This window comes from Shinella sp., from assembly GCF_049651085.1.
Lineage (GTDB): Bacteria > Pseudomonadota > Alphaproteobacteria > Rhizobiales > Rhizobiaceae > Shinella.
Genome location: NZ_JBASBL010000004.1, coordinates 112,738 through 226,085, shown reverse-complemented (window position 1 = coordinate 226,085; position 113,348 = coordinate 112,738). Strand labels below are relative to the sequence as shown.

The following is a 113,348-nucleotide window of genomic DNA, read 5'->3' as shown; positions in this document are numbered from 1 at the left end:
AAACGACGCGCGACCGCGCTATTGCGCCGCCGCCTCGTGCCCCAGGAAGCCACCCGACTGGCGTGACCAGAGATCCGCATAGAGCCCGCCGCTCGCGACGAGGTCCGCATGCCTGCCCTCCTCCACGATACGGCCGCGATCCATGACGATCAGGCGGTCGAGCGCGGCGATGGTGGACAGTCGATGGGCGATGGCGAGCACGGTTTTGCCGCGCATGAGCCGATCCAGATTGGACTGGATCGCCGCCTCGACTTCCGAATCGAGTGCCGACGTCGCCTCGTCCAGAACGAGAATGGGTGCATCCTTCAGCATGACGCGGGCGATGGCGATACGCTGGCGCTGGCCGCCGGAAAGCTTGACGCCGCGCTCGCCGACATGGGCGTCATAGCCCCGCCGGCCGCGCTGGTCCTCCAGTGCAAGAATGAAGTCATGCGCCTCGGCCTTCTTCGCCGCCTCGATCATCTCGGCCTCGCTGGCAGCCGGATTGCCGAAGAGAACATTGTCGCGGATCGAGCGATGCAGCAGCGCCGTATCCTGGCTGACCATGCCGATATTGCCGCGCAGGCTCTCCTGCGTGACCGCGGCGATATCCTGTCCGCCGACAAGGATACGCCCGCCCTCAAGATCGTAGAAACGCAGAAGCAGGTTGACGAGCGTCGACTTGCCGGCCCCCGAACGCCCGACAATGCCGACCTTTTCGCCCGGCCGGATCGCCAGCGTCAGACCATCGATGACACCGGATTTGCGGCCATAGTGAAAACTCACGTTCTCGAAGCGGACATCCGGGCGCTCGACGGTCAACGCTACAGCATCCGGCCGGTCGACGAGGCCGATCGGCTGGGAGATGAGGTCGGCGGAATTCTGGATCGTGCCAATATTGCGCATGATGCCGTTGAGCTGCGTCATCAGGCGATTGAGCAGGAAATTCAGCCGCAGCACCAGCGCCATGGTGAAGGCGACCGCACCGGAACTGATGATGCCGCCGAGCCAGAGGTGAATGCACAGCACGGCCATGCCGGCGATCATCAGGCCGGAAAGGAACGCCATCGAGGCGCGCACGGCCGTCAGCAATCGCGTGAAATTGAGGATCGTGCTCTGGAAGATGTCGAAGCCGTTGCGCATGTAACGGTCGTTCGCGTCGTCCCGCCCGAAAAGCTTCAGCGTCTGGATGTTGGAATAGGCATCGACCATGCGTCCGCTGATCATCGAACCGGCTTCGGCGGACTGGCGCGCCTGCTCGCGGATGCGCGGCACGAAATTGCGCGCCAGCACGGCGAAGATCAACAGCCAGACGACGAGGACCGCCGCCAGCCGCCAGTCGAGCTGACCGAGCAGCACGAGCGTCGAGACCGTATAGATCGTCACGAACCACACGCTTTCCATGAAGGACGTGATGACATCGCCCGTCGCCTGCCCCGCCGACCAGACCTTGGTGACGATGCGGCCGGAAAAATCGTTCTGGAAGAAGGACAGCGACTGGCGCGCGACGTGCACATAGGCCTGCCAGCGCACCAGATTGTAGAAACCGGGCGTAATGACCTGCTGGTCGATGAGTGCCGTCAGGAAGGCGACGACGAAGCGCACGATACCGATCAGGGTAAGCATCAACAGCAATTCGGTGCCATGGGCCGAAAGCAGTCCGCCCCACCCTGCCCCCGGCTGAACGGTCGCCAGCATATCGACGAGCCGCCCGACGAACCAGAAGGTCGCCGCCTCGATGCCCGCCGTAATGCCGCCGAGCACCAGAAGCGCCGCGAACGGGGCCTTCGCCTGCCTGACATAGAACCAGATGAAAGCAAGAAGGCCCTTCGGCGGCCGCAGATCATCGCGCCGTGCAAAGGGCTGGATCCAGTTCTCGAAGAAGGAGAAGATCGGACGGAAAATCATGTCCCCGGTATAGGCCGTTTTGCGCAGCGGGCAAATTAAAGATCGGCAAGGCGAAAGCCGGCCCCGATATCCGGGGCCGGCCTTCGTTATTTACTGCGCCGCCGCTTCCGCCTCGGCGTCGTCGGCGATGAAACCACCGGACTGGCGGGTCCAGAGGTCGGCGTAGATGCCGCCCTTGGCGACCAGCTCGGCATGGGTGCCCGTCTCATGGATGTGGCCCTTGTCGAGCACGACGAGGCGGTCCATCTCCGTCAACGTCGAGAGACGGTGGGCGATGGCGATCACCGTCTTGCCCTCCATGAGGGCAAAGAGGTTCTCCTGGATCGCCGCCTCGACTTCCGAATCGAGCGCCGAGGTCGCCTCGTCCAGCACCAGGATCGGCGCGTCCTTCAGGAAGACGCGGGCGATCGCGATACGCTGGCGCTGGCCGCCGGAGAGCTTCACGCCGCGTTCGCCGACCTGGGCGTCGAGGCCGGAGCGGCCCTGCTGGTCGGCGAGGCTTTCGATGAAGTCCCAGGCATTCGCCCGCTTGGCCGCCACGATGATCTCCGCATCGCTCGCCTCCGGCTTGCCGTAGGCGATGTTGTCGCGGATCGAGCGGTGCAGCAGCGAGGTATCCTGCGTCACCACGCCGATCTGCGAGCGAAGGCTGTCCTGCGTGATCGTCGCGATGTCCTTGCCGTCGATCGTGATCTTGCCGGACTCCAGGTCATAGAAGCGCAGCAGCACGTTCATCAGCGTCGTCTTGCCTGCGCCCGAGCGGCCGACGAGACCGACCTTCTCGCCGCCGCCGATATTGAGCGTCAGGTCCTCGATCGCGCCCTTGTTCTTGCCGTAGTGGAAGCGGACATGATCGAAGCTGATCGCACCCTTGGCAGCCGCCAGCGCGGACGCGTCGGGGGCGTCCTTGATGTCGTGCGGCTTGGTCATCATGCCCATGCCGTCATAGACCGTGCCGATATTTTCAAACAGCGCGGTCACTTCCCACATCACCCACTGCGACATGCCGTTGATGCGCATGGCAAGACCGATGGCGACAGCCACTGCGCCGACGGAAACATCGCCCGCCATCCAGAAGTAGATGCCGATACCCGCCGTGAAGAACATCGCGATGACGTTGTTGATGTCGATCGCGATGTTGAACCCGGTGATGAAGCGCATCTGCTTGTGCACGGTCACGAGGAACTCGTTCATGCCTTCGCGGGCATAGGTTTCCTCACGGCCGGCATGCGAGAACAGCTTGACGGTGGCGATGTTGGTGTAGCTGTCGACGATCCGGCCCGTCATCATCGAGCGCGCATCCGCCTGCTCGCGCGAAACCACCATCAGCTTCGGCACGAAGTAGCGCAGGATGCAGCAGTAGACGACGAACCACACCAGCAGCGGCACGACGAGACGCAGGTCCGCCGAGGCGATGATCGCGATCATCGAGATGAAGTAGCTCACGACATAGATGAAGACGTCGATCACCTTCATCACCGTCTCGCGCACGGCAAGCGATGTCTGCATGACCTTGGTCGATACACGGCCCGCGAACTCGTTGGAGAAGAAGGTCATGCTCTGGCGGATCAGGTAGCGGTGCATCTGCCAGCGCGCGATCATCGGGAAATTGCCCGCAAGCGCCTGATGCATCGTCATGGTGTGCAGCGCGCCGAAGCCCGGAATGAGCACCAGCAACAGGAGCGCCATCCAGACCAGCGTGTCGCCCTCCCGGGCGAGGAACGTGCTCGGATCACCGGCCGACAGCCAGTCGACGATATTGCCGAGGAACTGGAACAGCACGACTTCCGCGATGCCGAGCACCATGGAGCAGAAGCCGAGCAGGACCAGCCACGGCGCGGCAGGGCGCGTATAGTGCCACAGGAAGGCAAGAAGCCCCTTCGGCGGTAGCGAAGGTGCCTCGGAAGGATAGGGATTCAAACGTCTTTCGAACCAGCCGAACATGGCTTTCTCCGTAATATAAAGCCGGAACCGGGGCGGACGGCGCAAAACGGCGCGGTCGGTAAAGGGGTTCCGGAAGGACTGCCATGCGGCAACGAAAGCGTCACACGGCAAATTGAAATGAAGGCAGATCGGGAATCTGGATGGCAAGGAGCCTAGGCGAGAAGAGGCGTCAATCCAGCCGGGAGGCGTAGCCGATGCATGATATTCATCTTGATCCTCCCATTCTCGCGTTGCAGATGCGCCTTGGTTAACCCGAAACGCCGTAATTTGCCAGCCACTTCGTCGCGAATTCGCATCTGCGGCCAATTCTGTTGCCATGCCGCCACATCTGGACTAGCGGATAGCCATGTCTGCTCTTCGCATCGCCCTTTACCAGCCCGACATTGCCGGCAATACCGGCACGATCCTGCGTTTTGCCGCCTGCCTCGGCCTGTCGGTCGACATTATCGAGCCGGCCGGTTTCGACCTGTCCGACCGCAACCTGAAGCGGGCCGGCATGGACTACCTCGCCGCCGTGACGCTCACGCGCCATGTGAGCTGGGATCGGTTCGAGGAATGGCGCCGGACGACCGGTCGCCGCCTCGTACTCGCCTCCACCAAGGCGGCCGCGCACTACACGGATTTCACCTACCGGCCCGACGACATCCTGCTTTTCGGCCGCGAAAGCGCCGGCGTTCCGGACCGCGTGCACGAGACGGCGGACGGCCGGGTGATCATTCCCATGGTCGAAGGCCAGCGCTCCATCAACATCGCGCTCTCGGCCGCGATGATCTGCGGCGAGGCGCTGCGCCAGACCCGCTTTTCCTGACCTAGCCATCGCCCGACGGCAGCAATCGGACGATGAAAGCCACGACGCCGAAGACCAGCACGACCGCACCGACCATGGCATAGGCGCCGCCATAACCCCATGACGCGATCAGGGGCTGCGAGACGATCGGCGACAGGAACTGGCCGGCAAAGATACTCGACACAAGCAGTCCCGAAACACGGCCGCGCAGGGCGGGCGGCGCCAGCAGCATCGCGGCCGCCGCGAAATTCGGCATGATTGTCCCCATGCAGACGCCCGAGACGGCCATCGCAACGAGAATGCTGACATAGCTTTGCGCGCCCGACAGCAGCAGGTACGACAGGCCCGCCGAGACGAAGCCGAGGCCGAAGACACCCATGATGCCGAGCTTGCGGCGCAACGGCGCAAAGACGAGCGCGCTCATCACGCCGACGAGCTGGCCCGCGCCGATGGCCGTGCCCGCAAGGCTCGGCGCGGCAAAACCCAGATGTTCCAGATAGAAGGGAAGCTGCGTCGGGATCATGTAGAAGGCGATCATGTTGACCGCACCGGCAAGAAACAGCACGCCGAGCAGCATCTTGCTGCGCCCGTCGAGCCGCCCCTCTTCCACCACCGGGCCGGTGGCGCGAACCCGCTGCGGCTCCGGCAGGAAGGCGATTGCCGCCGGCAGCAGCAGGATCGCCACCATGTAGATCAGGAACGGCCCACGCCAGTGGACCTCCGCCAGAAACCCGCCACCCGTCAGGAAGATGGTTCCGCCAATGCCGACGAAGGCCTGCTGCAGGCCCATGTAGCGATCGCGCGCCGCCCCCTGGAAGAAATCGCCGACAAGCGCCGTCGTCACCGTCATGATGCCGCCGACCGCTATGCCGAGCACGGCGCGCCCGACCAGCAGGCCGGGCAAGGTGTCGAGGACGAGGCCGGAAGCGCCCGCAACGGCGAAAAGTGCGAGCGAGGCCAGAAGAAGCGGCTTGCGGCCGAAGCGGTCGACAAGAAAGCCCGCAGCCGGTGAGAACATCGCAATGAACACGGCAGGCAGCGTCAGCACCAGCCGGCTGAGCAACGCCACGTTCTCCACATCGGAAAAGCGCGCGGCAATGCCCGGCAGCGAGGCGGAAATCGTCGCGCCGGACATGATTGTGAGCGTGCTGATGAAGAGCAACGTCGCATTGCGCCGGTACTCCTCGGGGGAGCGGGCAACCTCTGCGCTTGCATAGTGTTCAGGCTTCATGCGGCGGCCTCGTCGTAGCGGGTTGCGATGCGTGCCGCTTTCAGCGCACCGGCCCACCAGGCAAGGCGCTTCATGAGCACGGCAAGCTGGCCGTTGAGCTGGCCAGGACGGAAGGGATTGCCTGCGGGGTCGAACTGACTCCAGGCATGGGCGAGACTCACTGTCTCGCGGATCGCCACGGCATGCAACTCGGCAAAGACCAGACGCAACTGCTCGACGGCCCTGAGCCCACCGGAAATGCCGCCATAGGAGACAAACGCAACGGGCTTGGCATGCCAGGGCCGGAAGCAGCAATCGATGATCGCCTTCAGCGCCGCCGGATAGGCGTGGTTGTATTCGGGCGTGACGATGAGGAAGGCATCCGCCTGCGATATCCGGCTTTCGACATACTCAGTCGAGGCCTCATCAAGGCCGCCGGGGGTGAAGGTCAGCCCGACAGGATCGATGCGGATGATGTCATATTGCCCGAAGCCGGCAAGTTCCGGCTCCAGCCATCCCGCGATCGTATCGGCAAAGCGTCCTTTGCGGCCACTGCCATAGATGAGGGCGATCGTCAGTCTGTCTGTCATGTGTGTTTGCTCCGTGTTGGACAAGCAGGAGCCGCTTGTATAAAACCTCAACCAAAGTTGAGGTCAACAGCCATGACAGAAAAATGTCCGAAGGATGCAATCCCCCGCGAACTCAGCGTCGGCGAGGTCGCCGAGCGCAGCGGGGTTGCGGTTTCCACATTGCATTTCTATGAGACGAAGGGGCTGATCCACAGCCAGCGCAACCGCGGCAACCAGCGGCGCTACCCCCGCAGCATCCTGCGCCGCGTCGCTGTGATCAAGGTGGCGCAACGCACAGGAATTCCCCTCGCCGAGATCGCGGACGCGCTCGCCATCCTGCCGCACGACCGGCCCTTGACGGCGCAGGACTGGCGAAAACTTTCCGAAAGCTGGCGGGGGCTGCTCGACGAGCGCATTGCGCGGCTCACCAAGCTGCGCAACCAGCTCGACGGCTGCATCGGCTGCGGATGCCTGTCCATGCGGGAATGCCCGCTGCGCAATCCGCTCGATACGCTGGGGGCAGAAGGGCCGGGTCCGAGATTGCTCGAACCCGACCGTATTTAGTTGAGGCGCGTGGCGAGCAGCTTGTCGACGCGGCGGCCGTCCATGTCGACGACCTCGAAACGCCAGCCCTGCAACTCCGTGATCTCGCCGGTCTTCGGCAGCTTCTGGAGCGATTCGATGACGAGGCCTGCGGCCGTCTGGTAGCTGCGCCGCCCCGGCAACGCCATGCCGAGCCGGTCCGCCATCTCGTCGATCGGCATGGAACCGGCAATGAGCCAGGAACCGTCCTCGCGCTGCACCGCGTAGTCGTCGTCGCCTTCCTCGATATCGGCGCGGAACACGCCAGCAATCGCCTCCAGCACGTCGGCGGGGGTGATCACGCCCTCGAAGTGTCCGTATTCGTCATGGATGAGCAGGATGGGCACTTCCGAATTGCGCAGCGTATCGAGCACGCGCATCGCATCCATCGTATCCGGCACGATCGGCGCCTGACGGATGAAGCTGCGGATATCGAGCGGCTGCCCGGTCAGAAGCGCGGAAAGCAATTCGCGTTTCTGCACGATGCCGACAATGGTTTCAGGCCCGCCATCGGCAACCGGCAGGCGGGAATGCTGGCTTTCGACGAGCTGCTGGTGGATTTCCTCGACCGTGTCGCCAAGGTCGATCCAGTCGACATCGTTGCGCGGCGTCATGAGGCCGCGGGCCTCGCGGTCGGAAAAGCGCATGACGCCGGCGATCATCAGTTTTTCGCCGCCCTCGATCACGCCAGCCGCTTCCGCCTCCGCGACGATCGTCTTGATCTCCTCGTCGGTGACGACGCTTTCGGAGACCGAGTGCTGGCCAAGCAGACGGAAGATCAACCGCGTCGAGGCGTCGAGGATCCAGACGGCCGGCGCGCCCACCTTGGACAGCAGCGACATGGCCGGCGCAACGAGCGTGGCATAACGCTCCGGGTTGCGCAGCGCGATCTGCTTGGGCACCAGTTCGCCGACGACCACGGAGAGGAAGGTGATGATGAAGATGACGATACCGTAGCCGAGCGGGTCGGCCAGCCAGTCCGGCACACCCTCGGCATAGAGAATGTCACGCAGGCGTCCGCCGAGCGCGGCACCGGAGAAGGCACCGGCAAGAATACCGATCAGGGTAATGCCGATCTGGACTGTGGAAAGGAATTTTCCGGGATTTTCCGCAAGCTTCAGCGCCGACGCAGCGCCACGCGAACCCTGGGACGCCAAGGTCTTGAGGCGGGGCTTGCGCGAGGAAACGATGGAAAGTTCGGAAAGGGCAAAAACCCCATTCAGGAGAATGAGGAAGACAGCAATCGCGAGTTCGAACAAGGACGATAAGCCGCGCTTTAGAACCGCAACGGCGCCTTTCTGTTGATGACGATGGCGGCAAGATAGGGACGCGAAGGTCCGCCGTCAATCGAACTTGCAGATAACACTATCGTTAGAAGAGCATTCGAGGCGTTTCCCGACCCTGCGGCCGGCCTCAATCCGCGCTCGGCAGCCGGCGCATGGTGAATTCGATGCGGTCGCCTTCCAGTATTCGCCAGCTCTCCACCTCCGTCCAATAGGCGGCTTTCGGCCAGAGATCGAACCATTCCCGCGCCTTTTCCCGCGCCGCCTGCCGCTCGAGGCGGAAGGTCTCGCGCACGAAATGGCCGTTGCCGGCAGATTTCTCGCGGCGACTGCGCTCGATCTGGCGCCGGAGCCCTTCGAGAGGGGGTGGTCCGGGAACACGCGCCATGCAGATTTCCTCCTGGCAGCACATTCGATAGAATAAAGATATGTCGGGTCCGCGCCTTTTGCGAGTCCCGCCATCCCCAGCCGATGGAGCCCTTTTGGTTGCCAAATGGTGCAAAGTTGGAAAGTGTGGCCAAAATGCGATTCGGCCTCTAGCCGCCAGTGGAAAGAACCATGGAACGACCAGAACTGCCGAAAGGCCTGCCCGAGGATATCGAAGACAAGAAGAACGCGGCACGCGCCTGGTTCGAGCAGCTGCGCGATGTGATCTGCACGAGCTTCGAAGCGATCGAGAACGATCTGGAAGGCCCGCTTTCCGATCAGCCGCCGGGCCGGTTCGTCGGCAAGGACTGGCAGCGCGAGGGTGGCGCGGGCGGCGGTGGCCGCATGTCGATGATGGAAGGCCGCGTCTTCGAAAAGGTCGGCGTGCACACGTCCACGGTCTACGGCGAGTTCTCGCCGGAATTCCGCGGCCAGATTCCCGGCGCCTCCGAAGACCCGCGTTTCTGGGCCTCCGGCATCTCGCTGATCGCCCATCCGGTGAACCCCAACGTTCCGGCCGTGCACATGAACACGCGCATGGTCGTCACCACCAGCCGCTGGTTCGGCGGCGGCGCAGACCTGACGCCGGTGCTCGACCGCCGCCGTGAGATGAGCGATCCGGACACCGCGCTGTTCCACAAGGCGATGGAAATCACCTGCAACCGGCATCCGGTCGCCGACCATGCGCGATACAAGGAATGGTGCGACGAGTACTTTTTCCTGAAGCATCGCAACGAGGCGCGCGGCACCGGCGGCATCTTCTACGACTGGCTGCATTCGCCGGAAGAGCTTGGCGGCTGGGATGCGGACTTCGCCTTCACGCAGGATGTCGGCCGCGCCTTCGCGATGGTCTATCCGCGGATCGTACGCTCGAATTTCAACAAGGGCTGGACGGAAGAGGATCGCGACGAACAGCTCGTGCGCCGCGGCCGCTATGTGGAGTTCAACCTGCTCTACGACCGCGGCACGATCTTCGGCCTGAAGACCGGCGGCAATGTCGATTCCATCCTGTCCTCCCTGCCGCCGGTGGTGCGCTGGCCCTGAAGCAACGGGGGCCAGCTAGCAGGGTTGTGATTACGGATTGAACGGCTTCCATGGTAATGTGTGCCCGCACGTTTCCATGGAGGAGCCAGTCATGACCGATAAGGTGCAAGGCGCAGTGCATACGGGCCTCGGCCCGCAATCCCCCGCATTTCCCGACAGTTCTGCCGAAACCACGCGCGCCGGGAGCCGCATGGATCTTCCGCACGCCTTCTACGTCGTGGAAGCCCATCTGAGGCCTGCCGGGAGCATGGTCCATCGCCTCGCCGATCGTCATACCAAGCCCGAGGAATTTCAATCGTCCGCCTGCTTCGATGCGTGGGCGAAGGACGACGACGCGAACTGACCGGGCATCCGGTGCGGCGTCAACACGTTGCCGGGGCGGAACCCTTGGGCTGTTTTTGCCGTTTCCACATGGGCCGCAGGCCCGCTCCCGGTTTGGCCGGTCGGGCCTCGTCTGCTACACTGGTCCCGCTGAAACGACAGGAGATAGTCATGAGACTTTTTGAATGCGGTTCACTCGTTCCCGGATGCGCCTGGCATACCCGGGCTGATGACGATGCCGAGGTCGTGCGCCGCGCGGTCGAGCACATGCGCACCACCCACGGCGAAACCCTGATCCGGGAAAGCATGGTCGACCATATCAAGGAACGCATCGTCGACGAGAAGGCGGCCGACGCCGCCTGAAGGCTCCGGCCGTCAGCCTTCCTTGGCGAGTGCTTCGAGCCGGGCAAGCAGCTTTGCCCGGCCGGCATGGAAATTGCCCGCCACCCATTCGTCCTCGATCACGCCGAGAACCGCACCGACCTTCGGCCCTGCTGCGATTCCGGCGGCAAGCACATCCGCGCCGTTCAGCGGGAATGTCGGCTTCTGCCATTTTTCCGACCGCGCAAGCAGCCGCTGGCAAAGCCCGGCAAAGGCAAGGGCCTCGGGATCGCCGAGACCGCGCGTGCGCGCCGATGCCAGCGCGAGCTTCAACCGCATGGTCAGGCCCTGCGACCCGTTGCGATAGAGCAGCCGGTCGAACGCCGTCTCGGCCAGTTTCGGCGCAATCTCGGGCGACGCTGCCCAATAGTCGAGAACCGCCGCCTCGGCCTTGGACAGGCGAAGGCGCTCGGCGAGCGCCTTCAGCCGCTCGCGATCCGGCGGCACCATGGATGCAAGGCGCAGCAGCGCATCCGGCTTCCAGTCGAAAGCCTTTTCGGCGTCCACCAGGCCGGGAATCGCGTCGATGCCCCACTTTTCCGTCTCGGGCAGGATCTCGGTGAGCACACCCGCCTGCCGCATCCAGAGCAGCGCGCGGCCGGGATCGGGCGCGCCGAGCAACTTCTTGGTCTCGGACCAGACCCGTTCCGCCGAAAGCTTGCCCAGCTTGTCCTTGGCCCGCGCGCAGGCCTTCAGCCCCTCGGCATCCGGCCGGCCGCTGCCGTAGAGCGCGAAAAAGCGGAAGAAGCGCAGGATGCGCAGATGATCCTCCGCGATGCGCATAGCGGCGTCACCGATGAAGCGCACCGTGCGGCTCTCGATATCCGGCAGGCCGTTCACCAGATCGATGACGCTGCCATCCGCCGTCGCATAGAGCGCGTTGATGGTAAGGTCGCGCCGCTCGGCATCCGTCTGCCAGTCGGTACCGAAGGCGACCTCGGCATGGCGGCCGTTCGTCACGACGTCGCGACGCAGCGTCGTCACCTCGAAGGGTTTTCCGTCGATGACGAGCGTTACCGTGCCATGCTCGATACCCGTCGGCACGGCCTTGATGCCGGCCGCCTTCGCCCGCTCGACAACCGTTTCCGGCCGCAGCGTGGTCGCGATATCGACATCGGCGACGGCAAGGCCCATCAGGCTGTTGCGCACGGCTCCGCCCGCCACACGCCCCTCGCCGCCGTCGCTGTTGAGCAGCGCCAGCACACGCACGAGCGCCGGATCGGTAAACCACGCCTCGCCCGAAACAGACGTCATGCATAAAGCCTTTCATAGATCACCCGCACGATGCCGGCGGTGATGCCCCAGATATTATGCCCCTCGTAGGGCATGCGATAATAATGCCGTTCGCTGCCGAGCCAGACGCCGCTGCCCTGTTCATGATTGCGCGGGTCCATGAGGAAGGAGAGCGGCACGTCGAAAACCGCCTCCACCTCCGCCGGATTCGGGATCAGCTCGAAACCGGGCTGCACGACCGCCAGCACCGGCGTGATGCAGAAGCCCGAGAGCGCCTTGTAGTGCGGCAGGCGGCCGACCGGCTCGACGAAGCGCCGGTCGAGGCTGATCTCCTCCTCCGCCTCGCGCATCGCGGCCTCCTCCACATCCGCGTCGTCGTCATCGACCGCTCCGCCCGGAAAGGCGATCTGGCCGGAATGCTTGCGCATGGTGGTGGTGCGCTGGGTGAAGATGACGCGCGCCTCCTCCCCGTCGTCGACCACGGGGATCAGCACCGCCGCATCGCGCAGCTTCATGCCCTCGATGTGGGGTATGACGGAAGGATTGAGCAGGCTGTCGCCATGCTCGCGCCAGCTCTCCTCGCCGAGCGTGTGCATCTGCGATCGCGCCCGGCGGCGAAATTCCGCCGCGCTGTAGGAGGGAAAGCTCATCGCGACAGCGCATCCAGCTCGGCGGCCGGCATGACGGAAAAGACCGTACCGCCGGAGCGCACCGCAAACATCTCCACGCCGTCGATGTCGATGGTTTCGCCAAGCGCGACGAGGTCATACATCACCGCGCGCGAGACAAGCGCCTCCAGCCGGCCCCGCACCAGGAGATAGGGCTTCAGCTCGCTGTTTTCTCCGGCGATGACGAAGCGCAGCGGATGTTCCGGCCCAGCCTCCACCACATCGCCAACATTGGTGCGGAAGGTCAGCGTTCGTCCGTCGCCCTCTCCGCTGACATTCATCTCGACCGCCAGGAAAGGCGCATCAACCACCCGGATGCCGACTTTCTCGACCGGCGTCACCAGATAGGTCCTGCCGTCCTCGTCCTTGCGCAGCACCGTGGAAAAAAGTCGCACCAGCGGCGCACGGCCGATCGGCGTGCCGAGGTAGAACCACGTGCCGTCGGCGCGGATTTCCATGTCGATGTCACCGCAGAACGGTGGATTCCAGCGCTCTACCGGCGGCAGGCCGCGCCCGCCCGTCTCTGCGCTGGCGCGCGAGATCAAGGCTGCCAGTCCTGCCGCATCGCTGCTTTCGCGAATTTCACCCGTTGCCATTGTTCCGTCCCGGTTCACCCCTATCTCCGCGAGAGGAAAAAGTGGATACACTCACGAGATAGTCATTTCGTGGCCGCTTGTCAGCCACGGGTGAGCTAATAAGCTTTCTATGTATGGAGCGAACGCGGCAAAGCCACGATTCGCCAATCGTTCTAAACCGGCACAGGAGACGACCATGGGCGTTCAGAAATCCCCCGAGGCAGGCCTGGACGAAAAGATGGTAGTCGCCGCGGCTGAACGGGCGCTCTCCGACATCGCCCTTGTTCGCAAGGAAGTTGCCAAGGTCATTTTCGGCCAGGAAAGCGTGGTCGAGCAGACCATGCTCGCCGTGCTTTCCGGCGGCCATGCGCTGCTCGTCGGCGTGCCGGGCCTTGCCAAGACCAAGCTGGTCGCCACGCTCGGCACCGTCCTCGGCCTTTCCGCAAGCCGCGTCCAGTTCACGCCGGACCTCATGCCCTCCGATATTCTCGGCTCGGAAGTGATGGACCAGGACGAGAACGGCAAGCGCTCCTTCCGCTTCGTGCCCGGCCCGATCTTCACGCAGCTCCTGATGGCCGACGAGATCAACCGCGCCTCGCCGCGCACGCAATCCGCGCTGCTGCAGGCGATGCAGGAATATCACGTGACGGTCGCCGGCAAGCCGAACGACCTGCCGAAGCCGTTCCACGTCCTCGCGACGCAGAACCCGCTGGAACAGGAAGGCACCTATCCACTGCCGGAAGCCCAGCTCGACCGCTTCCTGCTGCAGGTCGACGTCCACTATCCCGAGCTGGCCGCCGAACGGCAGATCCTGCTGGAGACGACGGGCGTCAGCGAGGCCCATGCCGGGGCCGTGCTGTCTGCCGCGCGTCTCATCGAGATCCAGACCCTGATCCGCCAGATGCCGGTCAGCGAGAAGGTGCTCGACGCGATCCTGTCGCTCGTGCGCTCCGCCCGCCCCGGCAATGGCGTCGCCTCCACCGACAAGCATGTCGCCTGGGGGCCCGGCCCGCGCGCCGGCCAGGCGATGATGCTCTGCGCCAGAGCCCGTGCGCTCTATGACGGCCGCCTCGCGCCCTCCGTCGACGACGTACTGGCGCTTGCCGAACCCGTGCTGCAACACCGCATGGCGCTGACTTTCGGCGCGCGGGCGGAGGGCATGTCGGTTCGCGATGTCATCGCAGATCTCGTCCGGCAGGCGGGCGGCTGAGCGGGGAAAGCACATGGCGTCCGTCGGCCAGATCGTCCAACCGACCCCGACCCGCGAGGCGCTCTCGCGGGCGCAGGCCCGGGCTGCCCTCATTCCCGATTGCATGGTGGAAGCCCAGCGCATCGCCAATACGGTGATTTCCGGCTGGCACGGCCGCCGCAAGCGCGGCATCGGCGAGAATTTCTGGCAGTTCCGTCCCTATGTCGACGGCGAAAGCCTGTCGCGCATCGACTGGCGGCGCTCCGCCCGCGACGACCACACCTATGTGCGCGACCGTGAATGGGAAGCCGCCCACACCGTCTGGATCTGGGCCGACCTTTCCCCGTCCATGATGTATAAATCGACCTTCGCCAGCGTCTCGAAGGAAAGCCGCGCGCTGGTCATCATGCTGTCGCTTGCCGAAATCCTCGCCCGTTCCGGCGAGCGCATCGGCTGCCCCGGCGTCATGGAACCGATCGCCGCGCGCAATGCCGCCGAGCGCCTCGCGACCGCCCTCATGCACAACGCCGCAACCGGCGGCCTGCCGGATACGAGCATGATCCGCGGCAACAGCGATGTCGTTCTGATCGGCGATTTCCTCGATCCGGTCGAGGATGTGATCGAACGCCTCGGTCCCCTCGCCCGCCGTGGCCTTGCCGGCCATGTCGTCGAGATCGCCGATCCGGCGGAAGAGATTTTCCCCTTTGTCGGACGCACCGAATTCACCGATCCGGAAAGCGGACAGAAGCTCACCGCCGGCCGCGCCGAGACGCTGAAGGACGACTATGCCCGCGCCTATGTCGCGCGCCGCGAAACCCTGGCCGACAACCTGCGCCATCTCGGCTGGAGCTTCGTGACTCACCATACCGACAGGCTCGCCTCCGAGGCGCTGGTCGCCGTGCATGCCTATCTCTCCGGCATGCCGACGCTGAAGACGGAGGGCCGGGGCCGATGAGCGCATTCGCATTCGCCTTCCCCGCCGTGCTGACGGCGCTGGTGCTGCTGCCGGTGATCTGGTGGCTGCTGCGGCTGACGCCACCCAGGCCGCTCGTCGAAATCTTTCCGCCCTTCGCCATCCTCGCCTCGATCATGAAGCGCGAGGAAACGCCTGCGCAAAGCCCCTGGTGGCTGACGCTGCTGCGCATGGCGATGGCCGCCGCGGTCATCTTCGCCATCGCAGACCCGGTCTTCAACCCGCGCACCAACACGCTGGCGAGCAGCGGCCCGCTCGCCCTCGTCATCGACAACAGCTGGGCTTCCGCCACCGACTGGCAGCGGCGCGTCGAAACTGCAGCCACCCTGATCGACGACGCCGAAAGCCGCGACGTGCCGATCGCGCTGGTGCTGACTGCGGACCGCCAGCACGATGCCGTACCGGTCGATGCCGCAACGGCGCGCAACCGCCTTGCCGCCGCCGAGCCCCGGCCGCTGCCGGCCGATCGCGCCGCTGCCATTGCCTCGCTGCGCACCGCGCTCGACGGAACCGCGCCGGGCACCCTTGCCTTGCTCAGCGACGGCATGGCGGGAGGCGAGACAGACGACACCGTTTCCGCCCTGCAAGCGCTTGCTCCCGCCGAATTCCGCCTGATCGAGGGCGACGGGGCATCCGCCATCGCCATCACCGCGGCCAACAACGGCGCTGATGCCCTCTCCGTGCCCCTCAGCCGCCTCGATGGCGGCCCGGCGCGCAGCCTGCCGCTGACGGCGCACGATTCCCGTGGCCGGCCGATCGCCACCGGCACGGCCGATTTTGCCGCTGGCACGACCACCGCGACCGGCACCATCGCCGCGCCCTTCGAGCTGCGCAACGATTTCGCCCGCATCACCGTGGACGGGCTCGCCAATGCCGGCGGCACCTATCTGCTCGATGATGGCTTCCGCCGCCGCCGTGTCGCCTTCCTCTCCGGCGAAGTGGTCGATGCAAGCCAGCCCCTGCTCTCGCCGCTGCACTACATCAACCGGGCGCTTGCGCCCTATGCCGACCTGATCGAGCCGAGCGTTGCCGACCTTTCGGTCGCCATCCCCGAACTGCTCGAGCAGAACCCGTCCGTGCTGATCATGGCCGATATCGGCCGCCTGCCGGAGGATGTGCACGAAAAGGTCCAGCGCTGGATCGAGGCCGGCGGCATGCTGATCCGCTTTGCCGGCCCGCGCCTTGCAGCAGCGCCCGCCGACGACCCGCTGGTGCCGGTGCTGCTGCGCAAGGGCGAACGCGCGCTCGGCGGCGCACTGTCCTGGTCCGAGCCGCAGCCGCTTGCCGCCTATCCGGCAAACAGCCCGTTCTTCGGCATGCGCGCGCCGGAAAACATCCTGATCAAGCGCCAGGTGCTTGCCGAACCGACGCCGGACCTTGCCGAACGCACCTGGGCAAGCCTTGCCGACGGCACGCCGCTGGTGACGACCGGCCCGCTCGGCTCCGGGCGCATCGTGCTGTTCCACATCAGCGCCGAAACCGGCTGGTCCAACCTGCCGCTTTCCGGCGATTTCGTGGAAATGCTCCGCCGCACCGTGCAGCTTTCGCGCGGCGGCGGCGTGTCGACCAGCGATGGCGGCGAAAAGCAGGGCCTGCCGCCCTACCGCCTGATGACCGCCAACGGGACCTTGGCCGCCGCCACCGGCGAGGCCAAACCGCTGGCCGCCACCGATGGCGCGAAGAAGATCGCAAGCTTCGACAACCCGCCCGGCCTCTATGGCACGGAGGACGGCTATGTCGCGCATAACCTCTTCCCGCCGGGCCATGAAATCCGCCCGCTCGCCGTGGCGCAAAGCGCATCAATCCTGCGCGAGCCGCTGGCCGGCAAGGAGACCTGGTCGCTGAAACCGCATCTCTTCACCCTCGCCGCCCTGCTGCTGCTTGCCGATTGCGCCATCGTGCTCTTCATGGGCGGCGCCTTCGCCGCAGCCACCCGGCGCATGCCGAAGCGCGGCGCAACCGCCGCCGTGCTGCTGGCGCTGGTTGCCGGCGGGCTCACGGCGCTGCCTTCAGAAAGCCGTGCCGCCGATGACAAGCCCGGTGACGAAACGATCCTGTCACGGCTCGACACGACGCATATCGCCTATGTCGTCACCGGCGAGAGCGAGGTGGACCGAATTTCCGAGCGCGGCCTTGCCGGCCTCACGGAATTCCTGACCTATCGCACGACGCTGGAGCCCGGCCAGCCGGTCGGCATCGATATTTCGAAGGACGAGCTGGCGCTCTACCCGATCATCTACTGGCCGGTGAGCGCCACGGCCGAAATGCCGTCCAGCGCCGCTATCAGCCGCATCGATGCCTATATGCGCAACGGCGGCACCGTGCTGTTCGATACCCGCGACCAGTTCGTCTCGCTCGACGGCAATTCGGCAAGCCCCAATACCGAGCGCCTGCAGGCGATCCTCGCCAATCTCGACATTCCGCCGCTGGAGCCGGTGCCGGCCGATCACGTCCTGACCAAGGCCTTCTACCTGCTTCCAAACTTCCCCGGCCGCTATGCCGGAAGCCCGCTCTGGATCGAAGCCGAGCTGGACCGGGCCGAGGATCCGTCGCGTCCGGCCCGTGCCGGCGACGGCGTGTCGCCGATCATGATCACCGGCAACGACTTTGCCGGCGCCTGGGCGGTCGATGCGAACGGCATGGCGCTCTTGCCGACCGTGCCGCCGGACGAGGTGCAGCGCGACCACGCCTTCCGCTCCGGCGTCAACATCATGATGTACATGCTCACCGGCAACTACAAGGCGGACCAGGTGCATGTGCCCGCCCTCCTCGAACGGCTGGGGCAGTGACATGACGCTTCAACTCTCCCCCTTCCTGTCGTGGATCGCCATCGCCCTCATCGGCCTTGCCGGGCTTGCCCTCGCCGCTCTCGGCTTCTGGCGAGGGCTGCGCGGCTCCATCATCCGCGCGCTGGCGCTGGCGCTGCTGGTGTTCGCTCTCGCCAATCCGGTCTTCCTGCAGGAGGACCGCGAGGCGCTGTCCACCGTCGTCCCCGTCATCGTCGACCGCAGCCAGAGCCAGGACAACGAGGAGCGCACAGCGCAAACGAACGCCGCGCTCGAAGGGCTCAAGGAACGATTCGCGCGCTATCCGCGCATTGAGCCGCGCATTGTGGAGGCAGGCGACGACGGCACCTCCGAGACGCCCTCCACGCGCCTCTTCGATGCTCTGAATTCCGCAATCGCCGATGTGCCGCGCTCACGCGTCGGCGGCGCGATCCTGATCACCGACGGGCAGGTGCACGATATTCCGGACGCCTCCACCTTCTCCGGTTTCGACGCGCCGGTGCATGCCCTCGTCACCGGCCGGCCGAACGAATTCGACCGGCGCATCGAGGTGGTCAGCGCGCCGCGCTTCGGCATTGTCGGCGAACCGCAGGAGCTGAAATTCCGCGTCGTGGACGACGGCGCCGGCCCGGACGAGCCTGCCCGTGTGACCATCCGCCTCAACGGCAACGAGATTGCCTCGGAGATCGCGCAGCCCGGCACCGAGCAGCCGCTCCGCTTCACCGTGCCGCGCGGCGGCAACAATATCCTCGAATTCGAGGTCGCGCCGGTCGACGACGAGATCACCACGGCGAACAACCGCGCGGTCCACGTCATCGAGGGGATCCGCGAGAACCTGCGCGTGCTGCTCGTCTCGGGCGAGCCGCATGCCGGCGAGCGCGCCTGGCGCAACCTGCTGAAGTCCGACACCGCCATCGACCTCGTGCACTTCACCATCTTGCGTCCGCCGGAAAAGCAGGACGGCACGCCGATCAACGAGCTGTCGCTGATCGCCTTCCCGACGCGCGAACTCTTCGTCGACAAGATCAACGAGTTCGACCTCATCATCTTCGATCGCTACCAGCACCGCGGCGTGCTGCCGATCCTCTACTATGACAACATCGCGCAGTATGTCGAAAACGGCGGTGCGCTGCTGATCGCGGCCGGACCGGAGCATGCGGGCAACGATTCCATCGCCGGCACGCCGCTCTCCGTCGTGCTGCCGGCAATGCCGACCGGCGCGATGAACGAGGCCCCCTTCTATCCGCGCCTGTCGGAGCAGGGCCGCAAGCATCCCGTCACGCGTGGCCTGGAAGGCGCGGGCGAGGAACCGCCGCATTGGGGCCGCTGGTTCCGCACGGTCGATGTGCAGCGCCCGCTGGGCAACGTCGTGATGGAAGCCAACGAAGGCAAGCCGCTCCTGGTGCTGAACCGCGCCGGCAAGGGCCGCGTCGCCATGTTGCTCTCCGATCAGGGCTGGCTCTGGGCGCGCGGTTTCGAGGGCGGCGGGCCGCATGTCTCGCTCTACCGGCGCACCGCACACTGGCTCATGCAGGAGCCCGCGCTGGAAGAGGAGGCGCTGACTGCACGCACCTTCGGCCGCACGCTGCAGATCAACCGCCAGACGATCGGCGACGTGCCGGGTGAAGCCACGCTGAAGCTGCCGTCCGGCGAGACGCAGCAGGTGGCGCTGACGGAGGCCGAACCCGGCCTCTACCGCGCCGAGGTGCAGACCCGCGAGACCGGCCTCTACGAGATCACCAACGACGATCTGAGCGCCCTCGTCCATGTCGGCGCGGTCGATGCGCCGGAGTTCAAGGCGACGATCTCGACGACCGAAACGTTGAAGCCGCTTGCCGACGCAACCAGGGGCACCGTGCGCCGGCTCGTCGCCGAGAACGGCGGAGCCATCTCCCTGCCGCCGCTCCTGCCTGTCTCCGGCCAGGTACGCACGGTGGATGAAAACCGCCTGTCGCTGCGCATGACGGACGAGACCGTGCTGAAGGGGGTCAATTCCCTGCCGCTCTTCGCCGGCTTTGCCGGCGTCGGCCTGCTGCTGCTCGCCTTCTCGGCCATGTGGTATCGCGAAGGGCGTTGACCTTGATTTTGCGTTTCGGCTAGTCTTGCCGCACGGCCGGGGGCGGCCGGCAGCCCCGCGCCTTTCTCGAAGGCATGGCGAACGCCTCCAGAAGAACCTTTCTCCACCGTTCATCGTTGGGCGAAGGCGTCGGCAATGCGGGCACTGACGGGGACTTCGCCGGAACGAAAGGAACGGACATGCGCGATTTTCGCGATGCCAAGGCCATGGCGAAAGCCATGCGGGAAACGCTGGCCGCCCGCAATATCGAAATCTCCCACAGCGAAGCGCTGGAAATCGTCGCCCGCCAGTTCGGCGTGGAAACCTGGAACATCCTCTCGGCAAAAATCGAGGCGAAGCCTCCGGAAACCGGCATCGCCTTCGAGCAGGCCGTGCCCATCGTGCGTATCTTCGACGTGGCGAAGGCGCACGAATTCTACCTCGGCTTCCTCGGCTTTTCCGTCGACTGGGAACATCGCTACGGCGAGAATTTCCCGCTCTATACGCAGGTCTCGCGCGGCGGGCTGCGGCTGCATCTTTCCGAACATGCGGGGGATGCGACGCCAGGCGGCAACATGGTCGTCTACATGAAGGGCATCCGCGCCTTCCAGAAGGAACTGATCGGCAAGAACTACCGCTACATGAAGCCGGGCCTCGAGGACGAGGGCACGCGGCTGGAAGTAGAGGTAATCGACCCCTTCCAGAACCGTCTCCGCTTCATGGAACTGAAGGATTGAGGGCTCTTCGACGAGGGGCTCGCCCCTCGTCACCCTCTCCAGGCGATGATACCCTTCAGCCGCTCGTGCGTGTCTTCTGCAAAGGGCATGACGAGTACGCGAGCCGGATCGACCGGGCCAGGGAAGGTCAGCGCATTCCAGGCGACCTTCTCGAAGCCGAGCGGTTCGTAATAGGGCGGATCGCCGACGAGGACGACGGCTTCCGAACCCTTGCGCTTCGCCGCAGCGCAGGCGATGCGCAGCAGTTCCCGCCCGATGCCCCGGTTCTTGTGCGACGGCCGCACGGCAAGCGGACCGAGAAGGTGCGCCTTCACCCCGCCCGCCATCACCGGCGTCATGCGCACCGAGGCGATCGTCTCGCCGTCATCCGTGCAGACGAAGGACAGCGACAGGTCATGCGGTCCCTGCTCGCGGATACGGGCGGCGGCGCGAACATGCCGGCCGGGACCGAAGGCTTCTTCGTTGATATGTTCGATGGCTGCGTCGTGGGAGGCATGTTCCGTCAGGTAGACGATATCGTGCTTGAGCATGTTCATGGATCAGGAAACCGGATGCGAGCTATGGATGCAGGTTATCGCGCCACCGCCTTGGCGGGCGCAGCGTGAGCATCAGCGTCGTCGTGGGTTTCCTGTGGTGTACATGGTCGATCGTCTTCCTCGCGGGCGGCAGCGCCCGTCCTGACTAGGCCGGATAGCAGAAATTTACCGCCTGTCAAAGGGCAAAACGCACTGTTCACCAAAAAGCATCTATCTTACCATCCCCCATGCGCTACTTTTGAACGCAAGTTCAGACCGTCGAGGCGGCGAAAGGAGACAATCATGGGCATGCTCGTTGATGGCGTCTGGCAGGACGTCTGGTACGATACGAAGGCGACCAAGGGCCATTTTCAGCGCTCGGCTTCGCAGTTCCGCAACTGGATCACGCCGGACGGCGCGCCCGGCCCGACGGGCGAAGGCGGCTTTGCAGCCGAGGCCGGCCGCTACCATCTCTACGTTTCCTATGCCTGTCCCTGGGCGCACCGCACGCTGATCTTCCGCAAGCTGAAGAAGCTGGAAGACCTCATCACGGTTTCGGTGGTCGATCCGCTGATGGCGGCAAGGGGCTGGGAGTTCAAGGGTGAGATCGGCGGCACGCTTGATCCGCTATTCGGCGCGAGCGCCCTCTATGAAGTCTACCTGAAGGCCGATCCCCACTATTCCGGCCGCGTCACCGTGCCCGTGTTGTGGGACAAGAAGCAGAACCGCATGGTCTCGAACGAATCGGCCGAGATCATCCGCATGTTCAACTCCGCCTTCGATCACCTCACCGGTTCGCGTGACGATTTCTACCCGGAAATCCTGCGCGCCGAGATCGATGCGCTGAACGACAGCATCTACGACACCGTCAACAACGGCGTCTACAAGGCGGGTTTCGCGACGACGCAGGAAGCCTATGAAGGCAGCGTCACGAAGCTTTTCGACATGCTCGACAGCCTGGAAGAGCGCCTCTCCGGCAAGCGCTACCTCACGGGCGAGCGGATCACCGAGGCCGACTGGCGGCTCTTCACCACGCTGGTGCGCTTCGATCCGGTCTATGTCGGCCATTTCAAATGCAACATCCGCCGCATCGCCGACTATCCGAACCTCTATGGCTATCTGCGCGAACTCTACCAGGTGCCGGGGATCGCCGAGACGGTGAACATGCGCCACATCAAGGAGCACTACTACCGCAGCCACGGCACGATCAATCCGACGGGTATCGTGCCGGTCGGGCCGGAAATCGAGCTTGCCACCCCGCACGGCCGCGGGCACCTGAAGGCAGCCTGAGCCTACCAGAAATCCGAAAAGGGCGCCCTGCCGGCGAGTTCCTCCAGCCGCCGGCGGGTCGCAGCAGTCGTTGCGGCCGGCAGTTCATCTAGGGCAAAAAAGCCCACCTCGACGATCTCCCGGTCCTTGAGGCGCGGCGCGGTCTGCGTGACGTTCTCGCAGCGATAGAGCAGCACATGGTCGCGCTTGCTGGTCTGGCGGTTGTAGTAGACCTGGACGAGCCGCGGCGGCGCATCAATGGCAAGGTTGCCCTCCTCCCGCATTTCCTTGTCCAGCGCCGCGAGCGCCGTCTCTCCCCGCTCGATACCGCCGCCCGGCAGGTGCCAGCCGGGTACATAGCTGTGGCGCACGAGAAAGACGCGCCCGGCCTCATCGAAACAGGCCGCCCGCACGCCCATCGTCATGCCGCGGGAAAGCGCGAAATAGCCATGCAGCAGCCGCGTTGCGAGCCGCAGCAGGAGACTTTTCTTCGGCGGCGCAACGGCCGGTGCATTTTTGTCCATCGCATCACTTCGCCGGAACCTTTCGGCCAAATCAAGGCTTCGGGCCGCAAACACCCCGGAATATACACGCCTTGCGTTTCCCTTAACGACCTTATGTTCTAAGGAGGGCTATGTTCAGACTTGCCCACATATCGGACGTCCACCTCGGGCCGCTGCCGGCCCTCACCTTTCTGGAACTGTTTTCCAAGCGCATTACCGGCTTCGTCAACTGGCACCGGAACCGCCGCCGGCACCTGTTCACCAACACGCTCGACCTCGTTCTGGAGGATATCGAGCGGCATGACCCCGATCATCTGGCCATCACCGGCGACCTCGTGAACCTTGCCTCCTCGATGGAGATCACCGCGGTGAAGCACTGGCTGCACGAGGCTGGCACACCGGACAATGTGTCCGTCGTTCCGGGCAACCATGACGCCTATGTGCGCGGCGCCTACGAAAAATCGACGCGGGCCTGGTATCCCTATATGCGCGGCGACGCCTGCCCCACCGAATGGCAGGAAGGCAGGCACATCTTCCCCTATCTGCGCGTGCGCGGCCAGGTGGCGATCATCGGCTGCTCGACGGCCGTCGCGACCCCGCCCTTCGCCGCCTCCGGTTATTTCAGCAACCGGCAGGCGCGCGAGACCGTGAACATGCTGCGCGCCGCAGGCGAAGCCGGTCTCTTCCGCGTCGTCCTCATCCACCATCCGCCGATCCGCGGCGCAACGCCGCTGCACAAGCGCATGATCGGCATCCGCCGGTTCGCCGCGACGATCTCGACGGGGGGAGCCGAACTCGTGCTGCACGGCCATACCCATCTCGACACCGTGCACTGGCTGCCCGGCCAGACCAAGCCCGTGCCCGTCGTGGGCATCGCCTCGGCCTCGCAGGGACCGGGCGGCCACAAGCCGCCGGCCGGCTACAATCTCTTCTCCATATCGGGCGCCCCAGGAAACTGGAACATCCAGCGCGAGCGCTATGCGCTGACGCCCGGTTGCGACGCACTGGCGCTGGCCGAGACAACGCGTTTCTAGAGCCCCGCGAATAAATCCCCTCGACCATCCGTACCATCTTCCTGAAGTGGCCTGCCCGGCGAATGCCGCCGGCCGCTTCAAGACGGCCAGCGCCCGGCGAATGATCCGATCGAAAGGAACGATGACCATGCTCCGCCACACCATGCTGCTTTCCTTCTGCGCCGCCGTATCGCTGGCAGCGTTTTCTCCCGCCAGCGCCGCCGGATCCGACACGACCACGCCTCCGGTCGCCACCGAAACGACGACGACCTGCACCGACGGCAAGATCTGGAGCGACGAAAAGAAGGAGTGCATTGCGCCGGAAGACCTGAAACCGGCCGAGGCGACACCCATCGAAGGCACGCCGGCCGACGACAAGGCAAAAACGGAAGAACAGAAGAAGAGCGAGATCGACGATAAGCTCTACGAGGCCGCGCGCGAATTCGCCTATGCCGGCCAGTACGGGAATGCGCTGCGCGCGCTGCGCGCCGCTTCCAACCAGGAGGACCCACGCATCCTCAACTATACAGGCTACAATACCCGCAAGCTCGGCGACATGGCGCTCGGCATGCGCTACTACGAGCGGGCGCTCCAGAAAGATGAAAACTACATCCTCGCCCGCTCCTATATGGGCCAGGCCCTGATCGAACAGGGCGACATCGAAGGCGCCCGCGTGCAGCTCGTCGAGATCCGCGACCGCGGCGGCGAGAACACCTGGGCCTATCGTGCGCTGCAACAGTCGCTCGGCGGCGAGCGCACCGCCTACTGACAGGCGCACGATACCCGTCGAAACGGGGACAATCGCCAAGGGAACGCGGGAAACTGCGTTCCGAAACACCGTTCATGCTTGCGGACCCAAGGAAGAATGTTTCATATCAGACGATCGCCGCCCAGCCGGGGGCGAATAGAGTTTTGATCCCGAACGTTCCCTTGGAAAAGCAATGCGTCCGACGGCAGAATCGAATGAGTTCCGGCGAGAGTTGGTCAATTTGCTGCCGAAGCTGCGCCGTTTCGCCATGACGCTGACACGCAACGGTAGCGATGCCGACGATCTCGTACAGGAGGCGTGCGAGAGGGCTATCACGCGAAGTCACCTCTGGAACGGGGAAGGCCGGCTTGAGAGCTGGGTTTACGCAATGACGCGCAATCTCTGGGTGGACGAAATACGCAAGCGAAAGGTCCGCACAGGGTCCGGCACGGTAGATGTCGCCGAGCAGGACAGCCTGCATATCGAGGCGTCCGCCGACAAGGCAGTCTATGCCAAGCAGTTGCACAAGTTGATCATGACCATGCCGGAAGGCCTTTCGAGCGTCTTCCTGCTGGTGAATGTCGAAGGCCATAGCTACCGGGAGGCGGCGGATATTCTCGGGATACCGATCGGTACCGTGATGAGCCGGCTTTCGGCGGCCCGCATCAGGCTCGCGGCCATGATCTCCGAACAGGCAGAAAGGAGGGCCTGAACGTGGAAAGCACACAGGGTCTTCCGCTCGAAGTCCGTTTGTCCGCCTATCTCGACGGCCAGCTTCCGCAGTCGGAAGTGGACGAGATCAACGCCATGCTCGCCGCGGACGACGCCGCGCGCAGCGTCTACGAAAAGCTCAAGCTCGGCAGCGAGTTTGGCGCCCGCGCCTTCGACAGGATGCTGCAGGAGCCGATCCCGCTCGATCTGGTGCGCAACATCAAGGAAGCCGGCAAGAACGACGACGAGCCGCCAAAGCTGGGCTTTGCCGACATTCCCATGGCCACCCTGCCCGCATCCCGCCGCAGCGCCTTCTGGCCGCAGGCGCTTGCCGCCTCGCTCGTCATCTTCCTTTCCGGCGGCGCGGCCGGCTACCTGATCTCCGAGCAGAAGCAGACCTCCTTCAACGTCGCCAAGAACGAATTCGCGCCGGCCCGCACCTGGCTCGATGACATTGCGGACTATCACCGCATCTATTCGCGGCAAACCCGCCATCTGGTGGAAGTGCCCGCCAACGATCAGGCCCATATCGTCGAATGGCTCTCGGCCAGCACGGGCGTCGATTTCGCCCTGCCCGACCTGTCCGGCCAGAAGCTCACCTTCGAGGGCGCGCGCCTGCTGGTGGCTGGCGGAAAACCGACTGCCCAGCTTCTCTACCGCGACGCGGACAATGAGATCATCGCCATCTGTTTCCTGCAATCCGATCCCGTGGAGGGCAAAACGGACTTTGCCGAAAGCATGCGCAACGAGCTCGGCATGATCTCCTGGCAGAGGGGCAACGCATCCTTTGTCGTGATCGGCCCTTCAGCCGATCCGGGCCTCCAGCGCATCGCAGAGACCGTTTCGACCAGCATCTGAGCAACCCGCATTCAAAGAAAACGCCCGGCAGCATCGCTACCGGGCGTTTTTTCTTGTCTATGTGTCGGGCGTTCAGCCGCGCAAGGCCAGCACGCGGTTGGCGGCCGAGACGATTGCCTCGAGCGAAGCCGTCACAATATTCGTGTTGATGCCGACGCCGAACAGTTTTCCGCCCGGATGCACGACCTCGACATAGGCGATGGCCGCCGCGTTGGAGCCCTGCTGGAGCGAGTGCTCCGAGTAGTCGGCAACGGACATCTCGACGCCGAGATAGATCGACAGCGCGTTGATGAAGCCGTCGATCGGGCCGGTGCCCTTGCCCTCGATGCGCTTGGCCTCGCCGCCATCGGTGATTTCAGCGGCGACGATGCGCATGCCCTTCTGGTTGGCATCGGGATAGGTGTGGTGGTCGACGAAGCGCAGGCGCGTGCCGGGCTGCGTGACGTAACGCTCCATGAAGCTTTCGTGGATGCGCTTCGACGGAAGCTCCACACCCTCTTCGTCGGTGATGCGCTGGATCTCTTCGCGGAACACGACCTGCAGGTTGCGCGGCAGGTTGATGCCGTAGTCTTCCTGCAGGATATAGGCGATGCCGCCCTTGCCGGACTGCGAGTTGATGCGGATGATCGCCTCGTAGGAACGGCCGACGTCCTGCGGGTCGATCGGCAGGTAAGGCACTTCCCAGATCGGCTTGTTGGCCTTCTTTATGGCCTTCATGCCCTTGTTGATCGCATCCTGGTGCGAACCGGAAAAGGCCGTATAGACCAGTTCTCCGACATAGGGATGGCGCTCCGGGATGACCATTTCGTTGGAATATTCGTAGACGGCCTTGATGCGCTCGATATCGGAGCAATCCAGCTTGGGATCGACGCCCTGTGTGTACATGTTCAGCGCCAGCGTCACGACGTCCACATTGCCCGTGCGCTCGCCATTGCCGAACAGCGTGCCTTCGACACGGTCGGCACCGGCCATCAGGGCCAGTTCCGTCGCGGCAATGCCCGTGCCGCGGTCATTGTGCGGATGCAGCGAGATGATGACGTTCTCGCGGTTGTCGATGTTGCGGCACATCCATTCGATCTGGTCGGCATAGATGTTCGGCGTCGCCATCTCGACGGTGGACGGCAGGTTGAGGATCAGCTTGTTGTCGGCGGTCGGCTTCACGATCTCGACGACCGCGTTGCAGATTTCCAGCGCGACTTCCAGCTCGGTGCCGGTGAAGCTCTCGGGCGAATATTCGAAACGATAGCCGCCGCCGGCCTTTGCCGCCATGTCGGTGATCATCTTGGCCGCATCGGTCGCGATCTGCTTGATACCGGCGACGTCCTTGGCGAACACCACGCGGCGCTGCAATTCGCTGGTCGAATTGTAGAAGTGGATGATCGGCTTATGCGCGCCTTCCAGCGCCTCGAAGGTGCGGGTGATCAGCTCCGGCCGGCACTGCACCAGCACCTGCAGGGAAACATCCCGCGGCACATTGCCTTCCTCGACGCACCAGCGGGCGAAGTCGAAGTCGGTCTGCGAGGCGGAGGGAAAGCCGATCTCGATTTCCTTGAAGCCCATGTCGAGCAGCAGCTGGAACATGCGGGCCTTGCGATCGTGGCCCATCGGGTTGACCAGCGACTGGTTGCCGTCGCGCAGGTCCACCGAACACCAGATCGGCGCCTCGGTGATCGTCTTTCCCGGCCAGGTGCGGTCAGGAATGTTGATCGTCGGATAGGACTGGTACTTGACCGGAGCCTCGGGCATGCCCTGCTTGGAAGTGTGGGTCTTCAGAATCATAGCGTCTTCTCTTCGTCGTCCCGGCATTCGCGGTAGGGTCTTAGCGCAACGGCAGGCGCTTGGCGACGGCGAATGCTGGCCATGGGCGGCCAGAACCGGAATTAATGCATAGGGTGAAGCGAGGAGCTATGGCCGGCGGGCTTTTCGGCCGCCGGGCGCTCCTCAACGGACCCGGCAACCGCGCGTAAGGCCGAGAAGAAGAAGCGAGGAGAAGCCGCGCGAACGCTCGCGAACAGCTGCGCTGCCGCGGGAAACTCGTTCGATGATCTGTGCGCTGGTCTTCAACATGAGGCGGCTTATAGCGCCGGGAAGAATGAAGTGCAAGCACCCCAAAGGAAAAAGCCCTCCACGACGGGAGGGCTCATCTATTCGTGAGGTTAAAAAACCTCAGATATCGGCCTGCGACGTCACGATGCGCGAGACGAGACCGTAGTCCTTGGCCTCATCGGCCGAGAGCCAGTAATCGCGGTCCGTATCCTTGGCGATCTTCTCGATCGGCTGGCCGGTGGCGTCGGCGAAGATCTTGTTCAGGCGGTCGTTCATCTTGATGATTTCACGGGCCTGGATCTCGATGTCCGATGCCATGCCGCGGGTGCCGCCCGACGGTTGATGCAGCAGGAAGCGGGTGTTCGTCAGGCAAAGGCGGCGTTCCTTCGGCACCGAGACATAGATCAGCGCACCGGCGGAGGCGACCCAGCCCGTGCCGATCATCCACACCTTCGGCTTGATGAACTTGATCATGTCGTGGATCGAATCGCCCGATTCGACATGGCCGCCCGGCGAATTCACGTAGATGCGGATGTCATCGTCGCTGGCCGCAGCAAGCGCCACGAGCTGCGAGCAGACCTTCTGCGCCAGTTCCTGGTTGATCGGTCCATAGATGAAGATCGAACGCGATTTGAAAAGGTTCGCCTCCGTTTCCTTGCCCAGGGGCAGTTCCGTCTTCTTGTCGTCCTCGTCGCTCATCCAAAGTCTCCGGATTGCTCGTCAATAGTCTTGTCGCTGTCAGATAATGCGACTCACCGGCCAAGACAATGCAACAAAGCCATGTCGGGCGATAGAGCCTCGCCGCCCCACCAAAAAACAGGGTAAATGCGCGGCCTTACGGTGCGGCCTCGGTGGCCGGCGTCACCCGCACGCGCTCGCCATGCGCCTTTTCCGTCTCCGGCTCGACATGGATGGCGATCTGCGCCCCCGGCTGCGCGGCGCGGATCGCATCCTCCATCCGGTCGCAGATCTCATGCGCCTCGCCGACCGGCATCCTCGCCGGCACGACGAGATGGAAGTCGACGAAGGTCGCCGACCCTGCCCGCCTGGTCTTGAGGTCGTGCACGCCGAGCGAGCCGTTGCCGTGTGTTGCAATCGCCGCCTTGATCGCATCGACCTCCTCCGGAGCGATCGCGTGATCCATCAGCCCGTCGACCGAATGGGCGATGACCTTCCAGCCCTGATAGAGGATGTGGAGCGCGACGAGCACCGCCAGCAGCGGATCGAGCACCGCATAGCCGGTGAGGATCGCCAGTACGAGACCGACGAGCACGCCGATCGAGGTGACGACATCCGACAGGATATGCTGGCCGTCCGCCGCCAGCGCAGGCGAGCGATAGCGCCGGCCGGCGCGGATGAGCACATAGGCCCACACCGCATTGATCACGCCGGCGGCGAAGTTGATGGCAAGGCCCAGCGCAGGGGCTTCCATGGGCGCGGGGGCCAACACCGCCGGCAGGGCTTCCTTGACGATCAGCAGCGCCGCCACGACGATCAGCACGCCTTCCAGAACCGCCGAAAGATATTCTGCCTTGTGGTGACCGAAGGGGTGCGTCTTGTCGGCCGGTCTCGCCGCGTAGCTGACGGCCGCGAACGCGACGATGGCGGCAATCACATTGACGCTCGATTCCATCCCGTCCGAAAGCAGCGCCACCGAGCCCGTCACCCACCAGGCGACGAGCTTCAGTCCCATCACGCCGAGCGAGAGCGGAATGCCCCACAGGGCGAGCCGCTTGACCCTATCCGAATTTTCCATACCGCTCTCCATGCGCATGCAACCGATTTGCAAAAAGCCTGGTCCATCAACGCAAAACCGCGCGCACGGGGACGTGCACGCGGTTTTTCTCTTGGGTTTTGTATCGGCCAGTTCGACCGCTTTGTCAAAGCCTCAGGCGGCTTTTACCTTCGCTTTCCTGGAAAGGTGCGCCACCACGTTCTCGATCATGCGCATGCCGGCGTCCTGCCCGAGCGTCATGATCGATTCAGGATGGAACTGCACGGCGGCCACCGGCTCGCTGGCATGTTCGATGCCCATGATCGTGCCGTCCTCGCTCTCCGCCGTGATGATGAAGTCACGCGGCAGGGTCGAAGGATCGGCGAAGATCGAATGGTAGCGGCCGACCGTCACTTCCTTGCCGAGGCCGGAGAAGACAATGCCCGGCTCCAGCACGCGAATGCGCGAGGGCTTGCCGTGCATCGGCACGGCGAGCTGGCGCAGTTCCCCGCCGTAGGCCTCGGCAATCGCCTGAAGGCCGAGGCAGACGCCGAAGATCGGCAGGCCCCGGGCGCGCGCCTTCTTGATGGTCGCCTTGCAGTCGAAATCCTTCGGTGTGCCCGGGCCGGGCGACAGCACGACAAGGTCCGGCTTGACGCGGTCGAACACCTCTTCGGCAACCGGCGTGCGCACGGTGGTCACGCTCGCTCCCGTCTGGCGGAAGTAGTTGGCAAGCGTGTGCACGAAGCTGTCTTCATGGTCTACGAGCAGGATGTTCACCCCTGCCCCGACGGAAGCGACGTCGCGCTGCACCTTGGCGGAATTGCCGGACCTAGCGTCCCGGATGGCTGCGATCATGGCGGATGCCTTCAGTTCGGTTTCGGCTTCTTCTTCTTCCGGGCTGGAATCGTAGAGCAACGTCGCTCCGGCCCGCACTTCGGCAATGCCGTCCTTGATGCGGATGGTGCGCAGCGTCAGCCCCGTATTCATGTCGCCATTGAAGCCGACCATGCCGATCGCCCCACCATACCATGCGCGCGGGCTCTTCTCATGCGCCTCGATGAAGCGCATCGCCCACAATTTCGGCGCACCGGTGACGGTCACGGCCCAGGCATGGGAGAGGAAGCCGTCGAAGGCGTCCATGTCGTCGCGCAATCGTCCTTCGATATGGTCGACAGTGTGGATGAGGCGCGAATACATCTCGATCTGACGGCGGCCGATGACCTTGACGGAGCCCGGCTCGCACACGCGGCTCTTGTCGTTGCGGTCGACGTCCGAGCACATGGTGAGTTCGGATTCGTCCTTCTTGGAATTCAGCAGCTTGAGGATCTGCTCGCTATCGGCAATCGGGTCGTCGCCGCGCTTGATCGTGCCGGAAATCGGGCAGGTCTCGATGCGGCGGCCCGATACGCGCACGAACATTTCCGGCGACGCACCGACCAGATATTCCTGGTTGCCGAGATTGATGAAGAACGAATAGGGCGACGGGTTGATCGCCTTCAGGCGGCGCGAAATCTCCGACGGCTTGCTCTCGCAGCGCTCGAAGAACTTCTGGCCGGGCACCACCTCGAAGAGATCGCCACGCCGGAAACTCTCCTTCGCCTTGACGACCAGCTCGGCATATTCGCCGGGCTGGTGATCGCCATGCGGGGGTATGGTGTCGACAGGCTGGAAGGGTTCCGGCGCGATCGCCTCGCCCTTGCCCTCCGTCGAAAGCCCGTCCCTGGCGAAATCGTAGCGGTCGATCCAGGCCTTGGCGGCGTAGTGGTCGACGACGAGGATCTCGTCCGGCAGGAAGAGCACCATGTCGCGCTGGTCTTCCGACCGCTTCAGCTTCAGGTCGATCGCGTCGAACTGGAAGGCAAGATCGTAGCCGAAGGCGCCGTAGAGGCCGAGATTGGCATCCTCTGCCGAATGGAAGAGATCGGTCACGGCGCGCAGCACCGTGAAGACCGTCGGCATCTTGGAGCGCTCTTCCTCGGTGAACACCCGGTCGGGCAGCTTCACGTCGAGGTCGAGGCGGCTGGCGGTGCGGCTGCCGAGCGCCAGCTCCGGCACCTGCGCCAGACGATCCGCGATGAAGGAAAGCAGCACCTCGCCGCGCGCATTGTAGGCCTCGATCCAGACGGCGCGGCCGAAAGAGGAAATGCCGAGCGGCGGATCGACGACGGCCGTATCCCAGCGCGTATAGCGGCCCGGATATTCGTAGTTGGACGAGAAGACCGCGCCGCGCCGTTCGTCGAGCTTGTCGATATAGGCGGAAATCGCATGCGCATAGTCCGCAGCGCGGCGGCGGCGCGTGACGGTTACGGCGCCCTTCGTCTCATAGGCTTCGCCGCCGTCTTCCAGAATTATCGTGGCCATTCCCCAACTCCATTTCAGGCCCGGTTCTCGAAGGCGGCCAGAACACAAAAAAGCCGCCTCGAAGGTTCCGGGCGGCTTGTCGTCTCAATCACGCATGACTGGTCAAGGCCGCCTTAGCGAGCCCACCACCAGCCAGCGATGATGCGTGCGTTTATCATGGCGGGAATTGTTAGCGACAGTCGCGAGCTTGCGCAAGGGCCCCGCTTCACGCCCAAAAAGAAAAGGGCGGCCGAAGCCGCCCATTCCGTCTCAGAAGCGCTGGGTCAGCGAGATCTTGAAGGTCCGCCCGGGCTCGGAATAGAAATCGGTCGGCTGGTTCGTGCTCGTGAAGCTCGTCGGGTCGATGTCGCGCACGCCGACCGCGTTCCAGTACTTCTTGTCGAAGATGTTGTAGACGCCAGCCTGTACGCGAAGTCCCTGGAACTGTTCAGGCTCCCACCACGTCGTGAAGTTGGCGATGCCGTACCCCGGCGCATCGAATGTCTTGTCCTTCTGGTCGTCGCGCATTCCGGCTGCAAAGACCCCAGAGAGTTCGAGGCCCCACGTCTCCTGCTGGTAGCCCACGCCGAGGACCGACTTGAGCGGCGCCACCGAGCGGATGAAATCGCCCGTCTTCTTGTCCTTGCCATAGGTATAGGCGAGCGAACCGTTCAGGAAGAAGCCGTTGTCGAAATCCTTGCGCGCGCGAATCTCGATACCCGACATTTCGACGCGATCCAGATTCCGCCAGCTGTTCAGCATGAACTGCGGGAAATAGCCCGGAGGATAGGCAGAGCTGAAGTCCTCGGTCGTATCGATGAAATTGCGATACTGGTTGTGGAAGAGCGTCACCTTACCGGTAAGATCCGCGGCTTCGTAATTGGCCCCGATCTCGAAGCCCTGCCCCGTCTCGGCCTTCAGGCTGGGATTGCCGAGAACCGCATAGCCGCCGACAGTATTGGTGAAGTTGCTGTAGAGCTCGGTAACGGTCGGCGGACGATAGGACATGGACCATTGCGCGAACAGTTCCAGTTCCGGCGTCGCCTGATAGGTCGCCAGAAGTTTTGGCGACAGGCGGACACCATCCTGCCCTTCCGGAAGACCGAAATAGCCGAAGCCCGAATTGCCGCTAAAGGCCGCGCTGGACTTGGGATTGTAGTCGTACCAGTCGAAGCGCAGGCCGGGCGTCAGGGCAAAGCCGCTGTCGCCAAACGTGATCTCGTCCTCGGCGTAGAGGCCGAACCGCGCGCCGTCGACATTCGGCACGTCGGGCTGCGAGGCCGACGGAGACGTTGCCGAGGTGCCGCCGATGGACGTCACGAACTGGTCGTACTGGAAGATGTTCAGATTGCCACCGAGCCTGACGGAATGGCTGAGATTGCCCGTTTCGAATTCGGAGACGGTGCCCCCGGTCAGGCCGAAGGAACTTTCACGCGTCAGGTTCTCGCGATCGTAGGCCCAGGACGCCGCGGTGGGCGTTCCATTGGCGAAACGCGTCGCATTGGAGCCGGAATCCTTGGTGAGGCGCTGCCAGTACAGGGTGAGCTTGGCCGCATCGATCAGGCCGCCAGCTTCCGGCGCATGATAGTCATAGTCGAACGAGAGGCGCTCGCGCGTGGTATCGTCGAAGCCCCAGTAGTTGCCGGGCCGATAGGTCGTGCCGTTCTGCAACGTCTTCATGTCGCTGTCGGTGTCCAGGGCGAAGCGTTCCGCCGTCAGGCCGATCCGGTGTCCTCCCTCGAGGTCCTGCCGGACCTTGAAGAGAAGATTGGCCTGCTTGCTGTCCATCGGATTGGGCTCGGTGCGCTGCGTGCCGATGATGTCCTTCGTGCCCAGGTTTTCCCGCTCATGCCCGCGCTTGTAGCCTCCCTGGAACAGGACCGACGTGTCGCCGAACCGCTTGGCCACCGCGACGGATCCGTTGAAGCTGCTGTCCTGCCCGTCGTAACCGAGCTTGGTCAAACCGCCCCAGTCACGCCCCTCGCCGATAAGGTCTTCCGGCTCCAGCGTGCGCATGACCAGCGCCCCGGCCAATGCGCCGGGCCCGACCCGGCTGGAATCCGAGCCGCGCAGCACGTCGACGGATGACAAGGAGGAGAAGTCGAAGCTGTTGCTGCTGTCGCTGATGCCCGTTGTCGGTGATGCACCGCCGGTACGTGTCAGGGTTTCCAGATAGGGGATCGGAATGTCGTCGATCAGGGTGGCGATGCGCGCGCCGCCCATGCCGCGGATGAACATGCCGCCGGCCGCACCCGGCCGGCTTTCGACGTAGTCGACGCCCGGCTCGGTGGTGTTTCCAAGGTCCTTGACGCTCGCGATTTCCTTTTCGCGGATCGTTTCTGCCGACGTCTCGGAGGCGAGCGGCGTGTTGCCAAGGATGCCGGGCTTGACCACCCGCTTGCCCTTCACGACGATCGGCTGCAGCGCGGTGCTATCACCGGTCGCGGCTGCACCGCTGGCGGCATCCTGCGCAAAGGCATCGGCGGAAAGCGAGAGCACGGCCAATGCCGTGCATGCCAGAAGTGCTGAACGGGAGCGCCAAGCCTGCATGTCTATCCTCTAATCGGTACGCGCGCAGCATCGCCCCGGCGCACAGGAGGCGCCGGCTGCAAGCCATGCGGAAATATGGCAAAAACGTGTTCGGGATCTGAACCCGCCCCATCGCTATGAAACATGATTAATCTTGTCAAGATAAAAAAGATGACTTTATCAATCAACTATACAGGATTGGCGACCCTGTCGCAAAAATGCCAATATTCAAATCTGCAGGAAGGCGCCGCGTCCGAACGATTGGGCTCGCGATAGGCAAACCCTGCCCGTATGGAGCAGCGAGAGGATAAGTCAATATCGCGAATTTTCGTGATGCACGGATTTTGCTCCATTCTTGAGTATATGCTAATAACCCCCTGAAAATTGAGTGTATCAAGGCAGGTATCCATGGTTTCCGTCATGGTGGGGACGTTTCGCGAAATGCAGCTGCGGCTCGCGGAGACGATCGAGCGCTACGAAACGCCCGAATTCGAGGAACTGGACAGGAACACGTCAGCCGCCTTCCAGGCCATCTACCGGCATAACCCGCGTGATACCGGGGAAGCGCGCACCCTGGTGGCCTTCTTCCTCGACATCATCGAGACCAACGATGCCGGCGACAGCAGTCACCTTATCGAACGCATCCGGTCTATCGTCGGAAACCTTGCGGATCTCGACCCGCCGCCGATGGAAATCGCGCACGGGGCGGGTATCTAGCCCTCCATCGGCAACCAATTCGCCTCCCCGTCGTTTCCCTCCTGATTTTCTCAGCCGGGAGACGGACCCATCGCCATATTCCACCGCATAACCCTCCTCGGCGCCGCGCTCGTTCTTGCCGGCGCTGCCGACCTGCCGAAGGACGGCCCCCTGCCCTTGTCCCGGCCCGGGCAACAGCCCGCCGAAGCAACCGGGAAGAATGCGAAGGCAGAGGCCGACCGCAAGGCCAGGGAGGAGGCGGAGAAGGCAAAGGAACGCCCGAAGGAGAACGACAGGGAGCAGGCAGCCTGCCGCATAGCGCTGAAGGAGATCGGGGCCTCGTTCGAGGAGGCGCCGACCATCGACGACGGCGCGGCCTGCGGCATGGTAAAGCCGGTTCTACTGAAGGCATTGCCGGGCGACATCAAGGTCACCCCCGCGGCGACCGTGCGCTGCGACACCGCGCTCCAGCTTGCGCGCTGGATGGAGGGATCGGTCAAGCCGTCCCTTGAAGCCGCCATGCCCGGAGAAGCGATTACCGGCCTCTCCCAGGCCTCCGCCTATGTCTGCCGCAATCGCAATGGCGCGAAGAACGGAAAAATCTCCGAGCACGCCTTCGGCAATGCGGTCGATATTGCCGGCTTCACGCTGAAGAGCGGCAAGACCGTCACCATCCGCCCTGCCGACAAGGACGCGACGCTGGAGGGCGCCTTCCAGCGCACCATCACGGAGGCGGCCTGCCTCTATTTCACCACCGTACTCGATCCCGGCAGCGATGCCGCCCACCAGAACCACCTGCATCTCGACGTCAAGGAACGGCGTGGCGGCTACCGGTATTGCTGGTGAATAGCGGCGACTAAATTCTCCCTCGCGCCTGAAAAGGTCGCGGAGCCTCCCTATCTTAAGGGAAGCCCGCTGCGGCCATCGTCATTTCATCCAGAGGTTCCCGCCATGTCGATCTCCCTCTACGAAATCTCCATCCCGACCTTCGAGCGCGGTTTCGCCGTGCTTTCCAAGATGCTCGACAAGGCCGAGGCCTTCGCGGAAGAAAAGAAGATCAAGCCGGAAGTCCTGGTCAATGCGCGTCTTGCGCCGGACATGCTTTCGCTTGCCGGACAGATCCAGCGCATGAGCGATACCGCCAAGGGCGCGGCCTCCCGCCTCACTGGCAGCGACGCCCCGAGCTTCCCGGACGACGAGACGACGCTTGCCGACCTGCGCGCCCGCATCGAGAAGACGGTCGCCTATCTAGCTTCCGTGCCGCAATCCGCATTCGAGGGCGCGGCCGAGCGGACCGTCGTCCTGAAGACCCGGCAGCAGGAGGTGAGCTACAAGGGCAAGGACTACGTGCTGACTTTCGCCGTCCCGAACTTCTACTTCCACCTCACCACCGCCTACGCGATCCTGCGCCACAACGGCGTCGCCGTCGGCAAGCTGGACTATCTCGGCCGCACCTGAGCAAGCGGCAAGGGGCGCCGAAGCGCCCCTTGCCGGCCCTAGAACAGTCCCTCGATATAGCCCTCCTCATTGAGGAAGATCTTTTCCGATGACGGCGTCTTCGGCAGGCCGGGCATGGTCATGATCTCACCGGTGATGACGACGATGAAGCCCGCGCCGGCCGAAAGACGTACCTCGCGCACCGGCACAGTATGACCGCTCGGCGCGCCGCGCAGGTTAGGATCGGTCGAGAAGGAATATTGCGTCTTGGCCATGCAGACCGGCAGGTTGCCGTAGCCCTGCGCCTCCCAGGCGTGCAACTGGTCCCGCACCGACTTGTCGGCGATGACCTCGCCGGCATGATAGATATCCTTGGCAATCGTCTCGATCTTCTCGAACAGAGGCATCTCGTCCGGATAGAGCGGCGAGAATTGCGACAGGCCGGATTCGGCGAGATCGACCACCTTGTGCGCAAGCTCCTCGATGCCGGCAGAGCCCTGCGCCCAGTGCTTGCACAGGATGGCTTCAGCACCAAGCGTGGCGACATAGTCCCTCACCGCCTGGAGTTCAGCATCCGTATCCGAGGTGAAGTGGTTGACGGCGACGACGACCGGCACGCCGAATTTCTTGACGTTCTGCACATGCCGGCCGAGGTTGGCGCAGCCCTTCTTCACCGCCTCGACATTCTCCTTGCCGAGATCGTCCTTCTTCACGCCGCCATTCATCTTCATGGCGCGCACAGTGGCAACGATGACAGCCGCATCGGGCTTCAAGCCGGCCTTGCGGCACTTGATGTCGAAGAACTTTTCCGCCCCTAGATCGGCGCCGAAGCCGGCTTCCGTCACCACATAGTCGGCCAGCTTCAACGCAGTCGTGGTGGCGACCACCGAATTGCAGCCATGCGCGATATTGGCAAAGGGACCGCCGTGAACGAAGGCCGGATTGTTCTCCAGCGTCTGGACGAGGTTCGGCTGCATGGCGTCCTTGAGCAGCACCGCCATGGCGCCATCGGCCTTGATATCGCGGGCGAGAACCGGCGACTTGTCACGCCGGTAGCCGATGATGATCCTGCCCAGGCGCTTTTCGAGATCCCTCAGGTCCATCGCCAGACAGAGGATCGCCATGACCTCCGAGGCGACCGTGATGTCGAAGCCGGTCTCGCGCGGATAGCCGTTGGCAACGCCGCCAAGTGAACCGACGATATGGCGCAGCGCCCGGTCGTTCATGTCCATCACGCGCCGCCAGGCGATGCGGCGGATGTCGATATTCTGCTCGTTGCCCCAGTATATGTGGTTGTCGATCAGCGCGGAGAGCAGATTGTGCGCGGAGGTGATGGCGTGGAAATCGCCGGTGAAGTGAAGGTTCATGTCCTCCATCGGCACGACCTGCGCATAGCCGCCGCCAGCCGCTCCGCCCTTTACGCCGAAGCAGGGGCCGAGCGAGGCCTCGCGAATGCAGGTGATAGCCCGCTTGCCGATGCGGTTGAGCCCGTCGCCAAGCCCGACCGTGGTCGTCGTCTTGCCCTCGCCGGCCGGCGTCGGGTTGATCGCGGTGACAAGGATCAGCTTGCCGTTCTTCCTGTTCTTCTGCGCGGCGATGAACTCGGCGCTGATCTTCGCCTTGTCATGGCCATAGGGCAGCAGGTGTTCGGCGGGAATGCCGAGCTTGCCGCCAATCTCCAGGATCGGCTGTTTTTTTGCGGCGCGGGCAATTTCGATATCGGATTTCACATCGGCCATGCGGTGTCGCTCCCTCTCAAGCGTTGCTGCCGCAACCAGGCTCCTCTCCCGAATGCGGCGCATTCTTTTCTTGACGCGCCATATCAGCGTGAAGCCGCGCGGCGCGCCACACCGGAACTTGCCGTTCGCTAGACCAGAAGCGACACCGACAGATAAAATTGCGCCGAAAAAAAGCGGCGCGCGCCTCAAAGGCACGCGCCGCCTCGAAATTTCTCCTGTTTATCGCGCCAGAACGTCGCGCATCTCGACGAGATTCGAGCGTACCCGCAGGATGTAGAAGCCCATCGTGGCAAGATGCGTCGGCATGATCCAGCCGTCCTCGCGGCCATTCGAGATGATTGCCGGCTGTATCCTCAGCGCCGAGCGCAGGTGCGAGATCGTCGCGCTCCACAGCGGCTCGATGCCGCGAGCCTTGATGACCGCGTCGAAATCCGCACCGGCGGCCGAAAGGATGCCGTAATAGCCGTAGAGCTGGCCGTAGGCGAACCAGAAGCGATCGTCCGCCCGCGTATCGAACCAGCCGCCATTCTGGAATTCAGACTGCTTGCGGATGATGTCGGAGGTCGAGCCGATATCGTTGCTGATGCGGTCGAGGAACTCGATCAGGTTGTCCGAGCGCCCGTCGAAGATCGCGTCGCAGGCTTCGAGCGAGGTGTTGAACTTGCGCAGGTCCACCATGGCCGTGCGGTAGTAGTTCGGCGTCGGCGTTTTCGGCAGCACCGAATCCGAGCCGAAATACCACGTCTCCTCATCAAACTGCAGATTGCCGCGGGCCTTCTGGAGGTCGGCGTTGATGCCGGACGTGCCGCGCACGCGGCCAAGCGAATCCACAAGCTCGACGGCCGTGCGGCGGACCGCCTGGTTGACGCCGCGCTGGAACGAAGCCTTGTTGTCGAACCAGGGTGTCTTGTCCCAGTCGAGGCCGAAGAGCCCGAGCTTGTAGAGCAGCATCGAGGAAATCCAGGCGTTCTGGTTGACGTTGTGGTCGATCAGGTCGGCAGTCACGTCGACAATCGCCGATCGCACGCAGGTCTTGGGTTCCGGCTCGGCAACCTCGCCGGCCGCCGTCGTGGTCGATGCCGCCCCTGACGAGGTCGCACCGGCGTCCTGCTTGCGCTCACCGAGATTGTAGCTGTTCACATAGTCTGGGTTGAAACCGCTCCAGACCTGGGTCTGCCAGATGAAATAGGCGTAGAGGCCGAAAAGGACAATGAGACCGATGCCGATCGGCCCCTTGATGATCCAGCCCCGCGCGCGATACCAGTTTGCCACCGTCAGGAACGGCCACAGAATCCAGCCGACCACCAGGCCGACGCCCCGGCCGATCGCCGCGAAGATGCGCTGGAAAAACTGGGCGATCGGGTCAAGCATTGGTGTCGTCCTCTCTGATGCCGTAAAGTTTCCGGCGGAAAGCAGCCTTGTCCTGCAGATAGGTCCGCGTCAACGTCGCCACAACGTAGGCGCGGTACTTTTCGCTATAATGCTCGTAGGCCGCATAAAAACCCTGCTTGTCGAAGACGAAGCGGGAGACGAAATCATGGGGGACCATCTGTGAAATCAGGCGGTTGACCAGCCACTGGTCCGGATGGGCCGGCGCGGCGCGCACCAGAAGGAAGCGTTGCGCCGGCGCAATGTCGTTGATCTTGATCTCGCCGGTCGCGGCCAGCGTGCGCAGAGCCTCCTGCAGGAAGGGATAGGCTCCGTCGCTGGCGACAAGCCCGGCATTGCGATGCATCCAGGTCTGCAGCCAGATACGGTCGGCCGTTTCGAGGTCCACGGTCGGATCCGCCTGGTTGACGAGGGCCGCCACCGTCATGTCCGCGCGGTGCTGGAAGAGGCCGGACGGCTCCACCCAGGAAGCGCGCGGCAGTTCCAGCCGCTTCGTCGAGGCGAGGAAATCGAAGATGCGCTTGTGGTCGTCGAGCGCGATATAGCTCACCTGCCAGGGCCGAGAGCGACGGAAGCCCGGCACGGTCGGATCGCAGATGACCGTCGTCGTCTTGTCGTCGATGAAGATGTAGACACCGCCGAAATGGTTTGCCCAATAGGCGTCATGGCGGAACACGAGCTTGTCCGGCACGAGCGCGTTCTGGCGGATATCGCCGGTCTGCTTGGCGAGTTCCACCATGCGCTCCAGCATGGCGTCGTCCGCCCAGGCGTTCGGCACGGTCTTCAGCCGGTCGACCAGCCCGCGCAGCTCCCCTGCCTTGCCGAGCATGTCCTCGGCCGACAGAACCCGGAAGCGCACCTCGTTGATCGAAAGAAGATCGTCGATATCGTTGACGACCGAGACGGAGTCCTCGATCTCGCCATAGAGCGCGTCGCGGATGGTGATCGCATTGATCGCCCGGGCATTCGCCGAGAAGAACTCGTGCATCAGCGCGGCGGTGTTGGAAAAGCTCGTATGCACGACCGGCAGGTTCACCTGCTCCGGTGTCATGATGACGAAGCGCCGGTTGACCCGGTTCGGGTCGAGATAATCCCGGTCGCCAAGCTCGTTCGCGATCTCCGGCGAAAAGCCCGTCATGTCGATGCGGAAGCTCGAAAGCCCGGTGCGCCGCATACCAAAGCCATCCAGCGCCTTGTTGTAACGCTCGACCAGATGCGGCTCATCGACCGGCAGCAACCGGCCATAGATCAATTCGGCTTCGAGGAGGCGTTTCATTGCTGCTCCGCCCTCGACAGAAACAGAAAACCCGTTCCTGATATATGCTCCGATAGGCGGCCCTCGCACACTGCCACGATCGTCTCCAATACGGACTCACATTCCGTCATCACATCTACATTCCAGAAGCGGCACTGGACCAGCTTTTCATGCACATGAATTTATTTCATTTCCGATCATATTCACTACTACGCAGTCGCCGTACTCGCTCGGTCTTTCTGCCGTTCGCCGCCCATCTGCCCTCACCCTAGCTCTCTCCCTGCCCGACCGGACAGGCTTGTTGGAGCAGAACGGCGCAACAGGCTTCCTTCTCCCGCTCGCGGAGAGAAGGTGGCCGGCAGGCGGGATTAGGGGCAATTGCCTCTACTTACCACCGCCCTTCCGCCTTCATCGTCTCGATCTCCCGGATCGCCTTTTCGCGCTGGCGCTCGCGGCGGATGATATCGGTGACCGCGGCGTCGTCGGATTTGTCGGTGTAGCGGAATTCCGAATCGGCATAGCGGTTGATCTCCTGCAGGACCATTTCCATCGAGATCGGGCCACGCAGCTCCTCGATCATCGCCTTCTTCTCGTCGTAGCCCTTGTGCATGAAGGCCTCGGGCGTGGCGAACCAGTCGTCCGGCAGGTCCACATCCATGGCGCGCATCTTGACCGCATCGGTGATGTTCTTGATGGCCCGGCCCGTAAAGCGCGGCTCGGCGAGCTTGATGCGGTGGAGGTAGGCGCCGACATCGGCGATCGAGCGGATGGCGCCCTGCTCCTTCTCGTGCCGTTCCCAGACGGCAAGCAACCCGTCTTCCTGCGGTCTGGCATGCTGCTCGTAGGACGTCGAAACGGCGCGCTTGATCTCCTGTCCCGCAAACAGCGTGTGCTCGCCGAGCGGGATCGAGTGGTTCTTACCAACAAGCAGCGCGAAAATGTCGATATAGTCGTCCTCGGTCTGCGGCCCGTCGACCAGCCAGCGGGCGCCGGCGCGCTGGCGCAGCGCATCGTCGACGTTTTCGGGATAGTTGGAGAACATGCCGAAGGTGCAGTTGCCGCGCACCACCGTCGAGGCGCCGGCAAAGCTTTCCATCAGCACCGCCGTCACCTCGTGCTGGCCGGCCGACGCCCGGTCGTCGGAGCGCTTCGCCGCCACCTGGTCCACGTCGTCGATCGTGCCGAAGCCGATGGCCTTCGGGTTGATGACGTTGTTGACGAATTCCTTGCAGTTCTGGCCGGACTTGCCCTGATAGGAGGAAATCTGGTCGACGCCGAAATTCTCGTAGTGGAAGGCGTAGCCGGCGACCTGGCAGTAGTCGTTGACGAGGCCGGCGAGCATCTGGATCAGGATCGTCTTGCCGGTGCCCGGCATGCCGTCGCCGATGAAGGTGAAGAGGAAGCCGCCAAGCTCGACGAAGGGGTTCATCTGCCGGTCGAAATCGTAGGCCATCAGCATCTTGGCCAGCTTCATCGCCTGGTACTTGGCGATGTGGTTGCCGATGATCTCGTTCGGCTGCTTGAAGGTCATGACGAGCGGCTTGCGCTTCTGGCCCGGCGCCACGTCGAAGCCCGACAGGGTGAAATCGTCCTGCTCGATGCGGATATGGGCGTTCTCGAAACCGGCAAGGCCGGTGAAGCGCGCCCTGCGGCTGATCAGTCCCTCGATCGCCACCCGCGAAAACGCCCGCGCCCGGCTGACGAGCGCCGCATCGTCGGGTGCTCCGGCAATCGTGCGGTCTAGGCCCGCGATCATGCTTTTCAGCGCATCCTGAGGCGTGTCGAACAGATAGTCCGGCTCACCGCCATCCTCCACCGGCTCTCCCTCGCCCGGCAGCGTCGCGCCAAGATAGGCGGCGAAGGTGAAGGCGGCGATATAGGCGGAAGCGGAAAGCAACGCCTTGAACTGGTTCGCCTCATCGCCGGCAAGCGGCGAGGCGAGGTTGCGCGACTGCAGCCCCTCCAGACTGGTCTGGCGGGAAAAGGCGTCCGTCACCGCAAGCGCCACCTGAAGCCCGCGCCGGGCGCGAAAAAGCACGGCATGCTGCTGTGGCGAGAGCAGCGGATCGGCGGCGCGCACCGACTGGATGGTCTTTGCCAGTTCCACCTCGCGCATGCGCCGCGCCCCGGCGGTCGAGACGGTCGAGACGAAGCGTCGGCCGGTGCCCGCAAGCGCCGTGCCGTTTCTGCCATCGCCGCTTTCAAGGATGACGAGCTTGCTGACGAAGCTCTGCGCCGTCGCCTGATGCTTGGCGATATCGTCCTCGTGGATCGTCGTCAGTCCGGCATTGAGGCTCATCGTAGAGTCCTTCTGAAAATTCGGCGGCGGAGAAGCCGCCGAGATATTTTCGGGCTCCGTTAGGAGCGGTTTGCAGCCGATACCCCGAGGATATCGGCAAGAAGCGCGACGCGGCGGAGCGCGAAAGGAGCCGGCGGATCGACCCGCCGAATTTTCAGAAGGACTCTCATCCCTCGCTGATGACCTGGTTTCCGGAAATCACATGCACCTTGTAGCCACCGAAGATGCCGGTGGTCTCCCCCGCGGCATAGAGCGCCTGATAGGCGTCATGCGGCACGAGCGCATGTTTCTCGTAGGTGCTGACACCCATGCGGGCGGCCTCTAGGTCGCTGGTCTCGATATGGAATTCCTCCTGCGCCGGGGTGGAACTCCAAAATCCCTTCTGCGCCGGGCGCTCGGCCTTGGAGAACACCTCCTGCACCGTCCAGGTCAGAAGCCAGGCATTTTCCGGCTTGCGCACCTTCGAGAGAATTTCGTTGACCCGCGCATTGTTCTCGGTGATGCCCGCCGAATAGAAGGGGCCGAGCACGATGCGACGCAGCTGCTTGGGGTGCAGCGTCGGAAAGTCCTTGTCGAGATTGGTGGCGATCGTGGCCGGCGTCAGCGAATAACTGCTGTTCTTCAGCGTGAAATCGTCGAAGCGGCTGGCAAGTTCGGGATTGAGCAGGCCGCCGACGGGCAACGGGATATCGATATCCGGGTTGAGCTTGCCGTCTTTTCCCACCAGCATCTTGACGACGTTCTCGCTGGAATCCTCGATGGTCGCCATATAGACCATAGGCAGCGTCGCCGTTCCGTCGAAAGCCCCCCAGCACACCACGTAATAGGGCCGCATGGTCTTCGGGTTGACCGCGACGCGGATCGTCTCGGGCAGCACGAAAGGCGAGAAGATATCGCCCTTGCCGATCTGCTCCAGATAGAGCCGTTCGGCCATGCGCGCCTGAAGATCGGTCGGAAACGCCTTCTGCCGAAGAATGAAATCCGCCATCTCCACGCGAAGCTGGTCGGCCTCCGGAATGGAGGAGAGCCGCTTGTCCGCGCTCTGCCGGTCGTTCTCCAGCTCCAGCACGTTCTGGAACACCGGAAAGCCGCTTTCGGCGCGCGAGACGCGGAACTGCTCGACGAAGCCGATGCGGTTCTCCCAGCAGGCGAAGGAGGCCTTCAGCCGCGCCAGATAGGGCATGACGACCTCACCCACCACGCTGTTGCGGTAGAGCGGCGAATTGCGGTCGCCGAGGAAGATTTCAAGACCACCCAGAGCCGAGCGGATGGTCGAGAAATACTGCGCGACGGCGCTGTCGGCGGAGGCATTCATTGGGCGTGTGTCCCATTGCCTGGCAGGGCAGAGGGGAGCGTCCCGACCTCCTGCAATTGCATGCCTGCGACCATCACTGTTTCACGTAATTGGCGGTGTTGTGCTTGTCCATCACAGCCTGGAAACGACGGGCGAAGGCGTCGTCGGCGAGCTTCTTGCGGCGCTGGATGTCCTGCGTCGCCAGCATGTTCTTCTCGTGCATTTCGAGAAGGTCGCCGATGTGGCGCTGGGCGGCCGAGCCGATGCCCGCCATGGTCTCTTCCGCAGCGGTATCGACCTGGGAGCCAAGCGTGTTGATCTTGTGCGCAACATCCTGCTGGGCCGCCGTCTTCAACGAATCTTCCAGCGCCTTGTAGAGCACGATGCGCTGCTCGGTATCGATGGTCAGCTTGTTGATCAGCGTGTTCTGCGCCGCGATCTGGTTGTTGAGCGAATCCACGAAGGTCTGGAACATGGAGGTGTAGCGCTCCAGCGTCTGGCTTTCGGCCAGAAGCTCCTGTTCCTTCGCCTGCATCTGGTTGTACTCGGTCGCCAGCGCGGAGCGCTCGCCTTCGAGGTCCGTGCGGCTCTTCTGGTCCGTGGACGCGGCAATGCGGTTTTCGAGGTCCATCAGAAGCGGGTTCAGTTCCTCGATGCGCTTCTGGGTGGCCTCCAGATTGACCATCGTGCCCTTGCGACGCTCGATCACCTGCACGAGGCTCGCCTCTGAGGTCTTGTAGCGCTGCTCGAGGATCGACTTCTGCTCCTTCAGGATGCCGACGATCGTGTCGGATTTAGCGAGCAATTCCTGAAGGTTTCCGGCAAGCGACATGTTGCGCACGCGATCCGTGCGCATGCGCTGCATCTTCTGCTTGGAGAAGATGCCGATGAACTTCTCGTAGCCCGTATAGCTCTTCATGCTTTCGAATTCGGTGCCGAAGATGTTCGTCGCGTCCTCGAGACCGATGATGAGATCGGCAATATTGCCTTCCATCACCTTCTGCTGGGAGATGACGTCCTGGATGCGGGCATTCTCGATGTCGAAATTGACGTCGCCGAGCTTGGTGTCCGCCTTGGCGAACTGGTCCAGCACGATGCCGGATTGCTCCAGCTTGCCGCGCATCTGGTTGACGACACTGCGGGTCTTGTCGATCTCCGCATCGAAGTTCTGAAGTGTGGCCATATGCCTTTTTTCCCTTGAGCTCTGCACGGCAGACGTCTGCGTCGCCCGTTTTATTCCATCGCGGCAACACTATACGATTTCAGACGGATAGGAACCTGCCCCGCACAAGATGTGGAGCGCGCGAGCGCGCACGCAAGACCACCGCCAAATTTTTTCGGCGCGCGGTCAGTGGCCCGCCGGCGCCTTCAGATAGGCAATCAGGTTGGCGATGTCCTCGATCTTCTTCAACCCTGCAAAGGCCATGCGGGTGCCCGGAACCGTGGCCTTGGGCGACATCAGGTACTCGGCGATCAGCGCCTCGTTCCAGACCTTGCCGCCGTCGGAAAAGGCCGTCATCGCGCTCGAATAGCCGTAGTCGGCAACAGAGGCGACGGGACGGCCGAGGATGCCCGCAAGGCTCGGGCCGACACGATTGACCGGCTCCGTCGAATGGCAGGGCGCGCATTTCCGGAAGACGGCCTTTCCCGCGACCGCATCGCCTTCCGCCAGAGCGGGAGCGGCAAGACAGAAAAAGGCGGCGGCGCCCACGAGAAGCTGTTTCATGATCGTCCTTTCGTCGCCTTCGCCTTACTCGGCATTCATGATGTCGTCCCAGTGGCGGCGGCAATAGGAAACGTACCTGTCGTTTCCGCCGATTTCCACCTGCGCGCCTTCCTTCGCCACCTTTCCGTCCGCGCCGAGGCGCACGACCATGGTCGCCTTGCGGCCGCATTCGCAGATGGTGCGCACCTCGCGCAGCTCGTCGGCAACGGCGAGCAGCGCCTGGGAGCCCGGAAAGAGCTTGCCCTGGAAGTCCGTGCGCAGGCCATAGGCCATGACGGGGATATGTAGCCGGTCGGCGACACGGGCGAGCTGCCACACCTGCTCTTGCGAGAGAAACTGCGCTTCGTCGATGAAAACGCAGGCGATCTTGCCCTCGCCGTCGCCGTTCAACTGCTCGATATGCCGGTAGAGGTCATCGGCATGGTCGAAGGCGATGGCGTCCGACGTCAACCCGATGCGCGAGGAGATACGCCCCTGCCCCGCGCGATCGTCGAAGGAGGCGATGAAGATCACGGTACGCATGCCGCGTTCCCGGTAGTTGTAGGACGCCTGCAGGAGCAGCGTCGACTTGCCCGCATTCATCGTCGCGTAACTGAAATAGAGCTTGGCCATGATTTTCTCCGTCCCCGCGTCATGGCCCGGAAATCGGCGTCTTTCCAGTCGCAGAGGCCTGAAAACCACAGAAAACAGCGCGGCCCATCGGTTGCGACATCCATGTGCAAAATTGCGAACAGGTCCGAAATTTATTGGACCTTTCAGGAGCTTCCGGTTACGCCAAGATGCTTGAAAGCATATCGTTTTAATGATTGGCTAAAACTACCATTTATAAGGGGAGCAATAAAATGAAGACTGCATCAGCATTCAAGACCATTCTTGCCGCAGCCGTGTCCGTCCTCGCGCTTGGCGCCGCCCATGTCTCGGCCGCCGAAGCCGAAAGCTGTGGCAAGGTCCGTTTCTCGGATGTCGGCTGGACGGACATCACCGCCACCACCGCAACCGCGACCGTCATCCTGAAAAGCCTCGGCTACGAGACGGAAGTCACCGTGCTTTCCGTCCCGGTCACCTATACCTCGCTCAGCAACAAGGACATCGACGTCTTCCTCGGCAACTGGATGCCGACCATGGAAGCCGATATCAAGCCGTTCCGCGATGACGGTTCGGTCGAGACCGTGCGCGAAAACCTCGAGGGCGCGAAGTACACGCTCGCGACCAATGCCAAGGGCGCGGAACTCGGCATCAAGGATTTCAAGGACATCGCCGCGCAGAAGGATGCGCTGGGCGCCAAGATCTACGGCATCGAGCCGGGCAATGACGGCAACCGCCTGATCATCGACATGGTTTCCGGCAACAAGTTCGATCTGTCGAGCTTCGAAGTCATCGAATCCTCCGAACAGGGCATGCTGGCCGAAGTCGCCCGCGCCGAGCAGGAAGGCACGCCCGTCGTCTTCCTCGGCTGGGAACCGCATCCGATGAACGCCAACTTCAAGCTGACATACCTGACCGGCGGCGATGACGTCTTCGGCCCCAATTTCGGTGGCGCGACGATCTATACGAACGTTCGCAAGGGCTACACCACGGAGTGCCCGAATGTCGGCAAGTTCCTGCAGAACCTGAAGTTCTCGCTGGAAATGGAAAACCAGATCATGGGCAAGATCCTGAACGACGGTCAGGACCCGGAAACGGCTGCAACGGAATGGCTGAAGGCCAATCCGGCCGCAGTCGAACCCTGGCTCGCCGGCGTGACGACGAAGGACGGAAGCGGCGAGGCCCTGCCGGCGGCAAAAACCGCGCTTGGTCTCTAACAGGCAAGAATAGGGCGGGGAGGAAACTTTCCCGCCCTTCTTCCCTCCGGATACTGCATTTCAGGCACATATGCGCGGCCGATCGTCCGTCCGCACCCTCGCAAGTATCCTAGACGCCTATCGTCAACCTCAAGCCAGGGGCTACCGCCGTGGATTGGCTCACCGTCTCAAAAATTCCGATCGGTCCGATCGCCAAGGAAGCCGTCAGCTGGTTGACGACGAACGGCAAGGGATTGTTCGACTTTCTCAAGGTCTTCCTGCAAGCCGGCATCGATGCCGTGCTGTTCGTGTTGCAGGGACCGTTCGCCAGCGCCGGCGGCAAGCTCGGCTATGCGCTGTTCCTCATCGCCCTGGTCACCGGGCTCAGCTGGTACTTCCGCCGCTCGCTCGGCATCGCCGTCTTCACCCTTCTCGGCCTCCTGCTCATCGTGAACCAGGGCTACTGGAAGGAGACGACGGAGACGCTGGCGCTCGTGCTCGCGGCGACCGGCGTCAGCATGGTCGTCGGCGTGCCGCTCGGCATCGCCGCCGCCCGCCGGCCATGGTTCTACTCGATCCTCCGGCCGATCCTCGACCTCATGCAGACGATCCCGACCTTCGTCTACCTGATCCCGGCGCTCATCCTCTTCGGCCTCGGCATGGTGCCCGGCCTGATCGCGACGGTGATCTTCGCCATCCCCGCTCCGATCCGCCTCACCCGCCTCGGCATCATCTCGACCCCGCCCTCGCTGGTCGAGGCCGCCCAGGCCTTCGGCGCAACGCCGGCCCAGGTGCTGCGCAAGGTCGAATTGCCCTTCGCGACGCCGCAGATCATGGCCGGTCTCACCCAGACCATCATGCTCTCGCTCTCGATGGTGGTCATCGCCGCCCTCGTCGGCGCCAAGGGTCTCGGCGTTCCGGTGGTGCGCGCGCTCAACACCGTGAACATCTCCATGGGATTCGAGGCCGGTCTGTGTATCGTGATCCTCGCGATCATCCTCGACCGCCTCTTCCGCGCCGCCGACGATGGAGACACAAAATGACCGATACCGTCGTTTTCAAGAACGTCTCCATCATCTTCGGTGACAACCCGCAACAGGCCCTCGCGATGGTCGATGCGGGCAAGACGCGCGACGAGATCGGTGCGGAAACCGGGCTGGTCCTGGGCGTCGCGGATGCCACGCTGTCGATCACCGAGGGCGAAATCCTGGTGCTGATGGGCCTTTCCGGCTCGGGCAAGTCGACACTGCTGCGCGCCGTCAACGGGCTTGCGCCCGTGGTGCGCGGCGAGGTCGAGGTGAAAGCCGGCAGCGGCAGCGTCAACCCCTACAAGTCGACGCCCAAGGCGCTGCGCGAGTTCCGCATGCACACCGTATCGATGGTGTTCCAGCAGTTTGCGCTCCTGCCCTGGCGCACCGTCGCCGACAATGTCGGCTTCGGCCTGGAGCTTGCCGGCGTGCCGGACAGCGAACGCAAGGCGCGCGTCGCCGAGCAGCTCGAACTCGTCAATCTCACCAAATGGGCCAACCGCAAGGTGAACGAGCTGTCGGGCGGCATGCAGCAGCGCGTGGGCCTCGCCCGCGCCTTTGCCACCGGCGCGCCGATCCTGCTCATGGACGAGCCGTTCTCCGCGCTCGACCCGCTGATCCGCACGCGCCTGCAGGATGAACTGCTGGAGTTCCAGCACCGGCTGAAGAAGACCATCATCTTCGTCAGCCACGACCTCGACGAGGCCTTCCGCATCGGCAACCGCATCGCCATCATGGAGGGCGGGCGGATCATCCAGTGCGGCACGCCACAGGAAATCGTCAAGAACCCGGCAAACCAGTATGTCGCCGATTTCGTGCAGAACATGAACCCGATCACCATGCTGACGGCAGGCGACGTCATGCAGCAGGGCGCTTCCGGCAATGGCGGCGTGACGGCGACCGCGACACCGCAAACCCCGCTCGTCGACATCCTCGACGCCATGGCGCGCACGCCCGGCAATGTCGGGGTGGTCGACAATGGCGCGGTGATCGGCACGATCAACGCACAGGATATCGTGAACGGATTGACGCGGCACCGACGCCGAGGCTGACAGCCGCCTTCGTTCGGATTAGATAGGGCAGCGCTCCGCAAGGGCGCTGCCTTTCTACATTCGGAAATACGGGAGCCGACGATCATGACCGAGAAGGACAAACCGAGCGTTCTGCGCGAAACGGACGACGAGGCCCGCCGCCTTGCCCGCACCCTGCTGCGCTCGGCGCGAAGCTGCGCGCTTGCCGTCCTCGAACCGGAAACCGGCGTCCCGCTTGCCAGCCGCACGCTGACCGGCACCGACACGGACGGCACACCCGTCATCCTCGTCTCCTCCCTCTCCTTCCACACGCAGGCGCTGCGGGCCGATCCGCGCGCCTCGCTGCTCGCAGGCGAGCCCGGCAAGGGAGACCCCCTCGCCCATGCGCGCCTCACGGTGATCTGCAAGGCCGAGGAAGTCGCCCGCGACAGCGAAACGCGCACGGCGCTGCGCGAACGCTTCATCCGTCGCCATCCGAAGGCGAAGCTCTATGTCGATTTCCCCGACTTCACCTTCTTCCGTCTCGTGCCCGAGCGCGCCAATCTCAACGGCGGCTTCGGCAAGGCCTTCCTTCTGACCGCCGACGACCTCCTGATTCGCTCGCCCGCCCGCGCCGCTCTGGCCGAAATGGAAACCGGCGCCGTCGAGCACATGAACAGCGATCACGCGGAAGCCGCCACCATCTATGCACGCCACTATTGCGGCGCGAAGGAAGGCGAATGGATCATCGCCGGGCTGGACGCCGCCGGCATCGACCTTGCAAGCGGTGACAAATTGAAGCGACTTGAGTTTTCACGGGAACTTGATCAGGCCGCGGAACTACGCGGCGAGCTTGCCCGTTTGCTTCAAGAGGCAAGAGTAGCAGGCTGAACAGCCTGCTTTTCCTCAGGAATTCGCTGCATCGGCTCTCCGGACCTGCGTGATTTTATCGCAATGCGTGCATCCCTACCCCCATTTCTTGCTCTTGATGAGGGAGGGTTTGTTTATATGCTAACAAACGGATTCACATAAAATAATATGATTTGAAGCGGAAACGCCTAAGGAGTTTCAATGGACAAGATTTCAGACGCAGAACACGCGCAGGCCGAGGTTGCATCCGATTTTCTTTCCGCCATGGCCAACCCCAAGAGACTGCTTATCCTGAGGGTGCTGGTCGGCGGTGAAATCGCTGTTGGTGCGCTGGCCGGTCAGGTCGGCCTCAGCCAGTCGGCATTGTCGCAGCACCTGTCGAAACTGCGCGCGCAGAACCTCGTCACCACGCGCCGGGATGCGCAGACCATTTATTATTCGAGCAAATCGCCGGCCGTCATGACCATCCTCGACGCGCTGGACCATATCTATACCAATACAAGCAACGTCGCGGAAAAGAAGCTCCGCATCGCCTGATCCTGTGTGGTCAGACAGTTCGCAACGCCCCGGATGCAAATCCGGGGCGTTTTGCGTTGAAACCGCGGCTTGACGGCCCGGGGCGCCTTGATAATTTGACCGTCGGGTAAATTTACGCCCTTTCTTTCGCCAGACGGGACGGCCCCCGCGTAAAGAGGCCGAGGGAGAAATCGCATGTCCAACCGCCTCAACGCCCCCAACGATCTGCGTGCCTTCTGGATGCCGTTCACGGCGAACCGGCAGTTCAAGAAGGAGCCACGCCTCTTCGTCGGCGCCAAGGACATGTATTACACGACCCATGACGGCCGCCAGGTGCTCGACGGCACCGCGGGCCTGTGGTGCGTCAATGCCGGCCACTGCCGCCCCAAGATCACCGAGGCTATCCGCGAGCAGGCCGGTGAGCTCGACTATGCCCCCGCCTTCCAGCTCGGCCATCCGAAGGCCTTCGAACTCGCCAACCGCCTCGTCGACATCGCGCCCGAAGGCATGGACCACGTCCTCTACACCAATTCCGGCTCCGAATCGGTCGAGACGGCGCTGAAGGTGGCGCTCGCCTATCACCGCGCCAAGGGCGACGGCGCGCGCTCGCGCCTGATCGGCCGCGAGCGCGGCTATCACGGCGTCAATTTCGGCGGCATTTCCGTTGGCGGCATCGTGTCCAACCGCAAGATGTTCGGCTCGCTTTTGACCGGCGTCGACCACATGCCGCATACCCATTTCCCGGACAAGAACGCCTTCTCGCGCGGCGAGCCGGAGCATGGCGGCGACATCGCCAGCGAACTCCAGCGCATCATCACCCTGCATGACGCCTCGACCATCGCCGCCGTCATCGTCGAGCCGGTCGCCGGCTCCACCGGCGTGCTCATCCCGCCGAAGGGCTATCTCCAGAAGCTGCGCGAAATCTGCACGCAGCACGGCATCCTGCTGATTTTCGACGAAGTCATCACCGGCTTCGGCCGCCTCGGCGCACCGTTCGCCGCCCAGTATTTCGACGTGAAGCCGGATATCATCACCACCGCCAAGGGCCTCACCAACGGCGTGATCCCGATGGGCGCGGTCTTCGTGACGTCGGAAATCCACGACGCCTTCATGAGCGGCCCGGAACACATGATCGAGTTCTTCCACGGCTATACCTATTCAGGCAACCCGATCGCCTGCGCCGCCGCACTCGGCACGCTCGACACCTACAAGGAAGAGGGCCTGCTGACCCGCGCCGCCGAGCTTGCCTCCTACTGGGAAGACGGCCTGCATTCGCTGAAGGATTGCCCGAACGTCATCGACATCCGCAATGTCGGCCTGATCGGCGCCGTCGAACTTGCCCCGATTGCCGGAGAACCGACCAAGCGGGCCTTCAACGCCTTTCTCAAGGCCTATGAACAGGGCCTGCTCATCCGCACGACGGGCGACATCATCGCGCTCTCGCCGCCGCTCATCATCGAGAAGCAGCAGATCGAGGAGCTGTTCGGCAAGCTGCGTAACGTTCTGCAAAACAACATCTGATTCCGGCTCACCGGCAGACAGGGAAATGGCGGCCTCGGCCGCCATTTTCGGTTGGCTAGACTCACTGCAAGCCTCTCAAAGCAACCGGTCCCGATCCTCCGGCCGCGGAACCCAGCAGGTCTCGCGCCGCCCGAAGATGTGGTAGCGGTTGCGCGCCAGCCAGCGATAGACGGGATCGCGCAGGAAGCGGGGAACGATGCGCAGCAGGGAGACGGCCTTCCACGGCCAGCCGAGGCCGGCATAGATCGCCAGCACCGCGTCGCTGTCCCTGAGCAGATGGTCGCCCTCAACGACGATCATCGATTCCGGATCGGAGGGATCGATGCCGAACCGGCGGTAGAGGGAGGCACCCACCTCCTTCTGCATGGAGGCGAGCCTGAAATGCCGGGCGCGATCATGCCGGAGCACGAATTGCGCATTGGCCGTGCAGAGAACGCACTCCGCATCGAAGACGATGATCGGGCCTGCCGCGTCGTTTCGTTTCATGCCGTCATCCTATGGGCAGGCAGCGGTGCTATCAACCGGTTTCACCCGTTGCGGGCCGCGCATTCCCGCCCGACCTGCGCTAGAATGCAGCACTTTTCCGTGAAAGGAGATTCGATGCCGCGCCTCACCCGCATCGCGAACGCATACCTTTCGATTGACGTTTCCCCGCTCGGCGCAGAGATGCAGTCGATCACGACCAGCGACGGGGCGGATTGGCTCTGGAACGGCGACGCCGCCTTCTGGACCGGCCGCTCGCCGGTGCTGTTCCCCATCGTCGGCAAGGCGCCGGACGACACCTTGCTGATCGACGGCCAGTCCTATCCGATGGCGCAGCACGGTTTTGCACGGCGGCAGGAATTCTCGCTGGAAACGGCAAGCGCAACGGCCTGCCGCTTCGTGCTGGAGGCATCCGCGCAAACCCGCGCAGTCTATCCGTTCGACTTCCGGCTTTCCGTCGAGCACAGCCTCGATGGCCCCGCCCTCACGGTCTCCGCCGCGGTCGAAAACCTCGGGGCCGAGCCGATGCCCTTCGGTGTCGGCTTCCATCCTGCCTTTCGCTGGCCACTGCCCGGCGCGGACGGCAGGCCGCACAGCATCGTGCTTGGCAACGGCGCGGAGCCCGAACGTCAGCCGCTGGAAATGGGGCTGCTGTCGCGCGAGCGCGAACCATCACCCTTCGCAAAGGGCAGGCTTGTCCTTGCGCAAAGCCTGTTCGACAACGATGCGCTGATCTTTCCGCAAGGCGCGGGCGAATGCCTCACCTACGCCGCCGAGGGCGGGCCGTCCCTCGCATTCCGCTTCGAGGCGTTGCCGAACCTCGCACTCTGGACGAAGCCCGGCGCACCCTTCCTGTGTATCGAGCCGTGGCATGGCACGGCAGCGGAACATGACGGCTCACGCGAATTGAAGGATCGCCCCCATACCAACGTGCTTGCTGCCGGTGAAAGCCAGCGCTTCGCCTTCACCGTGACCTTTCCTGCGTGAAGTTTCGTCGCATCGGCCCTTCCCTCTTCCGGCAGCAAGGCTAGAGTCCGGCGAAAAGGATTCGGAGAATGACCATGACCGACTTGGAACGCTTCATCGACCAGGGAACCGGGCGCGAACCGGCCGATATCGTGCTGAAGGGCGGGCAGTTCTACGATCTGGTGACCGGCGAACTCGTCGCCTCCGATATCGCGATCTGCGGCGAGCGCATCGTCGGCACCTGCGGTCCGTACAAGGGCCGCACGGAAATCGACATTACCGGCCGCATCGTCGTGCCGGGCTTCATCGATACCCATCTCCACATCGAATCCTCGCTGGTAACGCCGCACGAATTCGATCGTTGCGTGCTGCCCTATGGCGTGACGACGGTGATCTGCGATCCGCACGAGATCGCCAACGTGCTCGGCACCGAAGGCATCCAGTTCTTCCTCGACAGCGCACTCGAAACGATCATGGACATCCGCGTGCAACTGTCGAGCTGCGTGCCTGCCACGCATCTGGAAACATCCGGCGCCGACCTGCCGGTCGAGCGGCTGCTGCCGTTCCGCGACCACCCGAAGGTCATCGGCCTTGCCGAGTTCATGAATTTCCCGGGCGTCATCCACAAGGATCCGATCTGTCTGGCCAAGCTCGAAGCCTTCCAGGGCGGCCATATCGACGGTCATGCGCCGCTTCTGCGCGGCAACGACCTCAACGGCTACCTCTCCGCCGGCATCCGCACCGAGCATGAATGCACAACGGCCGAGGAGGCGCTGGAGAAAATCCGCAAGGGCATGCATATCCTCGTGCGCGAAGGCTCCGTCTCCAAGGACCTGCTTGCCCTGCTTCCGGTCATCACCGAGCGGCTGTCCCCGTTCATCGCGCTCTGCACGGATGACCGCAACCCGCTCGACATCGCCGAACAGGGCCATCTCGACTACATGATCCGCACGGCGATCAGCCATGGCCGCGCACCGCTCGCGGTCTATCGTGCAGCCTCCATTTCGGCGGCAAAGGCCTTCGGGCTTGGCGACCGCGGCCTCGTTGCGCCCGGCTGGCGGGCCGATCTCGTCGTCATCGATACACTGGAGAACTGCAAGGCCGAGATGGTCTTCTCCGCCGGCCGCAAGGTCGATGACACGCTGTTTGCCACGCGCAAGCCCGTGGAGCCGGTCGGCCTCGACAGCGTGAAGGCCCGGCCCGTCAACGCCGCTCACTTCGCCGTGCCGGCCGCCGACGGGGAAACGCCGGTCATCGGCGTCCTGCCCGGCAAGATCATCACCGAGCACCGCCGCTACCGCCTGCCGTCCAAGGGCAACCAGACCACGGTCGACCTCGCGCAGGACATCATCAAGGTCGCCGTCATCGAGCGCCACGGCAAGAACGGCAACCATGCCAACGGCTTCGTGCAGGGTTTCGGCCTCAGGAAGGGCGCCATCGCCTCGACCGTCGGCCATGACAGCCACAATATCTGCGTCGTCGGCGTCAACGAGGACGACATGGCGTTCGCGGCAAACCGCCTCGGCGAAATCAAGGGGGGCTTCGTCGTCGTGGAGGACGGCAAGGTGACGGGCGAAATCGCCCTGCCCGTCGCCGGGCTGATGAGCCTCGAGCCCTATGAGAACGTGCGCGACACGCTGCATCACCTGCGCCAGGCCGCCTTCGCTCTCGGCGCTACCCTCGAGGAGCCTTTCCTCCAGCTCGCTTTCCTGCCGCTGCCCGTCATCCCGCACCTGAAGATTTCCGACAAGGGAATGGTGGATGTCGACCGGTTCATGCTGATCGGGTGAGTAGCCGATGCCTGTCGTTTTCCGCCACCAGCACTTCACCTTCTTTTTCTATTCAAACGAAGGCGATCCGCGCGAGCCGGTACACATCCATGTCCGAGGCGGAGGGGCGATAGCGAAAGTCTGGCTGGAGCCGTTGATCGGGATCGCCGAAAGCCGTGGCTTCAACAGCCGGGAGCTGTCTGCTATCCTGCGTCTCGTCGCAGAGCGCAGACATCTCATAGAGAAGACGTGGCATGAATATTTCCGCAACTGATATTCGTTTCGACGATGACACGATGTGGGTGGCCCTCGACGACGGACGCACGCTCGGTGTTCCGCTTGCCTGGTTCCCACGCCTTCTCGTCGCAGACAAGGCAGCGCGCCTGCGCTATGAACTCAGCCCCGGCGGCATCCATTGGGATGCGCTCGATGAAGACATTTCCATCACCGGCCTTCTGGCAGGCCGCGGCGACCAGACGCTGAAGCGCCCGGCCGCCTGATCCTCACAGCCGTACACACACCATATCCAGCCCGTCCAGCTCGATCGTGCCGTCCTTCAGCTTTGCGCCGAAGCCGGGAACGGGCAGCGGTGCGCCGAGCTTCAGCGATTTCGCCGGCACGAATTCGGCCTTTTCCCGCGTCAGGTTGAAGACGAAGAGCAGCTTTTCACCGCCCTTCTCGCGGGTGAAGGCGAGGATGTCGTGGTTGGAATGCAGGAAGGCCATGTCGCCGTCGTGCAGGGTCTCGTGTTCCCTGCGGAAGGCGAGCGTCGCGCGGTAGTGGTTGAGCACGGAGCCGGCGATTTTTTCCTGAGTGTCGACGGCAAGGCGCGCGTGATCTTCCGGCACCGGCAGCCATGGCTTTGCCGTGCTGAAACCGGCATGGGCCTCGCCGTGCTGCCAGGGCATGGGCGTGCGGCACCCGTCACGGCCCTTGAAGGCCGGCCAGAAGCGGATGCCGTAGGGGTCGCGCAGATCCTCGAAGGCAAGGTCCGCCTCGGTGAGACCGAGTTCCTCGCCCTGATAGAGGCAGATCGAGCCGCGCAGCGTCGAAAGCAGCGTGATGGCGAGCTTGGCGACGCGCTCGCGTTCTTCCGGGGCCTGTATGAAACGGCTGACATGCCGGTTGACGTCATGGTTGGAGAAGGCCCAGCAGACCCAGCCGTCCGTCACCGCGCGCTGGAAGCTCTGCACGCATTTGCGCACATGGTCGGCCGTGAAATCCGGGCCGAGCAGGTCGAACGTGTAGCACATGTTGAGCTTGTCGCCGCCGCTCGTATAGTCCGCGACCGTCTTCAGCGAGCGCGCGCCGTCGCCCACCTCGCCGACCGTCATGCGCCCCTCATACTCATCCAGAAGCGCGCGAAACCGCTTGAGGAAATCGACATTCTCCGGCTGCGTCTTGTCGTAGCGATGCGTCTGCATGCCGTAGGGATTGACGTCCGGCGCATCAAGGCCGATCTCGTCGGGGTTGGGTTCGTGGGGTGGGTTGTCGCGCAGTTTCCTGTCGTGGAAATAGAAGTTCACCGTGTCGAGCCGGAAGCCGTCCACGCCGCGGTCGAGCCAGAAGCGCACCGTCTTCAAAAGCGCGTCCTGCACATCGGGATTGTGGAAGTTGAGATCCGGCTGCGAGGTGAGGAAGTTGTGCATGTAATATTGCTTGCGCACGCCGTCCCATTCCCAGCCGGGACCGCCGAAGATCGACAGCCAGTTGTTGGGCGCCGTGCCGTCCGGCTTCGGATCGGCCCAGACATACCAGTCCGCCTTGGGGTTTGCCCGGCTGGAGCGGCTTTCGACGAACCAGGGGTGCTGGTCGGACGTGTGCGAGATCACCTGGTCGATGATGATCTTGATGCCGAGGCGATGGGCTTCGGCCAGCATGGCATCGAAATCGGCAAGCGTGCCGAACATCGGATCGACATCGCAATAATCCGAAACGTCATAGCCCATGTCGGCCATCGGCGACTTGAAGAAGGGCGACAGCCAGATGGCGTCGACGCCCAGCGAAGCGATGTGCCCGAGCCTGCGGGTGACACCGCGAAGATCCCCCATGCCGTCGCCGGTCGTGTCCTGGAACGAGCGGGGATAGACCTGATAGATAACCGCGCCACGCCACCAGTCGTCGGCTTTCTTGCGGGGCTTTGCCATGCTTTCTCGCTCCGGTTCTCGATTGCTTGCCGCAAGATGTAACGCGCACCCAGCGGAGGGTAAACGGCAGGTGTCGCGATTTTTCCAAGGTTGACGAAGCCGCACCCGGTCTGGATGATGTCGCTAAATTCCATAGAGAAGGTTGACCATATGGCCGATGACGTCACCCTTTCCCCCGCCGAGGCAATCGACCTCGCCCGCACGGCGCTGATGCGCGTCGGCATGGCGGAGCCGGCGGCCGCAGCGCTCGCCCACGCCACCGTCGATGCCGAGATGGCCGGCAAGCGGACGGTCGGCTTCCTTCACCTGACGGACTACTTGCGCAGCCTCGTCGACGGCAGGATCACGGGCAAGGCCGAACCGCAGATCACCGCGCCGGTCCCCGCCATCATGCGGTGCGATGCGATGGGCGGCGTCGCGCAGCACGGCTTTACCCTTGCCCATGAAGAGCTGGTGTCGAAGGCAAGGACCTTCGGCATCGCGGTTTTCGCCCTGCACAACAGCTATACGACCGGCGAGCTCGGCTGGTACGCCGCCCGCCTTGCGCAGGAGGGTCTTGTGGCGATCGCGGCCACGAACGGGCCGGCGCTTCTGGCCGGCGCCGGCAGCCGCCAGCCGGTCTACTGCACCAATCCGCTCGCATTCGCCGCCCCCATAGACGACGACCGGTTCCTGCTGATCGACCAGGCCTCCAGCGCGACGGCCTATGTCAATATCCGCGACGCGGCGGCGCGTAGCGAAACGATCCCCGACCATTGGGCGATCGATCAGGACGGCAGGCCGACCACGGATCCCTTTGCCGCCATGCAGGGTGCGCTGCTGGCTTTCGGCGGCGCGAGAGGCGCGAATGTCGCGCTCATGGTGGAGGTGCTCGCCGCCGGCCTGACGGGTGCGAACTGGTCGCTCGATGCACCGGATTTCCAGGCGGGCGATGCCTCGCCCGGCGCCGGCCTCTTCGTGCTGGCGCTGTCGCCGCAGCTTTTCGCCGATGACTTCCCCGCCCGGCTCGCCAGCCAGGTCAGGCGGCTTTCCGGCGAATACGGCGTCCATATCCCCGGCCTCGATCGCGTGGAAAGGCAACGGCAGGCAGAAAGCACCGGTATCGTCTTGCCCCGCCAACTCTTTGACAGTATTTCCTCTTTCCGGAGAATTTGACCGGAGGAACGGGAATGGCGGGACGGCTGCTGGCAATCGGCGAATGCATGGTGGAACTGATGCAGGCCGAAGGCGGGCTGATGCGCAAGAGTTTCGCGGGCGACACATTCAACGCCGCCTACTACGCTCGTCTGTATCTGCCGTCCGACTGGACCGTCGACTATTTCTCAGCGGTCGGCAAGGACATGATCTCCGATGAAATGCTCGCCTTCATGCAGGAGCGCGGCATCGGCACGGAGCACGTCGCACGCCTCGACGGCCACGCGCCCGGCCTCTACATGATCCATCTGAAGGACGGCGAGCGCAGCTTCTCCTACTGGCGCTCCGTCTCAGCGGCAAAGCTGCTCGCGCGCGACGGCGACCGGCTGCGCAAAGCCATCGAGGCCTCCGATATCATCGTCTTTTCCGGCATCACGCTGGCGATCCTGCCGGCGGAGGATATCGAGACCCTGCTTTCCGAACTGCGCCGCGCCAAGGCGGCCGGCAAGCGCGTCGTCTTCGATCCCAATATTCGCCCTCGCCTGTGGGACGATGCGGACCGCATGCGCGCGGCCATCACCGAGGGCGCCCGCGCCGCCACCCTCCTCATGCCGAGCCTCGACGACGAGACGACCCATTTCGGCGATGCTTCGCTGGAGGAGACCATTGCGCGCTACCGCGCGCTCGGTGTGGCCGGGCAGGTGGTGAAGGACGGCAGCGAAGGCGCAACGCTCGTCTTCGGCGACGAGCGCAGCCATGTGCCTTCGGCCAAGGTTGAGAAAATCGTCGATACGACGAGCGCCGGCGACAGTTTCAACGGCGCCTTCCTTGCCCGCCTCGCGACGGGCGCAAGCCCTGAGGACGCTGCCCGCTTTGCAGCTGATGTCGCCGCTGCCGTCATCCAGCACCACGGCGCACTGGTTGCCAGGGAAAAGCTTCCGAAGGGATAGGCCGGATCAGCGCTTCTTCTTCGCCCGTCCGGCGAACGGATTTTCCGACGCGCGGAAATGGATGCGGATCGGCACGCCCGGCAGGTTGAAGTCGTTGCGCAGGCCGTTCGTCAGGAAGCGGACATAGGAGTCCGGCAACGCATCGGGGCGCGTGCAGGAAATCATGAAGCCCGGCGGACGAGCCTTCACCTGCGTCATGTATTTCAGCTTCAGGCGGCGACCGGAAACGGCCGGCGGCGGATGCTGCGTCTGCTGCGCATCCAGCCAGCGATTGAGCTTGGCGGTGGAGATGCGGCGGTTCCAGGTGCGGTCCGTCTCGATGACGGCCTGCATCAGCTTGTCGAGGCCACGGCCCGTCTGACCCGATACCGGCACGGCGCGGATACCGCGCGCCTGCGGCAGCAGCCGCTCGGTCTTTTCGCGCAGTTCGGCCAGCGCCGCCTGCGGGTCGTCGATCAGGTCCCACTTGTTGAAAGCGAGAACGGCGGCGCGGCCTTCGCGCAGCACGAGGTCGACGATCTGCAGGTCCTGCTTCTCGAAGGGGATGGTGGAATCGAAGACGATGACGACGGTCTCGGCAAAGCGGATAGCGCGCAGGCCATCGGCGACGGAGAGCTTTTCCAGCTTCTCCTGCACCTTTGCCTTACGCCGCATGCCGGCCGTGTCGAACATCTTGATCGTGCGGCCCTTCCAGTCCCACTCGACGGAGATCGAATCGCGCGTGATGCCGGCCTCAGGCCCGGTCAGCAGCCGGTCCTCGCCGAGGAAGCGGTTGATCAGCGTCGACTTGCCGGCATTCGGACGGCCGACGATGGCGACGCGCAGCGGCTTCGTCTCGTCATATTCCGGCTCGTAGTCCTCGTCCTCGGCAGCCACCTCGGCGCGCACGTCGATATCGGTGACGGCCTCGTCGTCCTCCGGATAGGCACGGTCCTCGCCGATTGCCGCGACGATCGCATCGCGCAGATCGAGCATGCCCTGGCCGTGTTCGGCGGAAATCGCCGTCGGTTCGCCAAGGCCGAGCGTGAAGGCATCGTAGAAGCCGCCGTCGGAGCCGCGGGCTTCGGACTTGTTGGCGACGAGAACCACCGGCTTGCCCTTGCGGCGCAGCATGTCGGCAAGCGCTTCGTCGACGGGGGTCAGGCCCATCTTGGCATCGACTACGAAGAGCGACAGGTCCGCCTCGTCAATGGCCGCTTCCGTCTGGGCGCGCATGCGGCCCTGCAGCGTGTCCGGCGCTGCTTCTTCGAGGCCGGCCGTATCGACGATGCGGAATTTCAGGTCGATCAGGCGCGCATCGCCCGGGCGGCGGTCACGGGTGACGCCCGGCGTGTCGTCGACAAGCGCGAGCTTCTTGCCCACGAGCCTGTTGAACAGGGTGGACTTGCCGACATTGGGGCGCCCGACAATGGCGACGGTGAAGCTCATAACGTGTTCCGATCCGGTGGCCGGCTAAAGCAATTCCGGGAAAAGCGTGAAACGGCTTTCCGTCCGGAACTGCGAAAAAATCAGGAGGACAGCTTGCCGCTTGCCGAAATCAGGTCAAGCAGCATCTGCGCGCGGTTGGCGACGTTGCGCGGGGTTTCGCTGTCGGCGAGGATTGCATCGAACCATTCCTTGGCGCGCGCATAGTCCTCGTGCTTAAAGGCGGAAAGGCCGAGGACCTCGCGGGCCGAATGGCGCATCGCGCTCTGCGGCGTCGCCAGCTGTTCTGCCTCGGCGGAAACCTGGTCGTAGGTTCCGGTGTCGACCAGAAGATAGGCCGCACGCAGGCGGGCTGCATCGCGCAGCGCCTGCGGCACCGACGTATCCTTGGCAATGACCGTGAAGGCATTGACGGCGCCCTGGGCGTCGGTCTCGGCCAGAAGCGAGGCGGAGCGCATGCGGGCAAGCACCGGATAGGAGCCGAAGCCGTCCTTCTCGAGGTCGGTCAGCGCCGCCAGCGCCTCGTCCTTCTTGCCATCGCGGGCAAGGGTGAGGGCCGCGAGGAACTTGTCGCCTGCGGCAGAGGCCTCGCTGTCGCGCCAGTAATCGTAGCCGACCTTGCCGATCGTGCCGAGAACGACCAGCACGGCGGCGCCGATGAGGATGCGTCCGAAACGCTTCCAGACCAGACGCATCTGGTCGGAACGAAGTTCCTCGTTCACCTCGCGGATAAAGCTGTCGTCCTGATGTACCATTCCCTGCCCGGCTCTTGCTGACGATTGGAGTTCGCGCCTTCTACCCCATTTTGGCGTCGTTGTAAGGGGGCAGGCGCGAAAAGCCGTCAGATCAGCTCGTGTATCAGGGCAGCGGCGGAACGCCGATCAGCAATTCGTGAAGCTTGAAGACGATCCAGACATAGAGCGCGAGGCCGACGACGACGGAAATCAGGTCGTATTTCGCCGAGACGAAGACCGGCAGTTTCGTCTCGCCCGCAGCGATGCGCTTCTTCAGCGAGATGCGCAAGATGACCGCCCAGGCAAGGATCGTCACGAAGAGCAGCACCGAATAGCTCTCGCCGTTGGCGAGCAGATGCGCCAAAGCCCAGATCTTGATGGCGACGAGCAGCGGGAACTTCAGCTTCGCACGGATATGACCGGCCGGCAGGAAGCCGGCGACGAGACAGATCGAGGCGATCAGCATCAGCGTCAGCGCGATATGAGCCATGAAGGTCGGCGGGAAGTAGAGCATCTGGCCGCTGTTCTCGCGCGCATCGATAAAGCCGTAGACGATGAGCGCGAGGCTTGCGAGCGATACGATGCCGTGAACCGCCATCCAGCCCGGCTTGCCGAGCGCGGCAATGCCGGCGTTGCGCAGTCCCGGTGCGAAGGGCCGCACAAGGTGGGTAGCGATGAACAGAACGAGACCGGCGATGAGCAGCGTCATGGAAATGCCTCTTGAATATGTGTCGGCCAACGGCCGTTCCCTCTGGAATATCCGTGACGGCGCAACAATTCCAGTCCGATCAAAGGATTGCCGCATTCGGAAACGATGAGAGACCCTTTGCAAATTGTCGCGGGTGTCCATGTTGTCCTCATTTTCGTCTCGGATTTTCCTTCTTCCCCTCGCCGCTGCCCTTGCAGCAGGCCCGGCCCTCGCCAAGGACGACGCCATCGGGACGGCAAAGCGCAAGCAACTCGTCATCGTCTCCTTCGACGGCGCGCATGACAACCTGCTCTGGGAAAAGAGCCGCGCCATGGCCAAGCGCACGGACGCGAAATTCACCTATTTCGTGTCCTGCACCTTCCTGTTTTCCAAGGACCAGCGCGCCAAGTACCAGGCGCCGCATGAAAAGCGCGGCCGCTCCAATGTCGGCTTCTCGCAGGACAAGGAGGAGACGATCCTGCGGCTAGGCGAGATCTGGCTGGCCAAGCTCGAGGGCCACGATATCGGCAGCCATGCCTGCGGTCATTTCGACGGCGGCAAATGGAGCGAGCAGGACTGGAAGGACGAATTCGCCTTCTTCCGCGATTCGCTGAAGAACGGCTGGCAGAATGCCGGCGTGGGCGAGCGCGAGCCGGCCGACTGGCAGCGTTTCGTCGCCGAGGACATCAAGGGGTTCCGCGCACCCTACCTTTCGTCTGGCAATGGCCTTGTCAAGGCGCTGGAAGCGGAGGGCTTCACCTATGACGCCAGCCTCGTCTCCAAGGGTCCGGCCATGCCCGCCGCCACCGGAGAGATCGCCCGCTTCGCTCTGCCGCTCGTGCCCGAAGGCGCTTCGAACCGCCCCGTCATCGCGATGGACTACAATCTCTATGTCCGCCATTCCAAGGGCAAGGAGAAGCCGGAGAAGAGTGCCGCCTTCGAGGAAAGCACGCTGACGGCCTACCGCGACGCCTTTACCAAACAGTATGACGGCGAGCGCATTCCGCTCCAGCTCGGCTTCCATTTCGTCGAGATGAATGCCGGCGCCTACTGGCGCGCGCTCGACCGCTTCCTCACGGAAACCTGCGGCAAGGCGGATGTCGCCTGCGTCAGCTACGCCGAGGCGATGGATATCCTGGCAAGGGAAAAGAAGGCGACTGGCGCCGCCCTCTGATCGTTATTCGCTGCCGCGACGATTGACTCAGCGCGCCAGTTCCTCGTTGCCACCGACCTCGATGAACTGCTTGTCGATGCTCGGCAGCTCCTGGCCTTCGATTGCCGCCTCGAAGGCCTTCAGGCGCTTGAAGATCGACTGAAGCTCGATGATCGTCGACCAGGAATTCACGAGGTACTGGAACGAGCTCGACACCTGGCCGAATGCCGTCAGGATCTGCTGCAGGATACCGTAGGTGATCTTGCCGGCGACGATGGTCGGCACCAGGATGAAATAGACGAAGAGGTTGTCCGCCTGGATGTAGAACATGCGGGCAACGTTGAAATAGAGATAGTGGAAGTAGAGCCGGAAATAGTTCATCCGGACATTGTCGAAGAGTTCGCGCACGGTCGGCGGCTGGGCCTTGCTCTCGTCGTCTTCGCCATAGACGAGTTCCTTACGGTAAGCCGCCTCGACGCGCTGGTTGCGGAATTCCAGGCCCGGCAGCTTGATCCCCACGAAGGCGAGCAGGAACGTGCCGAAGGCCGACCAGAGGATCGCCGCCCAGAACAGCGCATGCGGTATCTCGCCGATGAACGGCATCGGCCCGATATGGACAGAGAGTGCAAAGAGCACCGGCAGAAAGGCGATCAGCGTCATCACTGCATCGATCAGGCTGACGCCGAGACCTTCGGTGATCGTGGCGAAACGCATCGTATCTTCCTGCACACGCTGCGAGGCACCTTCGATGTGGCGCACGCGCGGCCACAGCGACATGTAATAGTTGTTCATTGCCGTGCGCCAGCGGAAGACATAGTGACTGACGAAGAAGCGCGTCACGACGAAGACGAAGACGCTGATGAAGGCGATCTGGCAGAAGATCAGCATCAGGTCGAAGAAATTTTCAACCGTAACCGTGCTGTTTTCCTTGAAAGCGCCCATCAGCGTATCGCCGAAGGGCCGGCGCCAGTTGTTGATGGCCAGCGACACCTGCACGCTGAAATAGGTGGAGAAAATGATGAAGGCCGAGCCCCAGATCGACCAGTTGGTCCAGGGATGATCCTTCGCCTTGATCTGCCAGAACAGGCCGAAGAGGCCGGCGCAGATGAGGAAATAGAGATAGAACCAGATATTGTCCGGCGTCACGAAATAGCCGAGACCGACCGGCGGCTCGGTGCCGGCGGGCAGCGGCGGCAGACCGATCAGCGCGCCGAAATCGGCGCCGACCGTGTACCAGACAGCAATCGCCAGCAGCGTCCAGAGAATGAGGGAAGAAAAGAACAGCTTGGGCTGCGGGAAGAAGGCGTGGAACAAGGTGCGAAACTCTCGTTTGCATGGGGCAGCGGTGCCGCCGGTTCGCGCAGAACCTAGAGGAGTTTGCGCAGCGCAACAATCGCCGGCCGCCCGGATTACCGAGATTTAATGGAGAGCGCGCCGCCCAGAGCGGTGATGCTTGCGGCAAGAAGCAGGATACCCGCGGCAGCAAGGCTGGGCAGGACATAGCTTCCCGTGCGCGCCGCAAGGATGCCTGCCCCGAGCGGCCCGATGATCTGCCCGCCCCCGAAGGCCGCCGTCATCAGCGCCAATACCCGGCGCGGGCTTTCGCTCGCCAGCATCCGCCCGAGCTGCAGGCCGTAGGCCGTTATCACGATGAAGGTGATGCCGAGCAGTACGCCGCCGACGAGCGCAGACCACGGAAAGGGCAGCAGCACCGTCGCCGCCACGCCCACCGTCTCCACGAGGATCGCCGCGAGATAGGCGGCGGCTGTGCCATAGCGCCGCTCCGCCGGTTTCCACGCGACCAGAGAGATCGCGGCGGCAATGCCGGTCAGGAGCCAGGTGAGACATTCGAGCAGCGGGCTCTCCGCTCCTTCCCGCGCGATGGCGACGATGAAGGTGGCGGTGACGACATAACCGATGCCGAAAAGCCCGTAGCTCAGCGTCAGGGCGGCGAGCGGTCGCGTCCAGGCGATCGGCGGCTCGCGCAGGCTTGAGGCGTGCCCTTCCGGTCGCGGCAGCAGCCAGACGACGACGGCAAGGCCGATTGCGCCGAGGAGCGCCCCAGCCAGCCAATCCACCCGCCAGGCCGCGATGGCCGCGAAGTCGACCAGCGACAGGAGGTAGACGAGCAGGGCCGAGACCGCCATGCCGATGCCGACCCCGGAAAAATGCACCCGTTGCACGCCCGGATCCCCGTGGCGAAGGCCGATGGACAGCACGATGCCGGTGGTGAAGATCATGGCGAAGGCGCTGGCAAGGCCCGCAAAAAACCGCACGACCGACAGCCCCGCAACGCCCGAAAGAAGCCCCATGGCAAGGAGCAGAAGCACGGACGCGAGCAGCGCGCCGATCGCAAGCCGGCGCTCGTGACCGGCAGCCCAGCCATAGGCGGCAAGCACAGCGCCGGCGAGGTACCCGGCGAAATTCGCCGCGGCGATGATACCGGCATCGGCGGCGTCCAGCCCGAGGCCCGACATCATGCCCGGCAGCGCCGGCGTATAGAAGAAGCGGCCAAGCCCCATGGCGACGGCCATGGAGACCGCACCGGCAATGGCAGCCCGGACGGGCTCGCGCGACAGGAAAATGCGTTGCGTCATGCCGCGACCATTGCACTGCAACATGATCGCGGCAAACGACATTTCTTGATCTTTGGATCAGCCCCGGTGAAGGCTCAGCCCGGCAGCGTCACCACCAGCGGGCCATTGCGCGTGGCGACGACCGTGTGCTCGAACTGCACCGTCGGCGCGCGCGGGTCGCTGTAGAGCGTCCATTCGTCCTTTTCGCCGCTCTCTGCCCAGTTGGCCCCGAGCGACAGGAAGGGTTCGACCGTGAAGACGAGGCCTTCCGTCATGCTGCGCTTTTCCTGCGGATCGGGCCAGGTGGCGATTTCCGTCGGCTCCTCGTGCAGCGAACGGCCGACGCCGTGGCTGGCAAGGTTGGCGATCAGCGTGTAGCGATTCTTGCGGGCGAATTCACCGATGGCATTGCCGACCTGCGCGAGCGGCTTTCCGGCCTTGACCTCCTTGAGGCCGACCCAGAGCGCGCGCTTGCCATCGCGGCACAGACGCTCCACCGCCGGCGCCGGACGCCCGACGGTGAAGGAAGCACCGGTATCGGCGAAATAGCCGTCGAGCTCAGCGGAAACGTCGATGTTGATGAGATCGCCTTCCTTGATCACCCGCTCGCCCGGAATGCCATGCGCCACTTCCTCGTTGATGGAAATGCACGTCGCGCCCGGAAAGGCATAGCAGCTTTCCGGGGCAGAGCGCGCGCCGGCCGCTTCCATCATGCGTCGCCCGATCAGGTCGAGTTCCGCCGTCGTCATGCCCGGCCGGATGGACGTCGACATGTGCTGCAGCACGTTCGCACAAATCCGGCCGATCGCCTTCAGGCCTTGCAGGTCTTCATCATTTCCGAGGGTCATCGCATCTCTCTTTCGCCGGGCGTCCTATCATGCCCGCACCGCGCTGTCAGGCGGAAGCCGTCGCCTCCGCCAGCATCTCGCGCACCATCGGCGCGACCTTGGTGCCGTACAGCTCGATGCCGCGCAAAATATGGTCATGCGGCATCAGTCCGATCGCCATCTGCAACAGGAAGCGATCGTTGCGGAAGATCTTCTGGTGCGCGACGATCTTCCGGGCCACCGTTTCCGGATCGCCAAGGAAAATAGCGCCATCCGGCCCGGTCGACTGGTCGAAATGCGCCCGGTTCGTCGGCCCCCAGCCGCGCTCGCGGCCGATGCGGTTCATCACCTCGGCCTGCGGCCCATAGAAGGCATCGGCGGCGGCCTGCGTCGTGTCGGCGATGAAGCCGTGCACGTTGATGCTGGTCTTCAACTTCGCACCGTCCTGCCCCGAACGGCGCGCCGCCTCACGGTAGAGATCGAAAAGCGGCGCATAGCGCGACGGCGTACCGCCGATGATGGCAAGCGCCAGCGGCAGGCCGTAGGCCCCTGCCCGCGCCACCGATTGCGGCGTACCGCCGACGGCGATCCAGATCGGCAACTTGCCATGCGCCGGGCGCGGATAGACCGAAAGCCCCGCCAGCGGCGCACGCATCGTGCCGTTCCAGGAGACCGTTTCGCTCTCGTTGAGGGCAAGCAGCAGGTCCAGCTTCTCCTCGAAGAGCTGGTCGTAGTCGTCGAGCGCATAGCCGAAGAGCGGGAAGGACTCGATGAAGGAACCGCGCCCCGCCATGATCTCCGCCCGGCCGCCCGAAATGAGATCGACCGTCGAGAACTGCTGGAACACACGCACCGGATCGTCCGACGACAGCACCGTCACCGCGCTGGTCAGCCGGATGTTTTTCGTGCGCGCGGCAGCGGCCGCCAGCACGACGGCCGGCGCAGAGGCTGCATAGTCGACCCGGTGGTGCTCGCCGAGCCCGAAGACATCGAGCCCGACCTGATCGGCAAGCTCGATTTCCTCCAGCAGGTTCTTCAGGCGCCGCTCGCCTTCCCGCCCCCTGTCGGCGGCATTGGGATCGACATCGGCAAAGGTATAGAGACCAAGTTCCATGGGATGTTCCAGATGAGAGGGGTTTTCCCTGAGATATGGCGGGCGCAGGCGGCTTGAAAGGGCTTGTGGGGAAACAGTGTGTTCAGGAACACGGCACGCTAAGTTGCCTCGTCTTCGGGCGGAAACTGCCGCCCTCCATAGAGCACGCGGTCGAAGACGACCCTTTCGCCGGCAATGTGGAAGGCCAGCGTCACCCTTTTCTCGAAACCGACCAGCCGCAATCCCGGCAGAATATCATCCCGGGCGATGCCGCGTTGCGGGAACTGCCCGAAACCGAGGCAGAAGGCCTCGATCCGCCCGAGATAGGCCAACGCACGCGCGGCACCGGATTGCCCAGCGATGAAGTCGTAGAGTTTCAGAAGGTCATCCCGCGCCTCGGGTGCGAAATGGACGCTATGTTGCACGCTCAGGTCTCATGCCGCGATTGGTGATACCGGCGAACCTCGTCGAAAACGTCCTTCAACGGGATTGCGCGTTGCGGATCAGCCTGCGTGGCAAGCACGACAGGAACGACATCCTGCGTGAGCCAGCGTTCGACCGCGATATCCCGCTCCCGTAACGCCCTTAGCCCGGCGCGAATGACTTCACTGCCGCTTGCGAACGTGCCGCTCGCGACGAGTTCGTCGATATAGTCGGATTGCTCCCGGGGAAGGCTGAATGTGCGTTTCTCGGCAGGCGCCATATCCTTACCTCCACTCGATGGTATGAATTCTTCATACCACACTATTCACCCACGCCAAACATGACGATGGGAACCGCATATCGAACGTCCCCACCTGCGGCCGCTCAGAGCTTCGACGCCACCGCTTCGAGCTGGGTTGCGACCTGCCCCCAGCCCTCGTGGAACCCCATCTTCTCGTGCGTCTCGCAATCCTCGACGCTCCAGTGGCGGGCGATGGCGGTATAGCGGGTCTTGCCGTTGCCGAGATCGTCGAAGAGGATTTCGGCGCTGAAGAAGGCCTTTTCCGTTGGCCTCCAGTCGGGGCCGAAGGCATCGGTGGTGATGATGCGCCGATCCTTCTCGACCTTCAGGAAGATGCCGGTCGAATCCATGTGGAAACCGTCCGGGCCGGTCATGACCGTGCGGAACTTGCCGCCGTCGCGCGGCTCTATCTCGATGACCGGCGTCTCGTAGGGTTTCGGCGCGAACCATTGCTTCATCAGTTCCGGCGTCGTCCAGGCCTTGAAGAGCTGGGCAGGCGTGGCGTTCAGGACGCGGGTCAGCACCAGTTCGCGGTTGCTGGCGGGCTTGATTTCGGCAATCTCGGTCATCGTCTGTCTCCTCGTAAGTGTGATTGGCCGGTTCATGACAAGGACGCCCGGGCCGCCGCCGATCCGACAGACCCGCCGATTATTTTTCCGCCGCCATGTCGCGCTGCATGCCGTCGAGATGCTGGCGGATATGGGCGGCCTCGGCGGGCGACGTGGCGAGCGCGATGGCGCGGTCGAAGGCTTCATGCGCCTCACGGTAGCGGCCAAGCTGCTTGAGAAGCCCGCCGCGCACTCCGTGGAAATAGAAATAGCCGTTGAGCTTGTCCGCCAGCGGCTCGATCAGCGCCAGCGCCGCCGCCGGCCCCTCCCGCTTGGAAACCGCAACGGCGCGGTTGAGCCGCACCACCGGCGAGGGCTGGATGCGTTCGAGCGTCTGGTAGAGCAGATCGATCTGCAACCAGTCCGTTTCCGCCGCCGTCACGGCGCGGGCGTGCAGCGCGGCAATCGCCGCCTGTATCTGGAAGGGGCCCGGCGCGCGATGGCGGATCGCCTTGTCGATCATGACCAGCGCCTCATCGATCAGGTCGCGGTTCCAGCGCGCGCGATCCTGATCCTCCAGAAGCACGATCTGGCCGTCCCGATCGAAGCGGGCGTCAAGCCGCGAATGCTGGAGAAGCAGCAACGCCGTCAGTCCCATGATCTCCGGCTCGGCGGGAAACAGCTTCAGCAGCAGCCGCGCCAGCCGGATCGCCTCGGCGCAGAAGGGTGCATCCGCCTTTTCGGGCACGCCGGCCGAATACCCCTCGTTGAAGACGAGATAGATCATCGCGGCAACCACGCCGAGCCTTTCGGCCCGCGCTACGGCGTCCGGCGTCTCGAAGGCAATGCCGGCCGCGCCGACCTTTGCTTTCGCCCGGGTGATGCGCTGCTCCATCGCCGCTTCCGAGACGAGGAAGGCCCGGGCGATCTGCTTGACCGACAGGCCGGAGACGATGCGCAGCGCCAGCGCGATCTGCTGCGTCGCCGGCAGGTCCGGATGGCAGCAGACGAAAAGCAGGCGCAGGATATCGTCGCGGTAGTGCGCGCCGTCCAGCCGGTCGGCGAGGTCGCTTTCGGCATCCCCGAGATCGGACAGCACCTCTTCAGGCGGAAGCGGCTGGTGCCTTGCGCGCTTGCGCACCTGATCGATGCCGCTATTGCGCCCGACGAAAATGAGCCAGGCTGCCGGATCGCGCGGCGGCCCCTTGTCGGGCCAGGTCTTCAGCGCGCGCAGGCAGGCTTCCTGAAAAGCCTCCTCCGCCATGTCGAGGTCACGGAAATAGCGCAGCAGCGCCCCCATGGCCTGCGGCCGTGCCGAAGTCAGTGCCAGGTCGATCCAGGCAAGGTCTGTCATGTAATGGGCACTCCCGGATTGAAGAACTGCAACGGCCGGATTTCATAGGTCCCGTTCGCCGGATTGGCGGCGGACAATTCGCGCGCGAAGGTGATCGCCTCTTCCAGCGTTTCAGCCTGGAGGACGAAGAAGCCGAGGAATTGTTCCTTGGTTTCGGCAAAGGGGCCGTCCATGACGATATCGTCCGTCGCCCCCTTGCGCACGGTGACGGCCGCCGTCGTCGGCATCAGCCGCGCGACGGGTCCCAGCTTGCCGGCATCGGCATAGCGCTGGTTGACCGCGCCGAGATCGGCCATCACCTTGTCGTCAAGTTCCTTGCTCCAGGCGTTGACGACACTTTCGGCATCATAACAAAGAACGGCATACAGCATGGTGAACTCCCCTTGGTTGAAAGACGTAAAAGTAACGTCTCAGCCGACAGGGCGCACCGGAATATTTTCAACGGGCGGATCAGATCTTGAACACGTCGTCCTGCCAGAAGACGATCACGTAGCCGCCGGCCGGCTCGGCCTCTGCGGCCCAGGCCTGCAATTGCGCATGGTAGGGCTCGCTCCGCCAGATATCGGGATGATCGACATCGACCAGCACCGTGATCTGCGGCCCCTGCCGGTAGATCATCATGTGCGAGCGCGACGGCTCCCACACATCCCCCAGCCCCTCGTCGGTCATCCAGAGACAGAGGAAGTCACGGCAGACGGCGGGGCGATCCGCGTAGATCGCGCAGCCTTTCCCCTCGATGCAATGCCTGCACCAGGCGTTCGCCGGTTTCTCGAACAGATCGATTTCCGGCAGCCGGCAACAGAGCGTGCAGGCGCCGCATGATCGACCCGCGACAATGTTCGTGGATGGTTGCATGCGCAGCCAATAGCATCTGGAAGCCCCGCACTAAAGAGCAGGACAGGATGGGGAGATACGCTATCGCGCGCTCAGCGTGCGCCGCACCGCATCCTTCCAGCCCTTGATCTTCACTGCGCGGGTCTTCTCGTCCATCGTCGGCTCGAAACGCCTGTCGCGCGCCCAGGATTTGGCAAAGCCCTTGCGGTCCAGCCAGACGCCGGCGCGCTGGCCGGCAAGCCAGGCCGCGCCGAGAGCGGTCGTCTCCAGGATCGTCGGGCGGTCGACGGGCGCATCGAGAATGTCGGCGAGGCGTTGCATGGTCCAGTCGGAGGCAACCATGCCGCCATCGACCCGCAGCACCGTCTCCTTGCCGTTGTTGCGCCAGTCCTTCTGCATGGCGTCGAGCAGGTCGCGCGTCTGGTAGCAGACGGCCTCCAGCGCCGCGCGGGCAAATTCCGCCGGGCCGGTGTTGCGCGTCATGCCGTATATCGCCGCGCGCGCCTCCGGGTCCCAGTGCGGCGCACCGAGGCCGGTGAAGGCCGGTACGAGATAGACGTTCTGCGTCGGGTCGGCCTGTGCCGCAAGATCGCCGGTATCGGAGGCGGCCTTGATGACCTTCAGCCCGTCACGCAGCCATTGCACGGCCGCGCCTGCAATGAAGATCGAGCCTTCCAGCGCATAGGTCGTCTCGCCGTCGAGCCGGTAGGCGATGGTGGTCAGCAGCCGGTTCTTCGAGCGCACGATGTCCGTGCCGGTGTTAAGCAGCGCAAAACACCCGGTGCCATAGGTGGATTTCATCATGCCCGGCTCGAAGCAAGCCTGGCCGATCGTGGCGGCCTGCTGGTCGCCGGCAACGCCGAGGATCGGGATTTCCGCGCCGAATAGGCCTGCTTCCGTCACGCCGAAATCGGCCGCGCAGTCGAGCACCTCCGGCAGCATGGCCTTCGGCACGCGCAGGATGTCGAGCAACTCGTCGTCCCAGACGTTCTCCGCGATATTGTACATCAGCGTGCGGCTGGCATTGGTGGCGTCGGTCACATGGGATTTGCCACCCGTCAGCCGCCAGATCAGGAACGTGTCGATCGTGCCGAAGCACAGGTCGCCCTTGGCGGCCCTCGCCCGGGCCCCCTTCACGTTGGAAAGCAACCAGGAGAGCTTCGTGCCGGAAAAATAGGGGTCGAGCAGCAGGCCGGTCTTCCGGGTGAAGGTCTTTTCGAGATCCTGCCGCTTGAGTTTCTCACAATAGGAAGCGGTGCGGCGGTCCTGCCAGACGATGGCATTGTGGATCGGCTTGCCGCTCTCGCGCTCCCAGACGACCACGGTCTCGCGCTGGTTCGTGATGCCGATGGCGGAAATGTCGGAGGCCTTAATATCGGCCTTCTTCAGCGCGGCCTTGACCGACCAGACGACGCTTTCCCAGATTTCCTCCGGGTCGTGCTCGACCCAGCCGGATTGCGGAAAGATCTGTGTGAATTCCTTCTGGCCGGAGCCAACCACCTTCTGCTGGCCGTCGAAAACGATCGCCCGGCTCGAGGTCGTGCCCTGATCGATCGCGAGAACATATCCGCCCATCATTTTCTCCCCATCGGATGGCCTCTCCCAGCCCATTCGGAATCTTCAATACGAGACCAAAACGAATGTCAAAGGAAAATAAAACGCAAATTCCGCTTTGCCCTCAGCGGGACTGTACCGCGCGGAAAACGCAATTGTCATGGTGCAGTTTTTGGGCGTAGGCTACCGCAACGCAGCATATAGGGAGACAGAGAGAATGAAGAGTGTCGTCGTGACCGGCTCCACCAGCGGCATTGGCCTCGCCATCGCAACGGCCTTCGCCGAGAACGACGCCAATGTCGTCATCAACGGCTTCGGTCCGGCTGACGAGATCGAGGCGATCCGGGCAAGGCTCGCCGGCCTCGGCAAGGGCCGCGTGCTCTATCATCCGGCCGACATGACGAAGCCGCACGAAATCGCCGATCTCATCCAGACGGCGGTGGAAGAATTCGACGGCGTCGATATCCTCGTCAACAATGCCGGCATCCAGCATGTCGAGAAGATCGAGGACTTTCCGGTCGAGAAGTGGGACCAGATCATCGCGATCAACCTCTCCAGCTCGTTCCACACGATCCGCGCCGCGATCCCGCACATGAAACGCAAGGGCTGGGGCCGCATCATCAACGTCGCCTCGGCGCACGGCCTCGTGGCCTCTCCGTTCAAGGCGGCCTATGTGGCGGCCAAGCACGGCATCATGGGTCTCACCAAAACCGTCGCGCTGGAAGTAGCCGAAAACGGCATCACCGCCAATGCCATCTGCCCCGGCTACGTGCTGACGCCGCTGGTCGAAAAGCAGATTCCCGACACGGCCAAGGCCCGCGGCATCAGCGAAGCCGAGGTAAAAAGCGACGTCATGCTGAAGTTCCAGCCGACCAAGGAATTCGTCGGCACCGACGAGGTTGCGGCCATTGCCCTGTTCCTCGCCTCGGATGCAGCAAAATCGATCAACGGCACCCATATTTCCGTCGACGGCGGATGGACCGCCCAATAGGTCGCCCGCACCGTCGGCGGCTTGCCGGCGGACGGGTGCGCAAGAAGGATGAAATGAACTTTCTGCAGGACAGTCTGGAGGGCTTTCTCGCCCGCGAACACCGCGTCGTCATCGTCGACGTCACCGCCACCAAGGGCTCCGCGCCGCGCGACGAAGGCACGTTCATGCTGGTGGCGCCGACCGAAATCCACGGCACGATCGGCGGCGGCCAGCTCGAACACACGGCGATCGAGAACGCCCGCAAGATGCTGGCGGATGCCGGCGGCGAGGCAAAACTCGACATTCCGCTCGGGCCCGAGATCGGCGAGTGTTGCGGCGGCCGCGTCGAACTCGCCTTCACCGTCGCGGATGAAGCGGCACGCAAGGCACTCGATGCGCGCCTCACGCAGGAGGAACGGCAAAAACCGCAGGTCTGGGTGTTCGGCGGCGGCCATGTCGGCCGGGCGCTCGCCGAGGCGCTGACCCTGCTGCCGCTGAAGGTTTTCGTCGTCGAGGCGCGCGAGAGCGAACTCGACCAGCTCACCTCCGAGGTGCATCACCGGCTGAACGCCATGCCGGAATCGCTGATCGCCGACATCCCGCCGGGCTCGGCGGTCGTCATCGTCACCCACGACCATGCGCTCGATTTCCTGATCGGCCGGGAAGCGTTGGCCCGCACGGACCTTGCCTATATCGGCATGGTCGGCTCGAAAGCGAAGCGCGGCAACTTCCTGCATCATCTCGAAGAGGCGGGGGTGGACCGCGCAGCGGCCGACCGGCTGGTCCTGCCGATCGGCGGCACGGCTGTCAGCGACAAGCGGCCGGAGGTCATCGCCGCGATGACAGCCTCCGAAGTGCTGCTCGCCTTCGCCGCATGGCGAGGCGAGAAGGTCTAGCGGCCGTCGAGATATCCCAGATCGCGCCTCATGTGGTCGGAGAGGTCGCGCGGATCGAGCCACGGCAAACGCCTTCTTCTGCGCCACCGCAAGGCAAGGGAGAGCTTATGCCACAAGCCCGGCTTTCGAAATTGCAGGACGCCTGCCGGCGTCGGATTGGCAATGCATGTCATGATAAGGCCTCGTAAATCCCATCCATTGCTTGCAGGGTGCGCTGAAAAGTGATGGAATTCCAATCGAACCTTCGTCTGCATACATAAAGAGAACTTGGCCATGAAGATGTCGCGGAATTTCCCGCTCAATGCGCTGCGCGTCTTCGAGGCCGCCGCCCGGCTGGGCAGCTTCACCCGCGCCGGCGACGAATTGGGCATGACCCAGACCGCCGTCAGCTATCAGGTCAAGCTGCTTGAGGAGACGCTGGGCGAGACGCTGTTCCTGCGCCACCCGCGACAGGTCGTCCTCAGCGATGCCGGCGAGCGCCTTGCGCCCAAGGTCGCCGAAGGGCTTGCCAAGCTGGCCGAAGCGGTGGCGGATCTGCGAGGCGCGACGGAGCAGAAGTTGCACATCCACTCCACGCCCACCTTCGCCACGCAATGGCTGAGCCGCACGCTCGGCGATTTCCAGCTCAAGCATCCCGCCATCGCCGTCCGGCTTTCCACCTCGCAGGACCTGATCGACTTCACACGGGAGGACGCGGACGTCTCGATCCGCTGGGGCAAGGGCGACTGGCCGGGTCTCGAGGCCCACCGCATCATGCGCATGGACTTCGCGCCCATGCTCAACCCGGCGCTCGCCGAGACGATCGGCGGCGTGAAAGAGCCGGCCGACCTGTTGAAACTGACGATCATCAGCCCGCCGGATATCTGGTGGCGTACCTGGTTTGCCGCCGCCGGCATCGACAATCCCGACCTCACGCGCTTTCCCCCCAACGAGCTTGGCATACAGACGATCGATGCGCAGGTGGCCATGGCCGGCCAGGGGGTCGCGATCCTCAATCCCGGCCATTTCCGCGCCGAGGTCGCAGCCGGGCTGCTCTACCAGCCCTTCGATCTTACCTGCAACGACGGGCGCGACTACTGGCTCGCCTATCCCGAAAACCGCCGCAACATCCGGAAGATCCGGGCGTTCCGGGACTGGATTCTGGCGACGATGCCCAAAGAAGTTTAACAGCGATGGGGTTCCGACCCTGCCGTGCCGCAGCAAAAGCTTGCGCTTGCGTGGCGCATGATGTCATTAGAACGCCTTCCCCGGAGACTGGCAAATGACCAAAAACAGAATGGCCGGACGTCCCTGGACAAGCATGGCGCTCATCGCCTCGCTTTTCCTGTGCGCACCAGCAAATGCAACGCCCGTGCTTGTGGTCGATGCCGAAAGTCATCAGGTGCTCTATCAGGAGGATGCAGGGGTGCCCTGGTATCCGGCCTCCACGACCAAGCTGATGACGGCCTTCGTCGTGTTCGAAGCGCTGCGCTCCGGCGAAGTGTCGCTGACGACGCCGGTCACCATGACCCGCAACGCGACGAAGCAGGCCTTTCTCGAATCCGGCCTGACCTTCGGGCGGGCGATGACGCTCGAAGACGCACTCTTCGCCACGATCACCGCATCGGCAAATGATGTCGCCGTGGCGCTGGCCGAGGCTGTCGCCACCGACGAGGCTGCCTTCGTCAAGCGCATGAACGACGTTGCAATCCGCCTCGGCCTCACCGGCACCCGTTTCACCAATGCCAACGGCCTGTTCGACAAGAACAACTACACGACCGCGCGCGATCTCGCGATCCTGGGCATCGAAGCGGATCGCCTGTTCCCGGAATATCGCCGCTTCTTCCTGGCGTCCTCCGTCACGATCGACGGCAAGGAGATCAAGTCGAACAACCTGCTGCTGACCCGCTTTTCCGGTACGATCGGCATGAAGACCGGCTTCATATGCGCATCGGGCCGCAACTTCGTCGGACTGGCCGAACGAAATGGGAAAAGCGTGATGGTGGTCGTCCTTGGAGCCACGACAGAGCGCGAGCGCAACGAACGGTCCGCGCAATATCTGACGGAAGCTTTTGACGGCCGTCTGTCTGCCGACGCCGGGACCGTCGAGACCGTCAAGAACCGTACCGATGTCTTGCCGGAGGACATGCGCATCCGCCTCTGCACCGACAAGAGCGCCGCCTACGAGGCCAGTCGGAACGCGCTCTACCCGATGGGGCTGCCGGGCGAGCAAAGCTATCTGCGCGACCAGGTCCCCGCGCAAATCCACGCGATCCGCACCTGGGCCGACGCCAACGTGACGGACGTGCCGATACCGAGCCGTCGCCCCTCATAGCCAACGGGCCTGAGATGATCTAGGCGCTCGCGCCGTGTTTCTGATCGTATTCTAGCGAAGCTGCGGCGAGCGCATCGATATCACTGGCCGTAATGAAAGGCTTCAGCGCATCGAATTTTGCCTTCTCCCAGCGGTAGATGCCCAAAGCGAGGAGCGTTTCGGTGTCGGCTGAAGGAAACCGCAGGCGGATGGGGACAGCCGGATTGCCGCCGACGATCGTATAGGGCGCAACGTCCTTCGTGACGATCGCTCCGGAGGCGGCGATTGCACCCTCGCCGATCGTGACACCCGGCATGATCATGGCGCGCATGCCCAGCCAGGCCCCATCGCCGATGATCGTGTCGCCCTTGCCGGCATAGGCGTCGAGGATGACCTCGGAAAACGGATAGAGGGAGAACCAGTCCGTCCGGTGCGTGTGATTGCCGCCCATCAGGATGACAGCTTCCGCGCCGATGCAGACATAGTCGCCGATATGGAGCTGATCGATCGGCCACATGGGTTTCCATGCCTTGAGGCTGTATTCGTCGCCATAGTGATACCGCACGACGCTCTCCTCGAAGGAGCCCGACCATGCGGCGCTGTAGTAGCTGTGTGTCCCGCGGATATGGATGTTCGGATTTTTCACGGTCTCGTGCAGGAGTTCCACCATGGACCAGTGCTTGAATGGTGCGGGCTCTGATACCATGATGCGAGGACTTTCTGCGCCGGGCTGTGCGAACCAGACCTGAGGTTTCAGGCCAACGATGTGTTCGAATAGCAAGTCGCGCTCGCCCCGGAAAGGCACCACGCCCTTGCTTGATCCCGCAACACGGCGCTGATCAGCCGTCAAGCCGGGCTGCGGCGAGTTCGGCGACCTTGCGGTTGACCGGCGCGTCCTCGCCATCTTCGAGAAACCATGCCCATGACAGCCCGCACCAGGCGAGGATCCACAGAAGCAGGCGCTCCCTCTCCAGCGAGGCAGCCTCGCAGATGATCGCAAGCCGCTGCGAGAAACGCTCCGGATCGGTCGCCACCGGAACGCTCGGATCGGACAGGTCAGGGTTGGTGAATATATTGGCGAAGTCGAAGCCGCGTTCGCCGTAGAGCCCCTTGGGGTCGATTGCCAGCCAGCCGCGCTCACCGAAATCCAGCACATTTTCGTGGTGAAGGTCACCGTGCAGGACAACGGCGTCCTGGGGAGCGGCCAGAAGCAGGCGTGCCGCTTCGGCGCAGCGTGCGAGAATCCCGCCATGCGTCCTTGCGGCAGGCTCCAGCGCGCGGAAAACCTGCGCCAGGGGAACCAGATCCGGCAACGGCGGCTGGCGCTGCGCGTGCAACCGCGCTGCGGTCGTGCAGAGGATGCGGCAAGCCTCTTCGTCGCTGCCCGTGCGCGCCATTTGCGAGAGGGATCGCGCCCCGCTGGCGCGTTCCATCAGCAAGGCTTCGCCGGCATGAGCCAGGACGGGAGCGGCCCCTTCGCCTGCCCACCACGCCATCAGGCGACTGCCCCGGCGCTCCTCATCAACCAGCGCGATCTTGAGCATGGCTTTCTTGCCGGCTTGCCGCACTGGCAACAGGTTGCCGGTATGCGTCTCGATCGGGTCGCCATCCGGCACCAGATGCCAGCGATGCAGATATTCTTCGAACATGGGTCCACTATAGCCTGAAGCGGGCATGCGGCTACCGGCTTCCGCTCCATCCCGAGCGCAGCAGTTCGTACCAGACTTCGCCATGCTCGCTACCCGGAATGGGATCTGGCCAATCGCCCGTGACCGTGCGCGCGTGGTTCATGCCGATCTTTTCCATCACCCGGCGCGAGGCCGTATTCACCGTCATCGTGGTCGCAACGATCTTGTCATAGCCATCGCTTCGAAATCCCCAATCGACAAGGGCCAGAGCCCCCTCCGACGCCAGCCCCTGCCCCCAGTCCATCCGGCGCAAGCGATAGCCGAGCTCGGCCAATGTCTCGCTCTCCGGCCACAGGCAGAACCACCCGACGAACGCGCCGCCGGTGTTGCGACGCGCCGTCCAGACATAGGGCTCGGTTCCCCTCGGCATGAGAAACGTCGCATCCGGGTCGACCTTTTCGTGGTCGACGGCATGTCCGCCATTCAGGAAGCGCATGACCTCCGGATCGAGCTCAAGGCCGATGAAGTCCGCTCTGTCGTCCGGACTGCACGGACTGAGCGTCAGATGCTTCGTCTGCAAAACGGCCATTCAGTCCTCCTCTTCATACCTTGCCATGCGATGACCTGCTGCGCCCCTTCCCTCGCCGGCAAATCTTGCGCAATGTGCGCCTTGAAAGCAGATGTCGAGAGGGGACACACCGCATGTACGAATATGCCATCGCCTGGGAATGGCTGACCTTCGCGGTCCGCTGGCTGCATGTCATCACCGCCATGGCCTGGATCGGCTCGTCCTTCTACTTCATCGCGCTGGACCTTGGCCTCGTCAAGCGGCCGCATCTGCCGGCAGGGGCCTATGGCGAGGAATGGCAGGTGCATGGCGGCGGCTTCTACCATATCCAGAAATACCTGGTGGCGCCCGCCGCCATGCCCGAGCACCTGACCTGGTTCAAATGGGAAAGCTACATGACCTGGCTTTCCGGCTTCGCGCTGCTTTGTCTCGTCTACTACGGCGGCGCCGATCTCTTCCTCATCGACCGCAATGTGCTCGACGTCTCGACGACCGTCGCGATCCTCATCTCGCTCGCCTCCCTCGCCCTCGGCTGGATCCTCTATGACCTCCTTTGCAAGTCGCCGCTCGGGAAGAACACCTGGGGACTGATGATCGTCCTCTATTTCATCCTCGTGGCGATGGCCTGGGGCTATACGCAGGTCTTCACCGGCCGCGCAGCCTTCCTGCATCTCGGCGCCTTCACGGCGACGATCATGTCGGCCAACGTCTTCTTCATCATCATGCCGAACCAGCGGGTCGTCGTCGCCGACCTCATCGCCGGGCGCACGCCGGATCCGAAATACGGCGTGATCGCCAAGCAGCGTTCGACGCACAACAACTACCTGACGCTGCCCGTCATCTTCTTCATGCTGTCGAACCACTATCCGCTCGCCTTCGCGACGGCGTTCAACTGGATCATCGCCGCACTCGTCTTCCTGATGGGGGTGACGATCCGGCACTGGTTCAACACGACCCATGCCCGCAAGGGCAAGCCGACCTGGACCTGGCTTGCCACGGCGCTCCTCTTCGTCCTCATCATGTGGCTTTCCACGGTGCCGAAGGTGCTGACCGGCGAGAGCGCCGATGCGGAACTCACCCCCTCCGCCCAGCGTTTTGCGACGAACGGCCATTTTCCGGCGGTGCGCGACCTTGTCTCGACCCGCTGTTCGATGTGCCATGCCGTGGAACCCGTCTGGGAGGGCCTGCGCGCCGCGCCGAAGGACGTCGTGCTCGAAAGCGATTCCGCGATTGCCCTGCACGCCCGCGAGATCTATCTGCAGGCAGGACGCAGCCACGCCATGCCGCCGGGCAACGTCACCGCCATGACCACGCAAGAGCGCGCCCTCATCACCGCCTGGTTCGAAACTGCCGCAGAAGGAAGCTGACACCCCATGACCCAAACCCTGATCCGCGGACGCCTGCTCTCCTTCCTCCGTCGCCCGGAAGCGATCGACGACACCGCGAGCTATCGCTACGAGGAGGATGGCGGCCTGCTGGTCGAGGACGGCAGGATCGTCGCCGTCGGCTCCTATGCCACGGTGCGCGCCACTGCGCCCGACGATGCGGAAGAGATCGACCACCGCCCGCACCTCATCCTGCCGGGCCTCATCGACACGCACCTGCACTTCCCGCAGATGCAGGTAATTGGCTCCTATGCCGCCAATCTGCTGGAATGGCTGAACGTCTATACGTTCCCGGAGGAATGCCGCTTCGTCGAAAGCGAGCACGCCGCCCGCATCGCCCGCCATTTCTACGACGAGATGATCCGCCAGGGTACGACGACGGCGGCGGCCTATTGCTCCGTGCACAAGGCCTCGGCCGACGCCTATTTCGCAGAGGCCCTGAAGCGCGGCATGTGCATGATCGGCGGCAAGGTGATGATGGACCGCAACGCCCCGCAGGGCCTGCTGGATACGCCCGAAATGGGCTATGACGAAACCCGCGCGGTGATCGCCGAATGGCACGGCAAGGGACGCAACCACGTCGCCATCACCCCGCGCTTCGCCATCACCTCGACGCCCGCTCAGATGGAGATGGCGGCCGCGCTCGCCCGCGAATTCCCCGACCTGCACATCCAGACGCATCTGTCGGAGAACCACGACGAGATCCGCTTCACCAGCGAACTCTACCCGGATGCCATCGACTATACGGATGTCTATGCGAAATACGGCCTGCTCGGCCGCAAAAGCCTGTTCGGCCACTGCATCCACCTGTCGGACCGCGAGGCGGACGCGATGAGCGAGGCGGGCGCGGTGGCGGTGCATTGCCCGACTTCGAACCTCTTCCTCGGCTCCGGCCTGTTTCCGCTGAAGGCGCTGGCGCGGCGGGAAAAGCCGGTGCGCGTCGGCGTTGCGACCGATGTCGGCGGCGGCACGAGCTATTCCATGCTGAAGACGATGGATGAGGCCTACAAGATCCAGCAATTGCTGGGCGAGCGGCTGAATCCGTTCGAGAGCTTCTACCACATGACGCTCGGCAATGCCGAGGCGCTGTCGCTCGCCGACCGTATCGGCACGCTGGAGGTCGGCACCGACGCCGATTTCGTGGTGCTCGACGCGAGCGCCACGCCCGCCATGGCGCTGAAGATGGAAGTCGTGCGCTCGCTCACCGACGAGCTGTTCCTGCTCCAGACCGTCGGCGACGACCGTGCCGTGCGCGAGACCTATGTGGCCGGCAAGGCGATGAAAGCCGCGCTTTGAGGGGAAATGCCGTGCAATGCCGGTCGGGTCAGGCCCGGCCGGCGCGCTTTTCCCCCGCTGCGCCGGGTAGCCTCAGGGCTGTTCGATAGTGAACGGCGTCTCGAGGAAGAACTCCTCCAGATTGACGCCGCCACCCAGGCGATCGACTACGAGGAAATCGCTGACGGCCCCGACCGCGATCAGCGGATGGTGCCAGACATTGCGGCGGTAGTTCACGCCCTGGCGTCCGCCGGCGCGGAAAACCTGCGGCCGGCCTGGCTTGCCGCCCTCGTCCTCGGCGACGATCACCAGCCAGGGACGGTTGTCGAGCGGCGAAAAGCTCTGGCTGCCAAAAGGATGGCGCTCCATCATGTCGACCGTATAGGGGAAGGCCCGCGGGCTGCCGCGGAAGATATTGATGATGACCCGTGCATCCTCGCCCACCGCCTCGGCCTCGGCGAGCGCGTGATAGCGCTCCGTCGTGCCGCCGTTGATATGGCGCATGGAGGCGGGATGGGCCTCGATCACCTGACCGAAGGGCGCGAAGGCTTCCTGGGTCAGCGGTTGGATCGTGAGCGTCTCAGCCATCGGACAGCCCTCCCGGGGAGAGGAAGGGCGGTCGTTGGTAATCAGGCATAGTCAGTCTCCGGGGAGCAGAGCATTCAATCGAAGGAGCGCGATGCGCTCCACTTGGAACTTGGCGGTTTCGAATTCGGCTTCGGTCGTGTTGCCGATGCGCGCCTCGAAGGCGGCAAGGATATCATCCTTGGTCAGTCCCTTCACTGCGATGATGAAGGGAAAGCCGAATTTTTCCGTATAGGACGTATTGAGAGCGGTAAAGCGGGCATGCTCGGCCGGCGTCAACCGGTCAAGGCCCGCGCCAGCCTGCTCCTTGCGGCTATCTTCCGTCAGGCCGCCGGCAATCGCAAGCTTGCCGGCAAGGTCCGGATGCGCGGTCAGCACGCCGAGCTGCTCGGCCTGGCTCGCCTTGCGGAACGCCTCCGTCAACGCACCATGCACGACCGGTGCCGTCAGCGGCAGAACGACAGCGCCGGCGTCGAGCGCCCGCTCGGCAATGAAGGGCGAGTGCTCGAAGACGCCGCCGAAGCGGGCGAGAAAATCGGCGCGGTCGATCATGCCTTGCCCTTGGAGGGATGATGGTTCTCGATCCAGTGACGCGCGATATCGATGCGGCGCGGGATCCAGACCTTCTCGTGACCGAGCACATAATCGACGAAGCGGGCGAGCGCCGCGACGCGGCCCGGCCGGCCGACGAGGCGGCAATGCAGGCCGATGTTGAGCATCTTCGGGCTGCCTTCCCTGCCCTCCTGGTAAAGCACGTCGAAGGCATCCTTCAGGTAGTTGAAGAACTGGTCGCCGGCATTGAACCCCTGCGGCGTGGCAAAACGCATGTCATTCGTTTCGAGTGTATAGGGAATGATCAGGAAGGGCTCGCCATCGAGGCCCGGCACCCAATAGGGCAGATCATCGGCATAGGAATCGGAGGAATAGACGAAACCGCCCTCCTCCATCAGGAGACGCAGCGTATTGGCCGAGGGCTTGCCCTGATACATGCCGAGCGGGTGGGAGCCGGTCAGCTCCTTGTGCAGGCGCACGGCCTCGCGAATGTGCTCGCGTTCCTTGTCCTCGGGGAAATCCTTGTATTCCAGCCAGCGATAGCCGTGGCTGGCGATTTCCCAGCCGGCTTCCTTCATGGCGGCAACCGCTTCCGGGTTTCGCGCCATGGCCAGCGTCACGCCATAGACCGTGGTGGTGACATTGCGGCTGGTGAACAGCCGGTGCAACCGCCAGAAACCGGCGCGCGAGCCGTATTCGTAGATCGATTCCATGTTGAGGTTGCGCTGCCCCGGCCAGGGCTGCGCCCCGACAATCTCCGACAGCAGAGATTCCGACGCCGCGTCGCCATCGAGGATGCAGCTTTCGCCACCCTCTTCATAGTTCACCACGAATTGCACGGCGATATTCGCATCGCCCGGCCAGCGCACTTGCGGCGGATTGCGGCCATAACCGATCAGGTCGCGCGGATAAGTCGTCTCAGTCATTCGATCACCTCGGGAATGGGCGTAACCGTAGCACCTGACATTGGGAAGTCTAATCGAATCTGGTGCATAGCCCCATGCAAAGGAACCATTATCGCCCTGACCCGTTTTCTGTCCATGACAACCAAGGAGAAACACCTATGGCCATGCAGGACGCAAACATTCGCGAAACCCAGGACCTGATCTCCAGCGACAAGGTGGAAGGCACCAGCGTCTACGGCGCCGATGGCAAGCATATCGGCTCGGTCGAACGCCTGATCCTCGACAAGCGCAGCGGTCACGTCTCCTATGCCGTGCTCAGCTTCGGCGGCTTTCTGGGGATCGGAAACGACCACTATCCGCTGCCCTGGAGCAAGCTGAACTATGACGAAGGGCTAGGCGGCTACCGCATCGACGTGACGAAGGAACAGGTCGAAAGCGCACCGCATTTTGAAAGCGACGCCGAATATGACTGGAACCGCCGCAACGGCAAGGCGATCAACGACTATTACGGCGTGCCGCCCTATTGGATGTAGGCGGCGCTAGATCCGCCCGGCGGCCTCGAAATGGGCTGCGACGGTGAACGAGGGCGGCACGTCGAGCGTGCCGCCCTTTATTTCGGAAAGAGCAGTGCGCGCCAGCGCGTGTGCCAGCCCGAAGCTCACCTTGAAGCCGCCGGTCATGAGGCTGATATTCGCGTGATCGGGATGACGGCCCACCATCGGCTCGCGACCGATCGCCTTGGGCCGAAGGCCCGCCCAGCGCTCGATGACCGGCGCATCCGCCAGAACCGGCGCCATCAGCCGAGCCTTTTCGATCAGCACGTCGAGCTGGCCATCGGTGCCCGCCGGATCGCCGAAACTGTTTTCGCTGGTGCTGCCTACGGCCACGAGACCGTTTTCATGCGGCACGATGTAGAGACCATCGGCAAAGATGACCGGCAAGGATGGATCGACAGACGCCTGGAGAACGGCCGCCTGCCCTTTCACCGCCGTCCCGGCCGGCTTGGCCAGCGGCGGCGTCAGGGGTTCGAGCAAGGCGAAGGTCTCGACGCCGGTGGCAAGGACGCAGTCGCCGAATGTCAGGCTGCTGCCATCATCGAGACGAGCCTTGCCGGCGGCCGGATCAAGCCCCGCGATGCCGACGCCCTCGCTGATCGTGACAGTCGGCATAGCGTCGAGCGCGGCGCGCAGCGCAGCAAGCAGCGAACGCGGCGCAAGGCGGGCCGCCAGATGATCGTGAACAAGGCCGTGGGCCATGGCCGCCCCGGCCGGCCAGTTGGCGACGGGCGCTGCATCCAGAACGTCGAAGACAAAAGTCCGCTCGGGCGTGCGCCAGACGGAAAGGGCATCCTGCACATGGCCGAGCGCGATCTCGCGGTTGTGCGGTTTTTCCAGCGGGATGAGGCGACCGGTGCGCCGGTATCCGGCGGAAAGACCGGTTTCGGCTTCCAGCGCCGCGATTTCCGCCTCGAGGGACACAAGCGCCTCGAACTGGAAGGCCTTCTTGGCGTTCCAGCGGTTCGGCAGGTGCGGCATCAATGCGCCGAGCACGCCGCCGCTGGCGCCGGCCCCTATCGTCCGCTTTTCAACGAGGTGCACGGAGCGGCCATCGCGGGCGGCAAAGAGCGCCGTCCACAGGCCCATGACCCCGCCGCCGGCCACGACAAGGTCCACGCCCGGTTGACCGGCGGCCTTCGCGCGACTATCGGCATCTGCCATGGCTGACCACGATCCTGAAAAGACAATCCAGAGCGAAGCGGTCCTCGACTGGCACAAGGGCGATATGCCCTATTCCCGTGCCTTTGACGACCACTTTTATTGCCGCGACGACGGACGGCTGGAATGCGGCCATGTCTTCCTCGCCGGCAACGGACTGCCGGAGCGCTGGCAGCGCGACAAACCCTTCCGCATCGCCGAACTCGGCTTCGGCACAGGCCTCAATCTCTGCGAGACCTGGCGGCAATGGCGCGAAACGGCGCCGGAGGGCGCAAGCCTCCACTTCACTTCCTTCGAGCGGTTTCCGATGGCGCGCGCCGATATCGAACGGGCGCTTTCGCACTGGCCGGAGATTAGCCGGGAGCGCGCGGACCTTGCCGCCCGATGGCCGCAGACGCCGGAAGGCCGCATCGAGATCGAGCTGGAGCCGCGATTGCGCCTCACCGTCGTGTGCGGCGCGGCGCTCGACAGCCTCGCCGCGGAGAATGCGCCTTTCGACGCCTGGTATCTCGATGGCTTCGCGCCGTCGCGCAACCCGGACATGTGGTCTGCGGAGCTGATGGCGGAGGTCTTTCGGCTGACCGCTCCGGGCGGTCGTTTCGCGACCTATGCAGCGGCGGGCTTCGTGCGGCGCAATCTCCTCGCCGCCGGTTTTGCGGTGGAGCGCCGGCCGGGCTTTGCCGGAAAGCGCGAAATGCTCTGCGGCGAAAGACCTTCGGCCTGATCGCTCAGTGCACCGTGCCGCTGACGGCCTTCGTCTTGCTGCGCTTCAGCCAGCGGTCGAGCTTTTCTTCCAGTCTCTCGATGCTGATCGGCTTGGCCAGATAGTCGTCCATGCCGGCGGCAAGACATTCGTCGCGGTCGCCATCGAGCATATGGGCGGTGACGGCGACAATCGGCACCCGGTGGCCGGTGCCGTTTTCAAGTTCACGGATCGCCCGGCTCGCCTGAAGGCCGTTCATCACCGGCATGGAAACATCCATCAGGATCATGCCCGGCCGGCTCGTGCGGAAAACCTCGATGGCCTCCTCGCCGTTCCCGACCAGACGGAAGCGGAGGCCGGAGGCCATCAGCATCTGGGTGAAGAGGATCTGGTTGACCTCGTTGTCCTCGGCCACCAGCACGTCCAGCCCATCGCTTTCCGTCGCGCCAGCGGGTGCCGCCACGGTCGGGCGAAGCGGCAGGACCTTGCCCTTCGCTGCGCTCGCAGGGATTTTCATCCCGCGTGCCGCACGCAGCACCTCGCAGACCGTCTCGCGCAGGAGATCGGCGCGCACGGGTTTCATGAGATGAGCCTGGATATCCTGCGAGGAAAGCAGCGGGTCTTGGCCCGGCAGGTTCATCGAGGTGAGCACGATCAGCGAGACACCGGCCGTCGCGGCGCTGTCGCGCAGCGTGCGCACGAAATCCGGTGAACGATCCGGCCGGTAATCGAGAAGGACGGCATCCACCGCCAGGCCCATATCCGCCGCTGTCGTGAGCACGGCGAGCGCTTCGGCCTCCGAGCCGACCGCGGTCGCATCGAACCCCCAGTCGAGCAGCATGTCATGGGCCGCCTTACGGGAAAGCTCGTGCGCATCGACGACGAGAATGCGCGCGCCGGGCGCCTTCGCAGGCACGATGCGGACCGGCAGCGAGGCGACGGCAAGCGCCATCGGCAGGCGCACGGTAAAGGCCGAACCTCTGCCGACTTCGCTCGTAGCCGTCAGCGCGCCTCCGAAAAGCCGCGTCAGCGCGTCGGTGATGGCAAGGCCGAGGCCGGTGCCTTCATGCCGGCGCGTCGAGGAGGTGTCGACCTGCGAGAACTTCTCGAAGATCGATTCCATCTTCTCGGTCGGAATGCCGGCGCCTGTATCCTCGATGCGGATGACGATCTCGACCTCGCTCTCGCTCATGTGCGAGGCAAGGTCGATGAGCACATGGCCGCGATCGGTGAACTTGACGGCATTGCCGACGAGGTTGGTGACGATCTGCCGGAAGCGTCCGGCATCGCCCATCACCGCCGCCGGCATGTTCGCCGCCCCGCGCACGACGAGCTCAATATCCTTCTCCGCAGCCTTCGCCGACAGCAGCGTCGCCACGTCCTCGATCGCCTCGACCGGACTGAAGGCAACCTCGCGCAAGGTCATCTGGCCCGCATCGATCTTCGAGAAGTCGAGGACGTCGTTGATGATGGTCAGCAAGGCATTGCCTGACTTCACCATGATGTCGATGAAGGTTTTCTGCCGCGTGTCGAGGTTCGACTTGGCGAGAAGCTCGGCCATGCCAAGCACGCCATTCATCGGCGTGCGGATTTCGTGGCTCATATTGGCCAGAAATTCCGACTTCGCCTTGTCGGCCATCTCGGCGCGCGTGACCAGCCGGCGCAACTCTTCCTCGCGGCTCTTGAGGTCGGTGATGTCGGAAAAGACCATGACGCTGCGGCCGCGGCTCGACGGGGTCACGTCAAGGCGAAGCCAGCGCTGGTAGCCGCTGAACACCGTCAGCGAGGCGGGCTTGCCGGTGAGGAGGATCCTGCCGAAGTCAGCGGCATCGACGGGCTCTTCGCCGACAAAGCCCGGTATCTGCCGATCCACGCAGCTTTGCAGGATATCGGAAACGCGCGTGCCGGGCTGAAGCAGCTCACGCGGCATCGTGATCATCGTGGAGAGCGCCTCGTTGGAAAGCACGACCATGCCATCTTCGATGATGAGCAGGCCCTGGCTCATGGAGGACACCGCATCCTTGACGAGGCTGCCGACTTCCTCCAGCGCGCTGCGCGTCTCGAGCACCTCGCGCTCGCGCTCGCGCCGCTCGGTAATGTCGATATAGGTCAGCAGGCTGCGGCCGCCGGAAATCGCGCAGCTGGCCTCGATCAGCGTGCGGCCGTTGGAATAGGCGACTTCGCGCACAGGCCGGCTGCCGGATCGAATGCTGCACAGTGCCTGCTCATGATTTTCCGTGCTCGAGCCGCATCCGTCCTCCAACGCTCCGCCCTGCTCCTGCTGGAAGCGAAGAAGTTCGCCGAGGGGGCGCCCCTTCAAGGAGGGTAGCGCGCCGCCCCATAGCTCCTTGAACGCACCATTGCTGAGTTCGATGATGCCGATCTCGTCAACCACCACGATCCCGACCGGAAGCGATTCGACCACGCTTTCAAGGTCGGAGCGCGCGGTTTCCGCCTGGCGCTGCGCTTCGATCAGCTGGTCTTCGCGCTTCTTCAGCACGGTCGTGTCGGTGATCGAGCCGATCAGGTAGCTTTTTTCATCGAGCGTCGTGACGCGGTGAAGCCGCGAGATCGTCGGTCGTGCCGAACCGTCGGCGCGGAGGTAGTCGATCTCGGATTCGAACAGTTCGCCGGTATCCAGCACGAACTGGTTCTGCTCGTGAAATTCTTCCCCCTGCTCGGGATACATATCGAGCGTGGTGAGGCCAAGCAACTCTTCCGGCTGGCGTCCCGTCAGTTCGACATAGGCCCGGTTGGCGAAGATCATGCGCTGGTTTTCGTCGCGCATGAAGCTGGCGACCGGCAACTCGTCGAGCAGCGCGCGATAGAGGCCGATTTCCTGCGAATTCTGCTTGAGCCGTCCTTCGTTTTCCTTCAGCGCCGTCACATCGAGGCGAAGCATGACGAGGGCGCCGTCCTCCCGGCGCTGCGTAACGAGCCGGACCCAGCCGTCCGCCATGCGACAAACGGACTCGAAGAGCGGCAGGTCGTAGCTGGCGAGCCGCGCGGCAACCCAGCGTTCGCGCTCTTCCGCCGGCGTATCGCCCGCCTCGACCTCGTGCAGTGCCTCCGTTACCGCTGCAAGGCCGACGGGCCCGTCCGCAAGCGCGCCGACAAGCTCCCGGTAGAGTGCCCGCATGCTGCGATTGGCATAGGTCAGACGGTTGTCGGCGTCGAAGACGGCAACGCCGGTGCCCAGCGTATCGAGCGCGCCTTCCACCTGCTCGGGGACGGGAGTTTCCGTTTTTTCCCGGTCCCGGACGACGGAAGCCTGCCGAGCCGCCGCACCGTTTGCATTCGCCGCCGGCACGTCCGTCGAGGGGGCGAAGAGGCCGACGAGGATGGAAAGTGTCGGGGAAATCCGCTCACGCTTCAGTGCGATGTCATAGCTGTCGCCACCCAACGGATGGATATAGCGGGCGCGTTCGGCATTGCCGAAAATCAGGCATCTGCGCTCCGGATCATCCCTGTCACCATGGCCCGGCGCTTCGCCAGTCTCGTCGCTGCGAAGGCCGACCATGTCCGCGGGCGCATGGCCAAAGAGCCGCGCATAGGCCTCGTTGACAGCCAGATAGCGCAGTTCGCTGCTCTTGACGTAGGCCGGATGTGCGTGTTCGCGAACGCGCGCGCACGCTGCAACCAGCAATTCATCTTGAGGGTCAGCCACGCCAAGCGCTCCCCGAAGCGGGATGGAGGGAGAAATTCATACCACCCGGGGAGTATCATCAATCCTTGAACGGATGGTTAACCGTTCGTTGCCGCACCCGTCCGGCCCTTCCTTATCCACGAGAGCACCTGCCTGTCGCAAATGGCGGGGCATGCCGCCGCAAGCCGTGCGACAACAAGGAAGAGGGAACCAGACCGGGGATGCGCCGCATATGGGTGACGTGATCAAGCTCGAAAATCACCTCGAACAACCGGAGAATGGCGCAGACGACACACCCGTCGAGCGCCGCCGCCAGAATGTCGCACGCAGCGCAAGGCGCGCGCCGCCCAACGCGAAATATCTCGACCTCGTCAACACCACAGCCAAATCCGCCGTTCTTTCCGAAGATGCGCTGGAGGCGGTTCACCAGGCCTCGCTCACCATCCTCGAAGAAATCGGCATGGACATCATCCTGCCGGAAGCGCGCGAGCGCATGAGGGCGGCGGGCGCCGACGTCACGCCCGGCACCGACCGGGTGCGTTTCGATCGCGGGCTCATCATGGCGCTGATGGCCCATGTCCCCTCCACCTTCACCATGCATGCCCGCAACCCGGTGCGAAACGTGGAGATCGGCGGCGACAATCTGGTCTTCGCACAGATCGCCTCCGCGCCCTTCGTCGCGGACCGGGACGGCGGGCGACGTGCCGGCAACCAGGAAGACTTCCGCAAGCTCGTCAAGCTCGCCCAGTGCTACGACATCATCCACACCACCGGCGGCTATCCGGTCGAGCCCGTCGACATCCATGCCTCGATCCGCCACCTCGATTGCCTCTCGGACATGGTGAAGCTGACGGACAAGGTCTTTCACGTCTATTCGCTCGGCCGGCAGCGCAATCTCGACGGCATCGAGATCGCCCGCATCGGCCGCGGCATCTCGATGGAGCAGATGGAGCGCGAGCCCTCGCTCTTCACCATCGTCAACACTTCCTCGCCGCTGCGCCTCGACGGGCCGATGCTGCAGGGCATCATCGAGATGTCGGCGCGCAACCAGGTCGTCGTCGTGACGCCGTTCACGCTCGCTGGCGCCATGGCGCCGGTAACGATCGCCGGCGCGATCGTGCAGCAGAATGCCGAGGCGCTTGCCGGCATCGCCTTCACGCAGATGGTGCGCAAGGGCGCGCCGGTCATGTATGGCGGCTTCACCTCCAATATCGACATGAAGACGGGCGCGCCGGCCTTCGGCACGCCGGAATATATGAAAGCGGTCATTGCCGGCGGCCAGCTCGCGCGGAAATACAACATCCCCTACCGCACCTCGAACACCAACGCCTCCAACACGCTGGATGCGCAGGCCGCCTACGAATCGGCCTTCTCGCTCTGGGCGCTGACGCAGGGCGGCGGCAATTTCATCATGCATTCGGCCGGCTGGAGCGAGGGCGGCCTGACCGCCTCCTTCGAGAAATTCATCCTCGACGTCGATATGCTGCAAATGGTGGCGGAATACCTGACACCGCTCGATGTCGGCACCGATGCGCTCGGCATCGAGGCGGTGCGCGATGTCGGTCCCGGCGGGCATTTCTTCGGCACCCCGCATACGCTGGCGCGCTACGAGACCGCCTTCTATTCGCCGATCCTTTCCGACTGGCGCAATTTCGAGGCATGGACGGAAGCCGGCCGGCCGACCACCTATGACCACGCCAACCGGGTCTTCAAGGAAAAGCTCGACACCTATGAAAAGCCGCCGCTCGACCCTGACATCGAGGACGAACTGGATGCGTTCGTCGCCAGGCGCAAGGAAGAGGGCGGCGTTCCGACGGATTCCTAGGAGAAGATCAGGTGTCGAACATGATGGAGCGGACGGAGGCGATCAGCTTTTCCGTCGGCAGGTTGGAGAAATTCCTGTCGATCTCGGCCGTGGTCAGCGCACGGGCCTTTTCCGACAGCTTGGCGCGCAGATCGCCCAGCGTCTGCGGCGCGGCGCAGACCACGAGCCGGCCGAAAGCGCCTTCGGCGGCATAGTCGTCGATACGGCCGGCAACTTCGGCGGTGAATTTCAGTTGCTCCTCACGCACCGGATCGCTCGAATATTCCATGGCCGAGCGCCCCTGACCGACGGAGGCGTGGCCGCGTCCGGGCTTGTCAGCCATGATGTCCTGTGCCTTCCTCGGCTCCCAGCGAAAGACTTCCTGCTCCGGGTTCTGCTGGCCATCCTTCAACAGGTTCACCCCCTTGAGCAGGCGGGCCTGGTTGCCGTCGGCGGCAAGAATCCAAGTCGTACCGGTCATGTTTGCACTCCCGTAGCAAGGTTTGTCGACGCGCAGACCATTCTGCGCGCCGCAGCATCCAACATGATTGTGGCGGATGGGTGCCGCAAGGCGCCGGGGCTCGTTCACCGTGCCCTCAAAGGCGCAGCCGCGGCAGGGATTGGGCGCCAATCCTTTCGCACCTGCGAAAGTAGCGCTTGACTTTTCGACGCAAAACAACGACATGAGCCGAAGCGTCGCCCTTCGGCCGCCGCGTGAGCGAGCCTGCGATTTCCCCATCGGGGATGCTAAGAAGGACAAGCGCAAGAGAACGATCCGCCTCACTTTGCGGATATTGCGCAGACGATAGCCAACCAACCCACAAGTTCCCAATTCACGCGGGGTTCTTGACGCCGAACGAAACCGGAAGCGCATGGTGCGTTCCGGCGATGTGCGTTTGGCGCCCCGAAAGGTATACACTTGACCACTTTTCACGACCTCGGCCTGTCGCAGACCATCGTCGCCACCCTTTCCGCCCTCGGCTTTGAAAAAGCGACGCCGATCCAGGCAAAGGCCATCCCGCTCGTCATGGAAGGCAACGACCTGATTGGCCTGGCCCAGACCGGCACCGGCAAGACGGCCGCCTTCGGCCTCCCGATGATCGAAAAGCTTCTGCTGGAAGCCCGTCGCCCCGACCCGCGCAATATCCGCGCCCTGATCCTCGCCCCGACCCGCGAACTGGTGAACCAGATCGCCGACAACCTGCGCGACTTCGTGAAGAAGACGCCGCTGCGCGTTGTCACCGTCGTCGGCGGCGCCTCGATCAACAAGCAGTCGGAAATGCTGAACCGCGGCACCGACATCCTCGTCGCCACCCCCGGCCGCCTGCTCGACCTCATCGCCCGCAAGGCCGTGACGCTGACGCAGGCCCGTTACCTCGTGCTCGACGAGGCCGACCAGATGCTCGACCTCGGCTTCATCCACGACCTGCGCAAGATTTCCAGGCTGGTGCCGAAGAACCGCCAGACGCTGCTCTTCTCGGCCACCATGCCGAAGCTGATCGGCGAACTGGCCGGCGAATATCTCGTCAACCCGAAGAAGGTCGAAGTCTCCCCGCCCGGCAAGGCTGCCGACAAGGTGGAGCAGTACGTCCACTTTGTGCCCGGCAAGGACCACAAGACCCAGATTCTCAAGCAGACGCTTACCGCCAACCCGGACGGTCTTTCGCTCGTCTTCTCGCGCACCAAGCACGGTGCGGAAAAGCTGATGAAGCACCTCGACCAGGTCGGCTTCAAGGCCGCCTCCATCCACGGCAACAAGAGCCAGGGCCAGCGCGAGCGGGCACTGAAGGCCTTCCGTGATGGCGAGATCCGCGTGCTGGTCGCCACCGACGTCGCAGCCCGCGGCATCGACATTCCCGGCGTCACGCACGTCTACAACTACGACCTGCCGGAAGTGCCGGACGCCTATGTCCACCGTATCGGCCGCACGGCCCGCAACGGTCGCGACGGCATCGCCATCGCCTTCTGCGCACCGGATGAAGCACACCTGCTGCGCGACATCGAGCGCCTGATGGGCATCAACATCGCTGTCGCCAGCGGTGAAGCCCCCGCCGTCATCACGGCCGGTCCGGGCGGCAAGTCGCGCAAGGGCCGCAGCGGTAGCGGCCAGCGTGCCGCCGCAGGTCGCGCAGGCCAGCGTCCGGCGCGCAAGCCCTTTGGCGACGGCAACCAGTCAGCCTCCGAAGGCGGCGCACCGGCAGCCGGCAAGCGCGCCAATGGCGCGCGCCCGCCGCAGAAGCAGGGCGAGCGCCAGAACCGCAACCATGGCGGTGGCAATGGCCAGGGTCGTCCGAACCAGAACGGCAAGCCGCGCCGGCCGGAAGGCCAGCGCCGCGAACAGGCCTGATCTGAAACGACATTGCTGATCGAGGGAACGGCGGGCTTCAGCCCGCCGTTTTCGTTTGCTCACTCGGCGGGCGCCGGATCCTTGCGGTTGGTGAGATAGACGCCGACCACGACGATCGCGGTGCCGGCGATCATCGGAATGGTCAGCTCCTCGCCGAAGATGGCGGCCGCCTGAAGCGCGGCGATCGGCGGCACGAGGTAGATGAGCGAGGCAGCGCGCGAAACCTGACCGCGGCGCAGCAGGTAGAGCAGCAGCAGGATCGCCCCCATCGAAATGCCCAGCACCGACCAGGCGAGCAGCGCGAGGAAGGCAAAACCGAAATCGACATGCAAGCTTTCCAGCCCGAGCGCCAGTGGGAAGGTAACGATCATCGCCCCGACATATTGCAGCGTGGCGATCGAGCGGATGTCCCCCGTCTGCAGATATTGCTTCTGGTAGATGGTGCCATAGGTCACCGCGGCCATGCCGAGCATGTTGACGATGAGGGCGAAGGCCGGAATTTCCGCCGCGCCCTGGCCGAAGAATTTCGGCAGAACCGCAAGCAGCACGCCGAGAAAGCCGAGACAGAGGCCGAGCTTCTGCCGCCCGTTCAGCCGCTCGCCGATGAAGAAGGGTGCGGCAAGCGCCGTCATCAGCGGCTGGAGGGCGGCGATGATCGAGGACAGCGCCGCCGGCACGCCCTCGCCGATCGCCCACCAGACCGCGCCGAGATAGATGCCATGCAGGAAGGCGCCGGAGATGACGGCGTGCACGATGGTGCGCGTATCGCGCGGCCAGGAAGCGCCCGATAGCCAGCACAGCGCGCCGAACAGGATGGCCGCGGTGACATAGCGGATGCTGAGGAAGGTCAGCGGTTCGGAAACGATGGCGCCGAACTTGGCGACGACCCAGCCGGTCGACCAGAGCAGGACGAAGATGGCGGGCGCCAGGCGATCAAGGGTCATGGGATTTCCGGCAGGAGAACAATCGGTGCGCGAGCGATAGGCACCGTGCCGCTGATCGTCAAAGCAATTTCCTTGATGGTTAGGTTCAAGGAAAAGCGACGAGGACCGGCCTGTCGGCATCTGCCCGTCAAAGCGGCATTTCAGAAAACCTGATCGAACCGGCCTGCCCCGCAAGGTGGCGGCACTCAATCCCGCCGAACCGTCCGGAAGCCCGGATTGCAAGCGCTTGCGATCATTCCCGATGCGGCGTGAGAATTCTTGATCGCTAATTGAGCATGGTTCTTGCTTTGCCCGGGATGTTGTACTCAAATGGTGAAAAATGGGGAATACGCTTTTGGCATTTGATGAAATGATGAATGCGGCATCGAACCCGCGGCAGCCATACGAAAACTACCATGACTGGTATGAGGGGCAGGATCGGGCTCGCCTGATCGCCAAGTCAAGGGACGCCGAGAACCTCTTTCGAAAGACCGGCATCACCTTCGCGGTCTACGGACACGCGGACAGTTCCGAAAAGCTCATCCCCTTCGACATCATTCCGCGCATCATTTCCGGCCGGGAGTGGCGCAAGCTCGCCCAGGGCATCGAACAGCGGGTCATCGCCCTCAACGCCTTCCTCGACGACATCTACCACAAGCAGGAAATCATCAAGGCGGGCCGCGTGCCGCGCGAGCTGATCGAGCGCAATGTCGCCTTCCTGCCGCAGATGATCGGCTTCAAGCCGCCGGGCGGGGTCTATACCCACATCGTCGGCACCGACATCGTGCGCACCGGCGAAGACCAGTTCTATGTGCTGGAGGACAATGCCCGCACCCCTTCCGGCGTCAGCTACATGCTGGAAAACCGGGAAACCATGATGCAGATGTTCCCCGAGCTGTTCCACCTCAACAAGGTGCGCCCGGTCGAGGACTATCCCAAACTGCTGCGCCAGAGCCTTGCCTCGCTGGCACCGCCCGGCTGTTCGGGCAAGCCGCGCGTTGCGGTGCTGACGCCCGGCATCTTCAACTCCGCCTATTACGAACACGCTTTCCTTGCCGACATGATGGGCGTGGAACTGGTCGAGGGTTCGGACCTGCGCGTCGTCGACGGCAAGGTGAAGATGCGCACGACCCGCGGCTATGAGGCCATCGACGTGCTCTACCGCCGCGTCGACGACGACTTCCTCGACCCCCTCACCTTCCGGCCGGATTCCGCCCTCGGCGTGCCCGGCATCATGGATGTCTACAAGGCCGGCAATATCACGATTGCCAATGCCCCCGGCACCGGCATTTCCGACGACAAGGCGATCTATTCCTACATGCCGGAGATCGTCGAGTTCTATACCGGCCGCAAGGCGCTGCTGGAGAACGTGCCGACCTGGCGCTGCTCGGAACAGGACAGCCTGAAATACGTGCTCGAGCACCTGAGCGAGCTTGTCGTAAAGGAAGTGCACGGTTCGGGCGGCTATGGCATGCTCGTCGGCCCGACGGCCTCGAAGAAGGAATGCGCGGCCTTTGCCGAAAAACTGAAAGCCCGGCCGGCGAACTACATCGCCCAGCCGACGCTCTCCCTCTCCACGGTTCCCATCCTCGTCAACAAGGGCATCGCGCCCCGGCATGTCGACCTCAGGCCCTACGTGCTTGTTTCCGACAAGGTGCAGATCATTCCCGGCGGACTCACCCGCGTGGCGCTGAAAGAAGGCTCGCTGGTGGTCAACTCCAGCCAGGGCGGCGGCACGAAGGATACGTGGGTACTGGAGGACTGATGCCGATGCTCGGAAGAACTGCAAACGGCCTTTACTGGATGTTCCGCTACATCGAGCGGGGCGAAAACATTGCCCGCCTCATCGATGCGGGCCTGCGCATGGCGCTGACGCGCAGCGGCTCCACCGACGAGGACTGGGACGGCGTCCTGCAAAGCGCCGGCGTGCGCGAGGATTTCGACCGCGTGCACGATACGCTGACCAGCGCCGACGCCATCGACTATCTCCTGCGCGACCGGTGCAATCCGTCAAGCGTGATGTCCTGCATCGATTCCGCCCGCAACAATGCCCGCATGGTGCGCACGGCGCTGACCCGCGAAACCTGGGAAGCGACGAACGAGTGCTGGATCGAACTGAAGCAGTTGCTTTCCAAGCGCGCCAAGCCGGCGGACATGCCGGAGTTGATCGATGCCATCAAGCGGAGCACCGGCCTCATCCGCGGCACCTTCCACGGCACCATGCTGCGCGACGACATCTACAACTTCTCGCGCATCGGCACCTTCATCGAGCGGGCGGACAACACCGCGCGCATCCTCGACGTGAAATACTACGTGCTGCTGCCGGCGATCGCCACGGTCGGCTCATCGCTCGACAACAAGCAATGGGAATCGATCCTGCGGTCGGTCTCCGCGCACCGGTCCTACAGCTGGGTCTATGACGGCGACTATTCGCCCGCCAATATCTCGGACTTCCTGATCCTCAACGACCGCATGCCGCGCTCGCTCGCCTACAGCTACGACAAGATCGTCAGCAATCTGGGCTATCTCGCCAAGCTCTATGGCGACAGCCACGCCGCGCATGACACGGCATCCTCGACGTTGATGCTGCTGAGAAGTCGCACCATGGACGATATCATGGACCAGGGGCTGCATGAATTCATCGAGGAGTTCATCATGCACAACAACCGCCTCGGGGAGGAAATCTCCGAAGGCTACCGCTTCTATCGGTAGGGGCACGGGGGCGCAGGATGCGACTGAAGATCAGCCACACGACCGAATATCACTATGACGATCCGGTGCAGTATTCGCTGCAACGGCTACGGCTGACGCCGAAGAGCCAGCCGGGCCAGATCGTGCATTCCTGGGCGACGACCGTGCACGGCGCCCGCCTCGAGGCGGGCTACACCGATCATTTCGGCAACCATGTCGATCTCGTCAGCACCGACACCGAACAGGTGACGATCCGCATCGTGGCCGAGGGCGAGGTCGACACGCAGGACCGGGCGGGCGTGTTCGGCCCGCATCAGGGCTTCGTGCCGCTTTGGCTGTATCTGCGCGAAACGCCGCTGACCACGCCCGGAAAACTTGTGCGCGACCTCGCCAGGACGATCGCCGGCGAGAACGAACTGGCCCGCATGCACGACCTGATGGGCGCCATCCACAAGGCAGTCGCCTACCGACCCGGCGAGACTGCACCGGACACGACGGCCGAGCAGGCGCTGGAAAAGCGGCAAGGTGTCTGCCAGGACCACGCGCATATCCTCATCGCCACGGCGCGCCATCTCGGCATTCCCGCCCGCTATGTCTCCGGCTACCTGCTGATGGAACAGCCCGAGCAGACGGCAAGCCATGCCTGGGCGGAAGTGCATCTGCAGGGCCTCGGCTGGGTCGGCTTCGACGCCGCAAACGATATCTGCCCGGATGCGCGCTATGTCCGCCTGTCCATCGGCCTCGACTACAAGGATGCGGCGCCGGTTTCCGGCATGGTTGTGGGCATGGCGGCGGAAACGATGAGCGTGGCCATCACGGTCGAGCCCGCCGCCAGCCAGAGCCAGTCGCAAAGCCAGAACTGAAGCGGCAGCCCCGGAGGGCTGCCGATCCTTCTCTCAACGGGACGCCATTTCGAGCAGGCGGCACAGCTTTACCAGCGCGGCATCGTAGCCGCCGTTGTCAATGCCCCCGCAACGCTTGAGAAGCTGCATGCGCTCGTTGCGTGAGAGCTGCGAGAACTGGCGCAGGGTCCGCCGCTCGGTGCTGGTCATCACGCCGCCACCGGAGGTTCCGGGCCTGACGCCGGTGGACCCCAGGCCAAGACCGACATTCGCGTTGAGCAGGCCGCCGCCGCCCACCGTTGCGCCGACCTTCGCTCCAAGGCCGCCCGATCCGCCGACGCTGGCTGTAACACCTGCATCCACCAGCCCTCTTGAGCCGCCGACATTGGCGCTGGCCTTCGCATTGATGCCCTTCGCGCCGCCGACGCTGGCTCCGACCTTTGCGTCGGCAAGCCCCTTGCTGCCGCCGACAGTCGCGTTGACCCCGGCCTTGACGCTACCGAGGCTCACCCCGACACCGACATTGAGACCACCCCGGTGTTCCTGGGCAACCGATTGGACCGGCACGGCAAGAATCGCAGCGACCAGTACAACCGCCGACAACCGGGGAAGCGATACTGCATTCGATGCTGTGGACATGGTAACCTCCAGATCAGCGGCCAGTCCGGGATTGGACCGGCACTACAAACGGAAGGTTGAGTTGACGCCTTTTGCTCCATCAGCGCAAAAGCGATCGGTCCGCAAGGAAAAGGAACGATTGAGATAGCAAATCCAGGCCGCTCCGATGCATCGGAACGATACGATTCGGGGCGCGGCCCGCAAAACCGCGCCCCGAAAGGGTCAACAATACTGATATGGTCTGGCCGCGTTCCGGTCAGCCCTTGTTCTTGTTGTAGACGTCGAAGAACACGGCGGCGAGCAGCACCAGGCCCTTGATGAGCTGCTGGTAGTCGATGCCGATGCCCATGATCGACATGCCGTTGTTCATGACGCCCATGATGAAGGCGCCGATGACCGCACCCGTGATCTTGCCGACGCCGCCGGAGGCCGAGGCGCCGCCGATGAAGCAGGCTGCGATGACGTCGAGTTCGAAGCCGACGCCGGCCTTCGGCGTCGCCGAATTGAGGCGGGCTGCGATGATCATGCCGGCGAGCGCTGCAAGCGCGCCCATGTTGACGAACGTGTAGAAGGTAAGCCGCTCGGTATTGATGCCCGAAAGCTTCGCCGCCTTCTCGTTGCCGCCCATGGCATAGATGCGCCGGCCGATCGTCGTGCGTGTCGTAACGAACGTGTAGAACGCGATCAGGATACCCATGACGACAAGCACGTTCGGCAGGCCGCGATAGGTTGAGAGCTGGAAGCCGAGGAAGATCGCCACCACGCCGATGATCGACATCTGCACGGCAAAGAAGGCAAAGGGCTCGTTCTCGGTCTCGTGCAGCGCATTCATGCGGCGCTCGCGCAGGCCTGCATAGACCGCGTAGGCGACGAGCAGGATGATCAGGATAAGGGCGAAATAGTTCTTGATGAGGCTCGTCGCCGGGTCGCTGAGGGACAGGAAGTCCGGCACGAACCCTGTCGAGAGGATCTGGAACTCCTTCGGGAACGGACCGACCGGGCGGCCGCCGAGCACGACATAGGTCATGCCGCGGAAGACAAGCATTCCGGCGAGCGTCACGATGAAGGCCGGTATCTTCTGGTAGGCGACCCAGTAGCCCTGCGCCGCGCCCATCACGGCGCCGACGAGAATGCAGAGCGGCACGACGACGATCGCCGGCAGCCCCCATTTCACCAGCATGATCGCCGATATGGCGCCGATGAAGGCGACGATGGAGCCGACCGACAGGTCGATATGCCCCGCCACGATGATCAAGAGCATGCCCAGCGCCATGATGACGATGAACGAGTTCTGCAGCACCAGGTTGGTGATGTTGACCGGGCGGAAGAGAACGCCGTTGGTGATGACCTGGAAGAAGATCATGATGACGACGAGCGCGACGAGCAGGCCGTATTCGCGGATGTTCTTGCGAAGGTAGTCCCCCACCGAAGGCTGGGTCGTCTTGGTCGCGGTATCGGTGGCCATTAGTGTTTCTCCCCGGAGCGCATGATGGCGCGCATGATGGATTCCTGGCTTGCTTCCGCCTTGGAGAGCTCGGCCACGATGCGTCCTTCGTTCATGACATAGATGCGATCGCAGGTCCCGAGCAGTTCCGGCATCTCTGACGAGATCATCAGGATGCCCTTGCCCTCGGCGGCAAGCTGGTTGATGATTGTGTATATTTCGAACTTGGCGCCGACATCGATGCCGCGCGTCGGCTCGTCGAGGATCAGCACCTGCGGGTCCGTGAAGAGCCACTTCGACAGCACGACCTTCTGCTGGTTGCCGCCCGAAAGATTGACCGCTTCCTGATAGATCGAGTGCGAGCGGATGCGCAGCTTCTGGCGGTAGCCCGAGGCAACCTTGGCTTCCTGATGGCTGTCGATTACCGTCGCCCTGGAGACGCCCTTCAGATTGGCGAGCGTCGTGTTGCGCATGATGTTGTCGATCAGCACGAGGCCGAGCTGCTTGCGGTCTTCCGTCACATAGGCAAGGCCCGCCTCGATCGCCTTCGGGATCGTGCTGACGTCCACGGGCTTGCCGCGCATGGCGACGTCGCCGGTAATCTTGTGGCCCCAGGAGCGGCCGAAGATGCTCATCGCGGTCTCGGTGCGGCCCGCACCCATCAGGCCGGCAATGCCGACCACTTCGCCGGCGCGCACGTTGAAGCTCACATCGTGCAGGAACTGGCGGTCGCGATGGTGCTGGTGGAAGACGTTCCAGTTCTTCACTTCCAGCAGCGTCTCGCCGATCTTCGGCTCGCGCGTCGGATACCGGTCTTCCATTTCGCGGCCCACCATCCCCTTGATGATGCGGTCCTCGGAAATGTCCTCGTGGTGACAGTCGAGCGTCTCGACCGTGCCGCCATCGCGCAGGATGGTGATCTGGTCGGCGACCTTTTTGATCTCGTTCAGCTTGTGCGAGATGATGATCGAGGTCATTCCCTGTGCGCGGAATTCCATCAGCAGCTTCAGGAGCGCATCGGAGTCCTTCTCGTTGAGCGAGGCGGTCGGCTCGTCGAGAATGAGCAGGCGCACCTTCTTGGAGAGCGCCTTGGCGATTTCGACGAGCTGCTGCTTGCCGACGCCGATATCGGTGATCAGCGTGCCCGGCGGCTCCTTGAGCCCGACCTTGTCGAGCAGGTCATGCGTCAGGCGGAAGGCCTTCTTCCAGTCGATGATGCCGTTCGTCGCGACCTCGTTGCCGAGGAAGATGTTTTCCGCGATCGACAGAAGCGGCACCAGCGCCAGCTCCTGGTGGATGATGATGATGCCCAGATGCTCGCTGTCGGAGATCGTGGAGAAGCGGCGAACCTCGCCGTCGAAATGGATTTCCCCCTCGTAGGAGCCGGCCGGATAGACGCCGCTCAACACTTTCATGAGGGTGGATTTACCGGCGCCATTCTCACCGACAAGGGCGTGAATTTCGCCTTCGCGGACCTTCAGGTTGACGTTGTCGAGGGCTTTTACGCCCGGAAACGTCTTCGTGATGCCACGCATTTCCAGAAGAGTCTTGCTCATTTACCAGTTTCCAGCGGCCGTCCGCCATCGTTCAGGCGGCCAAGCGAGCCTATTCGCTCTGCGATCCGGAGAAAAGGGGTCCGCGCCGAACACGCGAACCCCGGAGAGTGTGAAGAACGATCAGTTGTTGATCTGGTCTTCGGTGTAGTAGGCCGAGCCCGTGACCAGGATGTCCTTGGCGTTGGACTTGTCGACGGCGACCGGCTTCAGCAGGTAGGACGGAACGACCTTGACGCCGTTGTCGTAGGTCTTGGTGTCGTTCACTTCCGGCTCCTTGCCTTCCATGAGCGCGTTGACCATGCCGACGGTAACCTTGGCCAGTTCGCGGGTGTCCTTGAAGACCGTCGAGTACTGCTCGTCGGCGAGGATCGACTTGACGGACGGCAGTTCGGCGTCCTGGCCGGTGACGATGGCCATCGGCTGGTCGCCCGAGCCGTAACCGACGCCCTTCAGGGCCGACAGGATACCGATGGACAGGCCGTCATAGGGCGACAGGACGCCATCGACGCGGCCGTCGGTGTAGGTCGAGGACAGGAGGTTTTCCATGCGGGCCTGCGCAACCGCGCCGTCCCAGCGCAGCGTGCCGACAGTTTCCATGCCGGTCTGGCCCGACTTGATGACGATATCGCCACTGTCGACCAGCGGCTGGATGACCGACATCGCGCCGTCGTAGAAGAAGAAGGCGTTGTTGTCGTCCGGCGAACCGCCGAACAGCTCGACGTTCCATGGCTTGGTGTCCGGGAACTTCGCTTTCAGGCCGTCGACGAGGCTGGTCGCCTGCAGAACGCCGACCTGGAAGTTGTCGAACGTGGCGTAGTAGTCGACACTGCCCGAGTCGCGGATGAGGCGGTCATAGGCAATGACCTTCACGCCGGCATCGGCCGACTTCTGAAGGATGTCGGACAGCGTCGTGCCGTCGATGGCGCCGATGACGAGAACCTTGGCGCCCTTGGTGACCATGTTTTCGATCTGGGCCAGCTGGTTCGGAATGTCGTCGTCAGCAAACTGCAGGTCCGGCGTGTAGCCGGCGTCCTTGAACAGCTTTTCCATCGTCTCGCCGTCGGAAATCCAGCGCGTCGAGGTCTTGGTGGGCATGGAGATACCGACCATGCCCTTATCCTGGGCAAAGGACGGCGCTGCGAACGACGCGACGCTGATAGCGGCTGCGGCGAGAAGCGAAGTGATCATTTTCATTGAAAGGTCTCTCCCTTGTGCGCACTGGCCGAAATTGCGGCCAGGCATTGTTCCGTGCACCGGCGGGGTCGCATTTCAGGCGACGGCCTGGACTGGTCGGGCACAAAAACCCGCCGGTCCCCACTCCCAAGGACCCCAGCGCACATTGGCGCAAGGTCTACCGAATTGCCATAACTGTCAAATGCAATGAACTTCTAAATCGATACCATATTTGATATATGGAGGGTCAAATATACTATTTATATGAATGGAGGAAAACATGCGCCTGGAGGACGACAAGGCCGAGCAGCTTCTTGCCGGGGAGAACCTCGACAATCTGCAAGGCATAGGCCTGCTGCGAAGCGGCCTGAAGCTCAGCCATCTGCGCATGATCGTGGCCATCGAGGAGCACAAGCAGGTGAGCGCGGCGGCGGATGCGCTCAATATCTCGCAGCCTGCTGCCTCGCGCATGTTGACGGAGATGGAGACGATCCTCAAGGCCCAGCTTTGCGAACGCATCTCGCGCGGCGTGGCGCTCACGACCTCCGGCCGGGCCTTCGCCCGCCGGGCGCGCACCATCCTGCTGGAACTGCGCGAGGTCGACCGCGAGCTTTCGGCGCTGAAATCCGGCACAGGGGGTTCGGTGTTCCTCGGCTCGGTGACGGCGCCGGCCATCAGCCTCGCCGTGCCGGCGATCCAGCAGGTGAGCGCTGCCTATCCCGGTATCGAGGTGAATGTCCGCGTGGAGACCAGCAATGTGCTCGCCCGCGAACTGCTTGCCGCGCAGCAGGACTTCATCATCGCCCGCGTGCCGGATGACCTCAATCCGCGCCTGTTCAACGTCACGGAGATCGGCATCGAGAAAGCCTGTCTCATCGTGCGCAAGGGGCATCCGCTGACGGAAAAGCCGGTCGTCAGCCTCGCCGACCTGCCCCGTTACGACTGGGTGTTCCAGCCGGCCGGCACGCTTCTCAGGCGCCGCATCGAGGAACTGTTCATCGCAGCTGGCGTGCCGCTTCCCTCCACCGTGGTCAACACCTCGTCGATCCTGCTCACCACCGCCATCGTCTGCGGCTCCAACGCGATCGCGCCGGTGGCGCGCGACATGGCGACCTTCATCGCCGACGTCGGCGCGCAGGCCGGCGAGGTCAGCATCCTCAACACGGATTTCGAGATCGACATCAAGCCCTACAGCCTGATCTCCGTCAAAGGCAAGGCGCTCCCGCCGAGCGCCAAACTACTCTATGATCTGATCTGGCAACGCAGCCGGACGCTCTCGCCGGACTGAACGAGGAAGACACCATGTTCGGCATGACCGTATTCGAATCCGTGCTGGAACGGCTGAAGGCCGAGGCCCGCGAGGCCGCCGAGGAGGCCGACGGCGACGCACCGGAAGAGAGCGGCCCCGGCGAGATACGCGGCTTGACCTCCGGTTTTGCCGGCCTCGGTACGGGAGCGACCTTCGTTTCCGGTTCGCACGCCGCCGCCGCCTATCTCGATCTCTACGAAGAGCCTAGCCCCCCGCAGCCGCTGCCGAGCGAGCCACCGCCGGCACCGCCGCCGCATCTCCTGCGCACGACGCCGGAAGAGGTGGCGGAAGATCTTGCCCTCACCGGCAAGGAGAGCGTGAACGATCTGCTTGCCCGCCGGCGCGACTTTGCGCGTGAAAATCATCCCGACCGCACACCGGAGGATCTGCGCACCAACGCGAACCTGCGCATGAAGATCGCCAACATGCTGATCGACGAGACGATCCGGCGGGTCAATGTCGAGAAAAGTCTCGGCCTGTCACGCTAAGGCTTTGGCTGGAATTGCCTATTCCTTCTTCTCTCCGCCCTCTTCCGCCCCTTCCGACGGCTTGGCGGCCGGGTCGGACGGCTTGAAGAAGAGGATGAGGTTGGCGAAGGCGTAGGCGGTCACGACGAGGAAGATCGTGCCCCAGGTCTGCTCGCCGTTGTAGAATTCCACCCCCGTCCAAGTGGCACAGAACCCGACCAGAAGCAGCCGCCGCCAGAGCGGACGGTAGAATGGATGGTCGGTATCGATGAATTTCATGAACGTCTCCTCACGCCTTCAGCGCCTACATAGGCGGTTTTGCGGCGTGGGGAAACCAACTTCTCAAGCATCGATCCGATCGAGGAAGGCGGCAAGTTCCGCCGGCTCGATGCCGACGAGATGCCCCTTCCCGGGATAAGTGCCCGAACGCACGTCATCGGCATATTCGCGAAACGCGGCGATGCGCTCCTGCTGAAGCCGATCGTATTCGGCGGCGAAATTGCGATAGACCTTTGCATGGCGCGGATAGTGACCGCGGTTCTGGCCAAGCACATCGTCGGCAAAAAGATATTGCGCATCGCAGCCGGTACCCGCCCCCATGGAAAGCATGACGAGTGCGGTTTTCGCGCTGATCGCCGCGGCGATCTCGCCGGGCACGACCTCGATCTCTGCGGCAAAGGCCCCGGCCTCTTCCAGCGCCTTCACCTGCCGGAAAATTTCGAGCGCGCTTTGCGCCGTCTTGCCGACGGCGCGAAAGCCGCCCGTCCATGTCGCCTTGGAGGGAATGAGACCGACATGGCCGCAGACCGGAATGCCCTCTTCGCGCAGCCGCCGTACGGTCGAAAGGCCAGCCGCGCAATAGACCGCATCCCCACCTGCCTTCATCGCCTGAAAGGCGCCGCGCAGGTAATCGTCGGTCGTGACGAAATCACCGTATTCGAGGCCGGGAAAGGCAAAGACGGTGGGCGCTGCCTCGCGGAAGGCCGGTCCCAGCAGGGCGGGCGGCACGGAAACGAGATCGATGCCCGCCTGTTCGGCGGCTTCCGCCTCCTCAAGCGTCACGACGCGCAGCATGGTGAGCTGACGCTTGCCCTTCATCGCCTGCAGGTCTGCGACGGTCGGTCTTTTGGTCTTCACGGTAGTCTCCCTCAGGCGGCGAGCAGTTTTTTCAGTCTGGTTTCCGGCGCAGCGAGCACCGCGGGATCGGGATGGCTGCGGGCGGCGATGAGCATCTCGGCAAGCCGGATATCGCGGGCGACCGTATTGCCCGGGCCGATGCCGCTTGCCGCAATGAGCCGGCCGTCCCCATCGAGGTGGAAGAGGATGAAGGCCCCCTCGCCCATGTCGCGCCGGATCGTCGTTGCCGCACCCTCGGCAAGGCCCGCGATCTGCAAGGTCATGTCGTACTGGTCCGACCAGAACCACGGCACGGCCGAATGGGCTTCGATAGCGCCAAGCATGTTTGCCGCCGCGAGCTGGCCCTGCTCCTGCGCATTGCGCCAGGATTCGAGGCGGATGCGGCGCTCGCCATAGAGCGCCAGCGGATAGGAGGTGCAGTCGCCGGCGGCAAGGATGTCCGGGTCCGACGTGCGCAGCATTGCATCGACCGCGATGCCGTTCTCGACCGCAAGGCCGGCGGCCTGCGCCAGTTCCGTGTTCGGAACGGCACCGATGCCGACGACGAGCAGGCTCGCGGCGACGATACGGCCGTCCTCGAGCGCAAGGCGCACTTCACCCGGCCGCTCCTCGATGGCTGCGACCCTGGCACCGCAAAGGATTTCCACGCCCTCCGCGGCATGGCGATCGGCAACGATTTCGGCGATTTCGGACGGAACGCCGCGCGACAGCAGGCGCGGCAGCCCTTCGACAAGGGTCACGCTCGCGCCGAGCTTGCGGGCGCTGGCGGCAAGTTCGAGCCCGACAAAGCCGCCGCCGAGAATGGCGACATGGCTTCCCTCCACCAGATGCGCCCGGATGCGGATCGCATCGTCGTGGCTGCGCAACGCGGCGATGCGCGCGCCATAGGCGACACCCGGCAGGGCGCGCGGGCGGGCTCCGGTAGCCAGCAGCAGCTTGTCGTAGGGCAGCGCCGTGCCGTCGTCGAGCATCACCTGCTTGCCGATCCGGTCGATCTCGCAAACCGTGCGGCCGCAAAGCACATCGATCCGCGCCTCGGCATAGCGCTCGGCATCCGCCACGAGTTTCGGATCGGCCCCGGCGACCAGCGCCTCCTTGGAGAGCGGCGGGCGCTCATAGGGCAGATGGGTCTCGCTGCCGATCAGGGTGATCGAACCGCCAAACCCGTTGCCGCGCAGGGCGAAGGCCGCGCGCGCACCGCATTCACCGGCGCCGACGATGACGAAACTCATCATGATGTTTCCTCTAGAGCCCGATGAAGACCGTGCCGCCCTCGACCTTGACCGGATAGGTCCGCAGGTCGACGCAGACGGGAGCGCCCTTCGCCTCGCCGGACCGATAGTCGAAGCGGCCGTTGTGCTTGGGACATTCGATGATGTGATCCATCACCAGACCGTCGGCCAGGTGGATCTTCTCATGGGTGCAGAGACCGTCCGTCGCATGATAGGTGTCTTCCGGGCTGCGGTAGATCGCGAAGGTGCGGCCCGCATGGTCGAAGCGGATGACATCCTCTTCGTCGATCTCGTCTGCCGCACAGACCTCAATCCAGTTGTCGCTCATGATTTTCCTCCAGAAATTGGCTGTTACTCGGCCGCGGCAGCCGCGGGTTCGGCGTGGAATTCTTCCTTGTAGGGGCGCGCCGTCGGCGGCAGGTCGCGCTTCAGGAAATAATCCTCGTTGCGCAGCTGCCGCAGGAAGGCCGGGATCATTTCCCGGTAGCCGTGCCACATGGACGGGTTCGGCGCCGGCAGGTCATGCCTGATCATGGCATGCAGCCGCGGCAGCGCGTGATAGGGCACCATCGGAAACATGTGATGCTCCACGTGGTAGTTCATGTTCCAGTAGATGAAGCGGCTGACGGGATTCATGTAGACCGTGCGGCTGTTGAGCCGGTGGTCGATGACATTGTCGGCAAGGCCGCCGTGCTGCAGCAGGCCGGTCAGCACATGGTGCCAGGCGCCGTAGAGCCGCGGCAGGCCGATCAGCATGGCCGGCAGGATCGAGCCCATGGAGAAGCAGGCGGCAATGGTCGCGACATAGATGGCGAGCCAGATGCGGGCAATGCGGATGGCCTTCGGCTGCTCCATTGCCGGCACGAAGGTCTTTTCCGCCGCGCTCATGACGCCGGCCGCGTTGCGCAACATGTCGACGACGGCATGGAACGCGTCGAGAAGGCCGAAGAAGTTGAGGACGAGCCGCAGCAGATCCGGCGGGCGCATGACCGCGATTTCCGGGTCGCGGCCGACGATGACCGTATCGGTGTGGTGGCGCGTATGGCTCCAGCGCCAGGTCACCGGATTGCGCATGATCATGAAGCAGGCGATCTGGTAGACGGCATTGTTCATCCACATCGTCTTGAAGGCCGTGCCGTGGCCGCATTCATGCCAGCGGCTGTCGGAGGCCGAGCCATAGAGAACGCCATAGACGAGGAAGAACGGCACGGCCCACCAGCTTCCCCAGAACCAGATGCCGGCCGCGCCACAGACCAGCATCGCCCCCAGCCAGATCGCGGTGTCGCGAATGGCCGCCGCGTCGCTGCGCTGCATCAGCGCCTTCATCTCCTTGCGCGGGATTTCGGTGTGATACCATTCGGCCGCGGCCAGCCCATTGGCAACGGCGGCCTCGGCATCGCGGCCAAGAAGGCTGTAATCCCTCTTCGTCGGGTTCATCGCTCGTCTCCTCCACGCGGGGCACTCTCTCCGACCCGCCTCGTCTGATGGACAAACGATAGCGCCGCTTCTTGCGCCTCTCAATCCTGCCATGATAGAATGCGTCAAATTCTATCATTCGCTATCATCATCGCTTGATGGAAAATCTCAGGGAGGCGACCATGGCATCGAGACCCACCATAGCGGATCTCGCCAGAGCGGCCGGCGTCAGCGTGGCGACGGTCGATCGCGTGCTGAACGGTCGCCACAAGGTGCGCGAGGAGACGGCGCGGCGCGTCTACGATGCGGCCAATGCCATCGGCTATCATGCGATCGGCCTCATCCGGCAGCGGGTGTTCGAGGACCTGCCGCAATACCGGCTGGGCTTCAGTTTCCAGCGCGCCAATCAGGCCTTCTACCAGAATTTCGCACGCGAGATCGAAATCGCCTGCAATGCCTGCACCACCGCGCGCATCGTGCCGCAGGTCGAATTCATCAATGCCCAGACACCGGCGGCAATGACCGAGATGCTGCGCCAGCTTTCGGCGCGCAACCAGGCGCTCGCCGTCGTCTCGCCGGATTACCCGGCGACGACCGCCATGGTTGAAGACCTGAAAACTCGCGGCATTCCGCTGTTCTGCCTGCTCTCCGACTTCGCCATGGACGTGCGACAGGGCTATATCGGCCTCAACAACATGAAGGTCGGGCGCACCGCGGCATGGATGATCGCGCGCGGCGCGAAGCATCCCGGCAAGGTTGCGATCTTCGTCGGCAGCCACCGCTTTCACGGCCATGAATTGCGTGAAATAGGCTTTCGCTCGTTCTTCCGCGAAAAGGGCCTGGGGTTCGAGGTGCTCGACACGCTGGTAAACCTCGACACCAGCGAGATCACCCACGAGGCGACGGCAAACCTTTTGGCGCAACACCCCGATCTCGTCGGGCTCTATGTCGCCGGGGGCGGCATGGAGGGCGCGATTTCGGCAATCCGCGAGGAAGGCCTGGCCGGCAGGGTGCAGCTCATCGTCAACGAACTGACCCCGGAATCCAAGGCCGGCCTTGCCGACGACGTGGTGACCATGGCCATCAACACGCCGTTGCCGACCCTTTGCCGCGACCTCGTCTCGCTGATGGTGACGGCCATCGAGAAGGGCGAAAATGCCGTGCCGGGCCAGACATTCCTGCCCTTCGATATCTTCCTGCCGGAGAATATCTGACGCTGAATGATGGTTTTCCATCATGCTGACCGCTCAATCTCTCAACAATGACGGCCCCGCTCGTATCTTCGGCTTTGACGCCCGCAAAACCTATCCCGATCCTCATGCGTGCATGCGAGGCCGCCCTGTCGGCAGCCTCGAAGACCGGAGGACCCCATGCCGACCCTGACTTTCGCCCTCAACCACATGACGGCGCCCGGCCTGAAGCTCGACGCCTTCTTCGCCCTGGCCGTCTCCCTCGGCATGAACGCCGTCGAAATCCGCAACGACCTTGACGGCAATGCCATCCTCGACGGCACGACACCGGCCGAGGTCAAGGCTCTGGCGGAACGCCACGGCGTGACGATCATCTCGATCAACGCCCTCCAGCGCTTCAACGAATGGACGCCTGCCCGTGCGGCGGAGGCCGGTGACCTCATCGGCTATGCCGCCGCCTGCGGCGCGCGCGCGCTCGTGCTCGTGCCAAAGAACGACGGCACCGGCCAGGCCGAAGGCGAGCGGCAGGCCAATCTTCGCGAGGCGCTGGAGGCGTTGAAGCCCCTGCTGGAGGCGGCCGGCATCATCGGCCTCGTCGAGCCGCTCGGCTTCGAGATCTGCTCCCTGCGCTCCAAGCGCGAGGCGGCGGAAGCAATCAGGGCTATCGGCGGTGAACGGACATTCCGCCTTGTGCACGACACGTTCCACCATCACCTCGCCGGTGAGCCGGAGCTCTTTGCCGACCTCACCGGCCTCGTCCATATCTCCGGCGTCGAGGATCCGGCCGTTGCCGTTTCCGACATGCGCGACGCCCACCGCGTCCTCGTCGGTCCCGCCGACCGCATCGGGAATACGAGCCAGATCAAGGCATTGCTTGCCGCCGGCTATGCCGGGCCGCTCTCCTTCGAGCCTTTCGCACCGGCCGTGCATGCCGTTGCCAACCCGAAGGCGGTGGTCGCAGGCAGCATCGCGTTCCTGCGCGAAAACATCTGAGCAGCCCCGCCGGCGGGCTTTTCGCCGGCAGTTTTCCCCAAGCCATGCGGATTCCTGATCCCCAAAAATGGAACAGGCTTGACGTCTCAGGCAGAAAATGGAATAAACATTCCGCAATGATGAATTCGCGGTTTGTTTATTCTGTTTTGGCTTTTTGCCTCCCGGGAGGAGCAAGGAGCCGGCTGCCCGCAAGGGTCAGCAATCCGGATAATCATGTGGTGCCGCCGGACGCCACGTTGAGGAGGAGAACGACATGAAAAAATTCATACTTGGTTCGGCGCTTGCCGTGATGATGTCGACCGCGGCCCATGCCGAGACGATCGGCGTGACGATGGCGCAGTTCGACGACAACTTCCTGACCGTCCTGCGCAACGGCATGTCCGATTACGCCAAGACGCTCGACGGCGTCGAGCTGCAGGTCGAGGACGCCCAGAACGACGTCGCCAAGCAGCAGAGCCAGATCCAGAACTTCATCGCCTCGGGCGTCAGCGCCATCATCGTGAACCCGGTCGATACCGATGCGACCGCCGCCATGTCGAAGGCCGCAGCCGAGGCCGGCATCGCGCTGGTCTATGTCAACCGCGAGCCGGTGAACGTCAACGAACTGCCGGAAAAGCAGGCCTTCGTCGCTTCGAACGAGCTGGAATCCGGCACGCTCGAGACCA

General features: G+C 63.7%; 108 protein-coding genes (1 of these 108 running past the window's edge). 49 read left to right on the top strand and 59 right to left on the bottom strand.

Features of this window, described 5'->3' with window-relative positions; all coding sequences use genetic code 11:
* Positions 1–18 precede the first annotated feature (18 nt).
* Together WA950_RS01535 and WA950_RS01530 are read right to left on the bottom strand one after the other, a co-directional pair.
* Positions 19–1,887 (bottom strand): ABC transporter ATP-binding protein, encoded by a 1,869-nt coding sequence (locus WA950_RS01535; RefSeq protein WP_424549907.1) that lies wholly within the window; start codon positions 1,885–1,887, stop codon positions 19–21.
* Positions 1,888–1,977: 90 nt separating this feature from the next.
* Positions 1,978–3,831: an ABC transporter ATP-binding protein gene (locus WA950_RS01530; protein WP_424549906.1), complete on the bottom strand. Its 1,854-nt coding sequence runs from the start codon at positions 3,829–3,831 to the stop codon at positions 1,978–1,980.
* Between the two features lie 346 nt (positions 3,832–4,177).
* Between WA950_RS01530 and WA950_RS01525 the strand changes: the two genes are divergently transcribed.
* The gene (locus WA950_RS01525; protein ID WP_424549905.1) at positions 4,178–4,639 is read left to right on the top strand and encodes a tRNA (cytidine(34)-2'-O)-methyltransferase; all 462 of its coding nucleotides are present in this window, start codon (positions 4,178–4,180) and stop codon (positions 4,637–4,639) included.
* Between the two features lies 1 nt (position 4,640).
* Here the strand turns inward: WA950_RS01525 and WA950_RS01520 are convergent, their stop codons facing one another.
* Positions 4,641–5,849: an MFS transporter gene (locus WA950_RS01520; RefSeq protein WP_424549904.1), complete on the bottom strand. Its 1,209-nt coding sequence runs from the start codon at positions 5,847–5,849 to the stop codon at positions 4,641–4,643.
* The gene (locus WA950_RS01515) at positions 5,846–6,418 is read right to left on the bottom strand and encodes an NADPH-dependent FMN reductase (protein ID WP_424549903.1); all 573 of its coding nucleotides are present in this window, start codon (positions 6,416–6,418) and stop codon (positions 5,846–5,848) included. Before WA950_RS01515 ends, WA950_RS01520 begins: the two co-directional genes overlap by 4 nt.
* Positions 6,419–6,490: 72 nt before the next feature.
* On the opposite strand from WA950_RS01515, the gene soxR reads away from it, so the two are divergent.
* Positions 6,491–6,961 (top strand): redox-sensitive transcriptional activator SoxR, encoded by a 471-nt coding sequence (gene soxR, locus WA950_RS01510; RefSeq protein ID WP_424549902.1) that lies wholly within the window; start codon positions 6,491–6,493, stop codon positions 6,959–6,961.
* Here soxR and WA950_RS01505 read toward each other — a convergent pair.
* The gene (locus WA950_RS01505; RefSeq protein WP_424549901.1) at positions 6,958–8,238 is read right to left on the bottom strand and encodes a hemolysin family protein; all 1,281 of its coding nucleotides are present in this window, start codon (positions 8,236–8,238) and stop codon (positions 6,958–6,960) included. The two genes, soxR and WA950_RS01505, sit on opposite strands and share 4 nt — an antisense overlap.
* 154 nt (positions 8,239–8,392) lie before the next feature.
* The gene (locus tag WA950_RS01500; RefSeq protein WP_424549900.1) at positions 8,393–8,650 is read right to left on the bottom strand and encodes a hypothetical protein; all 258 of its coding nucleotides are present in this window, start codon (positions 8,648–8,650) and stop codon (positions 8,393–8,395) included.
* A gap of 170 nt (positions 8,651–8,820) precedes the next feature.
* Here WA950_RS01500 and hemF point away from each other — a divergent pair, with 170 nt between their 5' ends.
* The 3 genes from hemF (at position 8,821) to WA950_RS01485 (ending at position 10,416) form a co-directional block, all read left to right on the top strand.
* A complete protein-coding gene (gene hemF, locus WA950_RS01495; protein ID WP_424549899.1) occupies positions 8,821–9,732 on the top strand; it encodes an oxygen-dependent coproporphyrinogen oxidase in 912 nt (303 codons plus the stop codon).
* Between the two features lie 91 nt (positions 9,733–9,823).
* Positions 9,824–10,075 (top strand): hypothetical protein, encoded by a 252-nt coding sequence (locus WA950_RS01490; protein WP_424549898.1) that lies wholly within the window; start codon positions 9,824–9,826, stop codon positions 10,073–10,075.
* 149 nt (positions 10,076–10,224) lie between these two features.
* Complete coding sequence (locus tag WA950_RS01485) at positions 10,225–10,416, top strand: DUF1059 domain-containing protein (RefSeq protein WP_424549897.1); 192 nt, start codon at positions 10,225–10,227, stop codon at positions 10,414–10,416.
* Between the two features lie 12 nt (positions 10,417–10,428).
* On the opposite strand, the gene WA950_RS01480 is transcribed toward WA950_RS01485, so the two are convergent.
* The 3 genes from WA950_RS01480 to WA950_RS01470 are packed head-to-tail and all read right to left on the bottom strand — an operon-like array spanning position 10,429 to position 12,931.
* Positions 10,429–11,688, bottom strand: coding sequence for a CCA tRNA nucleotidyltransferase (locus tag WA950_RS01480; protein WP_424549896.1), 1,260 nt, complete (start codon positions 11,686–11,688; stop codon positions 10,429–10,431).
* Positions 11,685–12,317 (bottom strand): CoA pyrophosphatase, encoded by a 633-nt coding sequence (locus tag WA950_RS01475; protein WP_424549895.1) that lies wholly within the window; start codon positions 12,315–12,317, stop codon positions 11,685–11,687. Before WA950_RS01475 ends, WA950_RS01480 begins: the two co-directional genes overlap by 4 nt.
* A complete protein-coding gene (locus tag WA950_RS01470; protein ID WP_424549894.1) occupies positions 12,314–12,931 on the bottom strand; it encodes a DUF1285 domain-containing protein in 618 nt (205 codons plus the stop codon). The genes WA950_RS01475 and WA950_RS01470 overlap by 4 nt, the downstream gene beginning before the upstream one ends.
* A 175-nt stretch (positions 12,932–13,106) precedes the next feature.
* Between WA950_RS01470 and WA950_RS01465 the strand changes: the two genes are divergently transcribed.
* The 5 genes from WA950_RS01465 to WA950_RS01445 all read left to right on the top strand — a co-directional run bounded on the left by WA950_RS01465 (position 13,107) and on the right by WA950_RS01445 (position 20,651).
* On the top strand, positions 13,107–14,120 hold the full coding sequence (locus tag WA950_RS01465; protein ID WP_424549893.1) for an AAA family ATPase: 1,014 nt from the start codon (positions 13,107–13,109) through the stop codon (positions 14,118–14,120).
* A 13-nt stretch (positions 14,121–14,133) separates the two neighbouring features.
* Entirely contained in the window at positions 14,134–15,054 is a 921-nt protein-coding gene (locus WA950_RS01460) for a DUF58 domain-containing protein (protein ID WP_424549892.1), read from the top strand.
* On the top strand, positions 15,051–17,861 hold the full coding sequence (locus WA950_RS01455) for a DUF4159 domain-containing protein (protein WP_424549891.1): 2,811 nt from the start codon (positions 15,051–15,053) through the stop codon (positions 17,859–17,861). The genes WA950_RS01460 and WA950_RS01455 overlap by 4 nt, the downstream gene beginning before the upstream one ends.
* Position 17,862: 1 nt before the next feature.
* Positions 17,863–19,935, top strand: a complete 2,073-nt coding sequence (locus WA950_RS01450; protein WP_424549890.1) for a hypothetical protein — start codon at positions 17,863–17,865, stop codon at positions 19,933–19,935.
* Between the two features lie 179 nt (positions 19,936–20,114).
* A complete protein-coding gene (locus WA950_RS01445; RefSeq protein ID WP_424549889.1) occupies positions 20,115–20,651 on the top strand; it encodes a glyoxalase superfamily protein in 537 nt (178 codons plus the stop codon).
* 29 nt (positions 20,652–20,680) lie between these two features.
* On the opposite strand, the gene WA950_RS01440 is transcribed toward WA950_RS01445, so the two are convergent.
* Positions 20,681–21,181 carry a GNAT family N-acetyltransferase gene (locus WA950_RS01440; RefSeq protein ID WP_424550054.1) on the bottom strand — a complete coding sequence of 167 codons (501 nt, stop codon included), beginning with the start codon at positions 21,179–21,181 and terminating at the stop codon, positions 20,681–20,683.
* 288 nt (positions 21,182–21,469) lie between these two features.
* On the opposite strand from WA950_RS01440, the gene WA950_RS01435 reads away from it, so the two are divergent.
* A complete protein-coding gene (locus WA950_RS01435; protein WP_424549888.1) occupies positions 21,470–22,456 on the top strand; it encodes a glutathione S-transferase family protein in 987 nt (328 codons plus the stop codon).
* A gap of 2 nt (positions 22,457–22,458) precedes the next feature.
* On the opposite strand, the gene WA950_RS01430 is transcribed toward WA950_RS01435, so the two are convergent.
* The gene (locus tag WA950_RS01430) at positions 22,459–22,959 is read right to left on the bottom strand and encodes an NUDIX domain-containing protein (protein WP_424549887.1); all 501 of its coding nucleotides are present in this window, start codon (positions 22,957–22,959) and stop codon (positions 22,459–22,461) included.
* Between the two features lie 110 nt (positions 22,960–23,069).
* Between WA950_RS01430 and WA950_RS01425 the strand changes: the two genes are divergently transcribed.
* The 4 genes from WA950_RS01425 (at position 23,070) to WA950_RS01410 (ending at position 26,268) form a co-directional block, all read left to right on the top strand.
* Positions 23,070–23,972 (top strand): metallophosphoesterase family protein, encoded by a 903-nt coding sequence (locus WA950_RS01425; RefSeq protein WP_424549886.1) that lies wholly within the window; start codon positions 23,070–23,072, stop codon positions 23,970–23,972.
* Positions 23,973–24,093: 121 nt separating this feature from the next.
* Complete coding sequence (locus WA950_RS01420) at positions 24,094–24,720, top strand: tetratricopeptide repeat protein (protein WP_424549885.1); 627 nt, start codon at positions 24,094–24,096, stop codon at positions 24,718–24,720.
* Between the two features lie 172 nt (positions 24,721–24,892).
* Positions 24,893–25,411, top strand: coding sequence for an RNA polymerase sigma factor (locus WA950_RS01415; protein WP_424549884.1), 519 nt, complete (start codon positions 24,893–24,895; stop codon positions 25,409–25,411).
* Between the two features lie 2 nt (positions 25,412–25,413).
* Positions 25,414–26,268 carry an anti-sigma factor family protein gene (locus WA950_RS01410; protein ID WP_424549883.1) on the top strand — a complete coding sequence of 285 codons (855 nt, stop codon included), beginning with the start codon at positions 25,414–25,416 and terminating at the stop codon, positions 26,266–26,268.
* 72 nt (positions 26,269–26,340) lie between these two features.
* On the opposite strand, the gene leuA is transcribed toward WA950_RS01410, so the two are convergent.
* The 5 genes from leuA to WA950_RS01385 form a co-directional block, all read right to left on the bottom strand.
* Positions 26,341–28,047 (bottom strand): 2-isopropylmalate synthase, encoded by a 1,707-nt coding sequence (gene leuA, locus WA950_RS01405; protein WP_424549882.1) that lies wholly within the window; start codon positions 28,045–28,047, stop codon positions 26,341–26,343.
* A 387-nt stretch (positions 28,048–28,434) separates the two neighbouring features.
* Complete coding sequence (locus tag WA950_RS01400) at positions 28,435–29,013, bottom strand: ATP-dependent Clp protease proteolytic subunit (RefSeq protein WP_424549881.1); 579 nt, start codon at positions 29,011–29,013, stop codon at positions 28,435–28,437.
* Between the two features lie 136 nt (positions 29,014–29,149).
* Entirely contained in the window at positions 29,150–30,070 is a 921-nt protein-coding gene (locus tag WA950_RS01395) for a cation diffusion facilitator family transporter (protein ID WP_424549880.1), read from the bottom strand.
* Positions 30,071–30,202: 132 nt separating this feature from the next.
* A complete protein-coding gene (locus WA950_RS01390) occupies positions 30,203–32,392 on the bottom strand; it encodes an anthranilate synthase (protein WP_424549879.1) in 2,190 nt (729 codons plus the stop codon).
* 249 nt (positions 32,393–32,641) lie between these two features.
* Positions 32,642–34,921 (bottom strand): TonB-dependent hemoglobin/transferrin/lactoferrin family receptor, encoded by a 2,280-nt coding sequence (locus WA950_RS01385; protein WP_424549878.1) that lies wholly within the window; start codon positions 34,919–34,921, stop codon positions 32,642–32,644.
* A 420-nt stretch (positions 34,922–35,341) separates the two neighbouring features.
* Here WA950_RS01385 and WA950_RS01380 point away from each other — a divergent pair, with 420 nt between their 5' ends.
* From WA950_RS01380 to WA950_RS01370, 3 genes are all read left to right on the top strand, one after another.
* Positions 35,342–35,617, top strand: coding sequence for a hypothetical protein (locus tag WA950_RS01380; RefSeq protein WP_424549877.1), 276 nt, complete (start codon positions 35,342–35,344; stop codon positions 35,615–35,617).
* 156 nt (positions 35,618–35,773) lie between these two features.
* A complete protein-coding gene (locus WA950_RS01375; protein WP_424549876.1) occupies positions 35,774–36,442 on the top strand; it encodes an extensin family protein in 669 nt (222 codons plus the stop codon).
* 105 nt (positions 36,443–36,547) lie between these two features.
* Positions 36,548–37,054 carry a DUF1993 domain-containing protein gene (locus WA950_RS01370; RefSeq protein WP_424549875.1) on the top strand — a complete coding sequence of 169 codons (507 nt, stop codon included), beginning with the start codon at positions 36,548–36,550 and terminating at the stop codon, positions 37,052–37,054.
* Between the two features lie 38 nt (positions 37,055–37,092).
* Here the strand turns inward: WA950_RS01370 and WA950_RS01365 are convergent, their stop codons facing one another.
* From WA950_RS01365 to WA950_RS01330, 8 genes are all read right to left on the bottom strand, one after another.
* Entirely contained in the window at positions 37,093–38,772 is a 1,680-nt protein-coding gene (locus tag WA950_RS01365; protein WP_424549874.1) for a formate--tetrahydrofolate ligase, read from the bottom strand.
* A gap of 219 nt (positions 38,773–38,991) precedes the next feature.
* On the bottom strand, positions 38,992–40,143 hold the full coding sequence (locus tag WA950_RS01360; RefSeq protein WP_424549873.1) for a DUF2333 family protein: 1,152 nt from the start codon (positions 40,141–40,143) through the stop codon (positions 38,992–38,994).
* Positions 40,136–41,437: a DUF6638 family protein gene (locus tag WA950_RS01355; RefSeq protein WP_424549872.1), complete on the bottom strand. Its 1,302-nt coding sequence runs from the start codon at positions 41,435–41,437 to the stop codon at positions 40,136–40,138. Before WA950_RS01355 ends, WA950_RS01360 begins: the two co-directional genes overlap by 8 nt.
* 367 nt (positions 41,438–41,804) lie before the next feature.
* Complete coding sequence (locus tag WA950_RS01350; RefSeq protein WP_424549871.1) at positions 41,805–43,715, bottom strand: AAA family ATPase; 1,911 nt, start codon at positions 43,713–43,715, stop codon at positions 41,805–41,807.
* Between the two features lie 166 nt (positions 43,716–43,881).
* Positions 43,882–45,030, bottom strand: a complete 1,149-nt coding sequence (locus WA950_RS01345) for a hypothetical protein (RefSeq protein ID WP_424549870.1) — start codon at positions 45,028–45,030, stop codon at positions 43,882–43,884.
* A gap of 73 nt (positions 45,031–45,103) precedes the next feature.
* Positions 45,104–46,192: a hypothetical protein gene (locus WA950_RS01340; protein WP_424549869.1), complete on the bottom strand. Its 1,089-nt coding sequence runs from the start codon at positions 46,190–46,192 to the stop codon at positions 45,104–45,106.
* Positions 46,193–46,357: 165 nt separating this feature from the next.
* Complete coding sequence (locus WA950_RS01335; protein WP_424549868.1) at positions 46,358–46,735, bottom strand: c-type cytochrome; 378 nt, start codon at positions 46,733–46,735, stop codon at positions 46,358–46,360.
* A 24-nt stretch (positions 46,736–46,759) separates the two neighbouring features.
* Positions 46,760–47,347 (bottom strand): thymidine kinase, encoded by a 588-nt coding sequence (locus WA950_RS01330; protein WP_424549867.1) that lies wholly within the window; start codon positions 47,345–47,347, stop codon positions 46,760–46,762.
* A 230-nt stretch (positions 47,348–47,577) separates the two neighbouring features.
* Between WA950_RS01330 and WA950_RS01325 the strand changes: the two genes are divergently transcribed.
* The 6 genes from WA950_RS01325 (at position 47,578) to WA950_RS01300 (ending at position 53,461) form a co-directional block, all read left to right on the top strand.
* Entirely contained in the window at positions 47,578–48,537 is a 960-nt protein-coding gene (locus WA950_RS01325) for a choline ABC transporter substrate-binding protein (RefSeq protein ID WP_424549866.1), read from the top strand.
* Between the two features lie 149 nt (positions 48,538–48,686).
* A complete protein-coding gene (gene choW, locus WA950_RS01320) occupies positions 48,687–49,559 on the top strand; it encodes a choline ABC transporter permease subunit (RefSeq protein ID WP_424549865.1) in 873 nt (290 codons plus the stop codon).
* Positions 49,556–50,596 (top strand): choline ABC transporter ATP-binding protein, encoded by a 1,041-nt coding sequence (choV, locus tag WA950_RS01315; protein ID WP_424549864.1) that lies wholly within the window; start codon positions 49,556–49,558, stop codon positions 50,594–50,596. Before choW ends, choV begins: the two co-directional genes overlap by 4 nt.
* Before the next feature lie 84 nt (positions 50,597–50,680).
* Positions 50,681–51,445, top strand: coding sequence for a HugZ family protein (locus WA950_RS01310; protein ID WP_424549863.1), 765 nt, complete (start codon positions 50,681–50,683; stop codon positions 51,443–51,445).
* Positions 51,446–51,625: 180 nt separating this feature from the next.
* A complete protein-coding gene (locus WA950_RS01305) occupies positions 51,626–51,961 on the top strand; it encodes an ArsR/SmtB family transcription factor (RefSeq protein WP_424549862.1) in 336 nt (111 codons plus the stop codon).
* Positions 51,962–52,135: 174 nt separating this feature from the next.
* Entirely contained in the window at positions 52,136–53,461 is a 1,326-nt protein-coding gene (locus WA950_RS01300; RefSeq protein WP_424549861.1) for an aspartate aminotransferase family protein, read from the top strand.
* Between the two features lie 75 nt (positions 53,462–53,536).
* Here the strand turns inward: WA950_RS01300 and WA950_RS01295 are convergent, their stop codons facing one another.
* Entirely contained in the window at positions 53,537–53,947 is a 411-nt protein-coding gene (locus WA950_RS01295; protein WP_424549860.1) for a thiol-disulfide oxidoreductase DCC family protein, read from the bottom strand.
* A gap of 114 nt (positions 53,948–54,061) precedes the next feature.
* Here WA950_RS01295 and WA950_RS01290 point away from each other — a divergent pair, with 114 nt between their 5' ends.
* The 4 genes from WA950_RS01290 to WA950_RS01275 all read left to right on the top strand — a co-directional run bounded on the left by WA950_RS01290 (position 54,062) and on the right by WA950_RS01275 (position 57,179).
* Positions 54,062–54,931, top strand: a complete 870-nt coding sequence (locus WA950_RS01290; protein WP_424549859.1) for an aldose 1-epimerase family protein — start codon at positions 54,062–54,064, stop codon at positions 54,929–54,931.
* A 74-nt stretch (positions 54,932–55,005) separates the two neighbouring features.
* Positions 55,006–56,700 carry an adenine deaminase gene (gene ade, locus WA950_RS01285; protein WP_424549858.1) on the top strand — a complete coding sequence of 565 codons (1,695 nt, stop codon included), beginning with the start codon at positions 55,006–55,008 and terminating at the stop codon, positions 56,698–56,700.
* Positions 56,701–56,707: 7 nt separating this feature from the next.
* Positions 56,708–56,953 carry a DUF4160 domain-containing protein gene (locus tag WA950_RS01280; RefSeq protein ID WP_424549857.1) on the top strand — a complete coding sequence of 82 codons (246 nt, stop codon included), beginning with the start codon at positions 56,708–56,710 and terminating at the stop codon, positions 56,951–56,953.
* Positions 56,934–57,179 carry a DUF2442 domain-containing protein gene (locus WA950_RS01275; RefSeq protein ID WP_424549856.1) on the top strand — a complete coding sequence of 82 codons (246 nt, stop codon included), beginning with the start codon at positions 56,934–56,936 and terminating at the stop codon, positions 57,177–57,179. The genes WA950_RS01280 and WA950_RS01275 overlap by 20 nt, the downstream gene beginning before the upstream one ends.
* A gap of 3 nt (positions 57,180–57,182) precedes the next feature.
* Here the strand turns inward: WA950_RS01275 and WA950_RS01270 are convergent, their stop codons facing one another.
* The gene (locus WA950_RS01270; RefSeq protein WP_424549855.1) at positions 57,183–58,826 is read right to left on the bottom strand and encodes an alpha-glucosidase; all 1,644 of its coding nucleotides are present in this window, start codon (positions 58,824–58,826) and stop codon (positions 57,183–57,185) included.
* 150 nt (positions 58,827–58,976) lie between these two features.
* On the opposite strand from WA950_RS01270, the gene WA950_RS01265 reads away from it, so the two are divergent.
* Both WA950_RS01265 and WA950_RS01260 read left to right on the top strand, forming a co-directional pair.
* A complete protein-coding gene (locus WA950_RS01265; RefSeq protein WP_424549854.1) occupies positions 58,977–59,981 on the top strand; it encodes an Ldh family oxidoreductase in 1,005 nt (334 codons plus the stop codon).
* Between the two features lie 14 nt (positions 59,982–59,995).
* Positions 59,996–60,910: a sugar kinase gene (locus WA950_RS01260; protein WP_424549853.1), complete on the top strand. Its 915-nt coding sequence runs from the start codon at positions 59,996–59,998 to the stop codon at positions 60,908–60,910.
* A 6-nt stretch (positions 60,911–60,916) separates the two neighbouring features.
* On the opposite strand, the gene der is transcribed toward WA950_RS01260, so the two are convergent.
* From der to WA950_RS01245, 3 genes are all read right to left on the bottom strand, one after another.
* Complete coding sequence (gene der / locus WA950_RS01255) at positions 60,917–62,338, bottom strand: ribosome biogenesis GTPase Der (RefSeq protein ID WP_424549852.1); 1,422 nt, start codon at positions 62,336–62,338, stop codon at positions 60,917–60,919.
* A gap of 80 nt (positions 62,339–62,418) precedes the next feature.
* Positions 62,419–63,090 carry a tetratricopeptide repeat protein gene (locus WA950_RS01250; protein WP_424549851.1) on the bottom strand — a complete coding sequence of 224 codons (672 nt, stop codon included), beginning with the start codon at positions 63,088–63,090 and terminating at the stop codon, positions 62,419–62,421.
* A 103-nt stretch (positions 63,091–63,193) separates the two neighbouring features.
* Positions 63,194–63,778: an NnrU family protein gene (locus tag WA950_RS01245; RefSeq protein WP_424549850.1), complete on the bottom strand. Its 585-nt coding sequence runs from the start codon at positions 63,776–63,778 to the stop codon at positions 63,194–63,196.
* 139 nt (positions 63,779–63,917) lie between these two features.
* Here WA950_RS01245 and WA950_RS01240 point away from each other — a divergent pair, with 139 nt between their 5' ends.
* Positions 63,918–64,931, top strand: coding sequence for a polysaccharide deacetylase (locus WA950_RS01240; protein ID WP_424549849.1), 1,014 nt, complete (start codon positions 63,918–63,920; stop codon positions 64,929–64,931).
* Positions 64,932–64,958: 27 nt separating this feature from the next.
* On the opposite strand, the gene sbmA is transcribed toward WA950_RS01240, so the two are convergent.
* From sbmA to glpK, 11 genes are all read right to left on the bottom strand, one after another.
* Positions 64,959–66,224: a peptide antibiotic transporter SbmA gene (gene sbmA, locus WA950_RS01235; protein ID WP_424549848.1), complete on the bottom strand. Its 1,266-nt coding sequence runs from the start codon at positions 66,222–66,224 to the stop codon at positions 64,959–64,961.
* Between the two features lie 95 nt (positions 66,225–66,319).
* Positions 66,320–67,507 (bottom strand): YbfB/YjiJ family MFS transporter, encoded by a 1,188-nt coding sequence (locus WA950_RS01230; protein WP_424549847.1) that lies wholly within the window; start codon positions 67,505–67,507, stop codon positions 66,320–66,322.
* A gap of 74 nt (positions 67,508–67,581) precedes the next feature.
* Positions 67,582–68,334 carry a type I methionyl aminopeptidase gene (gene map / locus WA950_RS01225; RefSeq protein ID WP_424549846.1) on the bottom strand — a complete coding sequence of 251 codons (753 nt, stop codon included), beginning with the start codon at positions 68,332–68,334 and terminating at the stop codon, positions 67,582–67,584.
* Positions 68,335–68,380: 46 nt separating this feature from the next.
* Entirely contained in the window at positions 68,381–69,427 is a 1,047-nt protein-coding gene (locus tag WA950_RS01220; RefSeq protein WP_424549845.1) for an LLM class flavin-dependent oxidoreductase, read from the bottom strand.
* Positions 69,428–69,525: 98 nt separating this feature from the next.
* A complete protein-coding gene (locus tag WA950_RS01215; protein ID WP_424549844.1) occupies positions 69,526–69,831 on the bottom strand; it encodes a type II toxin-antitoxin system RelE/ParE family toxin in 306 nt (101 codons plus the stop codon).
* Between the two features lie 2 nt (positions 69,832–69,833).
* Positions 69,834–70,109 (bottom strand): ribbon-helix-helix domain-containing protein, encoded by a 276-nt coding sequence (locus tag WA950_RS01210; protein WP_424549843.1) that lies wholly within the window; start codon positions 70,107–70,109, stop codon positions 69,834–69,836.
* Positions 70,110–70,213: 104 nt separating this feature from the next.
* Positions 70,214–70,699, bottom strand: a complete 486-nt coding sequence (locus WA950_RS01205) for an SRPBCC family protein (RefSeq protein WP_424549842.1) — start codon at positions 70,697–70,699, stop codon at positions 70,214–70,216.
* A gap of 79 nt (positions 70,700–70,778) precedes the next feature.
* Complete coding sequence (locus tag WA950_RS01200) at positions 70,779–72,032, bottom strand: RNA polymerase sigma factor (RefSeq protein WP_424549841.1); 1,254 nt, start codon at positions 72,030–72,032, stop codon at positions 70,779–70,781.
* Positions 72,029–72,403 carry a YciI family protein gene (locus WA950_RS01195; protein WP_424549840.1) on the bottom strand — a complete coding sequence of 125 codons (375 nt, stop codon included), beginning with the start codon at positions 72,401–72,403 and terminating at the stop codon, positions 72,029–72,031. Before WA950_RS01195 ends, WA950_RS01200 begins: the two co-directional genes overlap by 4 nt.
* 79 nt (positions 72,404–72,482) lie before the next feature.
* The gene (locus WA950_RS01190) at positions 72,483–72,887 is read right to left on the bottom strand and encodes a YkgJ family cysteine cluster protein (protein ID WP_424549839.1); all 405 of its coding nucleotides are present in this window, start codon (positions 72,885–72,887) and stop codon (positions 72,483–72,485) included.
* A gap of 60 nt (positions 72,888–72,947) precedes the next feature.
* Entirely contained in the window at positions 72,948–74,441 is a 1,494-nt protein-coding gene (glpK, locus tag WA950_RS01185) for a glycerol kinase GlpK (protein WP_424549838.1), read from the bottom strand.
* Positions 74,442–74,637: 196 nt separating this feature from the next.
* Between glpK and WA950_RS01180 the strand changes: the two genes are divergently transcribed.
* From WA950_RS01180 to WA950_RS01165, 4 genes are all read left to right on the top strand, one after another.
* A complete protein-coding gene (locus WA950_RS01180; RefSeq protein WP_424549837.1) occupies positions 74,638–75,411 on the top strand; it encodes a 3-hydroxybutyrate dehydrogenase in 774 nt (257 codons plus the stop codon).
* Positions 75,412–75,464: 53 nt separating this feature from the next.
* Positions 75,465–76,286 (top strand): xanthine dehydrogenase accessory protein XdhC, encoded by an 822-nt coding sequence (gene xdhC / locus WA950_RS01175; protein ID WP_424549836.1) that lies wholly within the window; start codon positions 75,465–75,467, stop codon positions 76,284–76,286.
* 273 nt (positions 76,287–76,559) lie between these two features.
* Positions 76,560–77,453, top strand: a complete 894-nt coding sequence (locus tag WA950_RS01170; protein WP_424549835.1) for a LysR substrate-binding domain-containing protein — start codon at positions 76,560–76,562, stop codon at positions 77,451–77,453.
* 94 nt (positions 77,454–77,547) lie between these two features.
* Positions 77,548–78,600 carry a D-alanyl-D-alanine carboxypeptidase family protein gene (locus WA950_RS01165; protein WP_424549834.1) on the top strand — a complete coding sequence of 351 codons (1,053 nt, stop codon included), beginning with the start codon at positions 77,548–77,550 and terminating at the stop codon, positions 78,598–78,600.
* Positions 78,601–78,619: 19 nt separating this feature from the next.
* On the opposite strand, the gene WA950_RS01160 is transcribed toward WA950_RS01165, so the two are convergent.
* The 3 genes from WA950_RS01160 to WA950_RS01150 all read right to left on the bottom strand — a co-directional run bounded on the left by WA950_RS01160 (position 78,620) and on the right by WA950_RS01150 (position 80,796).
* Positions 78,620–79,285: a CatB-related O-acetyltransferase gene (locus tag WA950_RS01160; RefSeq protein ID WP_424549833.1), complete on the bottom strand. Its 666-nt coding sequence runs from the start codon at positions 79,283–79,285 to the stop codon at positions 78,620–78,622.
* Between the two features lie 133 nt (positions 79,286–79,418).
* Complete coding sequence (locus WA950_RS01155; RefSeq protein ID WP_424549832.1) at positions 79,419–80,228, bottom strand: aminoglycoside phosphotransferase family protein; 810 nt, start codon at positions 80,226–80,228, stop codon at positions 79,419–79,421.
* Positions 80,229–80,259: 31 nt separating this feature from the next.
* Entirely contained in the window at positions 80,260–80,796 is a 537-nt protein-coding gene (locus tag WA950_RS01150; protein ID WP_424549831.1) for a GNAT family N-acetyltransferase, read from the bottom strand.
* A 113-nt stretch (positions 80,797–80,909) separates the two neighbouring features.
* On the opposite strand from WA950_RS01150, the gene puuD reads away from it, so the two are divergent.
* Positions 80,910–82,142 (top strand): urate hydroxylase PuuD, encoded by a 1,233-nt coding sequence (gene puuD / locus WA950_RS01145; protein WP_424549830.1) that lies wholly within the window; start codon positions 80,910–80,912, stop codon positions 82,140–82,142.
* Between the two features lie 6 nt (positions 82,143–82,148).
* Positions 82,149–83,456 (top strand): guanine deaminase, encoded by a 1,308-nt coding sequence (gene guaD, locus WA950_RS01140; RefSeq protein WP_424549829.1) that lies wholly within the window; start codon positions 82,149–82,151, stop codon positions 83,454–83,456.
* A 72-nt stretch (positions 83,457–83,528) separates the two neighbouring features.
* Here the strand turns inward: guaD and WA950_RS01135 are convergent, their stop codons facing one another.
* The 3 genes from WA950_RS01135 to puuE are packed head-to-tail and all read right to left on the bottom strand — an operon-like array spanning position 83,529 to position 85,498.
* A complete protein-coding gene (locus WA950_RS01135; protein ID WP_424549828.1) occupies positions 83,529–84,023 on the bottom strand; it encodes an ureidoglycolate lyase in 495 nt (164 codons plus the stop codon).
* Positions 84,024–84,074: 51 nt separating this feature from the next.
* Positions 84,075–84,572 carry a 2-oxo-4-hydroxy-4-carboxy-5-ureidoimidazoline decarboxylase gene (gene uraD / locus WA950_RS01130; RefSeq protein ID WP_424549827.1) on the bottom strand — a complete coding sequence of 166 codons (498 nt, stop codon included), beginning with the start codon at positions 84,570–84,572 and terminating at the stop codon, positions 84,075–84,077.
* Positions 84,569–85,498, bottom strand: coding sequence for an allantoinase PuuE (gene puuE / locus WA950_RS01125; protein ID WP_424549826.1), 930 nt, complete (start codon positions 85,496–85,498; stop codon positions 84,569–84,571). The genes uraD and puuE overlap by 4 nt, the downstream gene beginning before the upstream one ends.
* A 137-nt stretch (positions 85,499–85,635) precedes the next feature.
* Here puuE and WA950_RS01120 point away from each other — a divergent pair, with 137 nt between their 5' ends.
* The gene (locus tag WA950_RS01120; protein WP_424549825.1) at positions 85,636–86,010 is read left to right on the top strand and encodes a PRC-barrel domain-containing protein; all 375 of its coding nucleotides are present in this window, start codon (positions 85,636–85,638) and stop codon (positions 86,008–86,010) included.
* 6 nt (positions 86,011–86,016) lie between these two features.
* On the opposite strand, the gene WA950_RS01115 is transcribed toward WA950_RS01120, so the two are convergent.
* Positions 86,017–87,195: an NAD(P)/FAD-dependent oxidoreductase gene (locus WA950_RS01115; RefSeq protein ID WP_424549824.1), complete on the bottom strand. Its 1,179-nt coding sequence runs from the start codon at positions 87,193–87,195 to the stop codon at positions 86,017–86,019.
* Here WA950_RS01115 and mnmD point away from each other — a divergent pair.
* The gene (gene mnmD, locus WA950_RS01110; RefSeq protein ID WP_424549823.1) at positions 87,194–87,916 is read left to right on the top strand and encodes a tRNA (5-methylaminomethyl-2-thiouridine)(34)-methyltransferase MnmD; all 723 of its coding nucleotides are present in this window, start codon (positions 87,194–87,196) and stop codon (positions 87,914–87,916) included. The two genes, WA950_RS01115 and mnmD, sit on opposite strands and share 2 nt — an antisense overlap.
* A 4-nt stretch (positions 87,917–87,920) precedes the next feature.
* Here the strand turns inward: mnmD and WA950_RS01105 are convergent, their stop codons facing one another.
* Positions 87,921–91,562, bottom strand: a complete 3,642-nt coding sequence (locus tag WA950_RS01105) for a PAS-domain containing protein (RefSeq protein WP_424549822.1) — start codon at positions 91,560–91,562, stop codon at positions 87,921–87,923.
* 211 nt (positions 91,563–91,773) lie between these two features.
* Here WA950_RS01105 and WA950_RS01100 point away from each other — a divergent pair, with 211 nt between their 5' ends.
* A complete protein-coding gene (locus tag WA950_RS01100; RefSeq protein ID WP_424549821.1) occupies positions 91,774–93,366 on the top strand; it encodes a trimethylamine methyltransferase family protein in 1,593 nt (530 codons plus the stop codon).
* A 7-nt stretch (positions 93,367–93,373) separates the two neighbouring features.
* Here the strand turns inward: WA950_RS01100 and WA950_RS01095 are convergent, their stop codons facing one another.
* On the bottom strand, positions 93,374–93,826 hold the full coding sequence (locus WA950_RS01095; RefSeq protein WP_424549820.1) for a host attachment protein: 453 nt from the start codon (positions 93,824–93,826) through the stop codon (positions 93,374–93,376).
* A 438-nt stretch (positions 93,827–94,264) separates the two neighbouring features.
* Between WA950_RS01095 and WA950_RS01090 the strand changes: the two genes are divergently transcribed.
* Positions 94,265–95,692 carry a DEAD/DEAH box helicase gene (locus WA950_RS01090; protein WP_424549819.1) on the top strand — a complete coding sequence of 476 codons (1,428 nt, stop codon included), beginning with the start codon at positions 94,265–94,267 and terminating at the stop codon, positions 95,690–95,692.
* A gap of 59 nt (positions 95,693–95,751) precedes the next feature.
* On the opposite strand, the gene WA950_RS01085 is transcribed toward WA950_RS01090, so the two are convergent.
* Positions 95,752–96,636 (bottom strand): DMT family transporter, encoded by an 885-nt coding sequence (locus WA950_RS01085; protein ID WP_424549818.1) that lies wholly within the window; start codon positions 96,634–96,636, stop codon positions 95,752–95,754.
* A 349-nt stretch (positions 96,637–96,985) separates the two neighbouring features.
* Between WA950_RS01085 and WA950_RS01080 the strand changes: the two genes are divergently transcribed.
* Genes WA950_RS01080 through WA950_RS01070 form a run of 3 tightly spaced genes read left to right on the top strand, consistent with a single transcriptional unit; the run spans position 96,986 to position 100,169 of the window.
* A complete protein-coding gene (locus WA950_RS01080) occupies positions 96,986–98,380 on the top strand; it encodes a circularly permuted type 2 ATP-grasp protein (RefSeq protein WP_424550053.1) in 1,395 nt (464 codons plus the stop codon).
* Between the two features lie 5 nt (positions 98,381–98,385).
* Positions 98,386–99,327: an alpha-E domain-containing protein gene (locus tag WA950_RS01075; protein WP_424550052.1), complete on the top strand. Its 942-nt coding sequence runs from the start codon at positions 98,386–98,388 to the stop codon at positions 99,325–99,327.
* Between the two features lie 17 nt (positions 99,328–99,344).
* Positions 99,345–100,169 carry a transglutaminase family protein gene (locus WA950_RS01070; protein ID WP_424549817.1) on the top strand — a complete coding sequence of 275 codons (825 nt, stop codon included), beginning with the start codon at positions 99,345–99,347 and terminating at the stop codon, positions 100,167–100,169.
* 33 nt (positions 100,170–100,202) lie between these two features.
* Here WA950_RS01070 and WA950_RS01065 read toward each other — a convergent pair whose 3' ends face one another.
* The 4 genes from WA950_RS01065 to chvE form a co-directional block, all read right to left on the bottom strand.
* Positions 100,203–100,787 carry a polysaccharide biosynthesis GNAT family N-acetyltransferase UppQ gene (locus WA950_RS01065; RefSeq protein ID WP_424549816.1) on the bottom strand — a complete coding sequence of 195 codons (585 nt, stop codon included), beginning with the start codon at positions 100,785–100,787 and terminating at the stop codon, positions 100,203–100,205.
* A 235-nt stretch (positions 100,788–101,022) separates the two neighbouring features.
* Positions 101,023–102,231 (bottom strand): multiple monosaccharide ABC transporter permease, encoded by a 1,209-nt coding sequence (gene mmsB, locus WA950_RS01060; RefSeq protein ID WP_424549815.1) that lies wholly within the window; start codon positions 102,229–102,231, stop codon positions 101,023–101,025.
* A complete protein-coding gene (mmsA, locus tag WA950_RS01055) occupies positions 102,231–103,766 on the bottom strand; it encodes a multiple monosaccharide ABC transporter ATP-binding protein (RefSeq protein WP_424549814.1) in 1,536 nt (511 codons plus the stop codon). The genes mmsB and mmsA overlap by 1 nt, the downstream gene beginning before the upstream one ends.
* 120 nt (positions 103,767–103,886) lie before the next feature.
* Positions 103,887–104,960 carry a multiple monosaccharide ABC transporter substrate-binding protein gene (gene chvE, locus WA950_RS01050; RefSeq protein WP_424549813.1) on the bottom strand — a complete coding sequence of 358 codons (1,074 nt, stop codon included), beginning with the start codon at positions 104,958–104,960 and terminating at the stop codon, positions 103,887–103,889.
* Positions 104,961–105,219: 259 nt separating this feature from the next.
* Between chvE and WA950_RS01045 the strand changes: the two genes are divergently transcribed.
* Both WA950_RS01045 and WA950_RS01040 read left to right on the top strand, forming a co-directional pair.
* Positions 105,220–106,227: a LysR family transcriptional regulator gene (locus tag WA950_RS01045; protein ID WP_424549812.1), complete on the top strand. Its 1,008-nt coding sequence runs from the start codon at positions 105,220–105,222 to the stop codon at positions 106,225–106,227.
* A gap of 14 nt (positions 106,228–106,241) precedes the next feature.
* A complete protein-coding gene (locus WA950_RS01040; RefSeq protein WP_424549811.1) occupies positions 106,242–106,736 on the top strand; it encodes a hypothetical protein in 495 nt (164 codons plus the stop codon).
* 18 nt (positions 106,737–106,754) lie between these two features.
* On the opposite strand, the gene WA950_RS01035 is transcribed toward WA950_RS01040, so the two are convergent.
* The 5 genes from WA950_RS01035 to WA950_RS01015 form a co-directional block, all read right to left on the bottom strand.
* Positions 106,755–106,994, bottom strand: a complete 240-nt coding sequence (locus WA950_RS01035; protein WP_424549810.1) for a hypothetical protein — start codon at positions 106,992–106,994, stop codon at positions 106,755–106,757.
* Positions 106,995–107,057: 63 nt separating this feature from the next.
* Entirely contained in the window at positions 107,058–107,852 is a 795-nt protein-coding gene (locus tag WA950_RS01030; RefSeq protein ID WP_424549809.1) for a 3-methyl-2-oxobutanoate hydroxymethyltransferase, read from the bottom strand.
* Positions 107,853–107,863: 11 nt separating this feature from the next.
* Complete coding sequence (locus WA950_RS01025) at positions 107,864–109,087, bottom strand: NAD(P)/FAD-dependent oxidoreductase (protein WP_424549808.1); 1,224 nt, start codon at positions 109,085–109,087, stop codon at positions 107,864–107,866.
* A gap of 10 nt (positions 109,088–109,097) precedes the next feature.
* Complete coding sequence (locus WA950_RS01020) at positions 109,098–109,412, bottom strand: MocE family 2Fe-2S type ferredoxin (protein WP_306032137.1); 315 nt, start codon at positions 109,410–109,412, stop codon at positions 109,098–109,100.
* 23 nt (positions 109,413–109,435) lie between these two features.
* A complete protein-coding gene (locus tag WA950_RS01015; RefSeq protein ID WP_424549807.1) occupies positions 109,436–110,521 on the bottom strand; it encodes a fatty acid desaturase family protein in 1,086 nt (361 codons plus the stop codon).
* Between the two features lie 161 nt (positions 110,522–110,682).
* Between WA950_RS01015 and WA950_RS01010 the strand changes: the two genes are divergently transcribed.
* From WA950_RS01010 to WA950_RS01000, 3 genes are all read left to right on the top strand, one after another.
* Positions 110,683–111,714, top strand: coding sequence for a LacI family DNA-binding transcriptional regulator (locus WA950_RS01010; RefSeq protein ID WP_424549806.1), 1,032 nt, complete (start codon positions 110,683–110,685; stop codon positions 111,712–111,714).
* Positions 111,715–111,870: 156 nt separating this feature from the next.
* A complete protein-coding gene (locus WA950_RS01005) occupies positions 111,871–112,683 on the top strand; it encodes a TIM barrel protein (protein ID WP_424549805.1) in 813 nt (270 codons plus the stop codon).
* Positions 112,684–112,936: 253 nt separating this feature from the next.
* Positions 112,937–113,348 carry the 5' end (the start) of a sugar ABC transporter substrate-binding protein gene (locus WA950_RS01000; protein ID WP_424549804.1) on the top strand. It continues 518 nt past the right edge of the window, so the window shows 412 of its 930 coding nt (coding positions 1–412); its start codon is at positions 112,937–112,939; its stop codon lies beyond the right edge, outside the window.

Bases quoted from the DNA above. Each gene is read 5' to 3' on its own strand.
- WA950_RS01535 (WP_424549907.1), bottom strand. From the start codon at position 1,887: ATGATTTTCCGTCCGATCTTCTCCTTCTTCGAGAACTGGATCCAGCCC.
- WA950_RS01380 (WP_424549877.1), top strand. From the start codon at position 35,342: ATGCAGCTGCGGCTCGCGGAGACGATCGAGCGCTACGAAACGCCCGAA.
- WA950_RS01210 (WP_424549843.1), bottom strand. From the start codon at position 70,109: ATGGCGCCTGCCGAGAAACGCACATTCAGCCTTCCCCGGGAGCAATCC.
- WA950_RS01100 (WP_424549821.1), top strand. From the start codon at position 91,774: ATGGGTGACGTGATCAAGCTCGAAAATCACCTCGAACAACCGGAGAAT.
- WA950_RS01415 (WP_424549884.1), top strand. From the start codon at position 24,893: ATGCGTCCGACGGCAGAATCGAATGAGTTCCGGCGAGAGTTGGTCAAT.
- WA950_RS01120 (WP_424549825.1), top strand. From the start codon at position 85,636: ATGGCCATGCAGGACGCAAACATTCGCGAAACCCAGGACCTGATCTCC.
- WA950_RS01340 (WP_424549869.1), bottom strand. From the start codon at position 46,192: ATGGCCACACTTCAGAACTTCGATGCGGAGATCGACAAGACCCGCAGT.
- WA950_RS01040 (WP_424549811.1), top strand. From the start codon at position 106,242: ATGTTCGGCATGACCGTATTCGAATCCGTGCTGGAACGGCTGAAGGCC.
- WA950_RS01155 (WP_424549832.1), bottom strand. From the start codon at position 80,228: ATGTTCGAAGAATATCTGCATCGCTGGCATCTGGTGCCGGATGGCGAC.
- WA950_RS01190 (WP_424549839.1), bottom strand. From the start codon at position 72,887: ATGCAACCATCCACGAACATTGTCGCGGGTCGATCATGCGGCGCCTGC.
- WA950_RS01150 (WP_424549831.1), bottom strand. From the start codon at position 80,796: ATGGCCGTTTTGCAGACGAAGCATCTGACGCTCAGTCCGTGCAGTCCG.
- WA950_RS01270 (WP_424549855.1), bottom strand. From the start codon at position 58,826: ATGGCAAAGCCCCGCAAGAAAGCCGACGACTGGTGGCGTGGCGCGGTT.
- soxR (WP_424549902.1), top strand. From the start codon at position 6,491: ATGACAGAAAAATGTCCGAAGGATGCAATCCCCCGCGAACTCAGCGTC.
- choV (WP_424549864.1), top strand. From the start codon at position 49,556: ATGACCGATACCGTCGTTTTCAAGAACGTCTCCATCATCTTCGGTGAC.
- WA950_RS01010 (WP_424549806.1), top strand. From the start codon at position 110,683: ATGGCATCGAGACCCACCATAGCGGATCTCGCCAGAGCGGCCGGCGTC.
- WA950_RS01475 (WP_424549895.1), bottom strand. From the start codon at position 12,317: ATGAGCTTTCCCTCCTACAGCGCGGCGGAATTTCGCCGCCGGGCGCGA.
- WA950_RS01500 (WP_424549900.1), bottom strand. From the start codon at position 8,650: ATGGCGCGTGTTCCCGGACCACCCCCTCTCGAAGGGCTCCGGCGCCAG.
- WA950_RS01005 (WP_424549805.1), top strand. From the start codon at position 111,871: ATGCCGACCCTGACTTTCGCCCTCAACCACATGACGGCGCCCGGCCTG.
- WA950_RS01335 (WP_424549868.1), bottom strand. From the start codon at position 46,735: ATGAAACAGCTTCTCGTGGGCGCCGCCGCCTTTTTCTGTCTTGCCGCT.
- hemF (WP_424549899.1), top strand. From the start codon at position 8,821: ATGGAACGACCAGAACTGCCGAAAGGCCTGCCCGAGGATATCGAAGAC.
- WA950_RS01420 (WP_424549885.1), top strand. From the start codon at position 24,094: ATGACCATGCTCCGCCACACCATGCTGCTTTCCTTCTGCGCCGCCGTA.
- map (WP_424549846.1), bottom strand. From the start codon at position 68,334: ATGACCCTCGGAAATGATGAAGACCTGCAAGGCCTGAAGGCGATCGGC.
- WA950_RS01220 (WP_424549845.1), bottom strand. From the start codon at position 69,427: ATGGAACTTGGTCTCTATACCTTTGCCGATGTCGATCCCAATGCCGCC.
- WA950_RS01205 (WP_424549842.1), bottom strand. From the start codon at position 70,699: ATGACCGAGATTGCCGAAATCAAGCCCGCCAGCAACCGCGAACTGGTG.
- WA950_RS01115 (WP_424549824.1), bottom strand. From the start codon at position 87,195: ATGGCAGATGCCGATAGTCGCGCGAAGGCCGCCGGTCAACCGGGCGTG.
- xdhC (WP_424549836.1), top strand. From the start codon at position 75,465: ATGAACTTTCTGCAGGACAGTCTGGAGGGCTTTCTCGCCCGCGAACAC.
- WA950_RS01020 (WP_306032137.1), bottom strand. From the start codon at position 109,412: ATGAGCGACAACTGGATTGAGGTCTGTGCGGCAGACGAGATCGACGAA.
- WA950_RS01305 (WP_424549862.1), top strand. From the start codon at position 51,626: ATGGACAAGATTTCAGACGCAGAACACGCGCAGGCCGAGGTTGCATCC.
- WA950_RS01200 (WP_424549841.1), bottom strand. From the start codon at position 72,032: ATGACAGACCTTGCCTGGATCGACCTGGCACTGACTTCGGCACGGCCG.
- WA950_RS01070 (WP_424549817.1), top strand. From the start codon at position 99,345: ATGCGACTGAAGATCAGCCACACGACCGAATATCACTATGACGATCCG.
- WA950_RS01280 (WP_424549857.1), top strand. From the start codon at position 56,708: ATGCCTGTCGTTTTCCGCCACCAGCACTTCACCTTCTTTTTCTATTCA.
- WA950_RS01085 (WP_424549818.1), bottom strand. From the start codon at position 96,636: ATGACCCTTGATCGCCTGGCGCCCGCCATCTTCGTCCTGCTCTGGTCG.
- WA950_RS01075 (WP_424550052.1), top strand. From the start codon at position 98,386: ATGCTCGGAAGAACTGCAAACGGCCTTTACTGGATGTTCCGCTACATC.
- puuD (WP_424549830.1), top strand. From the start codon at position 80,910: ATGTACGAATATGCCATCGCCTGGGAATGGCTGACCTTCGCGGTCCGC.
- WA950_RS01260 (WP_424549853.1), top strand. From the start codon at position 59,996: ATGGCGGGACGGCTGCTGGCAATCGGCGAATGCATGGTGGAACTGATG.
- WA950_RS01230 (WP_424549847.1), bottom strand. From the start codon at position 67,507: ATGACGCAACGCATTTTCCTGTCGCGCGAGCCCGTCCGGGCTGCCATT.
- WA950_RS01015 (WP_424549807.1), bottom strand. From the start codon at position 110,521: ATGAACCCGACGAAGAGGGATTACAGCCTTCTTGGCCGCGATGCCGAG.
- ade (WP_424549858.1), top strand. From the start codon at position 55,006: ATGACCGACTTGGAACGCTTCATCGACCAGGGAACCGGGCGCGAACCG.
- WA950_RS01360 (WP_424549873.1), bottom strand. From the start codon at position 40,143: ATGCTTGACCCGATCGCCCAGTTTTTCCAGCGCATCTTCGCGGCGATC.
- WA950_RS01425 (WP_424549886.1), top strand. From the start codon at position 23,070: ATGTTCAGACTTGCCCACATATCGGACGTCCACCTCGGGCCGCTGCCG.
- WA950_RS01515 (WP_424549903.1), bottom strand. From the start codon at position 6,418: ATGACAGACAGACTGACGATCGCCCTCATCTATGGCAGTGGCCGCAAA.
- WA950_RS01465 (WP_424549893.1), top strand. From the start codon at position 13,107: ATGGGCGTTCAGAAATCCCCCGAGGCAGGCCTGGACGAAAAGATGGTA.
- puuE (WP_424549826.1), bottom strand. From the start codon at position 85,498: ATGACTGAGACGACTTATCCGCGCGACCTGATCGGTTATGGCCGCAAT.
- WA950_RS01290 (WP_424549859.1), top strand. From the start codon at position 54,062: ATGCCGCGCCTCACCCGCATCGCGAACGCATACCTTTCGATTGACGTT.
- chvE (WP_424549813.1), bottom strand. From the start codon at position 104,960: ATGAAAATGATCACTTCGCTTCTCGCCGCAGCCGCTATCAGCGTCGCG.
- WA950_RS01035 (WP_424549810.1), bottom strand. From the start codon at position 106,994: ATGAAATTCATCGATACCGACCATCCATTCTACCGTCCGCTCTGGCGG.
- WA950_RS01445 (WP_424549889.1), top strand. From the start codon at position 20,115: ATGCGCGATTTTCGCGATGCCAAGGCCATGGCGAAAGCCATGCGGGAA.
- WA950_RS01025 (WP_424549808.1), bottom strand. From the start codon at position 109,087: ATGATGAGTTTCGTCATCGTCGGCGCCGGTGAATGCGGTGCGCGCGCG.
- WA950_RS01400 (WP_424549881.1), bottom strand. From the start codon at position 29,013: ATGAGCGACGAGGACGACAAGAAGACGGAACTGCCCCTGGGCAAGGAA.
- mmsB (WP_424549815.1), bottom strand. From the start codon at position 102,231: ATGGCCACCGATACCGCGACCAAGACGACCCAGCCTTCGGTGGGGGAC.
- WA950_RS01240 (WP_424549849.1), top strand. From the start codon at position 63,918: ATGTTGTCCTCATTTTCGTCTCGGATTTTCCTTCTTCCCCTCGCCGCT.
- WA950_RS01345 (WP_424549870.1), bottom strand. From the start codon at position 45,030: ATGAATGCCTCCGCCGACAGCGCCGTCGCGCAGTATTTCTCGACCATC.
- WA950_RS01520 (WP_424549904.1), bottom strand. From the start codon at position 5,849: ATGAAGCCTGAACACTATGCAAGCGCAGAGGTTGCCCGCTCCCCCGAG.
- WA950_RS01530 (WP_424549906.1), bottom strand. From the start codon at position 3,831: ATGTTCGGCTGGTTCGAAAGACGTTTGAATCCCTATCCTTCCGAGGCA.
- WA950_RS01135 (WP_424549828.1), bottom strand. From the start codon at position 84,023: ATGGCTGAGACGCTCACGATCCAACCGCTGACCCAGGAAGCCTTCGCG.
- WA950_RS01180 (WP_424549837.1), top strand. From the start codon at position 74,638: ATGAAGAGTGTCGTCGTGACCGGCTCCACCAGCGGCATTGGCCTCGCC.
- WA950_RS01370 (WP_424549875.1), top strand. From the start codon at position 36,548: ATGTCGATCTCCCTCTACGAAATCTCCATCCCGACCTTCGAGCGCGGT.
- WA950_RS01080 (WP_424550053.1), top strand. From the start codon at position 96,986: ATGATGAATGCGGCATCGAACCCGCGGCAGCCATACGAAAACTACCAT.
- WA950_RS01265 (WP_424549854.1), top strand. From the start codon at position 58,977: ATGGCCGATGACGTCACCCTTTCCCCCGCCGAGGCAATCGACCTCGCC.
- WA950_RS01045 (WP_424549812.1), top strand. From the start codon at position 105,220: ATGCGCCTGGAGGACGACAAGGCCGAGCAGCTTCTTGCCGGGGAGAAC.
- WA950_RS01300 (WP_424549861.1), top strand. From the start codon at position 52,136: ATGTCCAACCGCCTCAACGCCCCCAACGATCTGCGTGCCTTCTGGATG.
- WA950_RS01440 (WP_424550054.1), bottom strand. From the start codon at position 21,181: ATGCTCAAGCACGATATCGTCTACCTGACGGAACATGCCTCCCACGAC.
- WA950_RS01170 (WP_424549835.1), top strand. From the start codon at position 76,560: ATGAAGATGTCGCGGAATTTCCCGCTCAATGCGCTGCGCGTCTTCGAG.
- WA950_RS01310 (WP_424549863.1), top strand. From the start codon at position 50,681: ATGACCGAGAAGGACAAACCGAGCGTTCTGCGCGAAACGGACGACGAG.
- der (WP_424549852.1), bottom strand. From the start codon at position 62,338: ATGAGCTTCACCGTCGCCATTGTCGGGCGCCCCAATGTCGGCAAGTCC.
- WA950_RS01165 (WP_424549834.1), top strand. From the start codon at position 77,548: ATGACCAAAAACAGAATGGCCGGACGTCCCTGGACAAGCATGGCGCTC.
- WA950_RS01355 (WP_424549872.1), bottom strand. From the start codon at position 41,437: ATGAAACGCCTCCTCGAAGCCGAATTGATCTATGGCCGGTTGCTGCCG.
- WA950_RS01450 (WP_424549890.1), top strand. From the start codon at position 17,863: ATGACGCTTCAACTCTCCCCCTTCCTGTCGTGGATCGCCATCGCCCTC.
- WA950_RS01485 (WP_424549897.1), top strand. From the start codon at position 10,225: ATGAGACTTTTTGAATGCGGTTCACTCGTTCCCGGATGCGCCTGGCAT.
- uraD (WP_424549827.1), bottom strand. From the start codon at position 84,572: ATGATCGACCGCGCCGATTTTCTCGCCCGCTTCGGCGGCGTCTTCGAG.
- WA950_RS01065 (WP_424549816.1), bottom strand. From the start codon at position 100,787: ATGTCCACAGCATCGAATGCAGTATCGCTTCCCCGGTTGTCGGCGGTT.
- glpK (WP_424549838.1), bottom strand. From the start codon at position 74,441: ATGGGCGGATATGTTCTCGCGATCGATCAGGGCACGACCTCGAGCCGG.
- WA950_RS01160 (WP_424549833.1), bottom strand. From the start codon at position 79,285: ATGGTATCAGAGCCCGCACCATTCAAGCACTGGTCCATGGTGGAACTC.
- WA950_RS01295 (WP_424549860.1), bottom strand. From the start codon at position 53,947: ATGAAACGAAACGACGCGGCAGGCCCGATCATCGTCTTCGATGCGGAG.
- WA950_RS01390 (WP_424549879.1), bottom strand. From the start codon at position 32,392: ATGGCCACGATAATTCTGGAAGACGGCGGCGAAGCCTATGAGACGAAG.
- leuA (WP_424549882.1), bottom strand. From the start codon at position 28,047: ATGATTCTGAAGACCCACACTTCCAAGCAGGGCATGCCCGAGGCTCCG.
- WA950_RS01350 (WP_424549871.1), bottom strand. From the start codon at position 43,715: ATGAGCCTCAATGCCGGACTGACGACGATCCACGAGGACGATATCGCC.
- WA950_RS01435 (WP_424549888.1), top strand. From the start codon at position 21,470: ATGGGCATGCTCGTTGATGGCGTCTGGCAGGACGTCTGGTACGATACG.
- WA950_RS01330 (WP_424549867.1), bottom strand. From the start codon at position 47,347: ATGGCCAAGCTCTATTTCAGTTACGCGACGATGAATGCGGGCAAGTCG.
- WA950_RS01195 (WP_424549840.1), bottom strand. From the start codon at position 72,403: ATGCTGTATGCCGTTCTTTGTTATGATGCCGAAAGTGTCGTCAACGCC.
- WA950_RS01460 (WP_424549892.1), top strand. From the start codon at position 14,134: ATGGCGTCCGTCGGCCAGATCGTCCAACCGACCCCGACCCGCGAGGCG.
- WA950_RS01250 (WP_424549851.1), bottom strand. From the start codon at position 63,090: ATGGTACATCAGGACGACAGCTTTATCCGCGAGGTGAACGAGGAACTT.
- WA950_RS01490 (WP_424549898.1), top strand. From the start codon at position 9,824: ATGACCGATAAGGTGCAAGGCGCAGTGCATACGGGCCTCGGCCCGCAA.
- WA950_RS01480 (WP_424549896.1), bottom strand. From the start codon at position 11,688: ATGACGTCTGTTTCGGGCGAGGCGTGGTTTACCGATCCGGCGCTCGTG.
- WA950_RS01470 (WP_424549894.1), bottom strand. From the start codon at position 12,931: ATGGCAACGGGTGAAATTCGCGAAAGCAGCGATGCGGCAGGACTGGCA.
- WA950_RS01455 (WP_424549891.1), top strand. From the start codon at position 15,051: ATGAGCGCATTCGCATTCGCCTTCCCCGCCGTGCTGACGGCGCTGGTG.
- WA950_RS01365 (WP_424549874.1), bottom strand. From the start codon at position 38,772: ATGGCCGATGTGAAATCCGATATCGAAATTGCCCGCGCCGCAAAAAAA.
- mmsA (WP_424549814.1), bottom strand. From the start codon at position 103,766: ATGAGCAAGACTCTTCTGGAAATGCGTGGCATCACGAAGACGTTTCCG.
- WA950_RS01325 (WP_424549866.1), top strand. From the start codon at position 47,578: ATGAAGACTGCATCAGCATTCAAGACCATTCTTGCCGCAGCCGTGTCC.
- WA950_RS01095 (WP_424549820.1), bottom strand. From the start codon at position 93,826: ATGACCGGTACGACTTGGATTCTTGCCGCCGACGGCAACCAGGCCCGC.
- guaD (WP_424549829.1), top strand. From the start codon at position 82,149: ATGACCCAAACCCTGATCCGCGGACGCCTGCTCTCCTTCCTCCGTCGC.
- WA950_RS01525 (WP_424549905.1), top strand. From the start codon at position 4,178: ATGTCTGCTCTTCGCATCGCCCTTTACCAGCCCGACATTGCCGGCAAT.
- WA950_RS01245 (WP_424549850.1), bottom strand. From the start codon at position 63,778: ATGACGCTGCTCATCGCCGGTCTCGTTCTGTTCATCGCTACCCACCTT.
- WA950_RS01385 (WP_424549878.1), bottom strand. From the start codon at position 34,921: ATGCAGGCTTGGCGCTCCCGTTCAGCACTTCTGGCATGCACGGCATTG.
- WA950_RS01275 (WP_424549856.1), top strand. From the start codon at position 56,934: ATGAATATTTCCGCAACTGATATTCGTTTCGACGATGACACGATGTGG.
- mnmD (WP_424549823.1), top strand. From the start codon at position 87,194: ATGGCTGACCACGATCCTGAAAAGACAATCCAGAGCGAAGCGGTCCTC.
- WA950_RS01395 (WP_424549880.1), bottom strand. From the start codon at position 30,070: ATGGAAAATTCGGATAGGGTCAAGCGGCTCGCCCTGTGGGGCATTCCG.
- WA950_RS01430 (WP_424549887.1), bottom strand. From the start codon at position 22,959: ATGGACAAAAATGCACCGGCCGTTGCGCCGCCGAAGAAAAGTCTCCTG.